Source organism: Terasakiella brassicae (genome assembly GCF_014641495.1).
Taxonomy (GTDB): Bacteria; Pseudomonadota; Alphaproteobacteria; order Rhodospirillales; family Terasakiellaceae; genus Terasakiella; species Terasakiella brassicae.
In genome coordinates this window covers 1-115343 of sequence record NZ_BMHV01000004.1, presented here as the reverse complement: position 1 = coordinate 115343, position 115343 = coordinate 1, and the positions used below count along the sequence as shown (strand labels likewise).

The following is a 115343-nucleotide window of genomic DNA, read 5'->3' as shown; positions in this document are numbered from 1 at the left end:
ACAGCTAGATGATTACTTTAAGAAACCATCTCAGATCCTTTATGAGAACCCAAACCATTGCAACTTATCTCCAATCTCTATTGGCTTGATAACCAAAGTCGCCAAACATTGTGTTGATCATACAATCTCGGTAAACTCCCAGGTGCCCTTACGTAATGTCGGATTTTTCTTTGTTTTTGGACTTGGCCTTGCTCACCATATTAAAGATCTCGTAGAAAGAGACGCTGCCTTTAATATCGTAATTGTCGAACCTGTTCCTGATTTTTTCATCCATTCTCTCTCCAGTGTTGACTGGAGAGAGATATTTGACCTGGCTGATGAAAAAGAGATACAGATTCATTTTATCGTCGGCCAAAGTGTTCTTAAATCCATTGACGCCCTTAGCGATATTCTCAGCTCATTATCTGTCGTTTTCGTTGAAGGTTCTCACTTCCTCATTCATTATTATTCTCGTGATATAAACGAAATTTACAATAAATTTCAAGAATATGCCAAGTCTCAGTTCATTTCGAGCGGCTTCTTCGAAGATGAAGTGAAGATGATGGAAAACACTTACCATAATGTACTTAATATTGACTTTCGGCTGATCAATCGTGGCTCATTCCTATCACAAAACCTGCCTGTCTTCATCGTCGCTGCAGGACCGTCATTAGAGCGCGATATCGCCTCTGTCAAGAAATGGGCAGACCGTGCCATTATTGTATCATGTGGAACAACGCTTAATCTTCTACTCTCTAACGATATTATGCCCGACTTTCATATAGAAATTGAAAATGTTGAAATGGTATATGAAATCATCAGTAAGACAGCGGAAAAATATGATCTTAAGGACATAACCCTTGTCTCCTCTTCAACCTTAACCGCAGGCGTATCAGAATTTTTCAAACAAACATGGTTATATGCCCGACCGGGATTAAGTTCATCTGCTTTTTTCTTTGATGAAACAAAGTCGCTCCTCTATTCTTTCCCCCTAGTCGCCAATGCAGGTGTTTCTTTTATCCTAAATATGGGGTTTAAAAACATTTACTTATTTGGCGTTGATTGTGGTCGCTATGCAGGCGGTGGGCATCATCATAAAGATCATATTTATTATGATATCGGTTTAGATGAAGAATTTGAGAAACGGTTTGATCGTTCTGTTCCGGGAAACTTCGGCGGAACTGTTGAGACAGGCCATTTTTTTGACGTTTCACGCCAGTCACTTGCTTCTATCCAAAATGTTTACAAAGTGCAATTAAAGAATTGTTCTCATGGTGCACGCATTAACAAGTCATTGCCTATAGTCTCTTCTACAATTGACTTATCGAGTATTACACCAAGTCAAAAAAAGCTCACTTTGAAAAACATGGAAGAACAACTACCTCTCATTCAAAAAGGGCAATTAATTCAAGAAATAAATTGGGAGGATGTTTGCACTGAGGTGGAAATATTCAAGAAGGCATTTGCAGAACTTATTGAAACCGCACGCGCTGAACAACAAAGTTTTAGAGAAATATATGCGGCTTATCGGACTTTGCAAAAACAAAACCACAACAAAGCGAACCGTGTACTACGCATTATCAATGGATCTATGGCTGGCATGATTCGTGCCGCAGCATTTTATGGAAACCGCACAAGTGACGAACAAACAAATCTCTTTATTGAAGGTTTTCTAGATGCATGGGAAGAATTAACATTATGGATGTTAGACTGGATAGATATCATGTTTAATGCTTATCAATCAGGTCAGAAAGCTCCTACTTTCAAACCATATGACTACAAGAGCCTTGCGCAAAAAAATAAAATTGATTTACAGGTAAACGAGTAAATGTCATGTCTAAACTGTTAACATCTTTTAAAACAAGTACCTCTTTCTTGGATGGAGCATCTATTCTCATTACAGGTGGAACCGGTTCCTTTGGCAATGCATTAGTGCAGACTCTCTTGGATGAAGCAAACTTAAGACGAATTATTATCTATTCTCGAGATGAACTAAAACAGTATGAGATGCATAATCGATTAGCTAATCACCCCAAATTTCATACTATTCGCTTTTTTATCGGAGATGTTCGCGATAAATCAAGATTACAAATGGCATTACGTGACATTGATTATGTTGTCCATGCCGCAGCTTTAAAACAAGTTCCAGCCGCTGAATACAATCCATTTGAATGTATCCGCACAAATATCATCGGCGCAGAAAATGTTGTTGAAGCTTGTATGAGCCGGAATGTAAAAAAAGTTGTTGCCTTATCAACCGACAAAGCAGCAAATCCATTAAACCTTTACGGTGCAACAAAACTGGCCTCTGACAAAATTTTTGTTGCGACTAATAACTTATCGGGCAAAGATGGTACTCGCTTTTCCGTTGTACGTTATGGAAATGTTATCGGTTCTCGAGGCAGTGTCATTCCTTTCTTCAAGCAATTATTAAATCAGGGTACCGATCATCTTCCTATTACCCATGATCAGATGACCCGATTTTGGATTACATTGCAACAAGGAGTTGATTTCGTTCTAACTTCCTTATCCAGAATGGATGGTGGTGAAATCTATATTCCCAAAATTCCAAGTACGACTATCACTGATATCGCCAAGGCTATGGCACCGAACATCCCCATTAAGATAATTGGCATTCGCCCCGGTGAAAAACTCCATGAAATTATGGTGCCTATGGATGAAGCACGACAAACGGTCGAAATGGATAATTGTTACATAATCCAACCATCTTATGCTTTTTGGCGACTTGGTGAAAATAAACTAGCTGATGCAAAAGAAGTCTCACCAGACTTTGAATATACAAGTAATAACAACCCACACTTCCTTGATATTGAAGAGATCAAGCAGCTACTGAGACACCTTTACCCAAATGAAACATTTTAAATATACCCGTCACAATATAACTGTTTTATCAACGTCGATGTCTTCGTTAAGGTAATATTTTCAGCACTTAAACCTGATTCCCTTAAAACCGTAATGTCACTATATTCCTCTTTTACTTTCTGAAAATATTGAGAAATTTCAGAGAAAGACAAATTTGTCTCAATCTTGAAAACTACATCAATCAAACGTTGTTCGGTATTGATAATTAAATAACACGGATCGCTTACTCGAACCTGTTTTCGATCCAAACCAACTTCTTCAAGTAATTCCGTGAGAACTTGCTTTTCAAGTCCACTTTTATAACTCTTGTCTTCTTCGAAAACATTGTCGTCACATGCCCCCGAAGGGACCAACTCCCAATAACCAGCCTCATCTGCAACCTGATTAGAACGCTTCCCCGCCACAAGGCCGTCACGACAAAGCAGCAAACCTGATACAGCTAATGAGAACCAATCTAATTTAGTCTGTAACATCATATTCCGGCGTAAAGCCAAAAATACTTTATAAGTACTAAGTTCAAGCGTCAGGTTACGATATCCGTAGTTAACCAAACGGCAAACAGGACCATTAAAAAAAATATTTCCCTCTTCCTGCTGAGCTACTTTCCATAGCCTGTCAATTTCATGTTTCAGTGCAGCATCAACGCTCCCGTCTCCCCTAAGATGAATATTTAATTCTCTCGCTAACTTAAAAATCATCAAACCTTGAAAAGAAAAAAGAAAATAGGTTGCTTCGAACCAATCCTTCACAGGCCACGCCTGTTCTTCTTCATAATTATTCCCATCTTGTCCTATCATTAAAGTGCGAATTCCTGCACTCGTCGCAGAACATACACCAGCTTTCGAATCTTCAATGGCAATTATATTATAAAGCTTGCAACCAATTTTTTCAGCGGCTTTCAAATAAGGTTCTTTTGAAGGTTTCCCTTCTTCAACATCTTCACCACACACCAACGCATTCACAAGAGGCCATAATTTGCGAACCTTCAACCAAGATCTTGTACGTTCTTCACTGTTAGAAGTAACAATGATAATCCCCCACCCTTCTTGATGAGCGCGAATTAGAAATTGATCAGCACCGGGCATAATTGCCGCTTTATCATAAAAGCAATCTATAATTTCTTCATACTTCTTATGTAATTCAACAACAGACCCCGGCAAATCGTATCTTTGTTGTAATATGCGTACGACATTCAGTAAAGGAGGACCATTCAGTTGATTAAACTCCTCTATGTCGCCTTCTTCCCCATAAAGCTGCAAAAAACTATAATAAGCTTCTTCCATACAGGAAAGGCTATCCGCCAACGTTCCGTCTAAATCAATGCAAATCGCTTTTTCAATATTTAAGTCCACAAGGTATTTAGAAATACAGCATTCTTCTCCTGTGTCATGGACCGTTTTATTAGCATCACCTAGATATCTAAATCCTGCACGTCGGAAAGTTCGTTTTGAGGGATCATTATTTTTTCTTACTTCAGCATAAACAGACTGGACACCTTGTTGCTTCAAATAATCTTGTACCTCATACAATACCCTGTGGCCCAACCCCTGCTTGCGAAAACTTGGAGCAATATTGATAGAAATCTCCACACAACTCAAATTCCGGTCCAAAGGGTCTTTAAATGGGGCAAACTTCAAGAAACCACAGGGGGTGCCATCAACTTCAGCAAAAACGGGCTGAGGTACCTTCGAAACGGGCATCAAATATTCGTCACAATATTCCCTCCAAAAATTTTCCCACACCTTAGGCGTATGATGATAAGAAACAGCCAAGGTGACCGGGTCATTACGCCACATCATTATTTTTCGTGCATCTTCCTGACTTTTTTTACATGTTTTAAAAGAAATACGAGTCATTATTACCCTACAAATTTTGTCGAACTCTGAATGGTATGTTTTATAGCAGACTCACGAAATTGTATCTCACACAATACAACAGACTGCACATTTTGCCCATAACGGTATTTTTTTCCTTGTCATCAACAAACAGTTCATAAAGCTCAACCTTCCAATAATAATTTTATTATTATTTTTCAATCAACTAGAACAAAATAAACCTTCTGGCACATCCCTTGCATTTAATCCGTCGAAGAACCGGAACTTGCGAGGACGCGATCATGGATAATTTAGCGGTTAACGCGAAAAATAACGGAACTGTTGCCCCGGTGACAGGTCCTGTGGCCCAAACAACAAAAACAAAAGGCACCAACAATAGTGCAGGTTTTGCCGATTTGCTCGCTTTTTCCAGCAGCAATATGAGCACGAACCTAAGCATGTCGACCTCCAAATCATCCAACGAGCCCGCCTATGATGCGCGTTCTGACAAAGGCTATGATGACTCGTACGACGATAAAGCATCCAAAACAGTCGATGCACGCAACGACGACGATGTCGCAAGTGATCGTAGCGATAAATCTGACGACACACGCACAGAAGATCGCCCGGATGATCGCGCAGACGATACACGTCGGGATGCCAGTGATGACAACCGGGATCGTTCCGAACGCGAGGATGCACCGCAAAAAGATGCGGACGCAGGGGACAAGCCCAAAGCAGATAAGAACGAACAAAAAGAAACAACTGAGGCCAACGGTAATGCCTCAAACGATACAGCCGACACAAATGAGGCTGGCGCAAACAGCGAAAACCAAGGCAACGACCTTGCCGATGCAGCCGCCAATGCAAATCTGGGACAAGCCGCTGCTGCCAACGCACAAGGTGCAACAGATCCGAGCGTAGTTGCCGCCGTTGCCTCAACACAGCAGAGCAACACCCAAGGCAATAGCACAAAAACAGGGAGCCAGACGACTGATCCCTTAGCTGTGGATCCGAACGCCAAAAACACAACAACACAGACAACGACCACACAAAACACCGCCCAACAAGGACAAGCTGGTCAGCACGGCAATGCGCAAAACCAGTCTCAGCAGCAAGCGCAGGTCAATAAGGGCGAGCAAAAAGAGATTAATCCGCAACAGACCACACAACAACAAAGCAACACACAACAACAAGCTGCGGAGTTGTCCAAAAAAATCGGTCAGAACCAACAGGCAAATGTTCAGGTCAAAGTCGCAGAAGCGGCTGCGACAACCACGTCTCAGACCTCAACTTCATTGTCCAATGCATCCAGCGTTGCAGCAAACACCAATCAGGCGGGTATTTCCACCCAAAATGGGCAGCAGCAGAATAATGCGCAGTCCAATCTGGGACAAAATGCACAGGCAGGTCTCGCCAATGCACAGGTGCAAAACAATCAAAACAATTCTGCACAGAACACCCAAAATCAGAATTTCGCCAATATGGTGAATGAAGCAAAGGGCGCACAAGCCGCTGCAAAAGGGACCGGCGCACAAGTTGCACAAACAACGGTTGGTGCAGAAACGACGCAAACCGCAACGACAACACAGACGCAAGCCAGCAACCCGACCCAGCAGGCTGAACAGGCCAAGCCGACACATGAGGCCAAACAGCACGTTCACACAACGGCAAAACCTGAACATATCAACGTTGAAATCGCCAAGGCTGCAAAAGCCGGTGCCGATCGCATCAATATCCAGCTTAAACCATTGGAATTGGGTCGGATCGAAGTTCAATTGGACATGACAGGTTCCAAGGTCACCGCAACCGTCACAGCAGACCGACCCGAAACGCTGGAGATGCTGAAACAAGATGCCAAAGCATTGGAAAAATCCATGCGTGAGGCAGGTTTGGACATGGGCGATATGAATTTTAACTTGCGCCAGCAAAACAACGAAGGCCAACAGAGAGCACAAGGCAATGGGTCCGGCAATCTTGGCAACGATACATTAAATGACGCACCTGTGCGCGGCGAAGATATCACGACAGCCGAACAGGAAGCACTGGAACGTCGCGCCCAATTACGCGCTGCCTATGGCGGCGTGGACCTGAGTGCGTAAGGACGAAAGAAGAAAGGTTGAACGATGGCTGACTCAATTTCCGGATTAGGCGCTGCTGCGGTTGCCGGCCAATCACGGGCCGAAACGGACCGTCAAAAACTCGCCGATGACCTCGACGATTTCATGACGCTTCTGACCACACAGTTGCAACACCAGGACCCGTTGGACCCGATGGATGCCAACGAGTTCACGACCCAGTTGGTACAGTTTGCCAGCGTGGAACAGCAAATTTCGCAAAACGCCAACCTTGAAGCCCTCATTAAAGCGCAAGAAACTTCGCAGTTGTCCTCTGTCGCCAGTTATGTTGGACGTATGGCCGAAGTCAAAACCAATCAGGTTCAGGTTTACAACGGCGAAGCTGAATTCAACTACGTTCTGCACGAAGATTCTGTCGGTACTCTCATCAATATTCAGGATGATAACGGACGAACTGTCTTCTCCGGTGAAGGGAACCTGGCGGCCGGTAAGCACGGCGTCCTGTGGGATGGCACGGACCTGAGCGGCAACAAACTGCCGGATGGTCTTTATAAACTGACCGTGACCGCACTGGATGCAGATGGTGCACCGGTTGATGTCACAACCACGGCTGTCGGCAAGATCACAGGGGTCTCTTATGCCGGTGACGAACCTGAACTGATTATGACCAATCAGGCCGTCAAGCTGGCTGATGTCATCTCGTTGAAAGAAGAAGCTGTTGAACTGTCGGAAGTTGACTCAATCGCTGCGGCTCAACTGAAAGCCAAAGCATCCGCACAAGATGCTGCCGCCAGTGCTGAGTCTGCACAGGCTTCTTACGAATCTACACAAGAATATGCTGAAGATTATCCGATCACCGAGATTGAGGCTGAAGTAGAAAAAGCGAAAGTCGCCTCCGAGGCTGCTGCCGCCGCGAAAGCAGAAGCCGCAGAGGCATATGAAACAGCACAAAATGCAACAAGTTCCGCACTTGCAGCCGAGGCGGCACAAACCGCCATTACTGCCGCTGCAAAAGCATCTAAGGCCGCATCTGATGCAGCCCAGGCCAATGCTACAGCTAAAGCTCTCGCAGAGATTGCCGCTGCCGCATAATTTATAACAAGAAGCACAAGCTTCAACGAATAGAGAACCAGTGACCTAGAACGGGTGACTTAAACGATAAGCAAGAATGCTAAAAAAACATTCTTAATGGAGATAAAAGATGAGCTTATACGGCGCACTTTTTTCCGGTGTATCCGGCCTTCAGGCACAATCCAGTGCGATGGGTGCCATTGCCGATAACGTGACAAACGTAAACACCATCGGCTACAAATCGACACAGGTCAATTTTCAGACACTGGTGACCAAGCAAGCCTCCCTGACCAAATATTCCGCAGGCGGCGTTCAATCGAAACCTCGCCAAGGCGTTGATGTGCAGGGTCTTTTACAATCCACGACATCTGCAACCGATATTTCAATTTCAGGCGGCGGTTTTTTCATCGTAAACGAAGCGGGCAGCCCGTCAACGGGTGACATCTATGCCTATTCCCGCGCGGGGTCTTTCCGTGTGGATAAAGAAGGTTACCTGCAAAATACGTCCGGCTACTACCTGCAAGGCTGGCCGCTGCAAACGTGGGATGGTTCAACTCAGGCCGTTCAAAAAGACATTGGCGGCAGCACCTATATGAAATCTTATAGAAACACCGAAGGCGATACGGTTTATATCAACGACAACATCGTGGATAACACCAACCTGCGTCCGCTCAACCTGAAAACAATTGGTGGGACAGCCGTTTCAACAACCACCATTTCTATGGGGGCCAACCTGCCTTCCTCCGCTGCTGTTGGTAAGTCACACAAAACAGACGTACTCATTTACGACTCTTTGGGTGCTGCACACAATATCAACCATACATGGACGAAACGGGCTTCTAATGCATGGGATTTAAGTGTTGTCCCGCCACGCGGCTCAGCCTCAATCGTTGTGGAAGATCAGAATTCTGCTCGCAACAACTATATGTCAATCGGTCGAATGGACTTTGATTCTATTCCTGATGCGGGCAAGTCCATGACGATTAACGTTGATAATACGGACTATACAATTAACTTCAGCGGTTCATCTGATGATCTGGCTCTGCAAACCCGTGACCTGGCTTTTTCAGGCACAAACCCAGCTGATGGAGAAACCTTCACAATGGACGTAGGCGGCACTCCCTATGTCTTCGAATTTGACAACGATAGTTCAGTTACCAGTGGTAATATTTCAGTTTCTATTGGATCCACCTTAAATTCCACAATCAGTAACTTGAACACAGTCCTAAACACTCAAGCAGATACAGTTTTTGGTCAAGGCGAATGGTTCTCCGTATCTGGTGGTACAATCACCTTTAACAACCCCGTGAATGCTGCCGCACCCAACAATGCAGTAACCTTCTCTGAAGCATCCGCAGCTACATTAACTGATGGCGGTCTCACTCCTGCAACATTGGCCCTTGCAGCTGATCGTACCCTTAACATTAACACTAGCGGACGCTCTCTTTCTCAAGTCATGGATAAGGTTGCCGCAGCGGTAAACAACATTTTGCAGACCGAATATGCAGGTACACCTAAATCTCCGCCAAATAATTGGGCCGAACGCATTGCGGGTGAAAATTCAGTCGCCTTTCATAATGGTTCCACCTCTTATGATATATCCGTTGATATGTCAGGCCTAACAACGGCTGGTGTAACTTCGGTTATTCAAGATAGTGCCTTCACAGTTGAAAAACTGGACTCTGCAGCAGCATGGACCGATCCCAATAACTATACACTCGAATTCAATGGCGATGGTACACCGAATAAATTCTTCGGTACAGACGAAGCGACTGCATCTGACCCCCGCATCCAATATAAAATTGACTGGGCCAACGGGGCGGAAGATATGAACGGCTCCGACAGTCCGGCCCTATCGGTCTCCCTTGGGAACTATAACGTGGCCGATGGGATGACACAATTTGGTGATACATACCAGATCAACTATATTGCCCAGAACGGGGCCTCCTTCGGTAACTTTGCCGGTGTCACCATCGGGGAAGACGGTGTTGTGACCGCCCTGTTCGATAACGGCGTGACCCGCCCGATCTTTATGATCCCGGTTGCCACAATGGTGAACCCGAACGGCATGAACAGTCTGTCCGGCAACGTCTGGATTGAAACGGATTTCTCCGGTCAGCCGACCGTGCGTGAAGCCGGTTCTGCCGGGTCCGGTTCCGTACAACAATCTTCATTGGAAGCTTCCACCGTTGATTTGGGGGAAGAATTCACCTCTATGATCACAACCCAGCGCGCCTATAGTGCTGCGGCCAAGATCATTTCCACATCAGACGAGATGCTGGAAGAACTGTTGAGAGTGAAACGTTAAGCCCGTCTCACTCTTGACAATCTCCGATTTTTATCGGTTCTCTTTAAGACTTGGCCCCGGTGTTTTTGCGCCGGGGCATTTTTCTTTTACCGAGGCAAAAAAACACTAGAATCATTGAGCTTTTAAGGCCATTTTAGAGAAGCTGAGTCGGTTAAAGAATCCAATGGGCAAAAATTGCCGGGTTATTAACCTCTTGTTTAGGGTAATCGCGTTAGATTCTAATATGTAGCATCATACGCGGGTCGTACCTGCGGACTATGTAACAGACTTAAACAGGTACATCGGAAGGAACGCATCAAGTGAGCGGTTTTGTAGACACATTAAAAAATCTCGGACCACAGCGACTGGCTGTCGTCGGTGGTGTCATATTGGCTCTGGTTGCCTTTTTCATTTATTTGATGACCCGTTTGAGTACACCGCAAATGGAATTGCTTTATTCCAACCTGAATACAGATGACTCACAACAAATCGTCGCGATCCTGGCGCGTGAACAAGTTGCTTACGACATCGCAAAAGAAGGGGCGGAGATTTTTGTATCCTCCGACAAAGTCGGCCCCATGCGTCTTAAAATCGCTGAAAACGGCCTCCCCACCGGTGGGTCTGTCGGATATGAAGTTTTTGACGGCACCGATAGTGTCGGTTCCACCAACTTTCAACAGAATGTCAATCTGGTCCGCGCATTGGAAGGCGAGCTTGCCCGAACCATCCGTTCCATCAACAACGTAAAAGCCGCCCGGGTCCATCTGGTTTTGCCGCGTCGTGAATTATTTTCGCGGGAACGCCAGCAGCCCAGTGCCTCCGTCATTCTAAAAATGAACAATGCGGAACGCTTAAGCAAAGAACAGATCACGGCCGTTCAACATTTGGTCGCCTCAGCCGTACCGGACCTAAAGCCTGAACGCATTTCCATTGTCGATGACAAAGGCACATTGCTTGCCCGTGGTTTCGAACAACCCGGTAATGCCGACAAGGCACAGGAAATCGAAAACCAGCGTCTGCAAAAACAGGAAGCCATTGCGCGCCGCATCGAGGGATTGCTGGAACGCACCGTCGGTTTTGGTAAAGTGCGCGCCGAAGTTTATGCCGATATGGATTTCTCCCGCGAGACCTCAGTCGAAGAAGAATATGACCCCGAAGGTCAGGTGGTTCGTTCCAGTTCCACAATGGAAGAAAACGAGCAAAGCAACGAAAGCGAAAATGATATGTCCGTGACGGTTGGCAACAACCTGCCGGATGCACAAGATGGTGGCAGCGGTGCAACCGCCGGGTCCAGTGCCAGCCGGACACAGGAAACCGTCAACTACGAAATCTCTAAAAAAATCATTAACCGGGTTCGTGAAACCGCTGTTGTCAATCGTTTGTCCGTTGCCGTTCTGGTTGATGGTATTTACACCCCCGGACAAGATGGAACGGTGACTTATGAGCCGCGCAGCCAGGAAGAAATGGATCAAATTTCAACTTTGGTAAAAAGCGCGATTGGTTTTACGCAGGACCGCGATCAGGTTGATGTCATCAACATGCGCTTTGCCTCCGTTGAGGCCATTGACGATGCACCTGAAATTGTCTTCTGGATTTTCACCAAAGAAGAACTCATGCACTACGCCGAGATGGTTGTCCTTGGTCTTGTTGCCTTGCTGGTCATCCTTTTGGTGGTTCGCCCGCTTATCAAACGTGTGTTCGAACAACAAGCCGCCGCCGAGGCCGCTGCCTTGGCAGAAGCCGAACAGGAAGCTTTGGCTGGTCCGGGTGGTGTTCCGGTTCCATCCGATACCGTGGCTGATGAAGATGACAGTTTCGAGGAGCTTATCGATATTGACCGGGTAGAAGGCCGCGTGAAAGCGTCCTCCGTCAAGAAAGTCGGCGAAATCGTCGAAAAACACCCGGAGGAAGCACTCGCCATTATTCGCAACTGGATGTATCAGGAAGGCTAAGGGTAGGATACGATGGCACGCGTAAAAGACGATTACCGCAGTTTAACAGGACAGGAGAAAGCTGCCATTTTCATGCTGTCGCTGGGGGATGAACATTCCGGTCGGCTGTTTGAAATGATGGATGATGAAGAAATCCGCGAGCTTTCCCAAATCATGGCCTCGCTGGGTTCCGTCAGTTCCACGGTTATTGAACGTCTGTTCGTTGAATTTGCCGATCAACTGTCTTCCGCCGGATCCCTTGTCGGGACGTTTGACAGTACGGAACGCTTGCTGAAAAACGCCCTGCCCAAAGACCGCGTTTCCGCCATTATGGAAGAAATTCGCGGCCCGGCCGGGCGCACCATGTGGGACAAACTCGGCAACGTTCACGAAGCCGTCCTTGCCAACTATTTCAAAAACGAATATCCGCAAACGGTTGCGGTTGTTCTCTCGAAAATCAAACCGGATCATGCGGCACGTGTTCTGTCTTTATTGCCCGAAAACTATGCGATGGAAGTCATCATGCGCCTGCTGCGTATGGAAGCTGTCCAGAAAGAAGTTCTGGACGGGGTGGAAAAAACCCTGCGTTCCGAATTTATGTCCAACCTGGCACGGACCCAACGCCGCGACAGTCACGAATTGATGGCCGATATCTTCAACAATTTGGATCGCAACACCGAAAACCGCTTTATTACCGCCTTGGAAGAACGCAACCGCGAGTCTGCCGAACGCATCAAAGCCCTTATGTTCACTTTCGACGATCTGGTGCGTGTGGATCAATCCGGGATTCAAATCCTGCTGCGTCAGGCCGAAAAAGACAAACTGGCAATGGCATTGAAGGGCGGTTCCGAAGAGGTCAAGGAACTGTTCTTCAAAAATATGTCCGAACGGGCCGCCAAGATGATGCGCGAAGACATGGAAGCAATGGGGCCGGTTCGTCTGCGCGATGTGGACGAAGCACAAGCCGAAATCGTTGTCGTCGCCAAACAATTGGCCGATGCAGGTGAAATCAATATTTCTCAACCGGGCGAAGAAGACGAACTCGTCTTCTAATTGGAGTATATGTAACTTATGAGTACCGTCAAAAGATACATGTTCGAAAACCGAAACTTCGACCCGGATTACGACCCGGAGGCCGATCACAGCTACGCCTTTGACGACGACGACGAAGCCCCCCATCATCACCGGGAGCGCGAGCAGGACGAAGGCGACGACGACGAAGAGGTCGAGGCCCCGCCCCCGCCCACCTTCAGCGAAGAAGAAGTCCTCGCCGCCCAACAAACCGCATTTGATGAAGGCAAAGCCGCCGGACTGGAAGAGGCCAACGCCCAGTTCGAACGCATGATCGCAACCGCACTGACGCAAATGGCACAGACCATCCCGGCTGTGTTTGCAGCCCATAGCAAAAGTCAGGAAGATCACGAAGCCCACGCCTTATCCGTTGCCAATGCGGTTACGAAAAAAATCATTCCCGCCTATGCGGAAAAACATGGGCTGGACGAAATTCTCAACGTGGTTTCCAAATGTCTGGAACCTTTGCGTGCTGAACCGCGTATCATTGTTAAGGTACACGAATCATTGCGTGAAGACTTGCACGACAAACTGGTTAAAATTGCCGATGAACTGGGGTTTGACGGACGGATTGTCACGATGGCACATGATGATATCCTGCCCGGTGACTGCCGTATTGAATGGGCAGAAGGCGGCGCAGAACGCAACATCGAAAATATGTGGCAACTAATTGACGAAATTGTAGAACGAAACTTGACGCAAGGCACCAATCAGGGCGAAACTCATAATCAGGCAGATGCACCCTTGTCAAACGCACAAGATGTATCGGCCGAAAACCGGTCAGAAAATCAGACCGGAATAGAGGAGACATCATTCGATGGCTGACGAAGACAACAACTTGGAACTCAACAATCTGGACAATATGGAAGGCCCGATGGCCCCGGAAAGCCAGATGGGACACTCCGGCCCCAGCATGGGCACACCTGTTCAGGATTTACCGACCAGTGCGCGCGAACTGGAAGCCGTTTACGATATCCCGGTGCGTGTATCTGCCGTTCTGGGCAAGGCAACGATGCCCGTGAGCGACCTTTTAAAACTGGGACGTGGCGCAGTTGTCGAACTTGACCGCAAGGTGGGGGAAGCGATTGACATCTATGTCAACAACCGACTTGTCGCACGCGGCGAAGTCGTCGTGGTTGAAGAACGCCTCGGCGTCACCATGACAGAGATTATCAAATCAGACCGGAGCTGAGTGCAGGAAACATGAGCGAAGGCGAAGGTATCGGCGGCGGCAAAGCCTCTTTAGATAGCGCAACCATCATTGGCCTGATTGTGGCCTTTGCCTTGGTTGGCGCGGCTATTGTCTTGGGTGGATCACCGGAATCCTTTTTCAATCCCCCTTCGGTTTTGATTGTGATCGGGGGAACCATCGGTGTCACCACGGTTTGTTTTTCACTGGGCGAAATGTTGCGGGCCGGTCAATTGATCTTCAAAACCGTTCTCTATAAAAATCAAAATGCCAGCACGGTCGCCGTTCAAACCATACGCATTGCCGAGATTGCCCGCAAACAAGGTGTTTTACAATTGCAGGGCGTTCTTGACGATATCCGGCGCGAAGAATTTTTTTACAAGGGATTGTCGCTGGTTGTCGACGGCACCCCGGCAGACGAAGTCGAAAATATGATGATCGGCGAATTGGAAGCCATGGCCGGACGCCACTACAAAGGGGCGAACATTTTACGCAAGGCTGCCGAATTCGCCCCCGCAATGGGATTGATCGGAACTTTGATTGGTCTGGTTCAAATGCTCGGCAATCTCGATGATCCCAGTACCATTGGTCCGTCGATGGCTGTTGCTTTATTGACAACCTTCTATGGTGCGGTCCTGTCAAACATGGTACTTATGCCGCTGGCGGCAAAACTGGAGCGAAATTCCGACGATGAATTGCTGATTAACCAGCTCTATATTCTCGCCACAGCATCCATCGGACGTCAGGAAAACCCACGCCGTCTGGAGATGATGCTCAACAGTATTCTGCCACCGAACCGTCGCGTTCAATATTTCGATTAACGCAGATATTAAAGAGGCCTAAACCAGATGAAGATTTTGATTGTCGGTACATTGAATGGACAAGTCGGCGCTGCCAGCCAAATCGCAGTGAAGCGCGGCGCAAAAGTCATTCACACCGATAACATCAACGAAGGTTTGGACACCTTGCGCCAAGGCAAGGGGATCGACCTTGTGCTGGTGGATATCCAGCTTGATATTGAAACATTCATCAGCAACCTGAATGGCGAACGCATCAACACGCCCGTGGTGGCCTGTGGTGTTGCCACCGATGCAAAAGCCGCCGTACGCGCCATTCGCGCAGGCGCACAGGAATACCTGCCCCTGCCCCCGGATGCGGAATTGATTGGCGCTGTCTTAAGCGCGGTGGCAGAAGAAAGCCATGCCATGATCTATCACGATCCGATCATGGACGATGTGGTGCGCCTTGCCAAACAAATCGCGCCTTCAGATGCCAGCGTTCTGATCACGGGGCAATCCGGTACGGGTAAGGAGATTATGGCCCGTTTCATCCATCGCAATTCCCGGCGCAAGGATGGTCCCTTTATTGCTGTCAATTGCGCGGCTATCCCGGAAAACCTTCTGGAATCAGAATTATTCGGCCATGAAAAGGGTGCCTTCACAGGTGCCGTGGCGCGCCGGATCGGCAAATTTGAAGAAGCCAACAACGGCACCATCCTGCTGGACGAGATTTCAGAAATGGATCCCCGTCTTCAGGCCAAATTACTGCGAATTTTACAGGAACGTGAAATTGATCGTGTCGGGGGTAAAAAACCTGTTCCCGTCAATGTCCGTGTTTTGGCAACATCCAACCGCAATATGGAACAGTCCGTTGCCAAAGGTGAATTCCGCGAAGATTTATATTTCCGTCTGAATGTGGTTAATCTGCAATTACCGTCTTTGAAAGAACGTCCCAAAGACGTGGAAATTCTTGCCGATCACTTTATCAAAAAATATGCAAAAGCCAATGACATGGCAGAACGGCCTCTATCGCCGACTGCACTGAATAAATTACTGCGCCACAGTTGGCCCGGGAACGTGCGCGAATTGGAAAACACCATGCACCGCGCCGTTCTGATTGCCGGTCCCACTGAAATCGGCGAAGAAGCCATTATGTTAAGCGGCAGTCCCAGCGCACAACCCAGCGCCGACACAGGCCAAGCCACGGGTAATCCGGGGGATTTTGTCGGTCAAACCGTTGCAGATATGGAACGTAAACTGATTATTGCCACATTGGATCATTGCCTTGGCAACCGGACGCATGCCGCCAATGTTCTGGGTATTTCCATCCGCACATTGCGCAACAAGCTGAAGCTATACGGGGACGAAGGTTTCAACGTTCCCGCTGCCGGCGGCAATGGTTAAAACAAGGTAGCGTTTTATGGCAGAACCCAGCAACACCGGTCAACCAGAGGCAGGCGGAGACGCCTTCAATGCCTTTTTCGGGAAGGCAAAAAATGCTTTCTTGAATGGCGATTATGGTATGGCTGTCGGGATTGCAACCATCTTGGTTGTCCTGATTTTCCCGATGCCCAGTTGGCTGCTGGATATTTCGCTCGCCTTTAGTTTTACATTCTCCGTTATGATTATGATGACGGTTATTTTTCTGGAAAAACCGCTTGAATTCAGCGCCTTTCCAACCGTTTTGCTGATTGCAACCATGATCCGACTGGCCTTGAACCTTGCCTCCACCCGGTTGATTCTGACCGATGGGCATGAAGGAACGGCGGCAGCCGGTGCGGTGATCGAAGCCTTCGGCGGCTTTATCATGGGCGGGAATTTCGTCATCGGGATTATTGTTTTCTCGATTTTGGTCATCGTAAACTTCATTGTTATTACCAAAGGTTCCGGTCGAATTGCTGAAGTTACCGCGCGTTTCACACTGGATGCCATGCCCGGTAAGCAAATGGCGATTGACGCCGACTTGTCCACCGGCCTGATTGACGAAGACCAAGCCAAAGCCCGCCGCCAGGAACTGCAAGACGAAAGCACATTCTTCGGGGCGATGGATGGTGCCTCCAAATTCGTGCGCGGCGATGCGATTGCCGGTATTCTCATTACCTTCATCAACGTTATCGGCGGTATTATTATCGGGGTTGTACAAAAAGACCTTGAGATGGCACAAGCCGCCGACAGCTATACCCGACTGACCGTTGGCGATGGTCTGGTTTCCCAGATCCCGGCCCTGATTGTTTCAACTGCCGCCGGTCTGCTTGTAACCAAGGCCGGTGTTGCAGGCACCGCCGACAAAGCCCTGATTGCCCAATTTGGTGCCAATCCGAAAACATTGGGTGTCAGCACCGTTATCCTGTTTGCAATGGCGACTATGCCGGGGATTCCCGTGTTGCCATTTATGCTTTTGGGGATTTTGACCGGGGGTGGGGCTTATATTGTCAGCCAACGGCAAAAGGCCGAAGCCGCCGAATTATTCAAACAGCAACAAGCCGATACGAAAGCCCCTCCAGCCCCATCAGAAGAACCGATCTCGGAAACCATGAAGATCGACATGATGCGTCTGGAATTGGGGTATGGCTTGCTTTCTCTTGTCAATGCCGGGGCAGCGGGGCAGCGCCTGACCGATCAAATCAAAGCCTTGCGCCGCCAGTTGGCCCAAGAAATGGGCTTTGTCATGCCCTCGGTCCGTATTCAGGATAATATGCAGCTTCCGGCCAACAACTATGTCATCCGCATCAAGGAAATTGAAGCTGGCCGTGGTGATCTTCGCCCCGCCAGCCTGATGATTATGGACCCGCGCGGCGAAGACATCAGCCTGCCCGGCGAGGCGACACAAGAACCAACTTTCGGCTTGCCTGCCATGTGGGTAGATCCCACCAATCGGGAAGAAGCCCTGTTTCGCGGTTATACGGTTGTCGAGCCCGGCACTGTTATCACCACCCATTTGACCGAATTGGTCAAAGACAACATGTCCGAACTTTTGTCCTATGCCGAAACGCAAAAACTGTTGGACGATCTGGACAAAGAACACCAGAAACTAATTGCAGATATCATTCCAAATTCCATGAGTGTCGGCGGCATACAACGCGTCTTGCAGAACCTGCTGACCGAACGAATTTCCATTCGCGATTTGCCAACCATTTTGGAAGGTATTTCCGAAGCCACAGGATATACCCGCAATATCAATATGATTACCGAACATGTGCGTTCCCGCCTTGGTCGCCAAATCAGCGATATGCTGGCAAACCATCAGGGGATTTTGACGCTTATTACCCTGTCACCGGAATGGGAACAGATTTTCCTTGAATCCCTCGTCGGGTCCGGGGACGAACGTCAGCTTTCCATGGCGCCTAGCAAAATGCAGGAATTTATTAACGCCATTCGCCAAACCTTTGAACGCCAAGCTATGATGGGGGAAACGCCTGCCCTTCTCACCAGCCCGGCAATCCGCCCTTACGTACGTTCCATCATTGAACGGTTCCGCCCGGCAACGGCTGTGATCTCGCAAAGTGAAGTCCACCCGAAAGCCAAAATTAAAACCTTGGGCCAGATTTAACCCGGCTGTCGATACCATCGCGTAAATGACGAAAAGAATCCTATGATCGGGGCAAGATGCTTTTTTCAAGCCAATCGACTTTGTCGACATACAAAGATATGGCAACAGGTGTTTGGGGCTCTTTTATGAGGAAAATGAAAAACATTTCTCAAAAATAAATAAATAACTTTTAAAGAACAAAGCCCATCAGATAACCAAGGGTTTACGCGGCTTTGGTCTTTTTCTTTCTACCTGAAATTAACGAATTGAATACCTTTACCTAACCGTTCGGTAACCATTTGAGCGTACAAATTATGGCTATGTTTGCAGCTATGACAAAAACAACTCCAACGCCGAGGGCACGCAAGGGCGGCAATGTATTTGCCGTTGCATCCGGTAAAGGCGGTGTGGGGAAGACCTGGTTTGCCGTGACGTTGTCTCATGCGTTGGCGAATCTGGGTCAAAAAACATTACTCTTTGACGGGGATTTCGGTCTGGCCAATGTGGATATCCAGCTTGGCCTGATGCCCAAACACGACCTGTCCGGTGTGGTGGGTGGCAACCTGACACTCAATCAGGCCGCGCAACATTTTGACGAAGGCGGTTTCGATATTATCGCCGGACGATCAGGGTCCAGTGCCCTTAATCATATTCCTGCCAATCAGGTTCAACATCTGGGCAACGATCTCGGTGTTCTGGCCGCATCCTATGATCGGGTCATCATTGATTTAGGGGCCGGAATGGACCGCCCCACCCGTCAACTGACATCCAAGGCCGGAAGCTGTCTTGTCGTCACCGCCGACGAACCCACGGCCATGACCGATGCCTATGCCTTCATCAAAACCATGTCAAAGGATCGCCCCGGTCTGGACCTGCGCATCGTTGTGAATATGAGCGATTCGATCCGCGATGGGGAACGGACTTACAACACCTTGCGCCGGGCCTGTGAAGGATTTTTGGGCATTTCGCCGCCTTTGGCAGGTGTGATTCGCTGGGACAAGCGTGTTCGTGATACAATCAAACAGCAGCAGCCTTTGCTCAGCCACGCGCCTTCCTGTGTCGCGGCCAAAGATATTGCTGCCATTGCCAGTCGATTGTTAAACAATTTTTAGAACGTAACAGACCATGACAAGCGTTGCCCCACCACCGCCCCCACCACCGCCCAGTGCGGGTGGTTCGGCTGCGCAATTGACCGTTACATTACCCCCGGCAAATGTCGCCTCTCTCGAACTGTCAAAACTCGCCCTTGACAGTCTTATCAATGGATTGGTCAAACAGACCACGACACAAGGCAATCTTCAGGTTCAAACCAATTTGGGTCTGTTACAGTTTAAAGCCCCCTTTGCCCTGCCCGAAGACACACAAGCCACTTTCCGCCTCGTCCAAAAAGTTCCGAATATTCAGCTCCAATTGGTCGGGGTCAATAACAAGCCTGTGTCCCCTAATATACCGGCCGCGAAGGTTGCAACATTTGCCACACAGACATCATTAACACCTCAAACCCAAACGGCGCTGCCTCCCTCCGCCTTAAACGCAAATGCAACGGGAGCTGGTCCTGCAACCTTATTAAGCTTGAACAGTGCAACTGGCTTTCGGGCTTTTGTTCTCACGCCATCTCAGGCCCAAGGCTTCACATCCGGGGCTGCGTCTCCTTCCAACATGCAAGGACAAATTAATCCACCTTCCCCCAACATGTCCCCGATGGCGGCAACCTCTTCGAATACCCCCACAGGGGCCCCAAGCGCAAGCGGACAAAACAGCCATCCAATGGTGCAACCGGGTAATGATTTAAAAGTACGTCTTTTATCGGTTCAGCAGGAACAACAAGGGGGGAAATCCTTTGCACAATCCCCCCAAAATCAAAACCTGACATCCACAACAACAGCGGGCAGTCCGGCAAAAACCAATACAGTTATTATTCAAGGGACCATAATGGGCAACACCGCCCAGGGACAACCGGTTGTCAAGACCGCTCAGGGGTTAATTGCACTGGATATCAAGGCGAAGATGCCGGAAGGCACACAGGTCAAACTGGAGATCCTGTCAGCCACCCGTCCCGACCCGCAGGCCCACGCAAAACCAGTTCTAAATGAACTTAAGCTGGAACAAGGGGTTGGGAAAAATTGGCCCACCCTCGAAGAAATCGATAAAATTCTGACACAAAGCAATCCGGCTGCCGCAGACAACCTGCATCAGGCCATGATCCCGAAAGCAGACCATCGCCTCGCCGCCAATATGATCTTTTTTCTAAAGGCATTGGGGCGTGGGAATTTCAAGAATTGGGCTGATGACAAAGTAATGAAAGCTTTGTCCAAAGCCCGACCGGACTTGCTGAAAAAACTGGAAAATGATTTCACACAAATCAGTGACAAGATCAAAACGCCAAGTTCTACGGACTGGAAAATCGCCTATATCCCTTTGCAAGACAACGGGCAAATCAACCAAATCCGATTGGCAGAACGCGATCATAAGGATGAAAAGGAAGACGGAAAAGAAGACCCCGGCGTGCGTTTTGTCATCGACCTGCACCTCTCCCGTCTGGGGGCCATGCAATTGGACGGATTGACCAAGGAAAGCAACCGGATGTTTGACCTGATCATCCGTACACATAAACCATTGGCCGGGTTTATTCGTCGCGACATCCTCGAAATCTATGAAAATGCGATGGACACAATCGGTTTCGATGGTAAATTATCTTTTCAGGTCACCCCTAATTTTATTGAAGTCGATGGCGTTGATCTGACATCGACAGAATTAAATCTCGGCATGCTGGTATAAAAATGGACCTCGCACAACGACGCAGCCTAATCGCGACCAAAGACAACCCAAACCGGGCAAATGATTATATCATCACATTTCAGACCACTTGCACCCGCACGGCCCGATGCCTGCGCCTGCGTTACGTGCCCGACAAGGTCATCATCGATACCGCAGAAATAGATGCCTATTTCACCCATCTGTTTAATTTGCCGGACTATTCCCTCGAACAGACGGCGAACGCTCTTTTAGAAGATATGAATAACGAACTGGTCGCGCGCTGGATACAGGTCTTTGGCGAGGAAGAACCCCATCAAACAATAACGCATAATATTGTTATAGAAGATCGCCAACCTCAATGGGATAATCCCCATTTGCTTGTGCGCATCTCCACAATTTAATCCCCCAAAATAAAACAATAATATTTATAATTTTAATACAAATATCTATTTAATAAAATATATGATATTATAAATAATAATTAAAAATAAATATCAGTTATCTTAATCCCATATATATTTTTATTTCTCAGGCAGGGCTATACTTCTTAAGGAGTCTCCCATGACCACTCGTACACATACAGAAACCGTTACCTTTCATCACCCTTTTAAACTTGATGAAACGATCAATACGCAACCGGCAGGTTCTTATCAAATTGATACGGATGAAGAATTGATCGAAGGCTTGTCCTTTGTTGCCTACAAACGCACCCAGACGATCATACATCTGCATAGCAAAAGCAAAAACAGCAGCTTGACCCGTGCTCTCACCATAAAAGCATCCCTCCTTAAACAGGCATTGGAACGCGACAGGGCCGCAGATGGCAATATCTTAAAAGATTTGGAAATTGATTATTATTTTTTAGGTGAGAAATCGTAAAACGCACCTATCACCTATTCGAAAGAACAGAATGAACACCTTTTCTCAAACGAGAATATTTTCGCTCCTATTTATTTTCACTTTATTTGCCTTTATTGGCTTTCCCAACCTATCAAGCGCACAAAACATTCCAACCAATGCCCATGCAGAGAAATATGGTACAGGCTGGCTATGTAATGACGGTTTCCGCGAGAGCAATAATAAATGCGTGAAAATAAAAGTCCCCAAGAACGCCTTTGCCACAGGTCGATTATATGACCGGGGATGGGAATGTTTGCGCGGTTTTAAGCATATGGGTGAGAAATGCGTCCCTGTCCTTGTCCCCAAACATGCCTATTTGGATGACACAGGAAACACATGGAACTGTGAACGGGGATACAAAGAAACAAAAGACGCATGCCTTTTGATTACCCTGCCAAAAAATGCCTATTTATCCGAAAGTGCCTATGAAAACGGTTGGGAGTGCGAGCGTGGATATCGTACCGTTCAAAACACCTGCCAACTGATCACGGTTCCCAAGAATGCTTATCTCAATGACCGTTCTCATCAATTTGGATGGAAATGTCTACGGGGTTTTAAACAGGTTGATAACACCTGCATTCACATCGAATTACCCAAAAACGCTCATCTGGATTATTCAGGGAACGACTGGGAATGTGACCCTTCTTTTAAAAAATCACAGAAAGCCTGTTTGCCTCAATAATACCAGATCCGTCTTTTCTTAATCCTGCTTGCGACGGTGCAAGTTCATTGCGATCTCATCCATTTCGATGTTTTCTTTGCGGGTGCGTTCTTCCTCTACTCGCTTGATGCGATTTTTTTCCGCTTCTTCATACACTTTCAACTCGCGGAACGCCTCGTTGACATCGTCGCGTGCAATCTCGACTTCCTGCTCCTTGGCTGCAATCGCCTGTTGCAGTTGTTCGCGTATGCCCATTGCACGTTGATGAAACCGACCATAGGAAAATAACGCCTGATCTGGGGCGGATTTTGCAATCTTCTGTTCTTCAATCAGTTGATTTTCAAGATCTTGCAGCTTTTGTTCGAGATCATGCAACTCGCCATACAACTGACCGAGAACACGGCGTTTCTCGTCGACACGATATTTATGAAGACGGATCAGGTTGGCGAGTGTTTTACCCATACATCACCCTTTATTGTGGCCCTTGCAACTGTTCATGTGGTACACCCAATTGGGAAACATCCCCGTCAAAATCTTTGTACGGCATGCCCAAAAGCTGAGCCAGCGCCATATATCCGGTTTCCAAATTCATAGGCTCATTCTTGTTTTGGGATAAGAAGGCCTCCATTGCCGGATAATAATAAACGGCTTCATCCACTTTGGGGTCGGTCCCCTGACGATAAGCTCCCAAACGAATTAGTTCCGCCATATCTTCATAGGTTGACAACAATTCTCGCGCTTTAAACACCAATGCATTTTGCTGATCATCATTACAATCGGGCATGGTCCGCGAAACAGACCTTAACAAATTAATTGCCGGATAACGTCCCCGTTCGGCAATGGCGCGATCCAATACGATATGACCATCCAGAATCCCTCGCACCGCATCTGAAATCGGTTCGTTATGATCATCTCCTTCCACCAAGACGGTGAACAGTCCGGTAATGCTGCCTTGCTGGGCATTCCCCGGCCCCGCGCGTTCCAGAAGACGTGGCAATTCGGCAAAAACGGACGGGGTGTAACCTTTGGAGGCAGGTGGTTCCCCCACAGACAGACTGATTTCACGCTGTGCCATTGCAAAACGTGTCACACTATCCATCAAACACAACACATCGCGTTGCTGATTTCTAAAATATTCGGCAACTGCCATTGTGACATAGGCCGCCTGCCGGCGCATCAACGGAGGTTCATCCGATGTTGCAACAACAACAATACTACGGGCCAGTCCCTCTTCCCCCAGATCATCTTCGATAAACTCGCGGGCTTCTCGTCCACGTTCCCCAATCAGACCAATGATACTGACTTCGGCTTCGGTATTGCGCGCCATCATCGACAGGACGGTCGATTTCCCCACACCGGAACCGGCAAAAATCCCCATCCGTTGTCCGCGACAACAGGTGAGAAAGGTATTAATCGCACGCACACCCAAATCGATCTTGCCCCCGACACGGGTCCGTTCATGGGCCGAGGGCGGTGTTCCCTTGATAATATAAGGTATAGGCCCAACCGGCAGTGGGCCTTTGCCATCAACCGGTTTACCCATTGCATTAATGACACGTCCCAGCCATGCTTCACACGGGAATAAAACCGGCTCGCGCTGCCCAACTTCTACGCGATCCCCCAACGCAATGCCATCCACCGGGCCAAAAGGCATGACAAGCGCACGACCATCACGGAAACTGACAACTTCGCAAGTGACCCAATCGCGGCGGCGCACATGAATTCGGCAATGATCCCCGATAGATAGCGCCCCTTGCACACCGCCAACCTCGACCATAAGACCTTGTACAGCCGCCACCCGGCCAAACACATTAAAGCCAGGAAGCTTGTCAACTTCTGCGATTACGTTATTGACCAACAGGGCCACGATAGATACTCCAAACAAGGATGTTCATTGCCTTTTCTTTGCCCACTATACTCCTTTTGTAAAAAATGACAAACCCCTTGACAGGATTCAGTATTTTTTGCGACTCGTGAGAAAATATAGCGTTGCGACAAAAAAACTATTTTCAACAAATCGGAGTTATGGTAATGGTTAACGAAAGGTTAATGAAAAGTTAACGCCAACTTTCGGGGGGCACCATGCGCGCATTACTCGTTGAAGACAACCCAAGCGAAGCCAAAGCCATTGAATTGATGCTTAAATCTGCCGGAATGGTGGTAGATGTCACCAACTACGGCGAAGAAGGTATCGAGATTGGCAAACTATATGATTACGATATTATTATTCTCGACCTCATGCTGCCCGACATCGATGGATTTGAAGTTCTTCGTGCCCTGCGCAGTTCCAAGGTCGAAACGCCGATCCTGATTCTGTCCGGTCTGGACCAGCCGCCTTCCAAGGTGAAGGGCTTTGAAATCGGGGCCGATGATTATCTGACTAAACCTTACAACAAAGAAGAACTGGTTGCCCGTATCCATGCGATTGTACGCCGCTCCAAAGGCCATGCACAATCTGTTATCCGCACAGGCAAGCTTTGTGTCAATCTGGATAATCAAACGGTCGAAAGCGATGGGAAGCCTGTTCACCTGACATCCAAGGAATACGGCATTCTGGAGCTTCTTTCCCTGCGCAAAGGATCGACCTTGACCAAGGAGATGTTCCTCAACCATCTTTACGGTGGTATGGATGAACCGGAATTGAAAATCATCGACGTTTTCGTCTGCAAACTCCGCAAAAAACTGACCAAAGCGACCGATGACAACTATATTCATACTGTTTGGGGGCGCGGTTATGTCTTGCGCGACCCCGATGCCAACGACGAAGCACAGGCAGCAAGTGCCTGACACAAGGGCTTCAACCCATAAGCAAAAGGCCGCCTGCAATGTGAGGCGGCCTTTTTCTATTAAGGTTTCTTAATGCCGGGTTTGGGCGGCAAGGGACGTGCCGGCGAACCCGATGATGGGCCTGCCGGGCGTGGTGGTAGCCCACCGGGACGTGCAGCAGGCGCCGCAGGACGTGCAGGTGCATCCGCCCCTTTAGGGGCACGGCCCTCCATCATGTGTTTGGGTTTGGCAAACCCTGTTGGCGCAGCAGCGGGTTTTGGCATCGCACCGGCGGCGGGTGCCCCGTCCCCTAAAGACCCGTTTCCACCTGCGCGACCATAAACACCGCGCAAGCCAGGAACAGGTTTAAAGGCTTCTGAAATACCTAAAACGGTTTCTGCACCGCCCAGATACAGAACGGCATCATCCGTCATCTGTTTCGACATTTTTTCCAGAACAGCCCCTTTTGTCTGCTGATCGAAATAAATCAAAACGTTTCGACAAAAGACAACATCAAAAGTACCCAGCGCATTCATATCGTTCAGCAGGTTAAATTCCTTGTACTGAACCATCGCCCGCAAAGATGCGTCAATCTGCCACAGATCGTCATGTTTTTTAAAGTATTTTACAAGATGCTGAACTGGCAAACCGCGCTGAACTTCAAATTGAGAATAAAGTCCGGCCTTGGCTTTTTCCAGCATTTCACGCGAAATATCCGTGCCAATGATTTCAATACGCCAACCGGCAAGCTGCGCAGCCGCCTCTTTTAACACCATTGCAATCGAATATGGTTCCTGCCCGCTGGAGGCGGCCGCACACCAAATTCGGAAGGATTTTTTTGCCGCCCGCGTTTTAATCAGGTTTGGTAAAACCGTATCGCGGAAAATATCAAAGGGTTTAATATCACGAAAGAAGAAAGACTCATTGGTCGTCATTGCCTCGGTAATTTCATCAGCCAACGCATGATCCATTCGCGCCTTCAATGAGGCAACGAGGTCTTCCAAACCTTTCATGCCACGTTTTCGCGCCACCGGCATCAAGCGGCTTTCGAGCAGATACGCTTTATCTTGCGTTAAAACAAGACCGGACCGATCCTTAACTAATGTTGCGAGAAACTGAAAATCATCAGGTTTCATGACGCACCTCCCGCAGCGACTTTAACGACATATGAAGAAATTTCGTCCAAGGGCAGAACCGCGCTGCAAAGACCTGCCTGAGCAACAGAACCGGGCATCCCCCAGACCACGCTACTGGCTTCATCCTGTGCGATCAAGTCACCCCCGTTTTCAACGATGACACGACCGCCTTTAAGTCCATCGGTCCCCATACCCGTTAAAATAACGCTCAGAACTTTTCGACCATAGGCCGCCGAAATACTGCGAAACATCGGATCAACGGCAGGACGACAGAAATTTTCCGGTGGATCTTGATTTAATCTTAAAACCTTTTGCGTCCCTTGACTTTCCACCACCATATGAAAGTCCCCCGGTGCCAAATAAGCTTTGCCGGCCTCAATGATCATACCGTCCGTAGCCTCCGAACAGGTCCAGCCGGTCATACGGTTGATATGTTCGGCTAAAATCTTTGTAAAGGTCGCTGGCATATGCTGGGTAATGATAACAGGTTGCTTAACCTTCCCAAACATACCTTTTAAAACGCTGAACAAAGCCTGTGGACCGCCTGTCGAACTCCCGATCGCAATCACATCGGGGCGCTCTTTCAAGGCAGGTGCCCGCAGAACGACCTCTTTATGCTTATGCAAGCTCGACCCGGCATGGGCAAGTGTCGTCGGTGTCGGTTTTTCCAGCGTTGTGCGCGGTCGTGAAATTGAAACACTCGGGGAGCCTTTCAATCTACGTCGTGCATTGGCGTGAATTTTGACTTTATCGACCAATTCCTTGGAAAAGTCCCGCCCGCCCGACAATTCGCGCGAGGAAGACGGTTTCGGAATATAATCGACCGCACCGGCTTGCAGGGCCCGCAAACTGATATCCGCATTCCGTGCCGTCAGGGTCGAGGCCATAATGACACGAATGGATTTGTCAATTTCCAACAATTTGGGCAAGGCCGTCAGGCCATCCATAACCGGCATTTCGATATCAAGGACGACGACTTCGACCTCGTTTCGCGCCAGACTATCGACCGCCATTTTTCCATTACCAACAGAAGAAACGACTGAAATGTCGGCATCGGCTTCAAGCATACGCGTAACGAGTCCGCGCACCACAGCAGAGTCATCAACCACCATGACCCGGATTGGATTATTATTTTTTTGCGTTTGGTTTACCGACATTGTTTTTCCAATGAGACTCGACAAGAGAACCTCAATTCATAAAAGAATTACAAAAGACCAACTTGAGAGAACTTCGCTTGAATAATCTCGCTGTCAAATGGCTTCATAATATATTCATTGGCCCCGGCTTCAATGGCTTCCTGGATATGCTCGATATCATTTTCCGTCGTACAGAAAACAACAACCGGCTCATCGCCACCCGGCAGCTTGCGTAATTCGCGTAAATACTCAATGCCGCTCATCACTGGCATATTCCAGTCCAGAAGGACCGCTGTCGGCATTTCCTTTTTGCACTCATCAAGGGCTTGCTGGCCATCGGCTGCTTCGATTGTTTCAAAGCTTAATTCCTGAAGAATTTTACGGGCCACCATACGGATGACTTTAGAATCATCAACAATCAGACAAGATTTCATTATTTTACGGCTCCCTTCGGCATTATAACCTTGGTGCACCGGCTCCTCTGGTTAGAGACGGCCCCCATACATATGTAATAAGTTAATGTAGCGGGCCGTCAAACTCAACAACGTTCGAAATTTTTCTTACTTTTGCGCAAGCAATTCAGACAAGGTTTGCAACAAAGCATCACGATCAAATTTGGCACAATAATCATTGAAACCAACTTCACGTCCACGTTCGAAATCTGCTTCGGTTGCATGCGATGACATGGCCACCATCGGCGTGTGCTGCCAACGGGTATCACTACGCACGGCTTCGGCAAATTCAAAACCGCTCATCTCCGGCATTTCAATATCACTGACGATCGCATCGTAGAAGGCGCCGGCAGAGCGCAACTCCAAAGCTTTCTTCGCATTTTCAGCCGTGGAAACCTTGTACCCGGCAACCGATAGGATCGGCGTCAGCAGGTTACGGAAGAACGGGCTGTCATCAACCAGCAGAACGCGCGGTCCACCTTGGTAATCATCACCATACGAGATCGTGGTTTCCGCACGACCAAACCAATCCGGGAAGGCTTTGGTCAGATAGTAACCCGCATCAATCAGATCGGTTGCCTTACCGCTAATCACCGCAGAACCGACAAAGCCGTCACGCTCAGACGCCAGCTCGATATTGAGGTGATCTTCCACGATATCGACAATTTCATCAACAACCAGACCCATAGAGTGATCGCGATCCGTAAAGACGAGGACCGGTTGACGGCCTTCCTCTTTCCAGACATGCTTCGGATCGATCGGGATCAACGGCATTAATTGACCGCGATACTGGACAACCGGGTTGGTGCCAGAATATTCGATCTTGGTAACATCGACTTCTTCCAGACGTGCGACCAGAGCCAACGGAACCGCTTTGAGTTCCGTGCTGCCAGCACGGAAGATAAGGATGGACGTTGTTTCCCCATCTGTGCGTGTTGTCATCGCCGTACTGTGTGCATCATTACTACCACCCATCGCAACCTCACCGGTTGTCGCAGCAATACCGTTCGGATCCAAGATCATAATCACACTACCATCACCCAGAATCGTATTCCCGGAGAAGAGCGAGATATGGCGCAAGATCGGCGCAACCGGTTTCACAACGATTTCTTCCGTATCGAAGACACGATCAACAATAATACCGAACTGATAGGTCCCGACCTGCGTCACAACAATGAACAGTTCATCATTGGCAAGGTCTTTTTTGGTTTCATCCAGTTTCAAATGATCATGCAGGGAAACCAGCGGCAACAAACGATTACGCAGACGCAAGACAGGGGCATCGTTAATCATTTCAATCGCGTTATCAGAACCCGATGACGTACGTACCAATTCCAGAACACTGATTTGCGGAATAGCAAAACGTTCACCGGAACATTCCACAACCAGCGCAGACACAATTGCCAAGGTCAGCGGAATCTTGATGGTGAAGGTTGAGCCTTTGCCTTCAATGGATTTCAACTCGATCGTACCACCAATTTTTTCGATATTGGTCCGTACAACGTCCATCCCGACACCACGACCGGAAACGCTTGTCACTTTTTGTGCGGTTGAGAAACCGGCACGGAAAATAAACTGGTGAATTTGCTGATCGGACATTGCCTCCAGATCAGCTTCACTCGCCAGACCGTTTTCAACAATTTTGGCTTTGATACGATCTGTATTCAGCCCTTTACCATCATCGGTGATTTCAATGATAATGTGACCGCCCTCGTGGAACGCGTTCAGCGTAATGGTACCGACTTGCGGCTTACCGATTTCAACACGTTCATTGGGTTGTTCCAGACCATGATCGGCAGAGTTCCGCACCATGTGCGTTAGCGGGTCTTTGATCAATTCAAGAACCTGACGGTCCAGTTCGGTTTCGGCACCGATCATTTGCAGATCGATTTTCTTACCCGATTCAACAGCCAAGTCACGAACGATACGTGGCAATTTCGCCCACGCATTACCGATCGGTTGCATCCGGGTCTTCATCACCCCTTCCTGCAAATCCGATGTAATGTGGCTCAAACGTTGCAGCGGCACCTTAAAGACACTGTCATCAGACCCACGTACCATTTGCAACAGTTGGTTCCGTGTCAAGACAAGTTCGGAAACCAACGTCATCAAATTTTCAAGCAATTCGACATTCACGCGAATGGTCTGGCTGGCAACAGAGGTTTCTTTCGTTCCGGCCGCTTTCTTGGGTTCTTCTTTTTTTGCAGCCGGTTTCGGGGCCTCTTTCGGCGCAGCGGGAACTTGTGGTGCAGGTGCAGGCGGTTCCGGTGTCGCAGGCGCGCTTGCTGCTTTCTCCGCTTCCATTTCCGCTTTCATCTGGGCATCAATTTCTGCCTGACTGGGGGCATTTACCCCGGCCGCCACAGCTTGTTCAACCTCGGCCAGAAGTTCGGCGGCAACCGGGAAACCCTGATCATTTGTAATCGGGCCACTGGACGGCGCGGGCGCTGGTTCTGCAACGGGTTCCGGTGCCGCAGCAACAGGTGCCGCCGTTTCAACGGTACGGCCCTCAGCCATTGCGTTAAGCTGATCAATGAGTTCCTGATCGTTACCTTCCGGTTCGGCTTCTGTTTCTTCCAGCGTTTGCAGCAATTCTTTAATCGTATCGATCGCGTGCAAAATCAAGGTCACGGCCTGAGGTGTAACTTCCAATGTGCCTTCACGGAATTTACCCAGTACGTTTTCACCGGCATGTGCGACTTTTTCCAGACGCGGCAGCCCCAAAAACCCACAAGTCCCTTTAATCGTGTGCATCAAACGGAAGATATTGGACAGGATTTCCGTATCATTCGGGTCCTGCTCAAATTTAACCAGTTCAGAGTCCAACACCATCAGGCTTTCGGACGTTTCCGTTATGAATTCACTGAGTAGATCATCCATGACTGTACCTTTCTACTGTCACGCCGGCGTATCCGGCCGCATTTAAGACGCATAAGAAGCGCGTTTACCATTTCTCTTGCCACAAGCAATAACTTAAAAACTGCTGAGTACAAAAGAAAAAATGCATTTCATTCCGCATTCGAAATTTTTATTTTATTTTAGTTTAGCAATGAAACTATTTTATTGCTGCAGTGCATATATCTGCAAAACCCTACAGGTCCAATGGAATAATTGCAGCAATCTGCACACAATCAGGCTGCGGACTAAAGACTTCAAAATCCAACCCAAGGTCATCTGCCAGCCGTGCTAAAAAGAAGGCCTGAACCGTTCGCGCACTTAAAGAATCGCAATTTGCATTCGCCTCTATTGCACTTTGAATATCATCGCGAACATGGGCTTTTTGGCCTTCCGCCACCAAGGCAATTCCCAATCCTTCGGGTAAAACCGCTTGGCTCAAGGTCAAAACACCGCCACGCGGTAAACAATCCACGCCCAACATGATCAGATTCAAAATAACCTTCACCACATCTTTGGGGACGGTCACTTCGCTATCCTGCCACGGTAATTCCGGGTTTCTCGCCCAATCAAGACGAATATGCTTTTCCAGAAACCCCGTCGCAAGCTTTCGCCCTTGTTCCATCGAGGTCAAACCGCTTCCCCCGCCCGACAGCCCAAACGCAAAGCGGAAAAATTCAAGCCGATTGGAGGCCTGCCTTGCACTTTGCCCGATCATTTCAACCGCCTCGTTTAAAACCGGGCTGTTTTCCTCTTCGATCAGTTCGATTCCATGATTGACAGCGCCGACCGGACCCACAAGGTCATGGCACAAACGTGAACATAACAACTCGGCCACTCTCATTTCGACTTGTACACCCATAGAAATTTGATCCTTCTTTTGTTAGATTGGACACTCGGTTCACCCCTAGAAGAAAAGCGAACAGGCTTTCATGTCAACACAAACCGCAAAACCGATTCGCCTTGGCGGTGTACTTTATGCCGCCGACACCCCAAAGCGCAATGCCTTGCTTGATTTTGCCACCGATTTACAAAAACGCGGCTGGCATGTCTGTGGTTTAACTCAGGAATTAGCCTACGATACCCACGGCGAAAAAATCGGTCTGGATGCCATCGACATCAAAACCGGCGAACGATTTGCCCTTGCCCGCCCCAGCAAAGAAGACCGCACGGCCGGAAGCTGTGGATTTGATGTTTCCCGCCTGTGCGATGCTTCCAGAGCTTTAAACAATGCCATAGAAGAACAAGCCGATCTTTTAATCGTTGAAAAATTCGGGGAACGCGAACAGGACGGTAATGGATTAGCCGAAGAAATCGTTGCTGCCGCCCTCGTTGGCATCCCCACACTGGTCGCCGTACCCGCCAGTGCCCTTGAAACATGGAATAACTTCACCGGGCGTTTGGGAACCTTACTTCCCCATGACATAGATAAGCTTTGGGACTGGTGGCCCAAATCAAATCTTTATAAAGACCTATGCCTTGACGTCCCGGACATCCCGGTTCGCAGCCTGAGCATTGGCCCCAAAACCATTTTGGTGGAAACGGCGTTTGGATGTGGTGCTGCGCCAAATCCAAACGCAATGGAAACAACGGATGTGCCTGCCACGGTTTCTTTACGCGAACTGGCCTTGAAAATTCATCAAGACGCAGACCCGCTGGATCACGCCTTGGGCTGTGCCGCTTTGCTGGCGCATACCAACAGGTATGAACAAAAAGGATCCGACAAAAGTGGGCTTGATCATTTTAAAGGCAGTTCCGACAGTGTTTTAGTCGTCGGAGATTTCCCACGACATCGCGATTACGCAGCGCACACCCATTTTATTTCAACAGAAAACGCCCTGCCCCATCTCGGCACACACGCTTATGATGGGCTGATCCTGCCGGCGCATACATTTATGGATCACAGCCTGCCTTTATTCCTGAGCGCCAAAGGAAATGCCCAGACCCTGCTGGTCGGCCCAATCACCCCTTTAAGCCCCCGCCTGTTCAATTATGGGATCGATATGTTATGCGCTCGCATCATCGAAGACCCGGCCGAAGCCAAGACGATGGTCGAGGCAGGTGCCAGCGTGAACGAGCTAAAAAAAGTCAGTCGTTACATCACATTGGAAAAGGAATAGATCGTCAAATTCAAGTGTTAATTTTTGCCAAAATTGCTTGTGAGATTTGACGCGCCGTTGCCTTATCTGCGTTTTTATCAAATCCCAACTGGATGGCTTTATTCAACGGATCAAGCAAGCGCACGTCCTTCGGGGTCGGCATACTGCCGCTGTTGCGAATACTGTTCACAACCCCCAACAACGTCTGACATAAATCCGAGACATGGTCGTATTCCGTTCCACCCAAACGGCGGTTGGCGTCTTCAGAGGCATAGCGCAAACGGTCCAGACACAAACGCGATGTTGCATCAATTTGCCCCCCCGTCAAACGCGGTACAAGAATGGTCACCAATTCGTTGACATCTTCGGCGTGCGCTTCCAAGGCCTTGTTGTTGACTTGCGAGATGGCGGCATCGACCATCGCCTGCACCTCATCCACGCTGCCTTCATTCAAGGCACGGGCTTTTAATGTATTGGGCGCATCAAAACGTTCGGCATTGGCTTCTTTTTGTGATTTTGCCTGCCGTGTCGGCCCGACATAATCCCCTGTTACAACAAAAGGTTTACGTTCATGGATCAACCGTCCAACGCGGCGCAATAATGTATCGACGGAAAAAGGCTTGGACAACAAATCATCCGCCCCGGCCTGAATAACCTTCTTCACAATTTCCGGCGTTGGATTGGATGTCAGAGCCGATACGACAAGGAAAGGGTTATTGCCGATTTTATGATGGCGCAGGTCACTGACGAATTCGCTGAAATCACCATCGGGCAATTCCGTTTCTGCAATCAGCAGCTCTGGCATTTCAATATCAAAACTTTGTTTGACAAAGGCCAATGAATGCCCGGTCAGAATTTTGCGAAACCCTGCTTGGATCAATGTTTTTTTTGCAATTGTACGCGCGCGCGGATCAGGGTCCGCCACAACGACTGTCACTTCATTAAATCGTTCCTGCCCCATATTGCCTCTATCTCCGACAGCTTCTCTGTTTTTATTATGGGGAGATTTATGCCATCTTTTGCCTGAAAAGAACATAAAAAAGCGCACATTGCAGCGAAGACACACCAACTACAAGTTTGCCAATCAGTTTATTATATTTTATAGATATTTTCTATGAATGCGATTTACACACTGAAGCACCTCAAATATTTTATCGCCTTGGCTGAATTGAAACATTTCGGTCATGCCGCACAGGCTTGCTTTGTCACCCAGCCCACTTTAAGTGCCGCTATCAAGGAACTTGAAGACATTCTCGGCCTGCAATTGTTTGAACGCACCAGACGCAGTGTCCTGTTGACACCGCAGGCTCACGACATTCTGGAACGCGCAAAAGAGATCGTCCTGCAAGCCGATGCCCTGATGGAATTGGCCCATACCAAAGGCAAACCCTTGCAAGGAGAATTGCGGGTTGGGGTTATCCCCACCATTGCCCCTTACCTATTGCCCAATTTGATGACAAAGGTTCGCAGCGCCTATCCCGATTTGATCCTCTATTTAAAAGAAGATCAAACCGAACGGTTGCTCAATGCCCTGCATGACGGGCAACTGGACTTGCTGATTTTGGCACTGCCTTATGAACATGACGGCATTGACAGCCAGATATTTATGCAGGACCCTTTTTATTGCGCGCTTGCACCGGACCATCGTCTCGCCAAGAAAAAGACCATCCACAATCAAGACCTGTTCGAAGAAAACCTGCTCTTGTTGGAAGAGGGGCATTGTCTGCGCGATCATGCCCTTGCCGCGTGTTCCTGGCCCAAAAACAAAAATGCCAATGAATTTGCCGCCACCAGCCTGTCGACAATCGTTCAAATGGTCGCAAACGGTCTAGGTCTGACGTTATTGCCCGAAATGGCGGTACGCGCTGGCATTACACAAGGCACCGGGCTTAAAACCATTGCCTTAGATCAGGATGCCCCGCCACGCGATATCGGGCTGGTTTGGCGCAAAACATCGGGGCGCCGTGATGAATTTCGAATGCTCGCAGATTTTTTAAAAGAGGCTCTCTAACCTATGCTCCCGTTCTTTTTTCTCCTCTGCCTGCTGCAATTGGTGGGCGAGGTCATTGTCTATGTTACCGACCTGCCCATTCCCGGTCCTGTCGTTGGCATGGCCCTTCTTTTGGCAGGATTACTGATCAACAAGGGATTACCGCAAGGGCTGGATCACGCCGCAAGCGGCCTTTTGAAATATCTTGCCTTATTGTTTGTTCCAGCAGGGGTCGGTGTGACCTTGCATTTCAACCTGATTGCGCGTGAATGGTTGCCAATCACCGCATCCTTGATTATCGCCACCTTACTGACAATCGCCTTTTGTGGCCTGATGATGAATTTTATGGATCGACGCAATGGATAGGTTATACACACTCTGGGATCATTTGGCGCAAACCCCTTTGCTGGGCATTTGCCTGACGCTCGCCTGTTTCGTGCTAGGAGACTGGATCAATAAAAAATGCAAGCAATCCCCGCTTGCCAACCCTGTTTTGATTTCCATCGTCTTGGTCTCAGCCGTTCTGATGATCACCAAAACCGATTATCAAGCCTATTTCAACGGCGCTAAATACATCCATTTCCTGCTTGGCCCTGCAACAGTGGCGCTTGCCGTCCCGCTTTATAAAAACATCCATCATGTCAAAGCGGCACTTCTGCCCATTATTATAACGGTCATCGCTGGTTGCCTGTTTGCTATTTTCAGCGGTGTCGGTATCGCTGCTTTATTGGGGGGATCGCGCGAGACGCTTTTGTCACTCGCCCCAAAATCCGTAACAGCGCCCGTTGCAATGGGATTATCTGAAATCATCGGCGGCACCCCGTCCCTGACCGCTGTTCTGGTTATTCTGTGCGGTATTATCGGTGCTGTCTTTGGCGCAATGGTCCTGAATTTGGTCGGCGTTAAAAATAAAAAAGCACGCGGGCTGGCCATCGGTATAGCTTCGCACGGGATTGGAACAGCCCGTAAATTAAGCGTCCATGAAACTACCGGTGCTTTTGCCGGTCTTGGCATGGGGTTAAACGCCTTGGCAACAGCGGTTTTGTTACCCCTTCTATACCTGCTCTTTACATAACGTTATGAAAGGCGTGAATTTCCTCGCTTAACAATTGGGCAAGGCTCGACATGCCATCTTCAACCATTTCTCGTGTCGGCGGAGCCCCAAAACAGATGCGAACCGCATTCAACGGTGTGCCTTTACCGATATAAAAAACATGAGCCGGCATGATGGAAACATCACGTTCACGCGCACGCAGACAAAACATTTCTGCTGTCCACGGTTTTGGCAATTCAAGCCACGTGTGGTAAGTATTAGGCGCACGATGCAAGCTGCCGCGCCTAATATGTTCCAGCATAATGTCCTGACGGACAGCGGCTTCCTTGCGGTGCCAATCCATAAAATATTCTGCGGTGCCATCTTCGATCCAGCGCGACATCAATTCCACATTCAAGGGCGGCACCATCCAGTTGCTCAGGCGCACACAGGCCGCAACCGTTGGCACTTTTTTCTTGGGTGCCAGAACATAACCAACCCGCAAGCCCGGGCTGACGCTTTTGGAGGCCCCGTTCAAATAGAACGTCTGTTCCGGTAACAAACTGGCAAATGGCGGAAACTTTCCCGGTTCTTCATGCAAAAATCCGTAGATATCATCTTCCACAATCCATAACCCGTGGCGTTGCGCAATTGCGGCAATATCACGCCTGCGTTGCAGGTCCATCGTTGCACTGGTTGGGTTTTGATAATTGGGCATACAATAAAGGACGCGCGCGCCACTGTTTATCACAGCTTCTTCAAGGCGTTCCGGTATCAAACCATATTCATCCATCGGAAGACCTTGCATTTTCACCCCCAACTGGGTGGAAAGCGTCTTGATACCGGGATAGGAATATTCCTCACATAACAGGGTGTCTCCCGCTTTGACCAGCGACATTAAAGCCAAGGTCATGGCATGTTGCACCCCACAGGAAACGATAATGCGATCCGGGTCATAAGGTGCCCCGTGCATTTGTGCCCATTTTGCCATTGACACCCGGTGATGTTCCATCCCCTGTTCCGCCTGATAACGCATCAACGCGCCTAGTCCGGGGGCTTGCGCCAGGACCATCAAGGCGCGGCGCAGGATTTCAACCCCTTCGCCTTCGGTATGAATATTCATACTGAAATCAATCAGATTGGGATCCAGATTATCCGGGATATGAAACGGCATATCCGGTTCATCAATACTCGGTTTAACATAAGTCCCACGCCCGACTTCGCCAACCACATAATCGCGACGCACGGCTTCGGCATAGGCACGGCTGACCGTCCCCACCGTGACACCAAGCTCATATGCCAAATCCCGATGGGTCGGCAAACGTTCTTCCGTTTTCAGGGCTCCTTCGCGAATGGCCTCCCCGATTGCATCAGCAATCGCAAGGTAACGCGGACCTTTACGGTGATCAATTTGCGGTTTCCATTGGGTCATTTTAGAATTCCTAAAAAAATTGTCACGGTGACAATGTAATGTTTGACAGCTTATTGTATCGATTTTACGTTAAATGTCATCAAGTATTTTTAAAACACAAGCGGAGTTTAGACCGATGAGACAGGATTGTATCGATACATTCGAAACAAAAACTGCCCCGCTGCCAAGCTGGGGCGATTGGGCAAAGGCAGGTCTGCGCATGGTACGTGCGGACATTCTCCAGCTTGTGACAACCGTGATGAGTTGGCATGAACGCTGGCATCATCGCCAAAAATTAAAAAACATAACGGATACGACATTGATGGATGTCGGCTTAACCCGTGAACAAATTCAGGCCGAAGCCGACAAACCCTTTTGGAAAGCCTGACCATGAAACCATTACATATATTTCTCGCAATATGCGTCATGGCGGCATGGGGGATCAATTTTGTCATTATTAAAGTCGGCCTGGACAGTTTCCCGCCCATTTTGCTTTCCGCATTGCGCTTTGCATTGGCGGGGCTTCCCATCGTCTTTATCTGGAAAACACCGCCCGCGCCCCTCAAATGGATTGTCGCCATTGCGCTCAGCCTTGCCATTTTCAAGTTCAACTTGTTATTTATCGGCATGAATTTGGGGGCTGGTGCGGGGTTATCCTCGTTGGTGCTACAAACGCAAGCCTTCTTCACGGTTATTTTCGCCTTCTTCCTGCTGGACGAAAAACCGGGCATCCGTCAACTCCTCGGCATGGGGTTTGCGTTTGGCGGTCTTGGCCTCATTATCAGTGAACGCATGCAGGAATACGGTGCCATTGGCGGGTTGCTGTTTGTCATTACGGCGGCGGTCTGCTGGGCACTTGCCAACCTTGCCATGAAACAGGCGGCCAGTAAAAACCCGCTTCATTTAATGATCTGGGTGAGCGCGCTCAGTGCTCCCTTCCTTTTTGCGATTTCCTATTGGCTGGAAGGCGGCGATGTCATGGGGCAAGCCCTCAACAATATCAATGCGATGGGGGCGTTCAGCGTGTTTTATCTCGCTTTTGTCGCCACACTGGCGGGCTTCGGGGTCTGGGCCTTCTTGTTGCGGACCTATCCAGCCGCCTATGTGGCCCCTTTTTCCCTGCTCGTGCCGATTTTTGGTATGAGTTCCGCTGCCCTGTTGTTGGGCGAAGAGGTTTCCACCCTGACCATTCTTGCCGCAATGCTTATTTTAACCGGATTGGCCCTGAATACCTTAAAGCTGGATTTCCTAAAAAGAAGTAAAACACCATGTTGAATTTCGCCCTTTTTGCCCTCATTACATCCATCACACCGGGGCCAAACAATTCCATGTTGATGGCCTCGGGCTTGCGTTTCGGCATACGCCGGACCCTCCCCCACCTTCTTGGTATCAATCTGGGTTTTGGGTTTATGTTTCTGTGTGTCGGCAGCATCTTACCCCTGCTGCCGAAAGGAACCATCGAGGTTCTGGAATATGTCGCAATGGCGTTGCTTATTTATATCGCCATTAAAATCGCCACGGCCTCGACCAATTTCCATGATGAAAAAGCAGATGATCGCCCGTGGGGCTTTTTTCAAGCCGCAGCCTTTCAATGGATCAACCCCAAGGGATTGATGATGGCCTTTGCCGGGGCAACCTCGTTCGGACTAGACAATGTGACGGGTGCCGCCATTTTCACAATCGCCAATATGGTGTGTGGAACATGGATTTTCGCAGGCAGTTATATGCGCGGCTTTCTCATTGATAATCCGCTCAGAACCCGCATACTTTATGTATCACTGGCACTGATTATGGTGCTGTCGATCGTCTTATAACAAAGAGGGGAAGAAAATAATGACCAAAGAATTGTTCCGTGATGATTCATATCTCAAAGAATGCACCGCAACTGTCAGCGCCGTGCAGGACAATGCCATTATTCTGGATCAAACCGTCTTTTATCCCACAGGCGGCGGTCAACCCGGTGATAGCGGGACATTTACCCTCAGTGATGGGCGCACCATCACAGTTGCCAATACGGTTAAAGATCGTGACACTGGGGCGCACCTTCATCTGGTTGAAGAAGGCACGCCATTACCAAACGTTGGTGAAACGATTACCGCCCAAATTGACTGGGATCGTCGCTATACCTTGATGCGCATGCATACGGCCCTGCATATCATGTGTTCAAAAGTTGACGGGGCCGTCACCGGTGGCTCTATCGGACTGGAAAAAAGCAGACTGGATTTTGACTTGCCGGAAGTCCCGGATAAAGACGAACTTGCCGATGCCATCAATGCCGAAATCACCGCGAATAAACCCGTGGAAGTTTCCGCCATTTCAGATAGCGAACTGGAGGCAAACCCGGATCTGATCCGTACCATGTCGGTCAAACCGCCTATGGGGCAAGGACAGGTGCGCACCATTCGCATTGCTGAGGTGGATTATCAGCCCTGTGGTGGCACACATGTTAAATCCACAGGTGAAATTGGCCCCATTCGCATCGGAAAGATCGAAAAAAAGGGCAAATTAAACCGTCGTATCAATATTCATTTCGCCGAATAATTCTAACAGGAGACCTATCCCGTGACTCTCCCAATTTATCAAGTTGACGCGTTTAGCGATGAATTGTTCGGTGGAAATCCGGCAGCCATTGTTCCCTTGGAAAAATGGCTGCCGGACGACCTAATGCAAAAAATTGCGGCTGAAAATAATCTGGCAGAAACCGCCTTTTTCGTTCCCACGCAAAAAGGCTTTCACCTGCGTTGGTTCACCCCGTCTGTAGAAATCCCCCTGTGTGGGCATGCGACCTTGGCCAGTGCTTTTCTTCTTTACAATAAGCTGGGATACAATGGCGACAGCGTTACATTTGAAAGCATGAGCGGTGATTTAATCGTTCGGCGCAAAGATGACGGTTTCGTCATGGATTTCCCCGCACACAAAGTACATCCTGTTACCACCACGGCTGGGTTGGAAAAGATTATTGATGCCAAAGTGAACGCTGTCCTGACCTGTGAACAAAGCATTTTTTCGCTTGTCCTGACCGACAGAGAAGAAGACGTAATCAAAGCAAAACCGGATTTTAATACCCTTATGAAAATCGCACCCGGCAACTTTATCTTAACGGCCCCTTCTGAAAAATATGATTTTGTCTCGCGCGTTTTTGTGCCCGAACACGGCATCCCCGAAGACCCGGTGACAGGGTCCGCCCATTGTGTGTCTGCCCCTTATTGGGCGGAAAAACTGGGAAAAACAGAACTTTCCGCCCGTCAGGTTTCCGAACGCGGAGGGGATGTTCTATGCAGTTTACGTGGGGATCGCGTCGATTTATTCGGCAAAGCTGTTCTCTATCTGGAAGGCCGCATCAACATTTCATAGAAGGTCTAAAAAATGTCTCTGACTTTTATCCGCGCCCAAAGCGATAAGGAACTGGATCAGTTTTTTGATCTGGTAGAAAAATACCGCGTTGAACTGAATGAAAACGTTTGTTTTCCGGCCTACGAAAAAGAACGCACCACATATGGCGCGGATAAAACCTTTATCTTTTTGGCAAAGAAAGACGGACATATTTGCGGATGCATCGCTTATCGTCCCAAGACAAATGATGTCTATGAAATGAAGCGTCTTTACATCCTGCCATCTTATCGCCAGCAGAAAATTGCAGACCAACTTTTGATATATACGTTGAACATCCTGCGCAAAAACCATGTTGAAAAAGTCGAACTTGAAACGCTCAAACGTCTTGGGCCTGCGCTGTCCTTTTATCAAAAACACGGCTTTCAAATAGATAAAAACGCCCACCATACCGAGCATGAAGACATCGTCCCAATGGGATTAACTTTGGGAAAATAACGAAAAATACTTGTGTAGAGCCGCGCCATAGGCGATATCTGATATTCTCAAAGAATAAAAAAACTAAGGGGTACTATGCAGCAACTCGTCATGGACATCTTCGGGCCGAACTTCCAGATGTGGTTAACCTACATCATTATTCTCGCTGCCCTGATCGCCTATGCGGTTGAAGACATCCCCGTTGAACTGACCTCTCTGGTGACGTTAGGTGTCATCATGGTTATTTTCCACGTATTCCCTGTTCTGGATGACCAAGGCAACAACCTTTTATCGCCTCACACTCTTTTACTTGGGTTTGCCAATACCGGCCTAATTACCGTGCTGGCCCTTCTGGTTGTCGGACAAGGCATGGTCCGCACCGGGGTTTTGGAACGCGGTGCCCAGTTCCTGCTGCAACTCGGCGGGAAAAATACATGGCTCACCATCTTGTTGACCCTGACGGTTGGCATGTTGATCTCATCCATGCTGAACAATATCCCCGTTGTTGTCATCTTCATTCCCATTATGCAAGCCTTGGCCGCACGCATTAACAAATCCGCATCCAAGGTGATGATGCCACTGAGCGCCGCTGCCGTGTTAGGCGGGATGATCACTTTAATTGGCTCGGGCACAAACCTGCTGGTGAATTCCGCCCTGATCCAACTGGGTGAAGTGCCGTTTAAATTTTTCGATTTTACCATTCCCGGTCTTGTTTTGGCCGGAACGGGGCTGATTTACGTTGTCTTTGTCATGCCGCGCCTGCTGCCGGACCGCAGTGGTGAAGAAAACGAAAACCGACACAGCGGTAAACATTTCATTGCACAATTGACCGTTGCGCCGGGGGCCAAACTGGTCGGCAAACGATCAATGGGCGGTTTTTTCAAAGAACTGCCAGATATGACGGTGCGTATGATCCAGCATCAGGGCCTTACGATCCTGCCACCTTTTGAAGATCATAAAATCCAACCCGGCGACATTCTGGTCGTCGCAGCCACACGCAAAGTCATTACCGAGGTTCTCACACAAAATAACGGCCTTCTGGAACCGCATCACCCCGAATTGATCGAAAAATCCTTTGCCTCGATGGAAGGCGATGAAACGGTTGCGGACGGTGAAGACGATGTAATTCGCAACCGGGACCGCATGCTGGTCGAAGTTATGTTGCCGCCAACCTCGCAACTATCTGGACAAACCTTACAAAACACAACATTTGCGCAGCGGTCCGCCTGCAAGGTCATTGGTATTCAACGGCGTTCGCGTATGATCCGGGCCCGCATGGACGACATCCGTCTGCAATCGGGTGACGTTCTACTGGTTCAGGGCCATCCCCGTGACATTCACAATCTGCGCTCAAACCGTGACGTCATTTTGTTGGAATGGTCAAAAGAAGAACTCCCCGCCGTTCATCACGCAAGACGCGCCTTAAGTATTTTCCTCGGGGTTGTCGTGCTGGCGGGGAGCGGCATTCTACCCACCGTAACCTGTGCTCTTTTGGGGGCAACGGCAATGGTGGCAATCGGTGCGTTGAATGTTCGCCAAGCCGTACGTGCGGTCGATTCAAAAATTGTTACGATGGTGGGAGCCGCCCTTGCCTTGGGGGCTGCCATGCAGGCAACGGGTGCCGCCAGCTATTTGGCACATGGCGTTGTCGATATGCTGGACGGGGCAGGTCCGCGCACCGTCCTGTCAACCTTGTTCTTGCTCATCGCCATCTTGACCAACGTGCTGTCAACACAGACCTGTGCCGTCTTGTTCACGCCAATCGCCGTTTCAATGGCGAACGAACTGGGGGTCGATCCCCGCGCCTTTGCCGTTGCGGTGGTCTTTGCCGCCAACTGTGCCTTTGCCACCCCGATTGGCTATCAAACCAACTTGCTGGTCATGGCACCGGGGCGTTACAGTTTCAAAGACTTTATTGTCGCAGGAACGCCGCTGGTCTTTATTATCTGGATTGTCTTCAGCCTGTTTATCCCCGTTTTCTATGGTTTCTAGAAAAATCCCGTTAAACCCAGCCTCTCCCCATGCAGTTTAGGGTTTCTTTTTTGTGTCAGTTTTGCTATCTACCCCACAGAATTTGGAGCCATCTGGAAACGCAAGATCGGCACTGGCAACACTGACAGCGTCTGTTCGGCAGCTTTTTCCGTGATGGTTATTTCTGCATGTAAGTTACATGTGCTTTATATGACAAAGGGAAATTGAGCATGACGAATTCGAGTGCCTCGCACTTCGCGAAGTGGAAAGAACAGCAAAGCTCTGCTGAACAAATGATTCCGCTGGTTGGCCAACTCTATCGCGACAATGGCGTGACAATCAGAATCTTCGGTCGCCGTCTTCTGAACAACTCCGCCATCGACATCATCAAAGCTCACCGTTATGCATTGCAAATGGTTGGCGAAGAGCTTGATATTCCCAAAAGTCTGGAACTGGTTCAAGCCATGTCCAACATGGATTTGGCACCGGCTCGCGTTGATCTTGGCCGTCTGTGCTACGATTTCATGCAAAAAGGCGGCGATGCGGAAACCTTCCTGAAAGATCAACTGGGTTGCATCAACACGGGTAAAGGTACAATTCTGAATGAGCCGCAAGATATCGTTCTTTACGGTTTTGGTCGGATCGGTCGTCTACTTGCCCGCATGTTGATCGAACGTGTCGGTGACGGCAACAAAATGCGCCTGCGCGCCATCGTCGTTCGTGGCGGTAAAGAAGGTGATTTGAAAAAACGCGCCAGCCTGCTGCGTCGCGACTCCGTCCACGGTGCCTTTAACGGTTCCATCAAGGTCGACGAGGAAGAAAGCGCCATCATCGCAAACGGCGTTTATATCAAAGTTATTTATGCCAATTCTCCGGCAGACGTTGATTACACCAAGTACGGCATTAAAAATGCGTTGGTCGTTGATAACACCGGTATGTGGCGCGATGAAGAAGGCCTCGGCCAACACCTGAAATGCCCGGGTGCCTCCAAGGTCCTTTTGACAGCACCGGGTAAAGGCAACATCAAGAACATCGTTTACGGTGTGAACCACGGTGATATCGAAGCAACCGACACCATCTTAAGTGCGGCATCCTGTACAACAAATGCCATCACACCGGTTTTGAAAGCCATCAACGACGAATTTGGTATCGAAAACGGTCACGTGGAAACCATCCACTCTTACACCAACGATCAGAACCTGATCGACAACTATCACAAAGGTGATCGTCGTGGTCGTTCTGCACCGTTGAACATGGTTCTGACCAGTACAGGCGCTGCCAGTGCAGTTGGTAAATGTCTGCCGGAAATGAAAGGTAAACTGACGGGGAACGCCGTTCGCGTACCGACACCGAACGTTTCCATGGCGATTATGAACCTGAACCTTGGCAAAGAAACCACCAAGGAAGAAATGAACGACTACCTGCGTAATATTTCGCTAAACTCCGAAATGCAGGATCAGATCGACTACACCACTTCTTCTGAATTGGTCTCTACAGACATGGTTGGGTCGACACATGCCGGTGTGGTTGACTCGTTGGCAACCATCGTGGACGGCAACCGCCTTGTGCTGTACGTCTGGTACGATAACGAGTCCGGTTACAGCGCACAGGTTATCCGCATGATGCAGGACGTTGTCGGTCTGAAAATGCAAACGGTTCCGGCGGAATAATTTCACCCGGCCCGCTTACATAAGCTATGTAAAAAAACGCCCTCTTCCTGATTTCAGGAAGGGGGCGTTTTTTGTGCCCATACAATTTTTCACAATTGTTCGCTGCCCTTTGTGGTATGTCTTGCTTATCATAATCATTGCGACATCAAGCAAACACGAGGCTGCCATGAACGATATTCCCGTCCATATTCAGGAACAATTCGGTTATTGTTTTGAAGATATCGAAGTCGGCATGTCCGCTAGTTTCGGTAAAACCGTCACCGAAGCCGACATTAATATGTTTGCCGGCGTGTCCGGCGACACCTGCCCCATTCACCTGAATGAAGATTTTGCCAAATATACCCGTTTCAAGACCCGCATTGCACATGGATTTATATCCGCAAGTTTGATTTCCACCCTTGTCGGCTGTCGCCTGCCCGGCCCTGGTGCCCTTTATGTCAATCAAGAGATTAAGTTTAGAAAACCTGTGTTTATCGGAGATGCCGTCAATGCACGTGTGGTCGTTCGTAAATTAATCCCGGAAAAGAACTTTGTTGAGTTGGACACAACCTGCGAAGTCGATGGCGAGGTCGTTGTCGAAGGATTTGCAACAACATGGGTCCCCAGTCGTGGTCAAAAAGACTAATCCCTTTAAAGACACTGGGCAAAATGATCTTGTAAACGTGCGCAATCGGTTTCAATTTCAGGGTTGGCAATGACGTTGTGGCAGGAAAAAGTAGGTAACGCAGTCGCCCCCATAAACTGCTGCATTTTATGAAACATAAAAAAGGCATCATCCACATCACGTCCTTCAAACAACTTTTCAGGGTCACCAAATGCATCCAAAGGAGCATTCCAAGTGAGAGATAACATATATTTCTTATCCTGCATCAACCCACCGGACCCATAAGGGCCGCCTTGTGCGCGCCCGTCATTCAGCCAAAGGGTGCCTCGTCCTGCCATATAGACTTGATCAATATATTGTTTCAAACCACCGGGCATATGAAACCAATAGACCGGAAATTGAAAAATCATCACGTTACAGGCCGAAATTTTTTTGACCTCTGTCGCCACATCATATCCATCGCGTACACGGCTAACTGCTACGCAATGCCCACGATCTTGTAAAACCGTCTGCGCTGTCTCACATAAGGTGCGGTTATATTCCCCTTTTGCATGACCATGAATTTCTGCACCGTCAATAATCAAAACATTCATGTCAAAGTTCCTGCTTGTTTCGCCTAAAGCACCAGCTTAGGGAAAATATGATGATCCCTCAATCACGAAAAACGACTGGCCCAAAATCGATCCAAAACAAAATACCACAAGCCATTGATCAACGGTTCCACAACCGCATCGGTAATTGCAGCTGAAAAACTGGCCCCGGTAAAATACCACACACAGGTTGCCGCAATAAAAAAGTGGCCGATCGTATAGATCACCGCCCGTAATAACGATCCAGCATTATTATTGACCCATTGCTGAAATTGCCTGACGGAATAAGCCTGAACCGATTGCATCCTACACCTCGTTTTCAAATTACTTATATGCAATTAATAATCATTATTAATTTATAGAATTTCCAGTCTTGTTCAAGTCTTTTTTGCGACTCAAACAAAATCATTCACCTGCATAATATTTCATCTGCGAAATGCGGCTTGCCCTATCGACTGAAACTCAACAGCCTTTGATATTTGGATCCCTTAAACGCCCTTAGTTTTACGTTTGACTTTATTTTTCTTCAATGCCCCATCCAGCAAGCGTTGGAATGTCGGACATTCCAGATGGCTGGGGGCGGAACAATCTGCGGCATGTCGCAACCCCTCACGCACGGCCGTGAGCTGGCGAATTTTCAGATCCAGTTCATCGGCCTTGTTCATAAGACGGTCACGATCAATCTGCACACCGTCCTGAAATGTAAAAATTTCATCCATTTCATCCAATGAAAAGCCAGCATTTTTCCCCAGCGAGATTAAGGCCAGACGTAATAAAACACTGGCTTCAAACAAACGGCGCATCCCCCGGCGGCCACACGATTGAATCAAACCTTTTTCTTCATAAAAGCGCAAAGTGGAAACAGCCAAACCCGATTGTCTGGACACTTCCCCAATATCTAAAATCATAGGCAATGTCATTTTTATCTTGACCTCAAGTTAGCTTGAGCTTGTAGCTTACGGTAACTTGCAGAAATAAACAACGTCAGGAGCAAATATATGGAACATCATTTTTGGCAGGATAAATGGGACAACAACAAACTCGGCTTCCATGAAGGCCGCCCCAATGAACTGTTGACCAATTACTTTCACACGCTTCACCTTTCCCCAAACCAAAGTGTCTTTCTGCCTTTATGTGGCAAAACCCGCGATATTGCATGGTTGTTGGGTCATGGCTACCGTGTGGTCGGGGCTGAATTAATCGAAAGCGCCATCATCCAGTTATTCGAAGAATTGGAAATCACACCAACGCGCACAGACCAAGGTGACCTGATCCATTACAGCGCATCGAACATTGATATTTTTGTCGGTGATATCTTTCATCTGAAAGCCGAACAAATCGCCCCGATTGATGCGGTTTATGATCGTGCTGCACTGGTCGCCCTTCCCGAAAGCATGCGCCGTCAATACACCAAACACCTGATGACGTTAACCCATTGCGCCCCGCAATTATTGATTACCTACGAATATGATCAAGACCTTGTGCAAGGCCCGCCGTTTTCTATTCATCCCGAGGAAGTTCATCATCATTACGATGCTTTCTATACCTTTGAACTGCTGGACCGCATAGATGTTGACGGCGGCGTTCACGGCAAACACAAAGCACAGGAAAGCATCTGGCGATTAGAAAAGAAAACCGGATAAATAAGCGGATTATACCAAAAAAAAAGGGAGGCACCAACGCCTCCCTTTTTTATCGTAATCGCCTTTTTTACGAGGTCAGGCTTTCATCTTCCGGCTTTTTCTTTCGACCAAACAGGCCGATAATCAGCACGAAGAATAACGGAACGAAGAAAATCGCCAGCACAGTCGCGGCAATCATCCCGCCCATAACACCTGTCCCCACTGCAATACGGGCACCAGCACCGGCCCCACTGCTGATGGCCAGCGGGAGAACCCCCAAGGTAAAGGCCATAGAGGTCATAACGATCGGGCGTAGACGTTGACGCGCCGCTTCGACGGTCGCCGCGACCACATCCATTCCCTGTTCATAAAGGTCACGGGCAAATTCCACGATCAAAATCGCGTTTTTCGCCGAAAGACCAATCGTCGTCAAAATAGCAACCTGGAAGTAAACGTCCCCGGGCAAGCCGCGCAACATCACCGCCAGAACGGCCCCTAAAATCCCAAGCGGCACAACCATCATCACCGATACCGGAATGGTCCAGCTTTCATAAAGGGCGGCAAGGCTGAGGAAAATCACAATTGCCGACAACAGATACAAGGTTGGTCCCTGTTCACCGGCTTCTTGTTCCTCATAGGACAAACCTTGCCATTCCAGACCAATCCCGCCGGGCAGTTTGGCAACCATTTCTTCCATTGCCGCCATTGCGTCACCCGAGGCAACGCCCGGTGCCGCCTGACCTTGAATATTCAAAGACGACAAGCTGTTAAAACGTTCCAGACGCGGGGAGCCATAAGTCCATTGCGTACTGGAAAAGGCCGAGATCGGAACCATTTCGCCTTGGTTATTGCGTACATACCAATGGGCGATATCTTCCGGCATCATCCGATAAGGGGCATCGGCTTGAATGTAAACCTTCTTGATCCGCCCCTTTTCAATGAAATCATTGACATAACTGGACCCCCACGCGGTTGCCAATGTGCGATTGATATCGGCGATATTAACACCCAATGCACTGGCTTTTTCCTGATCGATATTGATATCGAATTGCGGTGTATCGTTCATCCCGTTCGGGCGCACCCCCACAACACGCGGGTCTTGTGCAGCCATACCCAATAACTGGTTACGTGCTGCCATCAGGGCTTCGTGACCGATACCACTACGATCAACCAACTGCATATTAAAGCCGTTTGCCGTCCCCAGTTCGATGATGGCAGGTGGGGCGAAGGCAAAGACCATTGCTTCCTTGATCTGGCCAAACATCCCATAAGCCCGTCCGATAACCGCCTTGACCGATTGATCGGGGCGCGTGCGTTCCGACCAGTCTTTCAAGTTGATAAAGGCAATCCCCGTGTTTTGACCACTCCCCGCAAACGAGAAACCCGCAACAGTAAACAGACCATTGACGTTTTCTGTCTCGTTCTCCAGAAAATGTTTTTCGATTTTCTTGAGAACTTCGACCGTGCGTTCCTGAGAAGCCCCGGCTGGCAATTGCAGCATGGAGAACATGATCCCCTGATCTTCATCCGGCAGAAAGGACCCCGGCAAACGGTTATAGGTGAAAATCAATCCACCAACCAATGCCGCATAAATCACCAGAAAACGGAATTTGCGAACCGTGATATAGCCGACACTGTTTTGATAAAACAGGTTCGTCTTATCAAAACCACGGTTAAACCAGCCAAAGAAGCCTTTTCTGTCATAAGGGTTATGCTTGGACGGTTTCAACATGGTGGCACAAAGGGCCGGGGTAAGGATAATCGCAACCAGAACCGAGAACCCCATCGCCGAAACAATTGTGATGGAGAATTGACGATAAATCGCACCGGTAGACCCGGCAAAGAAGGCCATCGGGACAAACACGGCAGATAGAACAAGCGCGATACCGATCAAGGCCCCTGTGATCTGATCCATTGATTTGCGGGTTGCTTCACGCGGGGATAAGCCATCTTCATGCATAATCCGTTCAACGTTTTCCACCACAACAATGGCGTCATCCACCAACAGGCCAATCGCCAGTACCATACCGAACATGGTCAAGGTATTGATGGAATATCCAAACGCGGACAAAACAGCAAACGTCCCCAGCAACACAACCGGAACCGCAATCGTCGGGATCAGGGTCGCCCGCCAGTTTTGCAGGAACAGCAACATGACGAGGAAAACCAGCACAATCGCTTCAAACAGCGTATTGACCACTTCCTTGATCGAAACCTTCACAAACGGGGTTGTATCATAGGGATAAACCACTTCTACGCCTTGCGGGAAGAAGGGTTTCAGTTCCTCCATCCGGGCCTTGACCGCCTCAGCCGTATCCAAAGCATTAGCCCCGGTCGCCAAGGTAACACCGATACCGGTTGCGGGTTGCCCGTTATAACGGGCCGTCACCGCATAGTTTTCCGAACCGATTTCAAGTCGGGAAACATCGCCAAGACGAATCTGTGAGCCGTCTGTATTCACTCGCAGCAAAATATTGGCAAATTCTTCAACCGTTTGAAGTTTGCTTTGTGCGGTAATTGTCGCGTTCAACTGTTGGCCGGAAACCGCAGGCATCCCCCCGATTTGACCGGCTGTGACTTCGGTGTTCTGTGCAGCAATGGCCGAAGTCACATCAGATACCGTCAGGTTATAACTGATCAACTTATTAGGATCGAGCCAGACCCGCATCGCATGCTTGGCCCCAAAAACCCGCACACTTCCAACACCATTTACCCGTGCAATCGGGTCACGTAATGATGTCACAACAAAATCAGATAAATCTGCGCGATCAAGACTGTTATCAGCCGATACAATCCCGACAACCATCAGGAAAGACCCGCCGGATTTCGACACCGTCACCCCTTGTTGCTGCACTTCTGCGGGCAACAGGGACATCGCCCCTTGCAGTTTATTTTGCACCTGAACCTGTGCAATATCCGGGTCAGCTTCTGCTTCAAACGTCAGGGTGATTTCAACCGAACCGTTGGCATCACTTGCAGAAGAAATATAACGCAGGTAATCCAGACCGTTCATTTGTTCTTCGATCACCTGTGTGACGGCATTTTCCACCGTACTGGCAGAGGCACCGGGATAAGATGTATTAATCTTAACCGAAGGCGGTGCAATGGTTGGATATTGTTCGATCGGTAACTGAAAGATCGACAGACCGCCTGCCAACATAATCACAAGGGCAACAACCCATGCGAATACGGGACGGTCAATAAAAAACTTTGCCATATTCGCTGTTCCTATTTACCGGGTTGGGCATCATTCGCCGCACTTACCGGCTGCGCAACGACCGGAGCACCCGGTGCGATACGCTGTAAACCTTCAACCACGATTTCAACACCATCCGTGAGACCAGCCGTCACCAACCAGTCATTGCCTTGGGATTGTTCAATTGTAATGGGCTTGACCACCGCTTTACCTTCTTCAACGGCATAAACAAAGGCAGACCCGTCCGGGCGACGCATCACCGCTTTTTGTGGAACGACAAACACACCGTCCAATTCCCCTTGATACACGGTTCCGCGCACAAACATACCCGGCAGCAAATCACGTTTTGGATTTGGGAAGACCGCGCGCAAACGCACCGTCCCTGTTGTTTCGTTCACACTCACGTCAGAAAATTTAAGCGTTCCTTTGTGAGAATATTCCACACCCGTTGCATCCACGGTTAAAGTCACGTCAATCTTGCCTGCATCAACGCCTTGCAAGCGACCGGACTGTACCGCATGTTTAATTTTCAGCAAACGACCGCCAGCCTGAATAACGTCGACATAAATCGGATCCAGCTGTGTAATGGTTGCCAAGGCACTGCCCTGACTTGCGATAACAAGGGACCCTTCGTTAAAGGCAGATGCGCCGATCTGGCCGGAAATCGGGGCTTTCACCGTTGTATCTTCCATATTGATCTGGGCTTGATCCACTTTGGCCTTGGCCGCAGCAACAGCGGCACGTGCCTGTGCTTCAACAGCAACCGCATCGTCATATTTCTGTTCACTCAATGCTTTGGTTTTAATCAGCTTTTCATAACGGACACGTGTTTTAACCGCTTGGCTCAGCATTGCTTTCTGGCGATCAAGTTCCGCCTTTGCCGCATCAAGGGCAGCGACATAAACAGCCTGATCAATTACATAGAGGGCCTGATCCTGTTCAACATACGCGCCTTCTTCAAATTTTCGGGCTTCAATAATCCCGTCCACCTGTGGGCGTACATCGGTTTTACGAAAGGCAACTGTACGACCGGGCATTTCTTCAGACAAACGGACTTTTGTAGCATTCAACACCACTGTATTGACCGCCACCCCCGGACGCTGCCCGCCCGCCCCGGCGCTTCCTTTTTGTTCTTCACCGCAGGAAGCAACAACCAGAGCCATAGCTGCAACACTTGCGATTTTTGTAAATGATCGAATAAACAAATCACGAATCCTTTTAGTGGCGAAATGCCCGTAAATTTTTAACATTGGAGAGAAACCGTACCTGAAACAGCAATGGTTTCCAAATCAAGATTTTTATAGATTGCGCGTAATCTGACACATTCACACTTAAACTTTTGTTATCCACCTCACAGTTATGACGTACATGCCGGATAAAGCTTCTAAAAGCCCCGGCCATTCGCCGACTTATATCATATTTTTATTGATGATTTTTTCTTAAAGTTGTATATTTTACAAGTATTTCGCACCGCAAAACAACAATCCCGCACAGGATATTGTAGATATTCAACCTTTCATACAATATTATGATCCTGCCCCCCTTCTTTATTTCCCCTGAAAACGCAAGAAGTCACGATCTTAAAAATATCTAACAACAAAGTTCGGAAAATGGCCCCACGATCTCGCGTTTATATCATTCAGCCCCCTGTCAACATCCCACAAGTCACTCCTTGCCTTGATGATCAGCCGTTCCCTTTGGGTCTTCTTGGCGTGGGCGCTTATCTCAATCAAAACGGTTTTGATGCCAAAGGCTTACATATTCCCAATTTACTGGCAAACAAAAGCCATAGCCTGAATGATCTTATAAACGAAATTGGTGAAGCCCAGCCCTTGTTGGTTGCCATCGCCTTGAATTGGGTACATTTCAGCAAAGGGGCCATAAAATTGGCCCGCTTGATCCGCCAAAACTCCCCGGACATCAAAATCGTTATCGGTGGGCAGCATGCAACCCTCTTTACCCGACAACTGGCAAAAGCCGCAGAAGGGTGTGTAGATGGCATTGTTAATGGCGAAGCGGAAAGAACGCTTTTGAACCTCTGTCGACATTTGGAAAATGAAGGGCAAATGCCTCTGCAAATGCCCGGACTGTTTTTATGTAGTCATAATCAGTCTCACGCCCGCGTCATCGCCCCCGATGTGGTCCAGAATATAGATAGCCTGCCCTTCTACGATTACAGCTTTTTGCAAGCCAAAAACGGAACCCTGCCTGTCGCAACGCTCAGCACAGGACGGGGAAGTTGCCCGCTCAAATGTGCCTTTTGTCTTGAACATGTCATGGGGAATTTGCAAGGACGAAACAAACTGCATTTTCATTCCCCCGAATGGATCGTCGCCCATATGAAACATATTATGGATCAGGGCATCAAACAGATTACCATTCAGGATAATCTTTTTATCGGCGGCGATAAAATGGTGGCCCAAATCGCGGATGAAATGGAACGGCAAAATATATATCTGGACCATATCAATATTTTCGCCCACCCGAACAGTTTTTCCGAAACCGGCTTTCAGGCCATAAACCGCATGGCAAAATTGGCCAGTATTGATTTTGGCGTGGAAACCGGCTCGCGCCGTGTGCTGGAACTCGTCAACCGCCCCAGCGATTTGGATGCCGTCCTTGAAAATATCCGCGATGCTGTCAAAGCGGGCATTGTGCCCTACACATGGTGGCTCTCAGGCTTGCCCGATGCCCCACAGGCAGAACAAGATACCTGCACTTTTATGAAAGAAACGATGGTACTGGGGGCTATTCCCCGCTCAGTCAATCCGCTTGTTCTTTTACCCCGAACCCCCATGCATGAGCGTTCACAAGATTACGGCATTCATCCCCGTTTTAAACGGTTTGAAGATTACAGCCTGTTTTCCCAAGTCAGCCTGCAAGACGCACAACATTTTGGCGATACCCTCACCCACAATACCAGTGAGCGCAGCCGCAACGATATTTTGGAAGAAACAAAACGTCTAAAGCAATTCATTCTAGAACATTTTGCAATCATTGAAAAATTCTGGCAATCGCGCCACCCCTTACTACTTGATGAGCTTCAACAGATCAAAGATCATATTCAAGGGTCTTTTCGGCTCAATGAAGAGTAACTTTTCAGACAACAAGAACGATTCGTAAAAAAAAGACGTGTCATCCTTTAAATGAGGTACCCGTAAAAGTACGAGGCAGTCCCCTGAAAGCATTCCCCTTTTTTCATCAAACCTTTGAAATAAAAAATAAAACGTGGCACACTTATTAAGCGATTTAGAAATGTTAAAATAAAACCTAGAAAATATACGTAAAAATACATATCTTTGATACTAGGTAATACCGAGTAAATACCATTGCGTTATGTATTTTTTATCAAAAGATGCGAAGGTCCAATAGGACCAAGTCTTGAGGGTATGCAATAAAGCATCGATAAAAAAAGACCGAACAAATGGTATAGACAATGTGAGGATTGTCTATGAGAACCGTTTTTGATGCAGGCGACAGTCACCCCTTTCAGGTGCTCGAACCTCAGGGAAATCCTTCGGTCATTTCTTTACCGGAAGACTTAGACATGTCCGATGCCACCGTCATTCGTGATGGTACAGACATGATGATCGAGTCCGCCCAAGGCGATCATTTCCTCATTCAGGATTATTACCTTCAGGAACACAGCCCACATTTACAACAGGCAAACGGCCAATGGTTCGACACACAGGCCTATGAGAACCTGCCCGACATTGACAGCCTCAATCAATATGCCCAAGCCGCCCCGGTTCTTGACATCCCCGGATTGCAAACGGCGCAAGCCACCCCGCAAGGTGATGTTGCGTTAGGTGAACCGATCGGCCTTGTCGAAGAAGTCAGTGGTAGTGTCAGCGTTGTGCGCGCCGATGGCAGCAGCGCCATTCTCAATACAGGTGACCCCGTCTTTCAGGGGGACCGTCTGGAAACATCCACCGATGGGGGTGTCGGTATTACCCTTGCAGACACAAGTACATTCTCCCTCGGTGAAAATTCCGAAATGGTGCTGGACGAACTGGTCTATGATCCCGGCAATCAAGAAGGCAGCTCGGTCCTTTCCCTCATTGAAGGCACCGCCAGCTATGTCAGTGGGCAAATCGCCAAAATCAATCCTGACGCGGTCGCCATCAACACGCCGGTTGCCACCATTGGTATTCGCGGAACCAAAGTCTTTCTGGAATATGCCGAAGGGAAATTCCGCGCGATTAACCTGATTGAAACCACACTGGACGGCGATACACCGGGCGAGATTGTCATTTTTGCCTTAAACGGTTCCCCATTAGGATCAACCAATCAGGCCAATGTGGGGTGGAGTTGGGACGGCGGGTCTACCAATAATTTTAGATCTTCCCAATTCAGCACAGATGAAATCAACCGTTTAACACGCGACACATTAAACCATCTGCCCCCCAGTCTTGCGGAAAAAGCACTGGAAGCAAAAGAACTTGAAGCCGCCTTAAAAGAAGCCGCAGAAATCGCCGCCCGTGAAGCACAAGATGCCGAAGCACAGGCCCAACAGGCCGAAGCCGATGCGCAAGCCTTGAAACAAGCTGCCGATGACGCCAAAGCAGATGCCGATGCCTTGGCGCAACAGGCTTTAACAGAAGAAGAAAAACTTCAGCTTTTACAAGAGCAATTGCAGGAATTGATTGCTTCGGGCGCAACGAATCAAGAAATCCTGCAACTGCAACAGGCGCTCAACAAACTGGAATTCAACCTGCAACAAATCTGGCAAAATGCAGAGACAGCAAAACAATCTGCGCAGCAAGCCGAAGATAAGGCAACCCAAGCTTATCAATTTATGCTGGAAGCGCGCGAGGAAGCCCAACAAGCCAATGCCGCCGCAGAAGTCGCACAAAATGCCGCGCAAGGAGCCTATGAAATCACGCAAAATGCAGTCCAACGCGCACGTGAATATGTCGGCTATGAAGCCAATACGAACGCCAATCCGGGGGAAAGCAACAACCAGTTTGCCGACAAGACAACAGACGGCCCGCAAAATGGCGAACAACAGGAAGAGGGAAACGAAGACGGTAATCACGTTTTTGTCCCCCATGAAAATGACAACAATGAAGGCGCATCCGGCCCCATTGTTGTCGCACAATTAGATAATGGTGAAAGTGGGAATTACACGGGCGAGACAGGCCAGAACAACGCGGACGAAAACACAGGCAAGACAGAAGAAGAAAACACCACCCCTGTAAATAATGATCCCGACCCGGTTTTACTGAGCGGGAAGGGCGTGGATGGCTATCTCAGCGGCGCTGACGTTTGGATTGATCTGGATAAAGACGGCATTATGGATGCCAATGAAACAGACCGCAGCATCACGGACAACAGCGGGAATTACACGCTCAGCACGAGCGCCAGTGATTATATTATATCCATGTCCGGTGGAACAGACATCGCAACGGGCAAAGCCTTCTATGGCGTTTTACAAGCCCCCGAAGGGTCAACCGTTGTTACCCCGCTAACAACCCTGCTTGCCAACGGCATTTCTGAAAGCGATCTAAAAGCCGCTTTCGGTCTCAGCGCCGATATTGACCTGACCACCACCGACCCGGTCGCCGGGGCCACCAACAGTGACATTGCAAAACTGGCGGCTGTCGGTGTGCAAATTCAAAACACCATTGTTCAGGCTGCTTCCGTTCTGGAAGGGTCCAGCAGTACGACACTGGATGCCGGAACAACGGGGACAATCTTGTTCAATGCCATTGCCGATGCGATAAAAACCCAAGGCAGCGGCTTTAATATCTCCGATGCGACAAAAATACAGTCCGTTATTTCACAAGCCGCAGGTGATTTACTGAGTGGGGATGACCTCACCAAAGCCAACGCCGCCGCTGCCAACAGTGCACAGATTATCAGCGCGTCAAACAGTGTCGTTAATGATTATATCGCACTGGGGGGAACGGGAAATGATTTCCTGTCCAGTCTGGCACAAGTTGCCGTGGTTGCCAGCAATGCCGCCAGCGACCTGCAAACAGCGGTGCGCGATAATAGCAACCTCAGCGATCTTCAAAGCCAATATAGTGCAAGCAACTTGAACAGCAAAATTGAAGGGGCCTCAATCGGGGATGTCAATGGCGATGGATCAACCAATACCAGCAATGCCGCCCCATCCATAAGCGCGCCGGCAGCTTTCACCACATTGGAAGATCAGGCCATCACCCTCAGTGAAGCACAATTGCTTGCCCATGCCAGCGATACAGACACACTGCATGTGCGCAATGTTACAATCAGCGGTGCTAGCTTACAAGATAACGGAGATCAGACATGGACCATTACCCCGAATGCCAATTCAACCGAAGCCATTACCTTGTCTTATGAAGTATCCGATGGTTTTAAATCGACACCCACAACGGCACAACTGTCAATAACACCTGTCAATGACACCCCGACACTGAGTGCCGCCATAACCCTTTCCGGCGACAGCGAAGGTAATTATCAGGAAGACAATACAATTACTCTAAGCAAATCGCAATTGCTGACCCATGCCAGTGATATAGACGGCGACAGTCTGGATATTTTGAATGTCGTTGCCACCTCTGGCGGAGAAATTGCCGACAATGGAAATGGCACATGGACGGTTACGCCCACACTCAATTCAACCGATGATGTCATCCTGACCTACACCGTCAGTGATGGCAAAGGCGGTAGCGTACAACAGACTGCCACGCTTGAAATTAAAAGCGTAAATGATGCGCCGACCCTTTCCAACACCGTCATCCTGAATGGGACAGAAGATACGGTCCTATCCATCAGTAAAGCGCAATTACTGGCCTATGCCAGCGATGTGGATGGTGACACACTCAGCATCGAAAACTTTGCAATAGATGGCCGTGGTCAACAAGGAAGCCTTGAACAAACAGCCGATGGCTGGCTTTATACCCCCGGCGAAAACAGTACATCCGATATCACCTTTACCTATACCATCAGCGATGGGAATGACGGGACGATTGACACCTCGGCAACAGCCAAATTTGGTGCTGTCAACGATGCCCCAACGGTTTCAAGCACACCTGTTGGTCTAAGCGGGACAGAAGACACCGTTCTGACGATTACCCAAGATCAACTGTTAAATGAATATGCCAGCGATGTGGACGGCGATACGCTCAACATTGAAAGTCTGGCAACAAACGATGGTGGCAGCGTCCAAAAAATTAACGCAACCACATGGACCTATACACCGGCCCTAAATGCAAATGGCGATGTTTCTTTCACCTTTAAAGTCTCCGATGGGACCACCACAACCGATGGTCATGCGGTTGTAAACATTGCCAGTGTGGACGATGCGCCCATTATCAGCGGGACCGCCACATTCAGCGTTTATATTGAAGACACAATTTTCCTCACCCCATCACAACTGCTGGCCTATGCAACCGATATTGATACCGACAGTGCAAACCTGTCCATCACCGATATTTCGTTTTCAAGCGGTTACACAAGTGAAACCGATGGCGGATGGTCTTTTACCCCGCAATGTTTTGATAATGTCACCGTGAGCTATAACGTCTATGACGGGACCAGCAAAACCGCGACAACCGCCACCATCAATGTACATAACAACTATCAGGGACAAGACGGTCAAAATTCAAATATTGCCCCCATCCTTGGCGATGCCATTTCCCTGAGTGGTGTGGAAGACGGCGGCGAAGCGGGCTATATTACGATTACGCCAGCGCAGCTTTTAGACGGCAGTTACGATCAGAACGAAGACAGCATCAGTGTTGTCAATCTATCCCTCAGCAGTGGCACAGGCAGTCTCGCCTTCGACAGTCAAAGCGGGAATTGGCACTTCACACCAACAGCAAACAGCACAGCCCCGGTAACCTTCACCTATAATATTTCCGATGGACAAGCCTTATCGGCACAACAAACAGCAACCTTGACCCTTAATCCTGTTAACGATGCCCCGACCATTTCCAACCTTGTGTCTTTTAACGCAACAGAAGACACCGCCTTTGATCTGACGGCGGCGCAACTGCTTGCCAACGCAACCGATGTAGACGGGGACGACTTGGCCGTACAAAACCTGACGGCTTCATCGGGTTCGCTGGTTATAACAGAAAACGGCTGGACCTTTACCCCGGTTGAAAACGCCACCGACGATGTCACCTTTAGCTACACCATTAGTGATAACAACGATGCAACATTGGAGACAACCGCCACAGCCCATTTTGCCGCCGTAAATGATGCCCCCATTGTCAGCGCCCCGATAAGCTTGAGCGGACAAGAAGATACCAGCCTGACCTTTACCAAGGCACAATTGCTGGCAAACACAACAGATGTGGATAACGATAGTCTGCAAATTCAGAACCTGCAAACCAATGCAGACGGTACCTTGATCTACAACGGTGATGACAGCTGGACCTATACCCCCGTTGCCAATTCCACCGACAATGTGACCTTCACATATGCCGTTTCCGATGGTTTGGTCAGTGTTTCGACCCAAGCCGTTGCCAGCTTTGCCGAAGATGGCATTATAGAAGGCACCAGCACGTCAGACACATTAAACGGTACGACAGGCAACGACACTATAACGGCTCTAGCCGGTAATGATCAACTGAGCGGCGGCACGGGCAACGATTATCTGGATGGCGGCGATGGGGACGACACGGCTGTCTTTAGCGGCAACCTCGATGATTATACCTTTGCCACCAACGACAATGGCGAATTAACCATCACAGATAACAACACCATCGATGGTGATGACGGTCAGGACATTCTGATCGATATCGAAAACTATCAATTTGCCGATCAGGTCATCACCGGAACACCGGGCGAAATTGTGGGTTCAAGCGGTTCCGACCAGCTTTCCGGCGGCAATGGTGCCGATGTTATTCGCGGTGGTGACGGGGCCGATTTCATCTGGTCGCATAATGGCAACGATGTCATCTATGGCGGGTCCGGCAACGACTTCATCTGGACGGATAATGGCGATGATACCGTCTATGGCGAAGGCGATAACGACAATATCTGGACGGGCAATGGTGACGATACCGTCTATGGCGGCAGCGGGAACGATTTTATCTGGACGGGCCGGGATGACGACACCGCCAGCGGTGGCGACGGGGCAGATATCATTTACACCAGTTATGGTGATGACACGATCATCTACAGTGACGGGGATGCAACCCTGAACGGGGGCAGCGGCACCGATACACTACGTCTGGACAATGGCGATAATCTGGACCTGACGACAAACAGCGTTAAAATCTATTCCATTGAACAGATCGACCTGCAAACAGACAATAATGCCAACAGCCTGATATTTGAGTCCAACGATATTACATCCATGAGCAGCAACGACAGTGTCATCATTGATGGGACCTCTGCTGACAGCGTTACTTTTGCAGATAGCGGATGGTCACAGGGGGCAACGTCCAACGGATACACCACCTACGACCATTCGTCATCCGGGGCACAGGCCAGCGTTGCTGAAAACATCAATGTCGCATTGAACAATGGTTTGGCCTAACCTGTAAGTTATTGACTTTCTGCCCTGATTGGTAACAATCCAGTCCTCCGTTTACGAGGAACATGGTGCACCGGGACAATGGCAGACATAAAAATAACAGACCCAAGCACATGGCTTGCACATAACCGCGATGCTTATCCAAATGCGGATGCTGTTATTTATAAATCTCAGCGCCTTACTCATCGTGATCTCTTTGTGCAAGTCACACATCTCAGTCAACAATTAAAACAACCGGGCCTTATTCAGGTTCATGAGGCCCGCGACCCATTACAGACGACCTTGATATTTCATGCCGCCCCAATGGCAGGCTCCCCTTTCCTGCCCCTTGACCCCAACATGTCGGCAAACACCCGCGAGGCTTTTTTAGAAAAGGTTGCCCCGGATATCCCGTTTGCCCCTACCCCGCCTGAACCTGATGCGGTCCGCCTGATCATCGCCACCAGTGGTACAACAGGTGTCCCAAAAGGCGTGATGTTAAGCGGGCGTAATCTTGCCGCTTCTGCCCTTGCATCGCGTCAACGCATCGGACTGAATGCGGGGGATAGATGGCTTGCCTGCCTGCCGCTGTTTCATATCGGGGGATTATCTATTTTATCGCGTTGTGCCGAAGCGGGCGCCTGCGTTGTCTTGCAAGATGGTTTTAATACGGACAAAACCTTGGCAGCAATGGATGATCATGGCATCACCCACCTTTCCCTTGTGCCCACCATGCTGCATCGTTTCCTTGAAAAACTGGGAAACCGCAAGCCACCGGGCCGTTTAAAACGAGTACTGGTCGGTGGGGCCGCGATTTCCACCGATCTGGCCCGCCGCGCTTTTGATCTGGGCTGGCCGATTTGCCCCACCTATGGCATGAGCGAAACATCCTCGCAATTTTCGACATTTGAACAATTGCCCGATGACTGGTGCGAAGGCCAAATTGGCACACCGCTGGACGGTTTTGACGTGGGCCTGCACGACATGCGCCTGAAAGTCCGTGGTCCGGCGGTTATGAAAGGCTATATCAACCCCGCCCGCACGATGGGGCAAGGATTGGAAAACAGCTGGTTCATTACCAATGATCTGGGTCACATTGGCGAAGATGGGCAACTTTCCATCATCGGGCGGGCCGATGATGCCTTTTTAATCGGCGGGGAAACCGTTCACCCTGCCACCGTCGAACGCATCTTATCCACCTGCCCCGATGTAGACGAAATTGCCGTCACCGCGCGCAATGACCGCGAATGGGGCAAGCGTCTTGTTATCCTTTATGCCGGCAACACGGATGAAGAAAGCGTTCAACAGTTTGCCAACAAACATTTAAAAGGGCCGTACCGCCCGACACACACAATAAAACTGGCAGTTCTCCCCCGAAATACAATGGGAAAGCTGGACCGTCAGGCCCTCATCACCGCCCTGACCGGATCAAACCCGGATTGATCCTCAAATAATACTGCTGTGCCCAGCCCATGTGCCCAACGCCCCAACGGGTCCAACGCAGCAGCCGTTATCAAGGCCGCACGGGTCGCAATCGGGCCGTCAATGGTTGTGGTGACAATGGTTTCAATGCCCTGTTGCTGCAACATCTTTCCCAACTGATAAGATGATAACGGTCCCCCGTGGGCCATCGGTTTCAACACCACGCGCCGCGCGGTTGATAACAGGCCATTTTGCAAACTTTCATCTTGAACCAAAACAAAAGGGACTTTGTTTTGCAGTTCAGCCCATGCCTGTTCATTCGGATGTGCCAAGGGTTCTTCCAGACTTTCAATCGCCAACCCAGAAATTTCATTCAAGAAACGTTCGGCCTGTTCAAAGTCCCATGCCCCATTGGCATCCAGTCGTAAATAGACCCCGTCTGGAAGTTCTTTATGAAGAGTTTCTAACGCCTTGATTTCGTCTTCAACCGACTGCACACCAACTTTCAATTTGATGACCTGATACCCTTGATCACGCAATAAACTTAAACGATCCGATGAAAAATCGCACAAAGTGCCTGCACTGACATTCAACCGCACCTGAGACGCCGCCTGCACATTCAATTGACACCCCAAAAGGTCTACGAGCGCTGTTTCAATCGCGCAGCGCACCGCAGGGCAACTTGGCAAAAGGGCCGGCAATGTCTTTAAGACCGTATCCCCTTCCTGTCCTGACAGGGCCGATTGCATATGTTTCAAACCAGCTTCACAATCAGAAAAGATTTCAGTGCCGATTTCGGGCAGGGGCGCTGCCTCCCCCCACCCGGTACGGCCTGTTTCATCACAAAGCGCAACCGTCCAGCCACGACGAACCGACCAGACCCCCTGCGCCGTTCGCCACGGCTGACGTAGCGCCCGTTCATAGGGTTGGTAGGTCAATGAAATGATCTTCATAGAAGCCAATCAGGGGATGCGCGGAAATTTGGTAAAATCTGGATCACGTTTTTCCAGATAGGCATTGCGCCCTTCCTGACCTTCCGCTGTTTGATAAAACAAACCAGTGGCGTTGCCTGCCAATTCCTGCAAGCCCGCTGCCCCATCGGTATCGGCATTAAACGATGCCTTCAACAAACGCAGGGCGGTCGGGGACAAGGCCAACATTTCGCGACACCATTGCACGGTTTCTTCTTCCAGTTTTTCCAACGGCACAACTGTATTGACCAACCCCATATCAAGGGCTTGTTGTGCATCATACTGGCGACACAAGAACCAGATTTCCTTGGCTTTACGCTGTCCTACCAAACGGGTCATCAGAGCAACACCCAAACCGCCGTCAAAACTGCCGACCCGTGGTCCGGTTTGTCCAAAACGGGCGTTTTCTGCGGCAATGGCAAGATCACAACACAGGTGCAACACATGACCGCCGCCAATGGACCAGCCTGCAATCATCGCCACGACAGGCTTGGGAATGGTACGGATCAGGCGTTGCAGTTCCAACACATCCAGACCTTCATTTCCATCTTCATCGGTATAGCCTGCCTCGCCACGGATACGTTGATCCCCACCGGAACAAAATGCCTTGCCCCCGGCCCCTGTTAAAATAATCACACCAACGGATTTATCACGATGGGCGGTTTTAAAGGCATGTAACATGGCGCGTACCGTTTCGGGACGAAAGGCGTTATGGACTTCGGGGCGGTTAATGGTGATTTTCGCAATTCCATCCGCCACATGATATTCAATATCTGTAAACTGGGGATCGGTGATTTCCTGCCATTGGATCGACACGGGCTGTTTACTCCTGTTTTCTTGGTTTTAACCTTGGGTGACGGCCTGCCAATAGGCCTGATGTGCCGCCGTACTTTGTTTTCTGTCTATCACGACTTCAATCAGGTCTATACCCGGATTGGTCAAACAAGCCTGAAAAACATCAGAAAAATCTTTTATACCTTCAATTTTATAATAGGCGCGGCCATATCCCCGGGCAACCTGTGCAAAATCAGGGGCCGATGGTGTGACCCAGTACCGTTCAAAACAATCAGGGTCGAGGTTTGCTTGGGCAAGATATTCAAAAATTCCGCCACCGCCATTATTCAAAACAACAAGGGTCAAATTGACACCTTCATCAATCCCCAAGGCGCTGATATCATGTGTCAGCGTTAAATCCCCAACCAACGCAACCACGCTTGTCTTGCGCGCAGCCCCGACCCCCAATGCCGTGGAAATATTACCCTCAATCCCGCTTAATCCCCGATTGCATAAAATGTCAAACGCCCCCTCCCCGCTGTTGAGGAAACTATCCAGCAAACGGATAGGTGTGGAATTTCCACAGAACAGAATGTTTTCCGCATCCATCTTTTGCACAATTGATTGAATAATTTCCGCCTCTTGGGGCAATGTCGCCTCTTTCTGAATATTCCGGCATCGTTGCTCCTGTGCAAAAAACGTCTGCCATATCTGTCCATCGTTACGAGAGGTAAGCCGTGCAGATAGACGCACACAAAGATCAAGCGGATCACACAGGATCATATCATCCACAAGCCCACAAGGATCAGACCATCCCCCCCCACCATCAACGATCAAATGGTGACTATCTGACAAACCAGATAAATAAAGGCCAAGGGACTTAGACACAGATTGCGCCCCGAAACGCAAAACCCAGCGGGGGTGTGCCGCCTGTATCACTTGCTCCTTTTTTAAAAAGGCATCATAACAAGATAACACCCGCCCGCCCCTTGAGCGCAAATTTGCCAAGGGGTCTGCCAGAACCGGAACGTCACATAGGTCTGCCAACTGACAGACGGCCTCGTCAAATCCTTGATCAAACGGCCCTTCCCCACACACGATCACCCCATCGCCCAGTTCCATAACCTGCGCAAGATGATTGATCTGTTCATCTTGCAGAACCATACGCGGATGCATCATCCGTATGGCATTTTTACGGGGCACAAGTTGGGGAATAGATGATGGTAATAAGGGTTCCCGAAAAGAAAGGTTCAAATGAACCGGCCCCGCTTTGGGGAAAAGCGATTGTTTGACCAGACGTGCACAGAGCGGGGCCAAGTGGGTGCAATCATCTTCTGCCGGGGGCAATTCAGAAAAGGCACGCACAGCAGACCCGAAAAGTTTAATCTGATCCGTTGTCTGGTTCGCCCCACATCCGCGCAATTCAGGCGGACGGTCCGCGCTGAGTAACACAAGCGGAATACAGGCCGCATCGGCTTCCAAAACCGCCGGATGCCAATGGGCAGGCGCCGTCCCCGATGTACAGACAAGGGCCACGGGCACACCTGTTGATTTGGCAAGACCCAGGGCGAAGAAGGCTGCGCTGCGTTCATCCAAAATCACATGGGTTGTCATGTCCGGATGATTATGTGCTGCCAAAACCAAGGGGGTGGAACGCGCCCCCGGTGAAACCACCACATGACAGCATGTTGCACCTGCCAATCCATCCATCACGCCAAAGGCCCAACGATAATTAAGCATCCCCTGATCGCTTTGTTCCATCAGGCGCCCTCCAACTCATCAAGCATGGTTTTTAATTTCAATTCTGTTTCGCATAGTTCTGCTTGCGGATCGGACCCGGACACAATCCCGGCCCCGGCTGAAAGTTCAGCCCGACCCCCGTTGATCAGCGCACAACGCAAAATCACATTTAAATCGCCATCCCCTTGCGGGGTCATCCAGCCAAAGGCCCCCGTGTACCATCCCAAACGATCTTCCTGATGGCGCTGCAACCATTTCAAAGCTGCAATTTGCGGGGTGCCGCCCACGGCCGGTGTCGGATGCAACGCAGCGGCAAGATCAAGCAGGTTCACCCCCGGTTTGGCTTGTGCCTGTATCGGTGTCCATAAATGATGCAACGCGCGTAATTTCAAAACAGACGGTCCTTCTGCTGCCACAATATCATCGCACAACGCTATGAGACGTGCGCGGATCATATCCACAACCAATTGATGTTCGTGTCGGTCCTTGCCTGTAATTTCCTGATACCCATTACCCATCGTCCCAGCCAGCGCATCACTTTTGACCACGCCGTTTACCAGTCGGATCAAGCCTTCGGGTGTTGCGGCAACGGCAATTCCGCGCGCACCGGATTGTGCAATAATAGTGCAGTTTGCATGATGGTCGGACAGCGACGAAATCAACCGGGAAAGTGAAAATGGTCTTTCGCCTTGTACCGCGATACGGCGTGTTAAGACGACCTTTTCCAATTCCCCATTTTCAATACTTGCCAAGGCTTGATCGACACGGGCAAGCCAGACATCATCTTCAGGATAACTGGATATGCGGGTCAATCGATTGCTGGCGGATATCTGGGACGTACGCGTCACACTCAGTCCTTCGATCACATCACGAACGGCTTTTTTCCAGTGAAGAAAGACCGAATGGGCGCAATCATCCGGTTTCATATCCCATGACAATGTCAAACTCGTCATTTCATCCCGGCGTTCCAACAACAGCAGAGGCAGCATGATCGAGGCATTGGGGAACACTTCATAGTTTTGATCATCAGAAAACGCAAATCCGGTAAACAACAATGGCCCCCGGCCTGTTTTGTCCGGGTCCAGACATTGCCAGTTTTCCCTTAATTGGCGATGATACGCCGACAGGTCTGAAAATCTATTTTCGCAAGCCGCCCGTTTTACAACCACCTGCCCCATCCCCAACATATAATGTCCTTCTTGGGGACGGGCCCAATAGCGCATGTTCTCCAAATTTGGGGGGACCTGATCAATCGTCAAATTTGGCACAGACAAGGTCAAGCTGACCAATCCAGTCATCCTGCCATCCAACAAAGACCGCGCCGCTTCCAATCGGTTTTCAATACGGGAAATCATCAATGCAGAAAGCAGGGACATGGAGCAAATCAGTTATTTCGAATTTTTTCATATACAACAGGTATAGCCTATCAACCATTTTAAATACCAAGCGTCAAGGCGTTGTTGATAATGGACAAGTCACACAGGTGAAGTCTTTATTTTCTTTAAACAAACCCTAACCATTTTATGATAATCTACACTTTGAGTATATTATTATTCATATTTAAAATTTAAAATGGCAACACAGAACACCACACAACAGCGCACTCCAGCAACCGATATTACGGGAGAGGGAATAGACAGTCCTTCCCCGGAAGTTGCAGCTTTTGTCGAAGCTATTTTTGAGAATGCCATTGAAAACGGCGCATCCCCGCAAGAAGCCAGCAAACTTGCCTTACAAACGGCTTTAAGTTTTGGCAGTTCACCGGAACAAGCCAAATCTTTGGTCCTCACGGTTGCCCAAAATTTCTTTACCACACAACCCGGGGACTTTCTTAAAAACGCAGGTGCCTTTTTCGCGCCCAACGCCCCTTCGCAAGACACCCCAGCAGATGACGAACCTGCGACCCCACATCTTTTCAGGCCTGAAAAACCGGTCTTTTTTACAGAAAATGAGGCAGGTGATCCCTACCCCGTGACCGAGCCGCCACACCTACATGATTTAAAGGATCAACATGGCTTTGAGGCTATGCCTCCTGACGAAACGAGACTGATATCTTCAGAAAATTTTGACCAGACGGATCTTATCGCGCACGAGATTGAACTGACAGAAGGTATTCTGCCACCTTTGCGTCCAACGCCCCCTTTGCCGGAGGCACCAAAGCCGACAAACCCGCTTAATGATCCACCGCCGTCTCAAAATACATCCTCGCCTGTCACCGACACAAATGACACCGAGAACACCGATAATGACAGCGGCACCAACATCAGTGCCGCAACCCGCACATTTTTAACCGGAAGCAACAATGCAGATACACTGACGGGCAGTGAGTCTGACGATCTATTGTTGGGTGGGGCAGGCAATGACGAATTGGCAGGGGGAGATGGCAATGACAGATATCTGTTTTCGGTCGGTTTTGGGCAGGATACTGTCGCCGATAGCGCAGGCACAGCCGATAAAATCGAAGGTTTTACCATTGAAAATCTATCCAATGCCCTGCGCCAAGGCGATGACCTGATCCTTGATTTTTATTCCGGGGACACAATCACCCTCAAAAACCATTTTCAAACTGGTAGCGAGGTTGAAATCCTTGTTTCCGGCAATGACACTTTCGGATTAAGCGGGCAAACAAACGGGGTAAAAGGGCAAATTATCGCCGGGGTCAGTGGCACAAACGATACCATAAACGGCGCCACTGGCGATGATCGCCTATTTGGTGGTGATGGTGATGATAAGCTTCAGGGTCTAAGCGGCAATGACTTTCTCGATGGGGGCAGCGGTACTGACAATGCTGTCTTTAACGGAAACTTCAACGAATACACCGTCGCCGTTTTTAAAGATGGCTATCTTGTCACCGATACGGTTGCCAATCGCGATGGCACAACCACGCTTCAAAATATTGAAAATCTGGAATTTGCCGATCAAACACTGGCCCTTAAAGATGCAATTACGCAACCCGATTATGTCACAGGTGTTCTGTATGATGATCCCTATTCCCGTTGGAACGCCGATACATCCGTGGGTACATCTGTCAATCTGACCTACAGTTTCATGGACAGTCTACCTTCCTATTATGCGCCGGGGGAAGTCGATAGTTTCAGTGTCATGTCCAGCGCACAGGAAAACGCCGTGCGCAAAGCATTGGCCCAATTCAGCGAAATTACCAACATCACATTTACCGAAGTTGCCGATACGGGTGATGGCGGCCTTTTGCGTTTTGGCAACAGTAGCCAAAGCACATCTGCCGGGCAGGCCTATGCCCCCAGCGTGACCTACACCCACAATGGGGTGACATATCTGGCCAATGATAAATCCGGCGATGTCTTTATTGCCAACAATCAAACCTCCAACCAAACCCTAAGCGATGGCAGCCACGGTTATTACACACTGCTGCATGAAATTGGTCACGCAACCGGTCTGACCCATACATTTGAAGGCGACAATCAATTAACTTCGGCAACCGACAGCACGCAATATTCGGTTATGTCCTATACCAATCACCCCAAATCGCAAGTCGTGGATATAACCGGGGATTCCAGCAGTTACAGTTACAAGGCCTATAATTGGAACCCCGAAAGCTTGATGCTCTATGATGTTGCGACCTTGCAGCATTTATATGGAAGCAACACGACCACACGCACCGGGGATGACACTTATAGTTTTGATCCCAACGGGCGATTTATTGAAACGATTTGGGATGCGGGTGGCTCCGACACCCTTGATGCCAGCAATTTCACCCGCAACAATATCATTGATTTAACCCCGGGGTCCTTTAGTTCCATCGGCATTTACAATCCTGTCTCCGATCAGTTGCCCGATTGGTACGCAGGCATTTATCAACCGACTTACAGCGGCGAAGACAATGTTGCCATTGCCTATGGCACCTTTATTGAAAATGCCAAAGGGGGACTGGGCAATGATCAATTGATCGGGAATTTCCTGGACAATACCCTGTCCGGCGGGGACGGAGACGACACCCTGACAGGTCATGAAGGAAATGACCTGTTGGACGGTGGTTCCGGGAACGACATTTTCGTTTTTGCCAAGGCATCCGGCAACGATATCGTCACAGACAGTGGCGGAAACAATGACAGGATTTCAGGTTTCAGCATTGCAGATTTGTCTCAGGCCAGCCAAAACGGCAATGATCTGATTCTGGATTTCAAAACAGGGGACCGCATCACCCTGAAAAATCATTTCCTGACAAACAGTGAGATCGAAGTTTTTGCCTCCGGTTCCGATAATTTCAGCCTGACAGGGCAAACCTCAGGCGTTGTTGGACAAATCATTGCTGACCCATCTGCCAACACCGACCTGTTAAAAGGGGCAACCGGGCTGGATTACATCTTTGGCGCAGATGGTGATGATACCCTGCAAGGCGGAAGCGGTGCCGATGTTTTAAGCGGGGGTGCCGGAAGCGATACGTTTTATTTTGAACTTGGCGATGGTGACGACTCCATTCGGGATTTTTCCCACGGGATCGATCATATTCAAATCAAGGGGGATGATTTTTCCATTTCCACGGTCACTTTTGAAACCATCAATACGGTTTATGACGGCACCAACGCCACCTCCACAAATGCCACGATTATTCGCGACAGTAACAACGATATTTATGTGGACAACAACGGGCAAACCGCCGGGGGATATTCCCATATCGCCAATATTGAAAACGGTGTCGACGTCGATGAAAATGATTTTACGATCATTTAAGACTATCTATTCCAACCGATACACCACATAAACTTGAAGGCAATTTTCGTTTGAATTAAAACAATCAAACGACCAGTGGCAAGAAGCTAACTAATAAAATGATAAAAATCATTCACTATGCCTTCTTTATTTGTTTCAGCTTTGCCTTTCCAAGTGCGAGTTCGGTTGTGTACGCCCAAAACGATGTTGTCAAGCTCGCAACTTTTTCCTATCCACCGCTTCTCCACAACAGTCAAAATGGCGAATTCTCGGGCACAGTGGGGGAGACAATCACCTATATGTGTGAATTGGCCGCAATGGATTGCCAAGTTGAAATCCTGCCGTTCAAGCGGGCGTATCAAAAGCTGGAAAATAAGCTCGTCGATGGGTTAATCACCATAAAAGTCGATCAATTTGAAAAATGTTGTGCCCATACCAATTGGGAAACACCGTGGATTGCCGGCTTTTTCTCTCATAATCCCATTGAGGAAATTCCCAAACGGCCCGAGGAAATTCTTGGTCAACGCCTGATCACCGTGGCGGGTATGCGTTCCCCTTACGAATTTATGCCTGAACTGGATGAATGGAGCGAGCAAAAGAAAGTCACCCTGTTTTCCGCCAATAATACCTATACGGCCACCCGTATGTTTTTAAATAAACGGGCCGATTACTTATGGGGATCAGAAGATTTCTATTGGTATTTCAACAAACAAACCACTGATATGGATTTTACATTTTTACCCTTGGTCGTGCGTCCGATTGTCATTTGGATACAAAAAGACCGACCGGATATTCTGGCCCGTTTCAACGCTGTTTACGAACAACTGCTGACAACGCAAACGCTGGATCATAAAAAATTATTGATCCCTGAACTTATGGATATCCGCTATCGGGATGCCACCTTTGATCATCCCTAAACGGGTACAACGGCCTCATAAATTAACCAACTTGAATATAATGCAATTATAAAATAAAATTAAAAAATGTTTTTCCACATATTTGGCAAAGATGCACAAACAACGCAACATATACCCTTTGGTTTTATTTTTATTGGGCATCATTTGCACAAGCCCCCCTTCATTTGCGCAAAATGAAGCTATAAAACTCGCAACTTTTGAATACCCCCCCTTATTTCACAGTACAAAAGACGGAAAATTTTCAGGGACGATTGGTGAAACGGTTGCTTACATGTGTGAGCAATCCCAGATCACATGCCATATCGAAGCCTTACCCTATAAACGGGCTTATCAAAAGCTTTTCAACAATCAAGTCGATGGCTTAATCACAATTGATGTGAAAACATTCCAAGATTGTTGTCTCGCAAGTGATTGGCACACCCCTTGGATTGCCGGTTTTTTCTCAGAAAAACCTCTGAACGAAATCCCAAGTTCACCCGATCAGGTTTTGGGAAAAACCCTCATCACGGTTGCAGGTATGAAATCACCCTACGAATTCATGCCCGATCTTACCCAATGGGCAAAAGACAAAAAAGTCGGTCTTTTTAGTGCAAATAATATTTTCACAGCAACACGCATGTTCATCAACAACCGGGCCGACTTATTGTGGGGTTCTGAAGAATTTACATGGTATTTTGAAAAACAACACGCACAAAATCGATTCAATTTCCGTCCCCTTCTGACCTACGCCACTATTATATGGGTCCGTAAAGATCGCCCGGATATTCTCAACAAACTGAATGCTGGCTATGCCCTTATGCAAAAAAACGGGGCGTTGAATGAAAAAAATATCCTCCTCAATGAGGAATTGATGAAGGCCCGCTACGTGGACGCCCCCTTCAATTACAAATGATCCGGTCATACAAAATTGTTATCGCTGACAATACCGTTCAAATAAACATCGCGGATTTCCAAAAGGACGGAGCGACACTGGGACCTATTTTCCGGCACGCCCAAACAAATCCGAACTCCATTTGGATGATGCGGCATCAGGGCAAAAACATCACTGGGCACAACACGAATAGCACGCGCACGCAACGCTGCAACAAAATCGCGCGCAGGCATATGTTCAGGCAACGACAGCCAGGCATGAAAACCGTCCCGGTCCGTTCTGATATCGCCTTCGGGAAACACCGCCTGTAAAATATCCTGACGGCCATGTGCCTCGTGACAAATCGCTTGTGTAATAAGCTCAGCACATCCGCTTTTTATCAATTGTAGTGCAATGGCTTTTGCCGGCGCAGACACCATCATGGCACTGGATCGCATCACCATCGACAGTGCCGAGAAATATTTTATATCCGGCACCGTCAAAAACGAGATCCGAACCCCGCTGGATACACATTTTGCCAACCCTGCAATATGAAAACTGCGTTCCGGGGCAAAAGACGACAAAACCGGGATATCCCGGCTTGAAATAAATCCATAGGCATCGTCTTCAACAATCAATACATCAAATTCACGCGCAATCGCAGCAATTTCTTTGCGTCTGTCATATGACCAAGTGACACAGGTCGGATTGTGCATTGTCGGTGTGCAATACAGCATCCGCACACGATTTTCACGACAAGCCGCTCTAAAATCATCCGGGCACAAACCATCCTCGTCCATTTCCAGACCAAGGCAGTCAATATTCATCCGCTGACACAAGGATTTAAAACCGGGGTAAACCAGTTGCTCACAACAGACCTTATCTTCTGGTTTCACCAAATACATCATCAGAGCCAATAAGGCACTTTGCGTCCCCGGACAGATCATAACCCGTTCCGCTGTTGCCCCCTCATAGCGCCGAGAAACCCATGTGGCAGCCTGTTCTCGTTCCGCAGACGATCCGACAAAATCGTGATATCCGAACAAAGCTTGTGTTGATAACCGGGCAACCGCCTTGGACATTTCGCGTTTCATGCGGGCAATCAAGGCCGTATCATCGGGCAAGGGGGGAATATTCATCCCCATATCAATTTCACGAAAACCGACACCACCTTGCATAGTCGGTCCCGGATGCACCCCCGCACGTACAAAGGTTCCTTTGCCAACTTGCGCATACACCAAAGAACGCGCAACCGCCTGCTTGTATGCCCTTGAAACGGTTGTGAAATCCACCCCGATTTTTTGTGCGAGAAGGCGTTGCGGCGGCAACTTTTCCCCGGCTTGCAACCGACCTGACAAAATATCGCTTTCCAACGCTTCTACGATTGCCAGATAAACAGGCAGGGTCGGGTCCAGTTGATGCGGACTCCAAAAAGACGGGGATATTTCGACCATATGCAACTCTCTTTCCAGACATCTCTTCCGATATATAAGTTTTTCCATATACAGACGGCAAAGACTGGTGTTTCCATTTTAAAATAACAATTTGTATGCATCCTAATTTACATACAAATACATATATTGCGATCAAAAAATTGAAATTGAATGGATTGTGTGCTTTTGCCTATCCCTCAAGTTTGAATGAATATCGTGGAATGAACAATGCAACCCATGTCACCTAACTCCCTTTCCGCCGATACAGAAGCCGCACGCGGAGACCTTTATGCCAGTCGACAAAAAATCCATCCAAAGGCCGTCAAAGGGTTCTACCGATCCTTAAAAAACGCAACCTTGTGGGGGTTTCTTGTCTTGTATCATTTCACGCCTCTTCTGCCGTGGGCACGTGAAGGGGACAAACCCGATCAGGCCATCTTGTTCGATATACCGGGTGAACGCATTTACTTGTTTAATCTTGAGATCTGGCCGCAGGATATTTACATCCTCAGCGCCTTGATGATTATTGCCGCCATCGGTCTTTTTGTCTCCGCCACCTTGATTGGACGCGCATGGTGCGGATTTGCCTGTTTTCAAACCGTTTGGACCGACCTTTTTATGAAGGTCGAAGCATGGATCGAGGGCGACCGTAACGCCCGCATCCGGATGGACAAGGCGCCAAACAGCATGAACAAAACCATCAAACGCATTGCAAAACACTCCGTCTGGCTTGCAATCTCATGCTTTTTCGCCTTGTCCTTTCTCTGGTACTTTCACGATCCATTGACAATCACTAAAGATCTGTTTCAGGCTAATCTTACGGGCTGGACACTGGCAACATTTGCAACAATGGCAGGCATGACCTACATGATGGCAGGGTTTGCCCGCGAGCAAGTTTGTTTTTACATGTGTCCATACGGGCGTTTTCAAGGCGTCATGTTTGATGATCACAGCAAGGTCATTACCTATCAGGACTGGCGGGGCGAAGGGCGCGCCAAACCGGGCAAAAGCCGGGATTTTTCAGATCGGGGCCATTGCGTTGATTGTTCCTTGTGCGTACAGGCCTGCCCGACCGGGATCGATATTCGCGACGGGCAACAAATGGAATGTATTGGTTGCGGTTTATGTATAGATGCCTGCGATACCGTCATGCAAAAATTCAACCTTCCCACCAGCCTGATTACCTACGACTCGGCCTATAACATCCAGCAGGCATCCAAAGGAGAGGCGACACAAAACCCGTTGCTACGCCCACGTGTAGTGGTCTATATCGCCATCTTACTGACCACCATTATCGCCGCAATCGTCAGTATAAACATGCGGGCTGAAACAACTGTTTCAATCCTGCGCGACCGCGCCCCTTTCTTTGTCAAGCTCAGTTCCGGGCAGATCCAAAACGCCTATACCATTCGATTGATTAACAAATCCACACAGGATAGAAACTACACCTTACATCTGATCGGTCTGGCAAATCCGACAGTACGTATCATCGGGCAAAAGGACGATAAACTTCACCTAAAAGCCGGTGAGGTCGGGACTTTCCGCATGATTGTCAAAAGTGATCTTCCGGATAATGCACAGGCTCGCCTGCCCATTCATGTCCAATTTGCGGACCCCGAAAAAAACGATATTCAGATTGCAGAAACCTTGTTCATCGGCCCTCAACATTAACCAAAATAAAAGGGGAAGAAACTCCGGTCTCCTCCCCTTTTGATAAAAACAATTGCTTCACATAAAATAAACTTGAAACAAGTGTTGCAAATCTAAAAACTTGTCGCTACTCTTATGAAGATCACACTCAAAGGTGTCCTTCAATGACGTATGACGAGCTTCTAAAACGCATTAACGAAAGCTACCAGAATATGAGCCCACAGGTTCAACTGGCGGCACGTTACGTCATTGATAATGCCGAGGATGTCGCCCTTGTATCCATGCGACAACTTGCCAAGGAAGCCAACGTCCATCCGACAACCATGGTACGCTTGGGACAATTTTTGGGGTTTGAAGGATTCAACGACATGCGTGATCTTTTTCAACATCGCTTGCGCCTGTCCCCGGAAGATTATGTCGGACGTGCACGCGGTTTGCAACGCCAAGCCGGGCATGCCTTTGAATTGATCGAGGAAATCGAAGAAACATCCAAGAAAAACATTCACCGTACCCTGCACGCGATCGGCGCAGATATTTTGGACGAAACGGCTGATTTTTTGCTCAGCGCCAAACGCATTTATGTCATGGGCATGCGCATTTCCTTTCCGGTTGCCTTTGCCTTTTACTATGCCTATTCCATGTTTCGCGCCAACGCGCACTTGATTGATGGCAAGGCGGGCATTGCCGCAGACACCTTGCGCGATATCGGCCCCGGTGATGTGCTGTTTGCCATTTCCAACACACCTTTCAGCCGTGAAACCGTTCAGGCGGCACAATATGCCCGCAAAAAAGGCGCAACGATTGTGGCGATTTCCGATACGGAAATTTCACCCATTGTCGGTCCCGGTGATCGTAATCTTATGATCCGCAATGTCTCACCCACATTTTTTCCTTCTGCCAGCGCCAGTATTGCGCTGGTGGAAAGCCTCATCGCCATTATGATTTCAAAAGGTGGCGAAGAACTGGTTGAAACTGTCGCCCAAAGTAAAGAACAGCTCGATCAATTTGATGCCTATTGGGAAGACCAACCCTGATAGCCCCCCTTCCACCCTACGATAAGGATGACAAGCGATGGCCACACATGTCTTTCATCGCAGTTTAAAAAGCAAACTCCCCCTCGCCGTTCGCGGTGACGGCCCTTATATTATCGACGAAAACGGCAAACGATATCTGGACGCGTCCGGTGGTGCCGCTGTTTCCTGCCTTGGTCACAGTAACGAGGCGGTTCGCGCCGCCATTCATGCCCAGGTCGATCAACTGGCCTACGCCCACACCGGCTTTTTTTCCTCCAAACCCGCAGAAGACCTTGCCGATTTTCTCATTGCCCGCGCACCGGGCAATATGGAAGCCGCCTATTTCGTTTCCGGCGGGTCCGAGGCCGTGGAAACCGCCCTTAAGATGGCGCGCCAGTATTTTCTGGAAATAGGACAACCCGAACGCAAACATTTTATCGCACGCGGGCAAAGCTATCACGGCAATACGCTTGGTGCATTATCTGTGGGCGGTAACCAATGGCGCAAAAAACAGTTTGCCCCCTTGCTGGTTGAACAGGGCCGTGTCTCCCCCTGTTATCCTTATCGGGACCAAAAGGCACAGGAAAGTGAAGAAGAGTATGCCACCCGTCTTGCCGATGAACTGGAAAACGAAATCAATCGTCTCGGGGCTGAAAATATCATCGGATTTGTTGCGGAAACCGTTTCCGGGGCCACATTGGGCGCACAAACCGGGGTAAAAACCTACTTCCAAAAAATCCGCGACATTTGTGATCATTACGACATCCTGCTGATCCTTGACGAAGTCATGTGCGGCATGGGACGGACCGGCAGTTTGTTTGCTTATGAACAGGAAGGCATCGTTCCCGATATTGTCACCATTGCCAAAGGATTGGGCGGCGGATATCAACCGATCGGGGCAGCCCTAGTTTCAGACAAAATCTATCGCGCTTTTCAACAAGGTTCCGGCGTTTTTATGAACGGGCATACTTACCTTGGGCATCCTATCGCTTGCGCAGCCGCCTTGGCCGTTCAGAAAGAAATCGAAAAACACAACCTGATCGACAATGTTCAAAAAATGGGGGACCTCTTGGATAAAAAACTCCATGAGGCCTTCGACAACCATCCGCACGTTGGCGACATTCGTGGACGTGGCCTGTTCCGCGCTGTCGAATTTGTGGAAGATAAAAAGACCAAGACCCCATTTGATCCGGCGTTTTCTTTAAATACAAAACTCAAAAAAACGGCAATGGATTTGGGGATGATTTGCTACCCCAATGGCGGCACCATTGACGGGCGACTTGGCGACCATGTCCTGCTTGCCCCGCCCTTCATTGCAGATGAAGCCTTGATTGACGAAATTGTGTCACGCCTGACGCGTGCCCTTAACCGTGTCACCGGGCGGGAATAGACTTATGAAAAACGATATGATGTTATGCGTCGCCCCCAATGGGGCACGCCTTGGTAAAGCCGATCACCCCGCCTTGCCCATCACCCCGGACGAACTGGCCGATTGCGCCGAAGAGTGCGCAAAAGCCGGGGCCGCAATGATCCACCTGCATGTGCGTGATTCTAATGAACGACATGTTTTAGATGCAGGACGTTATAAGGATGCCATACGTGCGATTCGCAATCGCATGGGCGATAATATTGTTATTCAGGTCACAACAGAGGCGGTCGGACAATATCAAGCCGAACAACAGCGCGATATGGTCCAGTCCCTCAAGCCCGAAGCCGTTTCCTTGAGCTTGCGCGAACTTCTGCCAGAAGGCGCAGATGAGCAAACATTTGCTAAGTTTTGGCAGTGGATGAGCAATGAAAGAATCTGGCCGCAGATTATCCTTTACGATGAAAATGACATTCAACGTTTTCTGACCTTGCGCAACACAGGTATTTTTGGACAAAGTCACCTTTCCATCCTCATCGTTCTAGGGCGTTACGGACAACAACTGGCCAAACCACAAGACCTCCTTGATCCTTATCACCTGATCAAAGATCAACCCGATCTGGATTGGAGTGTCTGCGCGTTTGGCCAGCATGAAAATGCCTGTATCTCTATGGCGGCAGCCCTTGGCGGTCATGGTAGAATCGGATTTGAAAACAACCGCTTACTGGCAGATGGGTCCACAGCCCCCAACAATGGGGAACTGGTCGCACAAGCCGCCCTCAGCGCCCGGTTGACAGGACGCGAACCGATGCGTGCCACCACTTTACGATCCTTGCGTATCAAAAGACCAAATGGAGAATAAAAAAATATTTTTCAAAGAGATGTTGAAATATTTGTTTTGATAGTCATTTGAAAGAAACAAGTGTTGCAGTTCCATTTCAACTATGCTTAGGTATTACCATTAATGATTAAAAAAGCAAAAATGCTTTTCGTCCGGTTAGGGCAATAAACAACCAAAGTCATACTGGAACGGCATAACCAAACGCCATTTCAGGGAAAGGCCTGTGAAAACAGGCATAAGTCAGGATTCATATCCGAAACGGGAGAGTTAAATATGATCTTTAAAAAAGCCTTTGTTGCAACAGCGGCAATTATCGGTTTCGCTGCTGCCTCTATGGGGGTTGCTCAGGCAGAACAAAAATTCATCACAATCGGTACAGGTGGCGTAACCGGTGTTTACTATCCGACCGGCGGTGCGATTTGCCGTCTGGTGAACAAGGATCGTAAAGCTCATGGTATCCGTTGTTCCGCAGAATCCACAGGCGGTTCTGTTTATAACATCAACACCATTCGTGCTGGTGAGCTGGACATGGGCGTTGCCCAGTCCGATTGGCAATACCATGCTTATCACGGCACAAGCAAATTCGAAGAGTCTGGTCCGTTTAAAGAATTACGTGCTGTTTTCTCTGTCCACCCGGAACCGTTCACGGTTATCGCGCGCGCAGATAGCGGTATTAAAAACTTTATGGACCTCAAAGGTAAACGCGTAAACATCGGCAACCCCGGTTCCGGTCAACGCGGCACTATGGAAGTTTTGATGAAAGCACTGGGCTGGACCAAAGACGATTTCGCCTTGGCATCCGAGTTGAAAGCGGCTGAACAGTCCAAAGCCTTGTGTGACAACAAAATTGATGCCATGATTTACACTGTTGGTCACCCTAATGGCTCCATCAAAGAAGCCACAACATCTTGTGACAGTGTTGTCGTAACGGTTGACGGCCCTGTTGTTGAAAAACTGGTTGCTGACAATGACTACTACCGTGTTGCCACTATTCCGGCCGGTATGTATCGCGGCAACCCGGAAGATACCAAAACATTTGGTGTCGGCGCGACATTCGTTTCTTCCACAAATACACCGGCAGACACTGTTTATCAGGTTGTTAAAGCTGTGTTCGAAAACTTCGATCAGTTCCAAAAATTCCACCCGGCATTTGCGAACCTGAAAAAAGAAGAAATGATCAAAGATGGCCTGTCCGCACCGTTGCATGACGGCGCAGCCAAATACTACAAAGAAGCTGGTCTTCTGAAGTAAGTATATGCTTTGAATGCGAACAAAAAGGGGGAGCTTGTGTGCAAGCTCCCCCTTTTTCCATCTACATACGCGCAGATCATTTTGACGCAAAGGAGTATTCGCGATGGGTCAAAATACGGAAAGTAAAAACACGGCTATGAGTGCCGAAGAACTGGTCGCCGAAGCCGATACCGGCGGGCGCCGTCCTTTCGGACTTGCCGGACAAATTCTATTATTCACCGCCCTCGGTTGGTCGATTTTTCAAGTGTGGTATGCTTCACCACTGCCCTTTATTTTCGGGGTTGGGGTTCTCAATGATACCGAAGCCCGCGCCATCCATTTGGCGATTGCCGTCTTTTTATCTTTTACCTCTTTTCCCGCAACCAAACATTCCCCCAAGTCTTATATTCCCATCCAAGACTGGGCCATGTCCTTGATCGGTGCCTTTTGCGCCGCTTATTTATTCCTTTTCTACAATCAACTGGCGGACCGTCCCGGCAATCCGACGCAATTCGATGTCATTGTCGGTGTTGTCGGTATGATCCTGTTGCTCGAAGCCACTCGACGCGCCTTGGGCCCACCCTTGATGGTCGTGGCGGGTGTCTTTTTGACATATACTTTTGCTGGACCCTACATGCCGGATGTTATTGCCCACCAAGGGGCCTCCCTCAACAAAGGGATGTCGCACTACTGGCTGACAACCGAAGGTGTGTTTGGCGTTGCTCTTGGGGTTTCGACCTCAATGGTCTTTCTGTTTGTCCTGTTCGGCGCCCTTTTGGAACAAGCCGGTGCCGGTAATTATTTTATCCGCGTGGCCTTTGCCCTGATGGGACATATGCGCGGTGGACCGGCCAAGGCCGCAGTGGTTTCCTCTGCCATGACCGGTATGATTTCGGGTTCCTCCATCGCCAACGTTGTGACCACCGGCACCTTCACCATCCCCTTAATGAAAAAAGTCGGATTTTCGGCTGAAAAGGCCGGTGCGGTCGAAGTCGCCTCCAGTACCAATGGTCAATTAACCCCACCGATCATGGGGGCTGCGGCCTTCCTGATTGTGGAATATACTGGCGTTCCTTTTATTGATGTCATTAAACATGCGTTCTTACCTGCGGTTATTTCCTATATCGCCTTGGTCTATATTGTGCATCTTGAGGCGATGAAAGCCAACATGCAAGGCTTGCCTCGCATCCATAAAATCGGCCTGAAAGGCAGCTTAATCGGTGCCCTCAGTATCTTTATCATTTTAGGTGGGTTGATCTGGATTATGCCGCCCTTGCTGGGATGGGTCAAAGTCATGGCCGGGGACGCAACAGGTTGGGTGGTTGCCCTTGGATTGGCAGTTATCTATATCGCTTTGGTCAAATTTGCCGCACGTTACCCGGAACTGGATACAACACCGGAAATTAACGAACTTCCCCCCGTTGGCCCGACCGTCAAAGTCGGCTTGTACTTCCTGTTACCTGTTGTGGTTCTGGTCTGGTGTTTAACGGTTGAACGTATGTCACCGGGATTATCGGCCTTTTGGGCAACCGTCTTTATGATGTTTGTCGTTATCACACAACGTCCGTTGATGGCATATTTCCGTAACAAGGGCGACGATGTCCAGACGGCCTATAAAACCGGTCTGTCCGATTTGTTCAATGGCATGGTTTCCGGTGCGCGCAATATGATCGGGATCGGTGTGGCAACAGCCGCTGCCGGGATCGTGGTGGGCACTGTCACCCTGACCGGGATCGGCCTTGTCATGACAGAATTTATCGAACTGATTTCGGGCGGTTCTGTTATGTTGATGTTGATCTTCACTGCCATTATCAGCTTGATCCTTGGCATGGGTTTACCGACAACCGCCAACTATATTGTTGTGTCTTCTTTAATGGCACCGGTGATTGTGGCATTGGGGGCGCAAAGCGGTCTTATTGTTCCATTAATTGCGGTTCATTTGTTCGTCTTTTATTTCGGCATCTTAGCCGATGATACGCCCCCTGTCGGGTTGGCGGCTTTTGCCGCAGCAGCCATTTCACAAGGTGATCCCATTCGAACGGGCTTGCAGGGCTTCATGTATGATATCCGAACGGCGATTTTGCCCTTTATGTTCATCTTCAACACAGAATTGTTGATGATCGGGATAACCGGGCCTATCCATCTCATATCGGTGATTGTCGTCGCCGTCATCGCGATGCTTAGCTTTGCGGCCGCAACACAAGGCTATTTCCTTGTGAGAAGCAAGATCTGGGAAACGGCAGCCCTGTTGCTCATTGCCTTCACATTGTTCCGTCCTGCCTTCTGGCTGGATATGATCATCCCGCCTTATGAAGAACGTCCGGGTACGGAATTAATGAGCTTGGCGGAAGGGGTCAAAGACGGTGGAAGCCTGACCATTCAAATCAATGGCATCGACCTGCAAGGAAACGATGTTTCCAAAGCTGTCATGATCCCGATGGGACCAAAAGCCAGCGGCACGGATCGTCTGAATTTTGCAGGCATTGAACTGCGCAATGAAGACGGCAAAGCCATTGTCGACAATGTCATGTTTGACAGTCCGGCGGCCAAGTTGGGCGTTGATTTCGATTTTGAAATCAGTGGCGTTCAGGTGGAAACAGACCGACCGACCAAGCAAATCATGTTTATCCCTGCATTTGTGCTGCTGGGGCTTGTGATTCTGGCGCAACGTGCGCGCCGTCGAAAAGAAGTCCCTTCATCCGCAGCCCGCGCACAAGGAGCGTAAAATGTATAAAGATATCCTTCTCCCCATCGATTTGGCAGAACCGAGTTCCTGGCACAAAACACTGCCAAGCGCCATTGAAATGTGCAAAACTTTCAACAGTAAACTTCATGTGATGAGCGTGGTGCCGGACTTCGGCAGCTCGCTCGTCGGATCTTTTTTCCCAAAAGGTTTTGAAGCCAAAGCACTGGAAGAAACAAAGAAAATCTTAAAGCAATTTGTGACGGACAACATTCCAGACGGGATCGAAGTCCAGCGCATCATTGCAAACGGAACTGTCTATGATGAAATTTTGCGGGTATGTCATGAGGTTGATATTGACCTGATTATCATGTCCGCCCATCGCCCCAAACTCGAAGACTACCTGCTTGGCCCCAACTCCGCACGGGTTGTACGCCATGCCAAATGTTCCGTCTTTGTCGTTCGCGATTAAGAAACAGGTAGCCATCAAAAAAGCCCATTGCATCCTGTGCAATGGGCTTTTTCTTTGTTCATACTTCAGATTTTAGGCAGCGCTTTGGGCAGATTTTGCAGCCGCCTTACGACCCGCTTCAAAAGCTTTATCGTTTAGTTCGGCCAGTTCGGGTTTTTTCTGGCGGAAACGTTCCACGATAATGTCTTTCAAAACCTGCGCATCAAACGGCAAATGTTCAGAAATCGCCCCCATTAAAATGGTATTGACCAAACGCATTTCCCCCAGTTCGCGGGCGATTTCACCGGCGTCAAAATCATAGACTTCCACCCCGTTTTTACGCATTTCTTCCACAGGGTTATCTGGATATTCAAACAGACCGACATTGACCACAGGCGGTTTGATACGCGATGTATTAACCATCGCAACACCACCCTTTTTCAAATGTTTGGCCCACCGCATCGCTTCTGCCGGTTCAAACCCGACGAGAATATCGGCTTCGCCTTTCGGGATTGCAGGCGAAAGTACTTTTTCACCAAAACGCACATGCGATGTGACAACACCACCGCGTTGCGCCATACCGGCAACCTCGGTCTTTTTCACGTCGAACCCTAATTGAATGGCAGCCATAGACAGGACTTCAGACGCCGTCATCACCCCTTGCCCACCAATGCCGCAAACGAGGATATTGGTCAGTTCCGCATTATTGGACATTTTTGGCTACCTCCAGAAAGCTAACGGGTTTAATGACATCGGGACCACAGGTACTGACACATAGATTACAGCCTGTACAAGCGGTTGTTTCAATCTCGACATAGGCTTTTTCGACCTCTTTCCCGGATTTGCGCGTTTCGGTTTCACGCCGCGTTACGATAATCGCCGGACAACCTGTGCTCAGACAATTGGCACAGCCCGTACAGCCATCAATCACTTTCAAAGGATTTTGACGTTTAAAGCGCGTGGTCAACACGCAGGGCTGATCGGTAATAATAACAGAGGGTTCGTTCTGATTAATTTCTTCCTTAATCGCCTTGAACATGGTCGGCATTTCATAAGGATTGACCCGGCGGACACGGTCTGGATTAACCCCAAGGGCCACAACGATTTTTTCAAAATCAGCACGCGGCGCTTCATTACCATGAATATCAAACCCGGTTCCGGCATGTTCCTGCCCGCCCGTCATACCTGTTGTGCGGTTATCCAGCAACATCACGGTGACGTTCCCGCGATTATAAATCACATCCAATAATGGTTGCATGCCCATATGCAGGAAGGTTGAATCCCCGATCACCGCCACAACAGGCTTGTCTTTATCTTCGTCAGACGCGCCGAGCGTCATGCCCAGTGCCATAGAAATAGACGCCCCCATACAGGTGGTCGTATCCAGTGCTTTCCAAGGGTGCCCAGCCCCTAACGTATAACAACCGATATCACCTGCAATGCGGATTTTCTTATGCAGTTTGGACAAGCAGTAATAAGGCGATAAATGCGGACAGGCCACACACATGGTCGGCGGACGTGGGAAAACAGGTAAATCAGGGTCGGCAAGATCATCCACGTTCTCGCCATATAATTCGCGAATGGGCTTGTCCAAAATCAGCGGGCTGAGCTCGCCCGTTTTTGGCAGGATATCCTTGCCATGTACAGCCACACCTGCGGCCTTCAATTCCGTTTCCACCAACGGTTCAGTTTCTTCAACCACAACCAGTTTGTCCACTGTTTCCCCGAACGCGCGGATTGCCTCAATCGGCACCGGGTAAGACATGCCCATTTTAAAAACAGGCGCATCAGGGAAGGCTTCCTTGACATGCAGATAAGCCGGACCCGAGGTCACAAACCCGATGCGTTTATCACTACCGTCTTCAACGCGGTTTAGATCGCATTCATTGACATAGGCTTTCAGGATCACATCGCGTGAACCTTGTTTCTTCAACAGTTCCTTGGCATGGGTCGGCACCATGACCCATTTGGTCGGATCATCCAAAAATCCTTTATGTTCATAGGCTTGACGTTCCCCGACAGTCACAAGCCCCTTCACATGACAGACACGTGTTGTCATACGGATGATGACGGGAATGCCGAACTTTTCAGAAAGCTCATAGGCGCGGATAGCCATTTCATAGGCTTCTTGGGAATCACAGGGTTCTAAAATCGGCAAATGGGCAAAACGGCCCCAAAAACGTGTGTCCTGTTCATTCTGCGATGACGATAACCCGACATCATCGGCAACAGCAATCACCAGCCCCCCATTTACCCCGGCCAATGTTTGTGACATCAGCGCATCAGAGGCCACATTAACGCCAACATGTTTCATCGCACAGAAAGATCGTGCCCCGACAACACAGGCCCCGATGGCAACTTCCAGAGAAACTTTTTCATTCACCGACCATTGGGCATGAATGTCTGGATAGAGGGCTAGATTTTCCAGTATTTCGGTAGACGGCGTCCCCGGATAGGCCGTTGCGACCTGAACACCGGCTTCCCAGACACCCCGTGCTAGGGCTTCGTTACCGGACAACAGATGTCTGCTGTCGGCGATGGCTTTAACAATTGCGTTCACGTTTTTGCACCTGACTCTTTTTAAATTCCTCACGAAAAGAAGCGCGTCTAGCGCACCCCCTCGCGAGGCAAGATACGATAAAAACGTCATTTTTCGCAATTTTTTTGTAATTTTATTTACATAAAACATTTGATAACGAACAAATAAAACAAAGCGTTACAAATTAAGCCATTATTCCCACGTTGATGTTACATATTTTGGAATGATTACATTTCGTCACATATGCAACTACTTTCATTGCGCATACAAAATGAGCAGATATAATCCCGAAATAGGTCATCTCTCCTTACCGATTCTGACGTTACTTCAACGCCCCTTCCCAGAAACCGACAGAATATAAATCTTAAGAAAATATTTGATAATAATTATCAGTTGCACTATTAAAGAAGGGAGAGTTCCCAATATAAGGATATGCCATGCCCTCTTCATATGACCGCCACACAATCTCGCTCAGTGATACAATGGCATTGCGCATTTTACGCGCTTGCCCACGTGCCGCTGCTTCGATGAATATGGCCCCGCAGGAATGTAAATTGTTATGTGAATTCCGCCTTGAACTGGCAAAAAACAGCCGCACCGCATTGGAACTCTCCCATATGAATACGCCCTGTATTTCCAGCCATGAGCGGTGCATCCTTAATGGATTGGCGGCCGTTCAAAATAACAGACCGGATCGATTTTTACATATTTTGGAATGGCTGGTGCCTGTTTGGGCGCGCGCGACAGTACAGAAAAAATTCCAAGTGATTGCACACCTATTAAGCATTCATAATATTCATTTGAGTCTACCCACCTTGCCGTCCCCCACCCCATGCGAAACGGTGGAGCTTCGTGCCATTAACGGATAGATTTGGCGAATTGAAAACTTTCTCCATAACGCCGATAGAGGCGTTCCCCCAGCAAGAAGAGCAAGATCCCTCCATAGATCAAGGGTTCCCGCACATCGGCTTTGACCAACAGATAGAAATGGACAACACCCATAATGGCAATGGGATAGACAAGTTTATGCAGTTTCTTCCAACGCGCCCCACCCAGTTTGCGCACCATGATTTTCGGGGACGTCACCGCCAAGGGGATCAATAATAAAAGGGCCGTCATCCCAATGGTGATATAAGGGCGTTTGACAATATCTTTCCAAATGGTCGCCCAGTCAAAGAAATGATCAATGCCGATATAAACCGCCAGATGTAAGAAAGCATAGAAAAAGGCAAAAAGACCGATCATTCGACGATAACGCATTACCCATGCCCAGCCCATCAGGCGGCGCACGGTGCTGATCGCCAAACCCAGCAATAAAAACCGCAAGGTCCAATCCCCGAGATCACGCAGGATGGTTTCAATCGGATTGGCCCCCAATGTGCCCGTAAAAATGCCATAGACCAACCAGAACGCTGGAAGCAGACACACTAGAAAGACAAACGGTTTGATCGGTATTTTTCTTTTTCCTGCCATTAGAAATTCTTCCTCAAATCCATGCCTTTATAAAGATCGGCGACTTCTTCCGCATACCCATTAAAGGCCAGTGTCGGACGGCGGAAAAATTCACCGATGCGGCGTTCCTTGGCTTGTGTCCAGCGCGGATGATCCACATCCGGGTTGACGTTGGCATAAAAGCCATACTCACTGGGTGCCTGTTGCATCCATGTGGATGTCGGCATTTTATCGACAAAGCGAATACGCACGATGGATTTAATGCTTTTGAACCCATACTTCCACGGCACAACCAGACGGATCGGCGCGCCATTTTGCGGGGGCAACTCTTCGCCAAAAATCCCGGTGGCCAGCAATGTCAGCGGATGCATAGCTTCATCCATACGCAAACCTTCAGTATAGGGCCACGCAATGATCGGATATTTCTGCCCCGGAAACTGTTTCGGATCAAAAAGCGTGGTAAATTCCACATATTTGGCTTCGGTTTTGGGATCAAACTTTTTCAACAGACTGGCCAATTCCACACCCACCCACGGGATAACCATAGACCATGCTTCGACGCAGCGCATGCGATAGATGCGTTCTTCCTGTTGATATTGCCCCATCAGGTCTTCAATACCAATTTCACCGGGGTTGTTGCATAAACCGTCTACCTTAATGGTCCAAGGCTTGGGCTGAAAATCACCGGAGTTATCCAAAGGATCGCCCTTGCCCGTGCCAAATTCATAAAAATTGTTGTAACTGGTGACGTCATCATATTTGTTTAGCTTTTCATCGGTACTGAACGGGCTTTTGATGATGCCTTCGATCTTTTGCGGCAAATAAGCCTGTGCCGATGTTGGCAAAATCGCCGCAGCACTCAGCGCCAGTGTCGCTTTTAAAAAATCGCGTCGCTTCAGGTAGGCGGCTTTGGATGTAATCTCAAAAGACTTTGGGTCACTTGCAATCGTGTGTTTAATCAACATATCAGCACTCACATAAATCGTTACCGGTTTCTTATAGTAATATGGTAATGATTTGCGCGCGCCCCACATTAAATAACAATTTCGTGAGCACCTGATGAGCATCGAAGACCGTTTAACCGAATTGGAAATACGCATCACCCATCAAGACAGTACAATTGATGAGTTGAACAAAACGGTTTTTGAACAATGGCAGACTATTGAAAAACTGACCAAGGAACTGCTATCCATGAAGGATCGGGTCAAGGCTGTTGCCCCCAGTGAAATTGACGATGCCCCTTATATTCCGCCACATTATTAAGGATTAAGGATATAAAAAATGATCAAATATAAGCTGCAATGTGATCAAGGCCATGTGTTTGAAGACTGGTTTGCCAGTTCATCCAAATTTGATGACATGAGCGAAAAAGGCGAACATAGCTGCCCGGAATGTGGGTCCAGCCACGTCAAAAAAACCATTATGGCCCCAAGTGTATCCACCGCGCCACAGGCTCCGTCCTGTGCCTCTGCGCCGATGTGTTCCAATATGGGTTGTCCGGCGATGCAAGGTTAAAGCCATGACAAAAACCAGCCGTTTATGGATCGTATTGGCCGGATTAATGGGGGCCGAAGCCGTTATTGCCGGGGCACTGTCTGCGCATGCGGGCTTATCCGAACAGGCTGTGTTATGGGTGGATAAGGCGGTTAGTTATGAATTTTGGCACGCCCTTGCCCTTTTGGCTGTGGCCCTTTTGTCTTTACGCGAAAATTCCCGTCTTCTCACCTTATCCGGTGTACTGTTCACCGCAGGTGTGGCCTTGTTCTGCGGTACGCTTTACATGAAGGGATTTTGGGAGATTACCCCCTTCCCCATGTCGGCCCCACTGGGTGGATTTTGCTTGATTGGCGGTTGGTGTGTGCTGGCTTTTTACGGGTTCAAAGCCAAAAACTGATCATCCCAGATCAAAACGATGTTCATAACGAATAGTCATGGACACACCGCCATAACCGTTTGGGCTTAAAGCCTTGACGGCCTCGCGCGGTAACGGAATGCCTACTTTTTTGGAATAAAGAACCATCGCAGCCACAGTCGTCGCATGATCAAACACTTTGCGCGATACATCATCATCAATCGCCGTTGAGACCTTGGCAACAATACTGAAGTCATCGCCCCCCATGACTTTGACGGCAGACACATTTGTTTGATTGCCACTGACACCTTCTTTTCGACCATGAAAAAAGGCCAGCGCATTGCGCAATTCGATATCGGTATATTCAATGCGTCTGATCTCGACCGGCATTTTTCTTTTTATTCCAAACAGATTTCGCCTGCGCGTTTATATAGCGCAGAGTTTCCAACAAAGAAACATACAATTTCAGGTTTCAATCAAACCGAACGGATCATCAGGGTTAGAATATTCCCTTCCAACTTCAGCGCTTTTTTCGCACTGCGTGGCACCGGCAACTTGTGATCCTGACAAAAAACCAGCAAGACCGTAATCATTTCACGCGCGGGCAGCCCGACATGGGCATCTTTATCTTCACCAAAATAAAGAACAATTCGCCCACCCCCTTCTTCTGCAATCGAATGAATGGGCCGCTTGGGCACCTTGCGTCCCGTCCGGTTGGCATAAGCAATCAATGCTGCTTTGACCTCTTCCAGACTGAAACCTATTTTTCGGATCTCAGTTGCCATGATCCGCCCCCGAAACCGTCATTCTAATGCGCTTCTTCCCAATTGTGTCCGGTGCCGATATCCACCACCAACGGCACATCCAGATCAACAGCACTTTCCATAACGCTACGTAAAACCTCCGCCGTTTTTTCTTGCTCTTGCGGCGTGACCTCCAGCACCAGTTCATCATGGACTTGCAACAAGATTTTGGCGGACAAACCGGCATCGTGCAACGCACCGGGTAAGCGGATCATCGCACGTTTAATAATATCGGCGGCCCCGCCCTGAATGGGGGCGTTAATGGCAGCGCGTTCCCCATAGGCACGGCGCGCCCCGTTTTTATCATTAATACCAGGGACAAAACATTTCCGCCCCAAGAACGTGGTCACATAGCCATATTCACGGGCTTCTTCCTTGGCATCATCCATAAATTTGCGAATGCCGGGATATTGTTCGAAATAGGCCTGAATATATTCTTTGGCCTCCTCATTACCAATACCCAACTGTTTTGCCAAACCATATTGGGATTGCCCATAGATAATGCCGAAATTAATAGCCTTTGCATTGCGCCGGACCATCGGGTCCATCCCTTCCACCGGTACACCAAAGACCTGTGACGCGGTCAAAGCATGGATATCCACACCGTTTTGAAAGGCGTCTTTCAAGGTGTCGATTTTGGCAACATGGGCAAGCAGGCGCAATTCGATTTGCGAGTAATCCGCTGCCATCAAAATCTTGCCTTCATCAGCAATAAAGGCATGGCGAATGCGACGGCCTTCTTCCGTACGGATCGGAATGTTTTGCAGGTTCGGATCAGATGAACTGAGGCGCCCGGTCGAAGTCACCGCCTGCTGGAACGAGGTATGCACCCGCCCGGTTTTGGCATTAACCTGTGCAATCAAGGCATCGGCATAAGTGCTTTTTAATTTCGATAACTGGCGCCATTGCAGCACTTTGGCGGGTAATTCATGTCCTGCGTCCACCAGTTTTTCCAAAACCCCGACCCCGGTTTGATAGGCACCTGTTTTGCCTTTTTTCCCACCGGGAAGCTCCAGATCATCAAACAGAACCTCACCGAGTTGCTTGGGCGACCCGATGTTAAATGCGCGCCCGGCCAGTTCGTGGATTTTAATTTCCAATTGCGCCATACGGCCTGCAAATTCTTCACTCACCCCGCGCAATTCCTGCACATCAACCCGGATACCGTTTTGTTCCATCATCGTCAAAACGGGGATCAACGGGCGTTCCATCGTTTCATATAACGTCACATTTTTTTGTGCCGCCAATTGCGGTTTGAAAATCTTGTGCAAACGTAATGTGATGTCGGCATCTTCTGCGGCGTAATCAAGGGCTTTATCCAGTTCGACCAAATCAAAGGTAATCTGGTTTTTCCCGGTGCCACAGACATCTTTAAACGCAATGGGTTTCAGACCGAGATGAAGCTCGGACAATTCATCCATCCCATGACCATGCATGGCCCCTTCATTGATGTATGACAGAACCATCGTGTCATCGATTGGGGTCACATTGATCCCGCCATTATCCGGGTTCGATAAAACCAGCATATCGTATTTGATATTCTGCCCGACTTTTAAAACGGCCTCATCTTCCAACAGGCTTTTCAGCAATTCAACCGCCCGATCAAACGGTACTTGTTGCGGGGTACTTGCATCGCCTTCATCATCGCCAAACAAAGACGTTTGCGCGGCTTGTCCTGATTTATGACGCAAGGGGATATAACAGGCCTTGCCAACCTCGTATGATAAAGACACCCCCACAAGATTAGCCGACATGGCATTTAAAGAATCGGTTTCCGTATCGACCGCAACCGTCCCACACAAACGCGCACCTTCGACCCAGCGCGACAAGGTGGCCTCATCCTGCACTAACTCATATGCGGTTTCTTTCGGACTTAGGCTTGCCATATTGGGTAAAGCCACTTCGCCACTTGCGCGTTCCTGCGTTTGCCCGTCTTCATCCATGCTCAGTTCCACACCGAACTTGGCCGCAATACGCGGGATCAAAGATTTAAACGATTGTTCTTCAAAAAAGGCGATGAGTTTATCTGCATCGATCTGGCGTGTTGCAAAATCTGCCAATTTTTGTTCAACCGGGACATCCTGACACAAAGTCACCAACTGCTTGGAAATACGTGCCATTTCCGCCTGTTCGATCAGGCGTTCGCGGCGTTTGGTCTGTTTGATTTCGCCAGCGCGTTCCAACAAAGTTTCCAGATCACCATATTCATTGATCAACTGCGCCGCTGTTTTCGGGCCAATCCCTGCAACACCGGGTACATTATCCGAACTATCGCCCGCCAAGGCCTGAACATCCACAACCCTGTCCGGGCCAACCCCGAATTTTTCCACCACTTCATCATGGGTGATGATGCGGTTTTTCATCGTGTCCATCATGGAAATATTATCATCGACAAGCTGCATCAAGTCTTTATCGATAGACACGATCGTCACTTGCGCGCCCATTGCGGATGCTTGCTTGGCATAAGTCGCAATCAGGTCATCGGCTTCGTAACCTTCCATTTCCACACTGGCGACATTAAAAGCTTTTACGGCTTCACGGACCAAGGCAAATTGCGGGATCAAGTCATCGGGTGGTGGTGGACGGTGCGCTTTATATTCCCCGTAGATATCGTTCCTGAATGTTTTACGCGCCGTATCAAACACCACGGCCACATGGTCTGCATCCGTATCGCCCAACAGCTTCATCAACATGGAACAAAAACCGTAAACAGCCCCAACCGGGGTCCCGTCAGCACGGCTCATCGGGTTGCGCATATTGGCGAAATATGCACGAAAAATAAAGCTGGACCCGTCAATGAGATAAACGTGTTCCGGCTTGGCCTGTGGTGTCACTTGATCAGTCATACTCCAGACTATAGCGTCCAATTTACAGAGAGCAAGAGAGCTTGTTGATCCGGATGGCGTTTTTCACCATAGATGAAAAATCATCATATATTTATGAATATGAAATTCTAGTTTGGTATTTTAATCATCCCCATAAAGAAGGGGGCAGTCCTCACGTTTTGCCGCTGCACAGTTGAAGAAATTAACAATATGGCGGGCATGTTTGCGTGAACGTCGATCAACACAGCGATTATAACTTGCAACCGCTTGCAAATATAACGCGGTCATATCCCGACAATTTTCAACATCCACCAGACGCGGTTTATAACGCAAATCAAACAGGCAATCCGGGATATCCGGATTTTCACACTTATAGGAAGTGACCATTTTCATACGCACATCGTCTTTGGCGTCTGCCTTTGCTGACGACTGTGCATTCATATCCGGCATAGATAGCAACGGTCCGTTCTCTTTTTCAGCAGGTTGATTGGCGCTCATATCCGGTTTTTCAATGTCCTTTATCAGTTTTTCCCAACTGGTTTGCGCCATTGCAGGTGAAACAGCCAGCATGAATAAGGCAAGTGATAAAATGAACCCGCGCATAACGCCCCCTTAAAAATATCAAATAAAACACAAAGACACTTTTAAGTTTATAGACGCAAATTGCAAGCAACAAAAAAGGATTCCCACTCTTGACGGGAATCCTTTTCAGCATAAATCAGTTATTCAAAAACGTGTCTTAGTGACCGTGCAGGGACACGCCTTCTTTTAACTTATAATGTTTGGAGCAATACGGACAAACGACTTCGTAGCCGTGTTCCTGTTTCAAGCTCAAGAATACACGCGGGTGGCCCGCAGCGCCGCCGTCACCATCACAAGCAACGGATGCAGTTTCAACCTCGATGATTTCTTCAGGCTTCATAATGCCCCCTAAAAACATTGTCATAAACTAAACTGAATGATACCGATTGCACAAAGGATTACAACCGGAGCAAATTTCGTGACAGCTTCTATAGCGCAAAATCAGAATAATGACACCTCTAATTCCACCCCGAATGGGGCGATTGAGGTAAAAAATCTATCCAAGACCTATAAGGGGCAGTACGGACAACCGGAAAAACATGCCCTGAACGATGTCTCCCTCACCATTCCGCAAGGATCCTTCTTTGCCTTATTGGGACCCAACGGGGCTGGAAAATCCACCTTCATCAATATCCTTGCCGGACTGGTTATCAAAACATCCGGGCAAGCCAAAATCTGGGGCTACGATATTGAAGACCAGATGCGCGCCGCGCGCCGCGCCATCGGTATTGTCCCGCAGGAACTTAACCTTGATCCCTTTTTCACCCCGCGTGAATTGATGGAAGTTCAAGCCGGTCTGTACGGTGTCCCACAAAACAAACGCCGCACCGATGAAATTTTGGAAGCTGTCGGCTTAGCGGATAAAGCCAATTCATATGCCCGCACCCTGTCCGGTGGGATGCGCCGCCGCCTTTTAGTCGCCAAGGCAATGGTCCATTCCCCCAAAATTTTAGTTCTGGATGAACCGACCGCCGGGGTGGATATCGAACTGCGTATTCAATTGTGGGATTATGTGCGGGAATTGAACCGTCAAGGCACCACGGTCCTGCTGACAACGCATTATCTGGAAGAAGCCGAAGAACTGTGTGATAAAGTCGCAATCATCAACCACGGCCGTTTGGTGGCCTGTGATGAAACCAAAACCTTGCTCAGTAAAATGGATGCCAAGGAATTGATCGTCACCGTTGCAGAAACGTTGAACGATGTCCCCGATATTCTACGCGGACATGGCTATAACGTCACCCTGACAGGTCCAAACCAGTTGTCCTTCCAATATAGTCCTAGCAAGGTGGAAATCGCCAAAATTTTGGATCTGGTTTCCCAAGCCCAACTGACCGTTGCCGACCTCGTCACAAAAGAAAGCGATTTGGAAGACCTCTTCCTGCGCCTGACTCGGGAAGATAATGCTAAAATCGCTTAAATTTTTCTGCCTTGGCCTTTGCCTGTTTCTGGTCGCCTGCACCCCCTATATGGAAGGGGCAGGCCCGGTAAAAAACATGCCCGATTTGGACGGCGATTTTTATGTTGCTGCCGATGGAGCCAGACTGCCCCTGCGCATCTGGAAACCTGACGGGACACCCAAGGCCGTTTTGCTAGGAGTTCATGGATTTAACGATTACGGCAATTTCTTAATGCCGGACATGCCTGCGTTCTTACAAGAAAACGGCATTTTATTGATTACATATGACCAACGCGGGTTCGGACAAGGCCCACATCCCGGAATTTGGGCGGGGACCGACACCATGATCAACGACCTCGCCAGCCTTATTCATCTGGTTCACAGCCGTTATGAAAACCTGCCTTTATACGTCATGGGTGAAAGCATGGGCGGTGCGATTGTTTTGAATACATTGGCGGAAATTAAACCCCTGCCTGTTGCCGGGGCAATCCTCTCCGCGCCTGCTGTTTGGGGCATGAGCACATGGCCGTGGTATCAAAAGGCCGCCCTATATATGTTCAGCTATAGCGTCCCGTGGATGAAGCTGAGCGGCGGGGGCATTGTGCAACCCACCGATGCCCTGAAAACTTGGAAAAATTGGAGCTTAGACCCCCTTGTCATTCGGGCAACGCGCGTTGATGCCCTTTTGGGTGTTTCACAAGCAATGGAACGTGCGTTAAATAATGCCGCCAAACTGGAAACACCCAGTCTTGTTTTATACGGGGAAAAGGACGAGGTGATCCCGCGCCTTCCCACCGCAGAAATGGTCAAAAAACTGCCCTCCAAACATCGCGTTGCCCTTTATGAAAACGGCTGGCACTGGTTGCCGCGCGATAAAAACGGCCCCCTTGTCTGGAAAGATATTCTCGCATGGATGAACGATCAAAAGGCCCCCCTTCCTTCACATATGGATCTCAACGCCCGAGCGCGTCTGGCGCCCTGATCGGCCTATAACAAAAACCGATCTTGCCTATTTTCCCGTCCGGCAACAAACAGGCTACATCCCTTTTACTAGATTTCAGCTTCGTCAATAATCCATTCTTCAACCTTGCCTGCATCGCGCCATTCCTTTAAGTGCGCCATATTCAAGATCGTTTCCATATAGTCTTTGACAACACCGTCAACCGCAACACCGTAAGTGTCAAAACGGCTGACGACAGGGGCGAACATCGCGTCCGCAATTGAAAAATCACCAAACAGGAACGGACCGTTTTGCCCGTAATTTTTCCGGCAATCGGTCCAAATGGCAAGGATACGGTCAATTTCGGCCTGACAGAGGGGGCTGGCGTGAAAGTTCCCACGTGCCCGGCGCATGTTCATCGGCATATCATTACGGATATTAAAAAAACCGGAATGCATTTCATAAGAAATTGAACGGGCATGGGCGCGGGCTGATTTATCAATCGGCCAAAGATTTGCATCGGGATATTCTTCGTTCAAATATTCACAAATCGCCAGAGAATCCCATATTTCCTGACCATCTACCTTTAAAACCGGCACCTTGCCTGATGGGGAATGCGTGAACAGTTCTTCTTTGAAGTTACCTTGCAGTAAAGGCACAATAATTTCGTCAAAATCCAGCCCCAAATGTTTCATCACCAACCAGGGACGCAAACTCCAGGAGGAATAATTTTTATTTCCCAAAATCAAACATAGTGCAGACATTATCCATTCCTTTTCGCTTATTTGAAAATAAACTTATAAGAGTTCTATTCACAGGACAATACAGATTCCATCGCCTTCACATTTGGGATTGTCGGATCAATGCAATCCGGTCATTATGGCGACAAATCATCTCATTTGAAAAAGGATGCCTCCATGCCTTCTCTGGATTATCTGCTGGATAAAAGCGACGACAAGACCATTACTCTGGTTCCCGTCCCGACCGAAGAATTCGAGAAATGGTTGAAAAAGCAAGATAAAGAGACAAAGAGTTGGATCGAAGCCAACGAGTTCAAGGCCGCAGGCGGGACAACGCTTGCCCTGCCGGGCAAAAAAGGCACCATTGAAGATATCTTGGTTGGTATTTCCGTCCATACCCCTATGTGGGATTATGCCGCCCTGCCAGCAAAACTTCCCAACGCAACCTACAGGATTAAAGGGCGCTTGGGCCGCGAAGAAGCCACAAGCGCATGCTTGGGCTGGGCTTTGGGCTGTTATAGTTTTGATTGGTATAAAGAATCGACAAAAGATTTTGCCCGCCTGATTAAGCCAAAATTTGCCGATGAACTCAGCGTCACCGCCTTGGCAGAAGGTATCGAATTAACACGAGATTTGATCAACATTCCCGCCGCCGATATGGGGCCGGTTGAACTGGCGCAGGCGGCACAGGATTTGGCAGACGAATTTCAAGCAGATTGCCAGATCATTATTGATCAAGACCTTATCGAACAAAATTTCCCAGCCGTTTATGCTGTGGGCAAGGGGGCCGAAAGCACACGCCGTCCCCGCCTGATCGACCTGAAATGGGGCACATTAGATGGTCCTCAAATCACATTGGTCGGCAAAGGGGTTTGTTTTGATACTGGCGGACTGGACATTAAACCCGCCCAGTTTATGAAATTGATGAAAAAAGACATGGGCGGTGCCGCGCATGTTTTGGGACTAGCCAAAGCCATTATGCGCGCAGAACTACCTGTAAACTTGCGTGTCATTATCCCGGCTGTGGAAAATGCGGTTTCCGACAAGGCCATGCGCCCGTTGGATGTGGTCGATTCGCGAAAAGGCCTTACCATTGAAATCGGACATACCGATGCAGAAGGTCGCGTTGTGCTCGCCGATGGGCTGGCTTTGGCTTGCGAAGACAAACCCGATATGGTTCTGGATTTCGCCACCCTGACAGGCGCCGCCCGTGTCGCCTTGGGAACAGAACTTCCGGCCCTGTTCTCCAACAATGACGAACTGGCCAATGATCTCTTAAATGCCGGGCAGGAAGAAGACGACAATATGTGGCGTCTCCCGCTCTGGGCACCTTATCGCAAAATGATTGACGGCAAGACAGCCGATCTCTCTAACGAATCCTCGGCCCCTTATGGCGGCGCAATCACCGCAGCCTTGTTTTTACAGGAATTTGTCGAAAAAGACATCGCATGGGCGCATCTGGATGTCATGGGCTGGAATACCGCAACCAAAGCCGGACGCCCCGAAGGCGGGGAGGCAATGGGCCTTCGCGCGGCCTTTGCCATGATAAAAAATCGAACTTAATCAATATTAAACGTTGCCCTGCCCTGCATAGCTTAGTAAATATGTTCGAACCCGTAACAAATGGCGAGTAAAATGGCTGTAGAACTAGAACCCGTTCAGGCACTGGACCTTTGGCGTAAAGCGATTATCGAAAGCGTACGTCGTGATGGTCCTGATCTGTCCGCCCGTCAAATGGCCTTGCTCCTGACCGTTTACCTGACGCCGCCGCCCCATACCGTGCGTGGTTTGGCAGAAAGCTTAAACGTTTCGAAACCCGCCATAACGCGCGCCCTTGACCGCCTTGGACAAATGGAGCTTCTGCGTCGCAAAGTTGATGATACTGACCGTCGCAGCGTTTTGGTTCAACGTACCGTCAAAGGGTCTGTTTATCTGCGTGAATTTGGCGAAATCATTGTACAAAGTGGTGCCAAATTGGGTGAAGACGCCTAGCCTTCTCGGTTGCTTACAATATTATACATTTCTTATATTTATTTTTTTGACGACACCTCCTATGATGCCCGCCATATAGGAACAAGGAGACCATAAGAAATGTCTGAGAAAGCCTTTCAGGATTATTATCCCGCCGATTTAAGCCATTGCTACGGTTGTGGCAACAACAACGCACACGGTCATCAGATCAAAAGCTTTTGGGATGGTGAAGAAACAGTTGCAGAATTTAACCCGTTGCCGGAACACACCGCCATTCCGGGTTTTGTCTATGGCGGCTTGATCGCTTCCCTCATCGACTGTCACGGAACAGGCAGCGCATCCGCCGCCGCCTATAAGGCTGCAGGTCGTGAACTGGGCAGCGAACCGGCGTTGCGATTTGTCACTGCCAATTTGAATGTTGATTTTCTAGCCCCGACCCCGATGGGCCAAACGCTGAAACTGCGCGGGACAATCACCGAATGCAAAGAAAAGAAGGTTGTTGTCGATATCACCGTCAGTGCAGGTGAAACCGTTTGCGCAAAAGGGCGTGTCATTGCGGTAAAAATGCCTGCCAGCATGGCCAGCTAAATCATCAAGCTCTCTTTATAAAAAAATGGCCTCAGAGTAATTCCGAGGCCATTAGTTTGACACCTGTCGCCCCCTATGAAAAGAGCAAAACAGGACGGGAGAAATGACTTAAACTGTCTGCCCTATTGCTTCTTGGGCGGATTTGTTTTGCGCATGGGCCGATTGGCGCAATTGATCAATCACCATTTTGACATTGTCATCCAATGCCACAATCTGTTGAGCAGCATTACCGGAGGCATCACGAACCTGTGCCGACAATGATTTGGTTTTTTCCGCATCCTGAAACACCGTATTAATCTCTGCATGGGCTTCTTCCGTTCGTTCTGCGGCGGTTCGCATATTTTGCGATATTTCCTCAGTGGCTTGGCTTTGCTCTTTCACTGTATCGGCAATAGTCAGTGCAATTTCACTGATTTTGGCTATGGTCTCAGAAATACTTGAAATACTGCCTGCCGCTTCTTGTGTTGCCGATTGAATATGTGAAATATGGCTCGAAATTTGGCCTGTCGCTTTGGTTGTTTGATCCGCCAGTGTCTTGACTTCCGCCGCAACAACAGCAAACCCCTTGCCATGTTCACCGGCACGTGCCGCCTCAATGGTCGCATTCAACGCCAATAAATTGGTTTGTTCCGCAATATCGGAAATAAGTTTTGTAACTTCCCCAATACTCAAGGCCGCTTGCATCAACCCTTCAACTTTAAGATTTGCGTCATCAGATTGCCCCTGTGCCGCAACCAATATTTCGGAAGAATAGGTTGCTTGACGTTGAATTTCCTCAATCGTTGCCGATAGCTCTTCCATCGCAGCAGCAACCGACCCCACCGCCCGAAAAGTTTCCGCAGAAGCATTTTCTGCCTCCTGACTTCGTGAACGGGTATCCCCGGCAACCACATCCAACGCATCCGCCGCCTGTTGCAACAAAGAAGACTGATCTTTCACGCCTTTAGCAAGGTCCTGCACTTCTTCTTCCAATGTATGTGCGATTTTCTGTAATTCACCTGCCAATTCAATTTTTTGACTATAGGCTTTATGGCGCTCACTTTCTTTCATTGCCTCAATCTGCTTGGCATTGGTTTTGAAAATTTCAACAGCATTCGCCATTTTTGAAATTTCATCATTTCCTGTGCTATTCACGACAACATCCAGATCCCCGCGAGACAAGGCCCGCATGGTTTGATGTAAATGACTTAAGCGTGCGCCAACATTTCTGATAACATACAGCCAGACAGTTAAAACCGAGACCAGCAGACTGGTTGCCGTTGCTACCGCTACCGCCAATAGCATCTGATCGCTGACTTTGCGCGCAGCCTGACCGGCATTTTGAATATTTTGATTAAAACGACTTTCCAGCGTACCTACTGTCTTACCCAAATGATTTAGATTTTCATACAATCGTGCAATCAAATCTTTCGCATTTTGCGATGTTTCCAAGACATCGCTTCGTAAATCAATCAAGGAACGCTTGTCATCCGTGCCTTCCGCAAAGACAGCCAGATTTGTAATAATTTCATCAAAAACATTTTTCATTTTCGGGGTAAAACCATCGGCAATTTCACGTGCACTGCTTAAAAGAACGGAAGTCTGAATGCCCGCCAACGCCAACTTTGAAGGATCATTTTCTTTTAATGTATTTTTCAATGCACTTTCGTATTCAAAGCTCAAACGTTCCAGTTCTGAATACTTCAAACGATCATCCGTTGCCGCCAAAACCTCTTTTAACAGCTGTTGCGCAATGATGGGGGAATTCAAATCAGCCGGTTTTTCCTGCAAAACAAATTTGCCATTTTCGATTTGCCCCCGCGTTGACGAATAAGCGGGCGCCAAATTGGCCGTAATTTTTTTACGTTCTTGTTCCAGCGCATCAAAACTCGTCATCAACTGCGCTTGATCCGTAATTCTTTTGATCTGCAAGACAGAAATTTCATCAAAACTCTGTTGGATCTTCTCCATAATTTCTTTTGTTTTTTTGACGTCATCATTGTGCGGAAAAGTCGCAATCAAAACATTCAATTCTTTCTGAACAATCGAAAACAGTGTTGCAATATGGGATTTGGCTTGCGTTAATTTTTCAGCCTCCGTTTCAGATGCATAAGCGCGAATATCAGATGCCAATCGCTCGCTTTGTTTTAATAAGCGACTCGCCGTCAACATCGGAGGGACTTGTTCATCTGTAATATTCTTCAACTCTGCTCCGGCCATATCAAAGGCCAAAAAAGCAACCATGCCGGAAACCACGGCAAGTGTTGAAACCACAGCGAACGCCCCGATCAACTTCTGACGAACGCCGAACGAGAACAGTATGATATTGCCAAAGGGCATTTTTTTAAAAAACTTTTTCATAGCGATTCCCGATCATAACATCGATATAACATTGATATTTTGTCAATGTTACTTTAAAATTTTTATGAAATAAATACCCTTTTAAAAAATTATCGTTTTTTTATACCGCTACGATCCCATTAAACTCCAAAAAAAGCCCTGACCGCTTAACGATCAGGGCTTTTCAGGAAAGGAAGAAATAAACCTTAAACGCGGCGTTCCACGTGGCGCGGTTGATTCTTCAATTCTTTGAAACGGAACAGATAAGTCGGCAAAATCGCATCCGCTAAAGTTGGCTCGACCCCCAAATCCTTAAGGGTCAACGCCCCTTCAGAAACCACATTGTCTGTTTCCAACATGGTCACCTGATCACCAGTCAGCAACGGTTTAGGAAAGAACCCGATGATCCCGCCGAGAATTTTTGCAAACGGATAGGATACCGGGGCGAGGTAACGCTTACGCCCGGTATGTTTCAAAATGCGTTTCATAATCCCCATGAAAGTCATCACTTCCGGTCCACCCAGTTCATAAGTCTTGCCCTTGGCATCCGCATTATCAATCGCGTTGATGGCAGCCTGCGCCACATCCCCGACATAAACCGGCTGAAGCTTGGCACCGCCATCCCCGTACAGGTTAATATCCAGTTCGCCATTTTTGAAAGAGACTTTCGGGAACATCGGCGCACCGATCACTGGCAAGGCCGGTGTGAAACGCATAATGCTGGCAAATTTATTGAAGAAACCATCACCGGGACCAAAGACAACGCTTGGACGTAGAATCGTCGCGTTCGGGTAAGCGGCCAAAACGGCCTTTTCACCAGCAGCTTTGGTGCGGGCATATTGGGCTTCCCCATTTTCATCCGCACCAATTGCAGACACATGGATCAAATTTGCAACACCTGCATCGCTACAGGCTTTGGCAATATTGCCTGCACCTTCGACATGAACCGCATCGAATGTCTGCTTGCCCCATTGTGACAACAGACCGACAAGGTTAATCACAACATCCGCACCTTGTACGGAATTAGCAACCATTTCCGGATTACGTACGTTGCAGGCTTGCAGAATAATCTGCCCCGGATTGCCGTTGGGCTTAAGATGCATGGCCGCTTCCACATCGCGAACTGCAATTCGAACTGTATAGCCCTGAGAGGCCAAACGTTTTACAATATGACGACCCAGAAAGCCGGATCCCCCAAAGACTGTCGCTATACGGCGCCCCATACCTGAATACTCCTACAACAAAACTACTAAAACCTCTGACACATCAGACCAAAGGCCACTGATTTCCTTGTGTGGTTATATACCTGATCGTACGGGGCGACAACCACCGACTTGAGCAAAAAAGACCGCTTTTCAAAAAAATAATAAAACTTACAGAATTTTTATTGACAACTTTGCGTCAGAGCCCTAAAACCCCGCTCGTCCCTCGGACAACGCCCCTTTGAAGAATGCCCAGGTGGCGGAATTGGTAGACGCGCAGGTTTCAGGTACCTGTGGCCGCAAGGCCGTGGAAGTTCGACTCTTCTCTTGGGCACCATTCTTCTGTAAAGTGGATAGCACATCCATTCTCATCTCGATTTAAAGTGAGTTTTAGCTGTGGCGATTGAAGTACATTACGGGGACCTTCCTTCCGATATCGATTTTGGTAAATCCGTTGCGATTGACAGCGAGACACTGGGGCTGAATCCTCATCGTGATCGCCTGTGCGTTGTGCAATTGTCATCCGGCGATGGAAATGCGCATCTGGTTCATTTCAATGAAGGAACCTATGACGCACCAAACTTGAAAAAACTCCTGTCCGATCAGAACGTGGAAAAGCTCTTCCACTTTGCCCGTTTCGATGTCGCGATTATCGAAAAATATCTCGGCGTCACTTGCACCCCGGTTTACTGCACGAAAATTGCATCAAAACTGGTGCGCACCTATACGGACCGACATGGCTTAAAGGCATTATGTCAGGAACTGCTTGATATTGACCTGTCCAAGCAGCAACAATCCTCCGACTGGGGTAAAAAAGAACTCTCCCCGGCGCAGGTTGAATATGCCGCCTCGGACGTTCTTTATCTGCATCAACTCCAGAAAATTCTGGATGATATGTTGATCCGTGAAGGACGCAAAGACATTGCACAAGCCTGTTTTGACTTTTTGCCAACGCGCGCCCGCCTTGACTTGGACGGCTGGCCTGAAATTGATATTTTCTCCCACTAAGTCGGGGGAATCGGTCGAAAACCATAACCAGAAGACCCATTCAAATGGCACCACATTCCCGCACTGCGAAAGCCCGCCCCGCCGAACAGGATATTGCATCGGCACAACGCGTTCTCACGCTTGAAGCTGAGGGCTTAAAAGCACTGGCAGACTCGTTAAACGGTGAATTTGCTGGTGCCGTCGATATTCTGGCCCATGTGAAGGGCCGCGTTATTGTGACAGGCATGGGCAAAAGTGGTCATATCGGGCGTAAAATCGCAGCCACACTTGCCTCCACCGGTTCCCCCGCCTTTTTCGTCCATCCGGGCGAAGCCAGTCATGGTGATCTGGGTATGGTGACGCAGGAAGATGCGATTCTTGCATTATCCAATTCAGGTGAAACAGCGGAACTTTCCGATATTATAGCCTACACACGGCGATTCTCAATCAAACTGATTTCCATCACCTCGCGTGCCACCAGCACATTGGCCGAAGCCGCAGATGTCAGCCTTGTTTTACCCAACGCCCAAGAAGCCTGCCCCCTTGGACTGGCCCCGACCACCTCTACAACCATGACGTTAGCCCTTGGCGATTGCCTGAGCGTTGCCTTGCTGGAACGACGTGGTTTTTCGGCCTCCGACTTCAAAGAATTTCACCCCGGCGGCAGTCTGGGCAATCAACTGATGAAGGTAAAAGACCTGATGCATACGGGTGATGCCCTGCCTTTGGTCCGCCTCAACACCGCAATGGGCGAGACATTGCTGGAAATGACCGCAAAACATTTTGGCTGCGTTGCTGTTGTCGATGACACCAGAAAACTTCTGGGAATTATCACTGACGGCGACTTACGACGTAATATGACGGATGACTTAATCTGTAAAAAAGCAGAAAACGTTATGACTGTGGGCGCAAAAACAATCGGCGCAAATGCATTAGCCGTTGAAGCACTCGCGATTATGAACGATAAATCAATCACCAGTTTGTTCGTTCTCAATGAGGACGGTACAGTTGATGGTGTTTTACATATTCACGATTGCCTGCGTGCAGGTATTGCTTAATTGATATTTTTAAACTGAGGATGGACAGCTTTCATGGCTTTGGCGAGCACATCACAACGCGAGACACCGCCCGCTCGCAAGGCCTACAGTGATCTGCACGCTATTTCCATAACCAAACGTTCAAAAGCAAGTCGGAGCTACACCCGTTTCGTGCAGTTGATGAAACTGTTTTTGCCCGCTGTTGCCGTCATCCTGATTATTATGATTGTGATCTGGCCACACCTACAGGCCGATTCCCGGCGATTCAGCATTGGCTTTTCAAATATCGAAATCAGCGAAGCCAAAGACCCATCCATGATCAACGCGCGCTATATCGGCACCGACGACGACAATCAACCCTTTGCCATCACCGCCGACATTGCCAAAAAAACCGATGATGAAACCCAAAGCATTTTGCTGGAACTGCCCAAAGCGGATATCACGCTGGAGGATGGCAGTTGGCTGGTCCTGACCTCGGAAACCGGGTTGTATGATCGCCCCAGTCAATATCTGGAACTCAGCGGTGCCGTTAACCTCTTTCACGACTCCGGTTATGAAATGCATACCGATGCCGCCGGGGTTGATTTATCAAACGGTTCGGCAGAAGGACATACACCCGTAAAAGGCCAAGGGCCATTTGGTCGGATCGAAGCCGAAGGTTTTCGCTTGATCGACAAAGGGAAAACCATCATCTTCACAGGCAAGTCGCAAGCCAAACTTTATTTAAACCGGATACGACAAAATTAATGTTTAAACCTGTCCCCTTCCTTGCTGCTGCCTTGGTCTTCCTGACGTCCATCGCACAGGCCCAAGACCTCAATCTTGCCAGCGGGTCACCCAATGCACCGTTGGAAATCTATGCTGATAACGGGATTGAATGGCAGCAAAATCAACAACTGATTATTGCGCAAGGAAACGCAACGGCAAAACGCGCCGATGTCACCATCACGGCAGATGAACTGCGTGCCTATTACAACGACAAAACAGCGGATGGTGCCCAAGGTCAGACAGACATTCATCGATTAGAGGCCATCGGCAGTGTTAAAATCACATCGCCAACAGAAACAGCCACGGGTGACAAGGCCGTTTACGACTTAAAACGTGCGATTATGGTCTTATCCGGCACACGACCACAACTGGTCACCCCGCAAGATATTATCAGCGCCGACGACACACTGGAATATTGGGAAGAACGCGCTCAGGCCGTTGCACGCGGCAACGCCACAGCCGTCCGGGAAGGCCGCCAGATCAAAGCCGATGTTCTGGTTTCTCTGTTTAGTAAAAACAAGCAAGGCAACAGCGAAATCAACCGTGTAAACGCGTTTGGCAACGTGATTATCACCACCGAAACCGAACATATAACCGCCGACAAAGGCGTCTATAATGTCAAAAGCGCCGTTGCAACCTTGACCGGTTCCGTTAAAATCAAGCGCAATGGCAACTTGCTCAACGGATGCTCAGCAACCGTCAATTTAAAAACGAATGTCAGCCGATTGAAATCTTGCGCCGGAACAAAAGATAGCCGCGTACGCGGGTTAGTCTTGCCAAGTGGAAAAACTATGCAATAATAGTGCCATCTCTTTGGGAATGAAAAAGCGGTTTCATGCCGCAACACATGTCGGAAAAAAGAATGAAACAAAAGAAGATGTCACCGCACGTTGTCGCTGATAATCAGGGCTTGGTCGCAGATGGTTTGGGGAAACGTTTTAAAAAACGCCCGGTCGTGCGTGGTGCCAGCCTGAAAATCCAGCGCGGTGAAGTCGTCGGCTTATTGGGGCCAAACGGGGCCGGAAAAACGACATGTTTCTATATGATTACCGGTCTTATTGCACCTGATTATGGCTCCATTACGCTGGACGGCCATGACATTACCGACTTACCAATGTATCGCCGGGCCAGACTTGGTATCGGCTATTTGCCGCAAGAAGCCTCTATTTTTCGCGGTATGACCGTTGAACAAAATATTCGTGCCGTTTTAGAAGTTGTGGAACCAAAGCGCAATCGCCGCGAAGCCCGTCTGGAAGCCTTGCTGGCAGAATTTTCCATTACACACCTGCGCCGCGCGCCTGCCTTGGCTTTGTCCGGCGGGGAACGTCGCCGGGTTGAAATCGCCCGCGCGTTAGCCTCCCAACCCCATTTCATTTTACTGGATGAGCCGTTCGCGGGGATTGACCCCATTGCCGTTGGTGATATTCGTGAACTGGTCAAACACTTGAAGGATCGCGGCCTCGGCGTGTTGATCACCGACCACAACGTACGGGAAACGCTGGATATTATTGATCGTGCTTATATCATTCACGATGGTTCCGTCCTGATGGAAGGGAACCCACACGACATTGTTGGCAATGAAGATGTCCGCCGCGTCTATCTGGGCGACCGTTTTAGTTTGTAGGTTGAGATAAACAATGGCACTCAGCGTCAGGTTAGATCTCAAACAGTCGCAATCGTTGGTGATGACACCGCAATTGCAGCAGGCAATTAAGCTCCTGCAAATGTCCAATCTGGAACTTAATGATTTTGTTGAACAGGAACTGGAACGCAACCCACTTCTCCAACGTGATGAAAGTGAAGATGCCCCTTTTCAGGAACCTGCCGATCCCACGCAAAACGAAGGCGAGAAGAGGGCCGAAGCCCCGGCACTTGAAGACCTGAACCTCAACAATCAAGAGGGCAGCCATAGCGAATCTATTGATGCAGATGTCGATAATCAATGGAGCAGCGATACGCCCGGCGATCAAACCTTAGCCGGGTCCGGCGGTTTGGACAATATGTCCTTATCCAAAGCTGGCAGCGGTAGCGACAGTGAAGGCTTTGACTGGGAACAAAATATTTCCACCACCTTGTCGTTGCGCGACCATCTGATTGAACAAATCAATCTTGATTTTTCAGATACAAGCGAACGCCTCATGGCGACCTTGATGCTCGAACATCTGGATGAAAGCGGCTATTTCACAGGTGAACTGTGCGAACTGGCTGAAAGTTTTGCATGTGAAGAAAGACTGCTGGAACAAGTCCTGCGCAAACTGCAACGCCTTGATCCCGTTGGTATCTTTGCGCGTAACTTATCAGAATGCCTTGCCCTTCAAATCAAGGAAAAAGATCGTTTTGATCCAGCGATGCAAAGCCTGATTGACAATCTTGATCTCTTGGGGAAACGCGATTTTGATGCCTTGCTGAAAATTTGTCGTATAGACGAAGAAGACTTGCAAGACATGATCACAGAAATCCAAGCCCTTGATCCCCGTCCCGCCCTTGCCTTCGACACCAGTGAAATTCAAGCCATCACACCGGACATCTTGATGAAACAAGGCCTGAAGGGCAAATGGCGCGTCGAACTAAACAGTGAAAACCTGCCCCGTGTTCTGGTCGATAACACGTATTATGCTGAAGTCAATCAACTCAGTCTGGATAAAGATTCGAAACATTACATCAGTGAATGTTTTCAGACAGCCAACTGGCTTGTCAAATCGCTTCATCAACGCGCAACCACCATATTGCGTGTCGCAACGGAAATTGTACGCCAACAGGATGCTTTTTTTCAAAAGGGTATCGAATATTTAAAGCCCATCGTGTTGCGCGACATTGCCGAGGCTGTCGAAATGCATGAAAGTACGGTTTCACGGGTAACCTCCAATAAATATATCGCCACCCCACGCGGTATTTTTGAACTGAAATACTTTTTTACCTCCGCCATCAATCGGGCTGACGGTGGTGATGCCCATAGTGCGGAATCGGTGAAATACAAAATAAAACGCCTTATTGATGGCGAAGATCCCGGAAAAATTCTCTCTGACGACAAAATTGTTCAGCTTTTAAAAAATGACCAGATTGATATTGCGCGCCGCACGGTCGCAAAATACCGCGAAGCCCTTGGTATCTCTTCATCTGTCCAAAGGAGGCGGGAGAAAAAAGCTTTGCTCGGAAAGTAAATTGACAAACACCTCTTCTTTTCCCACATGTTTATGATGAACATCAAAAAGAGGGGGGTATAAATGGCATATATTAATACTGTTGACATATAGGGACACTGCCACTAAGTTCCCGGCCTTCACACAAGCAGTCTGGCATTGCTGTGTAAACGTGTAACGTTTGTAAAGATTGATGACACGCTTGAAGGGCCGGTTGTTTTAAATGGCCAATAACCAAGCAGGAAATTCTGATATGAGAATTGCGGTACAAGGAAAACAAATGGACGTTGGCGATAGCCTGCGTACACATATTGAAGATGCGCTGAAATCAAATACTGAAAAGTATTTCGATAAAGCAGTTGAGGGTACAGTCACCGTCTCAAAAGACAAGCACCTGTTCAAAACTGACATTACCGTTCACGTTGGGAAAGAAATTCACGTGCAAGGGCGTGGCAAGGCAGAAGATGCCTATGCAGCCGTTGACGAAGGGATTGAACGGATCTCAAAACAATTGCGCCGTTACAAGCGCCGCCTGCGCGACCATCATCGCGACACAGAAAGACTACAGGTCGAAGAAGCGCAATATACCGTCTTCTCCGGCTTTGAAGAAGAAATTGCAGAAGAAGCACCCGGTCCGGCTATTGTGGCCGAGGTGGACAAAAAAATCCACAAACTGGCCGTTGCTGATGCTGTCATGCGAATGGACCTTGCCGATTTACCCGTACTTGTTTTTAGAAACAGTGCAAATGGTAGCGTAAATGTGGTATATCGTCGTGAAGACGGTAACATCGGCTGGATCGACCCGCAAAACAGCTAACGTCGATATCCGTCATCTATATTTAGGAACCGGAATTAATACACTATGGAAATCTCTGATATTCTGACACCGGAACGTGTTGTTGCAAGCTTGCGCGCAACGAGTAAAAAGCAGGCTCTGCAAGAGTTGGCCCGACACGCCAGCAGCGTCACCGGCTTGAACGAACGTGCGATCTTCGATGTATTGCTGGAACGCGAACGCCTCGGCACCACAGGTGTCGGCAACGGCATTGCAATCCCCCACGGCAAGCTCAATGAGCTGGACGGCCTTTATGGGTTGTTTGCGCGCATTGAAAAACCAGTCGATTTCGACTCTATTGATGACGACCCTGTCGATCTCATCTTTGTTCTTTTGGCACCCGAAGGGGCTGGGGCAGACCATCTCAAGGCCTTGGCCCGTGTTTCCCGCCTCTTGCGTGATGACAGTGCATGCGAGAAATTACGCGGCTCGGACACACCGGAAGCGCTGTATGCGATTTTGACAGAGCAAGGCGAAAGCCATCAGGCCGCCTGATAGTGCAGGTCTGTTTTTTTAAAGGAAAGCGTCCCTGAATTTGACGGGGCGCTTTTCTTATTGGGTTTTGCAACACGTCAATTATGCCTAAAGGATTGACGCTGCTACATGGCTCACTTATATCCTAAGGAACGAATTTACAAACCGAGAATGGGAGCTTAAATCATGGCTATGGAAGCACACGAAATTGAAGGCATGATCCGCGAAGCACTGCCGGATGCAGACGTGCGTATTGAAGACTTGCGTGGCGATGGTGATCATTATGCCGCTTATGTGGTTTCCCCTTCCTTCATCGGTAAAAGCCGTGTTCAACAACATCAAATGGTTTATGCTGCCCTGCAAGGCAAAATGGGGGGCGACCTGCATGCACTGGCTTTACAAACCAGCGCACCTGAATAAGATTTTTCGGATTTGACCGTCACATCGTCATCAGATAGCCGTCTTGCCGTCATATCGGCAATGACGGCTTATATGTTTTGGGGCATGTTCGGGCTTTATTTCAAAGCACTGGACGTGGTGTCTCCCATTGAAATTTTGGCACACCGCATTGTGTGGTCCTTTTTGCTTCTGGCCGTTCTCATTACCTATTCAGGAAATTGGGTGGCCGTCCTGCAAATAGTCCGATCCCCTCGGAAGCTGATTATTTTTGCCCTCAGTGCCTCGTTAATCGCCCTTAATTGGGGGTTCTACATCTATGCCGTTGTCAGTGGACAGGCCCTTGAAGGCAGCATGGGCTATTTCATTATGCCGCTGGTTGCTGTTATGTTGGGTGCGGTTTTCTTTGCAGAGCGTTTTAGCCGGACACAAGCTTTTGCCATTGCACTGGCCTTATGCGGTGTGGTCTATCAGCTATGGTTTGTCGGTCAGTTACCGTGGATTGCCCTGATCCTTGCCTGCTCCTTTGGCACTTATGGCATGTTACGTAAAAAAGCCCCGGCCGAATCCACGGTTGGTTTGTTTCTGGAAACAGCCCTGATCACCCCCTTTGCCTTGGCCTATATGGGCTATTTATCCCAACAGGATGCGCTTTATTTCATAACCGGCTCCTGGGATATGAGCCTCTTGCTGATGCTCGCCGGTCCCATTACAGCAATCCCTTTAATTTTATTTGGTTTTGGTGCCCGAAAACTGCGTTATTCAACGGTCGGTCTTTTGCAATATGTGAACCCGACCTGCCAGTTTTTATTGGCTGTTTTTATTTTTCAGGAGCCTTTCAGCCTGCACAACCTGATTACATTTGCCCTGATCTGGTGCGGCTTGGCACTATATAGTGTGAATACCCTACATCAAAGACGACAAATCAAATCGTCACAAACTTGACAAATGGATGAAAGCCAGCCATATCCCTAGTCGATCACAGCTATGAAGGAATTTTACGTCATGACAGACAATCCCGTTTTTGAACGCATCGAACAGGACATTGCCGATAACCCCGTATTGCTCTTTATGAAGGGCTCGCCCATGTTCCCGCAGTGTGGTTTCTCCGCTGCTGTCGTTCAGGTTCTGACTCATCTGGGCGTTAAGTTCAAAGGCGTCGATGTCCTGACTGACCCGGAAATCCGCGAAGGCATTAAACAATTTTCCAGCTGGCCGACCATTCCCCAGCTTTATGTCTCCGGCGAATTTGTCGGCGGGTGCGACATCGTGCGTGAAATGTTCGAAAACGGTGAACTGGCTCAGTTGTTGAAAGACAAAGGCATCGAAGTCGCTGCCTAATTGACCTTTTCTGAATAAAAAAACCTTCGTATCTCGGATGCGAAGGTTTTTTTTATGCTTCTGATTTAAAAACCGCCCATTTATTTTTTCCACTCGCTTTTGCCTGATACATTGCCGTGTCTGCCTTTTGGATCAAACCGTCCAAATTATCGCTATCCGCAGGAAAGTAAGAAATCCCGATACTCACACCAACTGTCCCCTGACAACCATCCAGATAAAAAGGATGCTTCATCTGATCAATCAGATCTTCTGCTACTTTTTGTGCTGTTACGTCGTCAAATTGTTGGGAAAGCAGAACAATAAATTCATCACCGCCTACCCGTGCAATCAAGTCAGTTTCACGCAATCGATTGTGTAAACGTTTTGCAATTTCACGCAACACATCATCCCCGATGGCATGACCGAATGTGTCGTTTACAGTCTTGAAATCATCGATATCAATGAAAAGAACAGCGCATTTCTCATAGCTGCGTTTCGCCGTTGCCAGAACAAACGCGCCTTTTTCCACTAATAGATTACGATTGGGTATTTGTGTCAGCATGTCGTGCTGGGCCATGTAACGCATCCGTTCTTCCAGCTTTTTCAACTCTGTCACATCAACTTGAACGCTGACAAAGCCACCATTACCCATTGGACGATCCGTTGTTTTAATCCAACGCCCGTCTTTTAGACGAACAACAAACGAACCTTCCAGTTTTGTGCGATATTCCGCTTTGCGTTTTAAATATTCCTGCCCGTCACCATATTCATCGCCAACGGCCACATTGCCACGTTCTAGATCAATCCGGCCCAACTCGGAAAAATGGACACCGGGCTTTAGCTCCTCAGGCGTATAACCGTACAGGTCCGCAAAATTTTGGTTCCAAGCCAGCAATCCACCATCTTTATCATAGATAACAACAGCTTCGGATATCTGCTCAACCGCTTCACCGAACATCATGCCCGCTTGTTGAGACAGGGATTTCAAACGCAATTGATCACATTCTGCCTGTAAGGCTTCAAGGCGTGTGATTAATTCTTCTTTAGACAAATGATACAAAGAGGGGGAAGTCATTCGTTTATCAATAAAGTTTAAATAATTAAACTATAATCGTATGCTGATATGATAAAGAAATCCAGATGAAACTCTTAAAATAACCAGTCTATTTCTGATGCCGGGGTCAAAGCCTCGATTTTTGGTCGTGCAAAAAAATATCCTTGCATGTAACGAATGCCTTGCTCTTTCAGATATTTATATTCCTGCACGGTTTCGACACCTTCACAAACCACCGAAATCCCCAACTCCTTTGCAATCAACAAAATACCGGCAAGGATCGCTTGTCTGGGTTTATCTTGATCAATATTGATAATAATTTGGCGGTCGATTTTAAGCTTATCCGTCTGAAAATCCGCAAGCAGGTTCAACCCGGAATAGCCTGCCCCAAAATCGTCAATTGCGGTCATATATCCATTTTTCTGATAGGTCAGAATGATATTCTTCAAATGCGCATGATCGCTTACAAGTTCATTTTCTGTGAATTCAAATGTAATCATCTCTGCAGGAAAATTGAATTCCCTTGCCGCATTAATGGTTTTTTGCAAACAGGCCCGTGGATGATAAACCGCATTCGGCATGAAATTAATATTCAAGCGACATGTCATCCCGAGTTTAGCAGCCAACTCAATCGCCTTCACACGGCAACACTGATCAAACGCATACATCTGATCTTCCGAGACCCCTGCCAACACCTCTCCGGCGCTTTCTCCCGCTAAACCACGTACAAGGGCTTCATAGGCATATATGTTTTGCGCTTCAACATCAACAACAGGTTGAAACGCCATCGTAATGGCAAATTGCGTCAAATTATCGCAATTGCCCGGACAAATAGACTGAATCTGCTCTTTTGACATCAATCCCACACATACATCATCATCACGTTTTCTTAGACTACAGGTTATTCCAGATGAGATAAAGAAATGAACGCAAAATAAGATGCCAATAAAAAAACGCCCTGTCCAAAAGACAGAGCGTTTTTCGTTCGATTTCGTCTCGTACAAATTAACGAGAGTAATATTCGACAACCAGGTTCGGTTCCATTTGAACCGGGTACGGCACGTCTTCCAGCTTCGGTACGCGGATGAACTTGCCGACCATTTTCTTGTGGTCTACTTCGATATATTCCGGAACGTCACGTTCGCCAGAAGCAACCGCTTCCAGAACCATCGGGATTTCGCGGGATTTCGCGCGAAGTTCAACCGTGTCACCTTCTTTTACCAAGTAAGAAGAAATGGTAACGCGTTTGCCGTTTACCAGAACATGACCGTGGCTGACGAATTGACGCGCCGCAAACATAGTCGGTACGAATTTCATACGGTAAACGATCGCATCAAGGCGCGTTTCCAACAGACCGATCAAGTTTTCGCCGGTATCGCCAGCACGACGAACAGCTTCTTTATAGTAACGACGGAACTGTTTCTCAGAGATGTTCGCATAGTAGCCTTTCAGCTTCTGCTTACCCATCAACTGCAGACCGAAGTCAGAAACTTTACGGCGACGTTGACCGTGTTGACCCGGACGGGAATCGCGGCGGTTGATCGGAGATTTTGCACGACCCCACAGGTTTACGCCCAGACGGCGGTCGATTTTATATTTTGCGCTAATACGCTTAGACATAGGTTAAATCCTTCTTTTATAACCATTTTTTTGTCCCGGTAGGCCCATAAGGCGTGGTTGCACGACAACCAACGTTCCCGGAAAGTGATAAGGCGCGCAATATATAGGTTTCCGCGTTTTTGTCAAAGGGATTCTTACGACAGACTTCCTCCCAAAAAACCGCCAAAACTGCTCCCGACCTGAGAGTATTGACCTTGTTTCTTCTTATCATCGCCCGCCATCGCACTCCCTGCAATCGACCCAATAGAAGACCCCAATTGTGAATACATTTTGCGTTTGTTTTGATCTGATTGTTCCAACAAATTGGCTTGAATACTGGATGCACTACTATCTATCGCCTCTTTACGATCTCCAAACTCTTCATGGCTTGCTTCTGCTGCGTCCGTACGTAGCCCTTGAATAATCGCTCCGGATGAGCCATCGGCAGCTGACAGGCCTGAGGCTCCCATCTTTGCTCGTTTTTGAGCCAGTGCTTTTTTTAAACGATCTTTGCGCTCCTTTTCATTACGCTCATATTCCGTCCAACTTTGCTTTGCCTGAGCATCCAGCTGTTGCTGTGCTTTTTTACGCGCAGCCTTTTGCTGGTCCGATGCTTGCTTCATCGACATCGCCATTTGTACAACAGCCATAATAATCTGTACCCACATGGATAAACGCTCCTCACATAAAAAAAGCCCCTTCGAATAGCGAAGAGGCTTGTGGTTAAATAAAAAACGAGATCAGAAACTTTAATCTTCCAGTTCCGTATCCCAATAAAGAAATTGCGGAGAAGTCATTCAAATACAGTGTCTTTTTACATTTCCTGCCAAAGGAAATCAGAATGTATCAAAGACTTACACCCCCAACTGTAAAACAGGGACAGGAGGGTTTTCCTCCTGTTTCCCTAAAAGTGTCACCCCAGTTTGAGACCACACAAACCGCCCCCACCCTTGGGCAAGCGGGGGCGATATGACTGAACAACGCGCTTTCAAAGACGTAAAATTTCAATGGCTCTCCCTGATCACTCAGGACAGCCGAAGCGTGGGAAAGATGGCTTAAGGAGCGTGATTTACCTACCCTTGACAATCTGCGTCCACAAGAAAGCCGCTATGGAATAACCGGTTTTTATCTGCCATCATCTTATCCCCCCTCACACAGTCAGGAAGGTTACGACATGGAAAAACACCTTCTGGCCCAAGCAGAACACTTTTCACGAAAAACGGGTTAGCCCAATGGATATTGAAAGCCTTGAAACCGCCCCCTTTACCATCCCCGATGAAATGCTATCGCGTGGTGTGCCAGTTCTTTATGTAGATGATCGTTGTTCATCTGATGACCAGATGATTTTACGACAACCGGACGGAATAGAATATCTGGTAAAGATCACGGATAACGGACCTCAAAAATTGAAGGAATTATCTTCATGAGCGCCCCTATTTTATGGCTTGTTGCTGGTCCAAATGGGGCCGGCAAATCAACCATTGTTGCCAGACATAACAAAGACAACCTTCCCGTGGTCAATCCCGATGTCATCGCAGCTTCATTGACAAACATAAGCGAAGCCCAAAAACATATCATTGCTGGACGCAAAGCTTTGGCTCAGCAGGACCAGTAGAGATGGTCCCCAAAAACAGGACAGGGTGTTAAGGTGGGATAGCCGTTTTTGAAAAGGACTATCCGATGGCAAAACGCCGTAACCATTCAGCCGACTTCAAAGCCAAAGTAGCTTT

The 115343-nt window shown here is 48.7% G+C and carries 102 protein-coding genes, 1 tRNA gene and 1 pseudogene (1 of these 104 running past the window's edge); 68 read left to right on the top strand and 36 right to left on the bottom strand.

All coding sequences use genetic code 11. From position 1 onward, the window contains the following. Nucleotides 1-1807, top strand: the 3' portion of a protein-coding gene (locus IEW74_RS03675; protein ID WP_188661707.1) for a motility associated factor glycosyltransferase family protein. 197 nt of this gene lie to the left of the window's left edge; the window shows 1807 of its 2004 coding nt (coding positions 198-2004); its start codon lies off the left edge, out of view; it ends in the stop codon at nt 1805-1807. A gap of 5 nt (nt 1808-1812) precedes the next feature. Next, nucleotides 1813-2862: a UDP-N-acetylglucosamine 4,6-dehydratase (inverting) gene (pseB, locus tag IEW74_RS03670; protein ID WP_188661705.1), complete on the top strand. Its 1050-nt coding sequence runs from the start codon at nt 1813-1815 to the stop codon at nt 2860-2862. On the opposite strand, the gene IEW74_RS03665 is transcribed toward pseB, so the two are convergent. Then, entirely contained in the window at nt 2859-4718 is a 1860-nt protein-coding gene (locus IEW74_RS03665; RefSeq protein ID WP_188661697.1) for a GNAT family N-acetyltransferase, read from the bottom strand. The genes pseB and IEW74_RS03665 overlap by 4 nt on opposite strands. A gap of 260 nt (nt 4719-4978) precedes the next feature. Between IEW74_RS03665 and fliK the strand changes: the two genes are divergently transcribed. From fliK to IEW74_RS03590, 15 genes are all read left to right on the top strand, one after another. Continuing rightward, a complete protein-coding gene (gene fliK, locus IEW74_RS03660) occupies nt 4979-6778 on the top strand; it encodes a flagellar hook-length control protein FliK (protein WP_188661695.1) in 1800 nt (599 codons plus the stop codon). A 24-nt stretch (nt 6779-6802) separates the two neighbouring features. Then, nucleotides 6803-7846 (top strand): flagellar hook assembly protein FlgD, encoded by a 1044-nt coding sequence (locus IEW74_RS03655; RefSeq protein ID WP_188661693.1) that lies wholly within the window; start codon nt 6803-6805, stop codon nt 7844-7846. 109 nt (nt 7847-7955) lie between these two features. After that, nucleotides 7956-10133: a flagellar hook-basal body complex protein gene (locus IEW74_RS03650; protein ID WP_188661691.1), complete on the top strand. Its 2178-nt coding sequence runs from the start codon at nt 7956-7958 to the stop codon at nt 10131-10133. A 299-nt stretch (nt 10134-10432) separates the two neighbouring features. After that, nucleotides 10433-12064 (top strand): flagellar basal-body MS-ring/collar protein FliF, encoded by a 1632-nt coding sequence (gene fliF / locus IEW74_RS03645; RefSeq protein ID WP_188661689.1) that lies wholly within the window; start codon nt 10433-10435, stop codon nt 12062-12064. Between the two features lie 12 nt (nt 12065-12076). Next, nucleotides 12077-13096, top strand: coding sequence for a flagellar motor switch protein FliG (fliG, locus tag IEW74_RS03640; protein ID WP_188661687.1), 1020 nt, complete (start codon nt 12077-12079; stop codon nt 13094-13096). An 18-nt stretch (nt 13097-13114) separates the two neighbouring features. Further along, nucleotides 13115-13939 (top strand): FliH/SctL family protein, encoded by an 825-nt coding sequence (locus IEW74_RS03635; protein WP_188661685.1) that lies wholly within the window; start codon nt 13115-13117, stop codon nt 13937-13939. A 67-nt stretch (nt 13940-14006) separates the two neighbouring features. Then, a complete protein-coding gene (gene fliN / locus IEW74_RS03630; protein ID WP_268233799.1) occupies nt 14007-14306 on the top strand; it encodes a flagellar motor switch protein FliN in 300 nt (99 codons plus the stop codon). A gap of 11 nt (nt 14307-14317) precedes the next feature. After that, the gene (locus IEW74_RS03625; RefSeq protein ID WP_188661681.1) at nt 14318-15124 is read left to right on the top strand and encodes a motility protein A; all 807 of its coding nucleotides are present in this window, start codon (nt 14318-14320) and stop codon (nt 15122-15124) included. A 27-nt stretch (nt 15125-15151) separates the two neighbouring features. After that, the gene (locus IEW74_RS03620) at nt 15152-16486 is read left to right on the top strand and encodes a sigma-54-dependent transcriptional regulator (protein ID WP_188661678.1); all 1335 of its coding nucleotides are present in this window, start codon (nt 15152-15154) and stop codon (nt 16484-16486) included. Nucleotides 16487-16502: 16 nt separating this feature from the next. After that, a complete protein-coding gene (gene flhA, locus IEW74_RS03615) occupies nt 16503-18632 on the top strand; it encodes a flagellar biosynthesis protein FlhA (RefSeq protein WP_188661676.1) in 2130 nt (709 codons plus the stop codon). A 311-nt stretch (nt 18633-18943) separates the two neighbouring features. Further along, complete coding sequence (locus tag IEW74_RS03610; protein ID WP_229734225.1) at nt 18944-19723, top strand: nucleotide-binding protein; 780 nt, start codon at nt 18944-18946, stop codon at nt 19721-19723. Between the two features lie 13 nt (nt 19724-19736). Continuing rightward, nucleotides 19737-21389 (top strand): hypothetical protein, encoded by a 1653-nt coding sequence (locus tag IEW74_RS03605; protein WP_188661671.1) that lies wholly within the window; start codon nt 19737-19739, stop codon nt 21387-21389. Nucleotides 21390-21391: 2 nt separating this feature from the next. After that, nucleotides 21392-21769 carry a tunnelling fold family protein gene (locus tag IEW74_RS03600; protein ID WP_188661669.1) on the top strand — a complete coding sequence of 126 codons (378 nt, stop codon included), beginning with the start codon at nt 21392-21394 and terminating at the stop codon, nt 21767-21769. 160 nt (nt 21770-21929) lie between these two features. Then, a complete protein-coding gene (locus IEW74_RS03595) occupies nt 21930-22247 on the top strand; it encodes a hypothetical protein (protein WP_188661667.1) in 318 nt (105 codons plus the stop codon). A gap of 208 nt (nt 22248-22455) precedes the next feature. Beyond that, entirely contained in the window at nt 22456-22950 is a 495-nt protein-coding gene (locus IEW74_RS03590; protein ID WP_188661665.1) for a hypothetical protein, read from the top strand. A gap of 18 nt (nt 22951-22968) precedes the next feature. On the opposite strand, the gene IEW74_RS03585 is transcribed toward IEW74_RS03590, so the two are convergent. After that, the gene (locus IEW74_RS03585) at nt 22969-23391 is read right to left on the bottom strand and encodes a flagellar export protein FliJ (protein ID WP_188661663.1); all 423 of its coding nucleotides are present in this window, start codon (nt 23389-23391) and stop codon (nt 22969-22971) included. Nucleotides 23392-23401: 10 nt separating this feature from the next. Continuing rightward, a complete protein-coding gene (gene fliI / locus IEW74_RS03580; RefSeq protein WP_188661661.1) occupies nt 23402-24796 on the bottom strand; it encodes a flagellar protein export ATPase FliI in 1395 nt (464 codons plus the stop codon). A 215-nt stretch (nt 24797-25011) separates the two neighbouring features. Between fliI and ctrA the strand changes: the two genes are divergently transcribed. Further along, complete coding sequence (gene ctrA, locus IEW74_RS03575) at nt 25012-25716, top strand: response regulator transcription factor CtrA (RefSeq protein ID WP_188661659.1); 705 nt, start codon at nt 25012-25014, stop codon at nt 25714-25716. A 281-nt stretch (nt 25717-25997) separates the two neighbouring features. Here the strand turns inward: ctrA and IEW74_RS03570 are convergent. The 5 genes and pseudogenes from IEW74_RS03570 to IEW74_RS03550 form a co-directional block, all read right to left on the bottom strand. Further along, nucleotides 25998-26831: pseudogene (locus IEW74_RS03570) on the bottom strand (CheR family methyltransferase); the annotation flags it as partial. Next, nucleotides 26828-27988, bottom strand: coding sequence for a protein-glutamate methylesterase/protein-glutamine glutaminase (locus IEW74_RS03565; protein ID WP_188661655.1), 1161 nt, complete (start codon nt 27986-27988; stop codon nt 26828-26830). The pseudogene IEW74_RS03570 and the gene IEW74_RS03565, both read right to left, overlap by 4 nt. 47 nt (nt 27989-28035) lie before the next feature. Next, nucleotides 28036-28401, bottom strand: a complete 366-nt coding sequence (locus IEW74_RS03560; RefSeq protein ID WP_188661653.1) for a response regulator — start codon at nt 28399-28401, stop codon at nt 28036-28038. A 126-nt stretch (nt 28402-28527) separates the two neighbouring features. Next, on the bottom strand, nt 28528-31299 hold the full coding sequence (locus IEW74_RS03555; protein WP_188661651.1) for a hybrid sensor histidine kinase/response regulator: 2772 nt from the start codon (nt 31297-31299) through the stop codon (nt 28528-28530). A 211-nt stretch (nt 31300-31510) separates the two neighbouring features. Next, nucleotides 31511-32176: a histidine phosphotransferase family protein gene (locus tag IEW74_RS03550; RefSeq protein ID WP_188661649.1), complete on the bottom strand. Its 666-nt coding sequence runs from the start codon at nt 32174-32176 to the stop codon at nt 31511-31513. Nucleotides 32177-32246: 70 nt separating this feature from the next. Between IEW74_RS03550 and IEW74_RS03545 the strand changes: the two genes are divergently transcribed. Next, entirely contained in the window at nt 32247-33434 is a 1188-nt protein-coding gene (locus IEW74_RS03545) for a DUF2478 domain-containing protein (protein ID WP_188661647.1), read from the top strand. Nucleotides 33435-33444: 10 nt separating this feature from the next. On the opposite strand, the gene IEW74_RS03540 is transcribed toward IEW74_RS03545, so the two are convergent. Then, a complete protein-coding gene (locus IEW74_RS03540) occupies nt 33445-34374 on the bottom strand; it encodes a response regulator (protein WP_188661645.1) in 930 nt (309 codons plus the stop codon). Nucleotides 34375-34527: 153 nt separating this feature from the next. On the opposite strand from IEW74_RS03540, the gene IEW74_RS03535 reads away from it, so the two are divergent. Genes IEW74_RS03535 through IEW74_RS03525 form a run of 3 tightly spaced genes read left to right on the top strand, consistent with a single transcriptional unit; the run spans nt 34528 to nt 36478 of the window. Continuing rightward, nucleotides 34528-35424, top strand: a complete 897-nt coding sequence (locus IEW74_RS03535; protein WP_188661643.1) for a hydrogen peroxide-inducible genes activator — start codon at nt 34528-34530, stop codon at nt 35422-35424. 3 nt (nt 35425-35427) lie between these two features. Further along, complete coding sequence (locus tag IEW74_RS03530; protein WP_188661642.1) at nt 35428-35769, top strand: CidA/LrgA family protein; 342 nt, start codon at nt 35428-35430, stop codon at nt 35767-35769. Next, nucleotides 35762-36478, top strand: a complete 717-nt coding sequence (locus tag IEW74_RS03525) for an LrgB family protein (protein ID WP_188661640.1) — start codon at nt 35762-35764, stop codon at nt 36476-36478. The genes IEW74_RS03530 and IEW74_RS03525 overlap by 8 nt, the downstream gene beginning before the upstream one ends. On the opposite strand, the gene IEW74_RS03520 is transcribed toward IEW74_RS03525, so the two are convergent. Continuing rightward, nucleotides 36471-37868, bottom strand: a complete 1398-nt coding sequence (locus IEW74_RS03520) for an aminotransferase-like domain-containing protein (protein ID WP_188661638.1) — start codon at nt 37866-37868, stop codon at nt 36471-36473. The two genes, IEW74_RS03525 and IEW74_RS03520, sit on opposite strands and share 8 nt — an antisense overlap. Nucleotides 37869-37983: 115 nt before the next feature. Between IEW74_RS03520 and IEW74_RS03515 the strand changes: the two genes are divergently transcribed. The 9 genes from IEW74_RS03515 to IEW74_RS03475 all read left to right on the top strand — a co-directional run bounded on the left by IEW74_RS03515 (nt 37984) and on the right by IEW74_RS03475 (nt 45920). Further along, nucleotides 37984-38235 carry a DUF1127 domain-containing protein gene (locus tag IEW74_RS03515; protein WP_188661635.1) on the top strand — a complete coding sequence of 84 codons (252 nt, stop codon included), beginning with the start codon at nt 37984-37986 and terminating at the stop codon, nt 38233-38235. 2 nt (nt 38236-38237) lie between these two features. After that, the gene (locus IEW74_RS03510) at nt 38238-39122 is read left to right on the top strand and encodes an EamA family transporter (RefSeq protein ID WP_188661633.1); all 885 of its coding nucleotides are present in this window, start codon (nt 38238-38240) and stop codon (nt 39120-39122) included. Then, a complete protein-coding gene (locus tag IEW74_RS03505) occupies nt 39116-39661 on the top strand; it encodes a LysE family translocator (RefSeq protein WP_188661632.1) in 546 nt (181 codons plus the stop codon). The genes IEW74_RS03510 and IEW74_RS03505 overlap by 7 nt, the downstream gene beginning before the upstream one ends. 19 nt (nt 39662-39680) lie before the next feature. Beyond that, the gene (locus IEW74_RS03500; RefSeq protein WP_188661630.1) at nt 39681-40388 is read left to right on the top strand and encodes an alanyl-tRNA editing protein; all 708 of its coding nucleotides are present in this window, start codon (nt 39681-39683) and stop codon (nt 40386-40388) included. 21 nt (nt 40389-40409) lie between these two features. After that, on the top strand, nt 40410-41201 hold the full coding sequence (locus IEW74_RS03495) for a PhzF family phenazine biosynthesis protein (RefSeq protein WP_188661628.1): 792 nt from the start codon (nt 40410-40412) through the stop codon (nt 41199-41201). Nucleotides 41202-41213: 12 nt separating this feature from the next. Then, nucleotides 41214-41675, top strand: a complete 462-nt coding sequence (locus tag IEW74_RS03490; protein ID WP_188661626.1) for a GNAT family N-acetyltransferase — start codon at nt 41214-41216, stop codon at nt 41673-41675. Nucleotides 41676-41750: 75 nt separating this feature from the next. Continuing rightward, nucleotides 41751-43646, top strand: coding sequence for an SLC13 family permease (locus IEW74_RS03485; RefSeq protein WP_229734224.1), 1896 nt, complete (start codon nt 41751-41753; stop codon nt 43644-43646). A 209-nt stretch (nt 43647-43855) separates the two neighbouring features. Next, nucleotides 43856-45295 carry a glyceraldehyde-3-phosphate dehydrogenase gene (locus tag IEW74_RS03480; protein WP_188661624.1) on the top strand — a complete coding sequence of 480 codons (1440 nt, stop codon included), beginning with the start codon at nt 43856-43858 and terminating at the stop codon, nt 45293-45295. Between the two features lie 166 nt (nt 45296-45461). Continuing rightward, entirely contained in the window at nt 45462-45920 is a 459-nt protein-coding gene (locus tag IEW74_RS03475) for a MaoC family dehydratase (RefSeq protein ID WP_188661622.1), read from the top strand. A 5-nt stretch (nt 45921-45925) separates the two neighbouring features. Here IEW74_RS03475 and IEW74_RS03470 read toward each other — a convergent pair whose 3' ends face one another. The 3 genes from IEW74_RS03470 to IEW74_RS03460 form a co-directional block, all read right to left on the bottom strand. Beyond that, entirely contained in the window at nt 45926-46492 is a 567-nt protein-coding gene (locus IEW74_RS03470) for an NAD(P)H-dependent oxidoreductase (RefSeq protein ID WP_188661620.1), read from the bottom strand. Between the two features lie 62 nt (nt 46493-46554). Then, a complete protein-coding gene (locus IEW74_RS03465) occupies nt 46555-46794 on the bottom strand; it encodes a DUF2061 domain-containing protein (RefSeq protein ID WP_188661618.1) in 240 nt (79 codons plus the stop codon). A 183-nt stretch (nt 46795-46977) separates the two neighbouring features. Further along, nucleotides 46978-47397 (bottom strand): helix-turn-helix domain-containing protein, encoded by a 420-nt coding sequence (locus IEW74_RS03460; RefSeq protein WP_188661616.1) that lies wholly within the window; start codon nt 47395-47397, stop codon nt 46978-46980. 90 nt (nt 47398-47487) lie between these two features. On the opposite strand from IEW74_RS03460, the gene tmpT reads away from it, so the two are divergent. Continuing rightward, nucleotides 47488-48132, top strand: a complete 645-nt coding sequence (gene tmpT, locus IEW74_RS03455) for a thiopurine S-methyltransferase (protein ID WP_188661614.1) — start codon at nt 47488-47490, stop codon at nt 48130-48132. 67 nt (nt 48133-48199) lie between these two features. On the opposite strand, the gene IEW74_RS03450 is transcribed toward tmpT, so the two are convergent. After that, nucleotides 48200-51328 (bottom strand): efflux RND transporter permease subunit, encoded by a 3129-nt coding sequence (locus tag IEW74_RS03450; protein ID WP_188661612.1) that lies wholly within the window; start codon nt 51326-51328, stop codon nt 48200-48202. A gap of 11 nt (nt 51329-51339) precedes the next feature. After that, the gene (locus IEW74_RS03445) at nt 51340-52512 is read right to left on the bottom strand and encodes an efflux RND transporter periplasmic adaptor subunit (protein ID WP_229734223.1); all 1173 of its coding nucleotides are present in this window, start codon (nt 52510-52512) and stop codon (nt 51340-51342) included. Between the two features lie 405 nt (nt 52513-52917). Here IEW74_RS03445 and IEW74_RS03440 point away from each other — a divergent pair, with 405 nt between their 5' ends. The 3 genes from IEW74_RS03440 to IEW74_RS03430 all read left to right on the top strand — a co-directional run bounded on the left by IEW74_RS03440 (nt 52918) and on the right by IEW74_RS03430 (nt 62204). Next, nucleotides 52918-54402 (top strand): B12-binding domain-containing radical SAM protein, encoded by a 1485-nt coding sequence (locus IEW74_RS03440; protein WP_188661611.1) that lies wholly within the window; start codon nt 52918-52920, stop codon nt 54400-54402. A 356-nt stretch (nt 54403-54758) separates the two neighbouring features. Then, complete coding sequence (locus tag IEW74_RS03435; protein WP_188661609.1) at nt 54759-60785, top strand: cadherin-like domain-containing protein; 6027 nt, start codon at nt 54759-54761, stop codon at nt 60783-60785. Nucleotides 60786-60863: 78 nt separating this feature from the next. Then, nucleotides 60864-62204 (top strand): class I adenylate-forming enzyme family protein, encoded by a 1341-nt coding sequence (locus IEW74_RS03430; RefSeq protein WP_188661607.1) that lies wholly within the window; start codon nt 60864-60866, stop codon nt 62202-62204. Here IEW74_RS03430 and menC read toward each other — a convergent pair. The 4 genes from menC to IEW74_RS03410 are packed head-to-tail and all read right to left on the bottom strand — an operon-like array spanning nt 62162 to nt 67044. Continuing rightward, on the bottom strand, nt 62162-63136 hold the full coding sequence (menC, locus tag IEW74_RS03425; protein WP_188661605.1) for an o-succinylbenzoate synthase: 975 nt from the start codon (nt 63134-63136) through the stop codon (nt 62162-62164). The genes IEW74_RS03430 and menC overlap by 43 nt on opposite strands. Nucleotides 63137-63145: 9 nt before the next feature. Further along, the gene (menB, locus tag IEW74_RS03420) at nt 63146-63970 is read right to left on the bottom strand and encodes a 1,4-dihydroxy-2-naphthoyl-CoA synthase (protein ID WP_188661603.1); all 825 of its coding nucleotides are present in this window, start codon (nt 63968-63970) and stop codon (nt 63146-63148) included. A gap of 27 nt (nt 63971-63997) precedes the next feature. After that, the gene (gene menD / locus IEW74_RS03415; RefSeq protein ID WP_188661601.1) at nt 63998-65689 is read right to left on the bottom strand and encodes a 2-succinyl-5-enolpyruvyl-6-hydroxy-3-cyclohexene-1-carboxylic-acid synthase; all 1692 of its coding nucleotides are present in this window, start codon (nt 65687-65689) and stop codon (nt 63998-64000) included. Beyond that, entirely contained in the window at nt 65689-67044 is a 1356-nt protein-coding gene (locus IEW74_RS03410; protein ID WP_188661599.1) for an isochorismate synthase, read from the bottom strand. Before IEW74_RS03410 ends, menD begins: the two co-directional genes overlap by 1 nt. 196 nt (nt 67045-67240) lie before the next feature. On the opposite strand from IEW74_RS03410, the gene IEW74_RS03405 reads away from it, so the two are divergent. The 3 genes from IEW74_RS03405 (at nt 67241) to IEW74_RS03395 (ending at nt 72166) form a co-directional block, all read left to right on the top strand. Beyond that, nucleotides 67241-70378 carry a M10 family metallopeptidase C-terminal domain-containing protein gene (locus IEW74_RS03405; protein WP_188661597.1) on the top strand — a complete coding sequence of 1046 codons (3138 nt, stop codon included), beginning with the start codon at nt 67241-67243 and terminating at the stop codon, nt 70376-70378. Nucleotides 70379-70476: 98 nt separating this feature from the next. Further along, entirely contained in the window at nt 70477-71274 is a 798-nt protein-coding gene (locus tag IEW74_RS03400) for a substrate-binding periplasmic protein (protein ID WP_188661595.1), read from the top strand. Between the two features lie 271 nt (nt 71275-71545). Next, a complete protein-coding gene (locus IEW74_RS03395; protein WP_229734222.1) occupies nt 71546-72166 on the top strand; it encodes a transporter substrate-binding domain-containing protein in 621 nt (206 codons plus the stop codon). Between the two features lie 5 nt (nt 72167-72171). Here the strand turns inward: IEW74_RS03395 and IEW74_RS03390 are convergent, their stop codons facing one another. Then, entirely contained in the window at nt 72172-73578 is a 1407-nt protein-coding gene (locus IEW74_RS03390) for an aminotransferase-like domain-containing protein (RefSeq protein ID WP_188661591.1), read from the bottom strand. Between the two features lie 207 nt (nt 73579-73785). Here IEW74_RS03390 and ccoG point away from each other — a divergent pair, with 207 nt between their 5' ends. The 7 genes from ccoG to IEW74_RS03355 all read left to right on the top strand — a co-directional run bounded on the left by ccoG (nt 73786) and on the right by IEW74_RS03355 (nt 82812). Next, on the top strand, nt 73786-75228 hold the full coding sequence (gene ccoG / locus IEW74_RS03385; RefSeq protein ID WP_188661589.1) for a cytochrome c oxidase accessory protein CcoG: 1443 nt from the start codon (nt 73786-73788) through the stop codon (nt 75226-75228). A 143-nt stretch (nt 75229-75371) separates the two neighbouring features. Further along, entirely contained in the window at nt 75372-76241 is an 870-nt protein-coding gene (locus IEW74_RS03380) for a MurR/RpiR family transcriptional regulator (protein ID WP_188661587.1), read from the top strand. Nucleotides 76242-76278: 37 nt separating this feature from the next. Further along, on the top strand, nt 76279-77610 hold the full coding sequence (locus tag IEW74_RS03375; protein WP_188661586.1) for an aspartate aminotransferase family protein: 1332 nt from the start codon (nt 76279-76281) through the stop codon (nt 77608-77610). A gap of 4 nt (nt 77611-77614) precedes the next feature. After that, nucleotides 77615-78448: a beta-keto acid cleavage family enzyme gene (locus tag IEW74_RS03370; protein WP_188661584.1), complete on the top strand. Its 834-nt coding sequence runs from the start codon at nt 77615-77617 to the stop codon at nt 78446-78448. Nucleotides 78449-78700: 252 nt separating this feature from the next. Next, the gene (locus IEW74_RS03365) at nt 78701-79678 is read left to right on the top strand and encodes a TAXI family TRAP transporter solute-binding subunit (RefSeq protein WP_188661582.1); all 978 of its coding nucleotides are present in this window, start codon (nt 78701-78703) and stop codon (nt 79676-79678) included. A 103-nt stretch (nt 79679-79781) separates the two neighbouring features. After that, nucleotides 79782-82382 (top strand): TRAP transporter permease, encoded by a 2601-nt coding sequence (locus tag IEW74_RS03360; protein WP_188661580.1) that lies wholly within the window; start codon nt 79782-79784, stop codon nt 82380-82382. A 1-nt stretch (nt 82383) separates the two neighbouring features. Beyond that, a complete protein-coding gene (locus IEW74_RS03355) occupies nt 82384-82812 on the top strand; it encodes a universal stress protein (RefSeq protein ID WP_188661578.1) in 429 nt (142 codons plus the stop codon). 72 nt (nt 82813-82884) lie between these two features. Here the strand turns inward: IEW74_RS03355 and IEW74_RS03350 are convergent, their stop codons facing one another. Together IEW74_RS03350 and IEW74_RS03345 are read right to left on the bottom strand one after the other, a co-directional pair. Continuing rightward, nucleotides 82885-83505 carry an indolepyruvate oxidoreductase subunit beta gene (locus IEW74_RS03350; protein WP_188661576.1) on the bottom strand — a complete coding sequence of 207 codons (621 nt, stop codon included), beginning with the start codon at nt 83503-83505 and terminating at the stop codon, nt 82885-82887. After that, nucleotides 83495-85351: a thiamine pyrophosphate-dependent enzyme gene (locus tag IEW74_RS03345; RefSeq protein ID WP_229734221.1), complete on the bottom strand. Its 1857-nt coding sequence runs from the start codon at nt 85349-85351 to the stop codon at nt 83495-83497. Before IEW74_RS03345 ends, IEW74_RS03350 begins: the two co-directional genes overlap by 11 nt. 416 nt (nt 85352-85767) lie before the next feature. Here IEW74_RS03345 and IEW74_RS03340 point away from each other — a divergent pair, with 416 nt between their 5' ends. Continuing rightward, nucleotides 85768-86199 (top strand): hypothetical protein, encoded by a 432-nt coding sequence (locus IEW74_RS03340; RefSeq protein WP_188661572.1) that lies wholly within the window; start codon nt 85768-85770, stop codon nt 86197-86199. On the opposite strand, the gene msrQ is transcribed toward IEW74_RS03340, so the two are convergent. After that, nucleotides 86189-86803, bottom strand: a complete 615-nt coding sequence (gene msrQ / locus IEW74_RS03335) for a protein-methionine-sulfoxide reductase heme-binding subunit MsrQ (RefSeq protein WP_188661570.1) — start codon at nt 86801-86803, stop codon at nt 86189-86191. The two genes, IEW74_RS03340 and msrQ, sit on opposite strands and share 11 nt — an antisense overlap. Continuing rightward, nucleotides 86803-87747 carry a protein-methionine-sulfoxide reductase catalytic subunit MsrP gene (gene msrP / locus IEW74_RS03330; RefSeq protein ID WP_188661567.1) on the bottom strand — a complete coding sequence of 315 codons (945 nt, stop codon included), beginning with the start codon at nt 87745-87747 and terminating at the stop codon, nt 86803-86805. The genes msrQ and msrP overlap by 1 nt, the downstream gene beginning before the upstream one ends. Nucleotides 87748-87841: 94 nt before the next feature. Here msrP and IEW74_RS03325 point away from each other — a divergent pair, with 94 nt between their 5' ends. From IEW74_RS03325 to IEW74_RS03315, 3 genes are read left to right on the top strand one after another with little or no spacing between them, the layout of a single operon-like run. After that, nucleotides 87842-88045 (top strand): SlyX family protein, encoded by a 204-nt coding sequence (locus IEW74_RS03325; RefSeq protein ID WP_188661565.1) that lies wholly within the window; start codon nt 87842-87844, stop codon nt 88043-88045. An 18-nt stretch (nt 88046-88063) separates the two neighbouring features. Then, on the top strand, nt 88064-88297 hold the full coding sequence (locus tag IEW74_RS03320; RefSeq protein ID WP_188661563.1) for a DUF1178 family protein: 234 nt from the start codon (nt 88064-88066) through the stop codon (nt 88295-88297). Nucleotides 88298-88301: 4 nt separating this feature from the next. Continuing rightward, entirely contained in the window at nt 88302-88676 is a 375-nt protein-coding gene (locus IEW74_RS03315) for a DUF423 domain-containing protein (RefSeq protein ID WP_188661561.1), read from the top strand. Here IEW74_RS03315 and IEW74_RS03310 read toward each other — a convergent pair whose 3' ends face one another. The 5 genes from IEW74_RS03310 to IEW74_RS03290 all read right to left on the bottom strand — a co-directional run bounded on the left by IEW74_RS03310 (nt 88677) and on the right by IEW74_RS03290 (nt 93184). After that, nucleotides 88677-89024: a hypothetical protein gene (locus IEW74_RS03310; RefSeq protein ID WP_188661559.1), complete on the bottom strand. Its 348-nt coding sequence runs from the start codon at nt 89022-89024 to the stop codon at nt 88677-88679. It abuts the gene before it with no gap. A gap of 86 nt (nt 89025-89110) precedes the next feature. Then, complete coding sequence (locus IEW74_RS03305; protein ID WP_188661558.1) at nt 89111-89419, bottom strand: hypothetical protein; 309 nt, start codon at nt 89417-89419, stop codon at nt 89111-89113. 23 nt (nt 89420-89442) lie between these two features. Next, nucleotides 89443-92283 carry a DNA polymerase I gene (polA, locus tag IEW74_RS03300; RefSeq protein ID WP_188661555.1) on the bottom strand — a complete coding sequence of 947 codons (2841 nt, stop codon included), beginning with the start codon at nt 92281-92283 and terminating at the stop codon, nt 89443-89445. Between the two features lie 120 nt (nt 92284-92403). Beyond that, entirely contained in the window at nt 92404-92865 is a 462-nt protein-coding gene (locus IEW74_RS03295; protein WP_188661553.1) for a hypothetical protein, read from the bottom strand. Between the two features lie 136 nt (nt 92866-93001). Continuing rightward, nucleotides 93002-93184 (bottom strand): zinc-finger domain-containing protein, encoded by a 183-nt coding sequence (locus tag IEW74_RS03290; protein WP_188661552.1) that lies wholly within the window; start codon nt 93182-93184, stop codon nt 93002-93004. 78 nt (nt 93185-93262) lie between these two features. On the opposite strand from IEW74_RS03290, the gene IEW74_RS03285 reads away from it, so the two are divergent. After that, the gene (locus IEW74_RS03285) at nt 93263-94264 is read left to right on the top strand and encodes an ABC transporter ATP-binding protein (RefSeq protein WP_229734220.1); all 1002 of its coding nucleotides are present in this window, start codon (nt 93263-93265) and stop codon (nt 94262-94264) included. Continuing rightward, on the top strand, nt 94248-95225 hold the full coding sequence (locus IEW74_RS03280; protein ID WP_188661548.1) for an alpha/beta hydrolase: 978 nt from the start codon (nt 94248-94250) through the stop codon (nt 95223-95225). Before IEW74_RS03285 ends, IEW74_RS03280 begins: the two co-directional genes overlap by 17 nt. A 68-nt stretch (nt 95226-95293) precedes the next feature. Here IEW74_RS03280 and IEW74_RS03275 read toward each other — a convergent pair whose 3' ends face one another. Further along, on the bottom strand, nt 95294-95947 hold the full coding sequence (locus tag IEW74_RS03275; protein ID WP_188661547.1) for a glutathione S-transferase family protein: 654 nt from the start codon (nt 95945-95947) through the stop codon (nt 95294-95296). A 153-nt stretch (nt 95948-96100) separates the two neighbouring features. On the opposite strand from IEW74_RS03275, the gene IEW74_RS03270 reads away from it, so the two are divergent. The 3 genes from IEW74_RS03270 (at nt 96101) to IEW74_RS03260 (ending at nt 98482) form a co-directional block, all read left to right on the top strand. Continuing rightward, nucleotides 96101-97486, top strand: coding sequence for a leucyl aminopeptidase family protein (locus tag IEW74_RS03270; RefSeq protein ID WP_188661544.1), 1386 nt, complete (start codon nt 96101-96103; stop codon nt 97484-97486). A 72-nt stretch (nt 97487-97558) separates the two neighbouring features. After that, nucleotides 97559-97915: a MarR family transcriptional regulator gene (locus IEW74_RS03265; protein WP_188661542.1), complete on the top strand. Its 357-nt coding sequence runs from the start codon at nt 97559-97561 to the stop codon at nt 97913-97915. Between the two features lie 99 nt (nt 97916-98014). Continuing rightward, nucleotides 98015-98482, top strand: coding sequence for a PaaI family thioesterase (locus IEW74_RS03260; RefSeq protein WP_188661540.1), 468 nt, complete (start codon nt 98015-98017; stop codon nt 98480-98482). Between the two features lie 108 nt (nt 98483-98590). Here IEW74_RS03260 and IEW74_RS03255 read toward each other — a convergent pair whose 3' ends face one another. Together IEW74_RS03255 and IEW74_RS03250 are read right to left on the bottom strand one after the other, a co-directional pair. Then, a complete protein-coding gene (locus IEW74_RS03255) occupies nt 98591-100822 on the bottom strand; it encodes a methyl-accepting chemotaxis protein (RefSeq protein ID WP_188661538.1) in 2232 nt (743 codons plus the stop codon). 185 nt (nt 100823-101007) lie between these two features. Beyond that, nucleotides 101008-102024: a complex I NDUFA9 subunit family protein gene (locus IEW74_RS03250; protein WP_188661536.1), complete on the bottom strand. Its 1017-nt coding sequence runs from the start codon at nt 102022-102024 to the stop codon at nt 101008-101010. 229 nt (nt 102025-102253) lie between these two features. Here IEW74_RS03250 and IEW74_RS03245 point away from each other — a divergent pair. The 12 genes from IEW74_RS03245 to grxD all read left to right on the top strand — a co-directional run bounded on the left by IEW74_RS03245 (nt 102254) and on the right by grxD (nt 110981). Beyond that, nucleotides 102254-102340 (top strand) — tRNA-Leu (locus tag IEW74_RS03245). Between the two features lie 59 nt (nt 102341-102399). Further along, nucleotides 102400-103011: a ribonuclease D gene (locus tag IEW74_RS03240; RefSeq protein WP_188661534.1), complete on the top strand. Its 612-nt coding sequence runs from the start codon at nt 102400-102402 to the stop codon at nt 103009-103011. A gap of 44 nt (nt 103012-103055) precedes the next feature. Then, nucleotides 103056-104048, top strand: coding sequence for a KpsF/GutQ family sugar-phosphate isomerase (locus tag IEW74_RS03235; RefSeq protein WP_188661532.1), 993 nt, complete (start codon nt 103056-103058; stop codon nt 104046-104048). Between the two features lie 33 nt (nt 104049-104081). Then, nucleotides 104082-104774 carry an LPS export ABC transporter periplasmic protein LptC gene (gene lptC / locus IEW74_RS03230; protein WP_188661530.1) on the top strand — a complete coding sequence of 231 codons (693 nt, stop codon included), beginning with the start codon at nt 104082-104084 and terminating at the stop codon, nt 104772-104774. Beyond that, the gene (locus tag IEW74_RS03225; protein WP_188661528.1) at nt 104774-105595 is read left to right on the top strand and encodes an LptA/OstA family protein; all 822 of its coding nucleotides are present in this window, start codon (nt 104774-104776) and stop codon (nt 105593-105595) included. Before lptC ends, IEW74_RS03225 begins: the two co-directional genes overlap by 1 nt. Before the next feature lie 62 nt (nt 105596-105657). Beyond that, a complete protein-coding gene (lptB, locus tag IEW74_RS03220) occupies nt 105658-106419 on the top strand; it encodes an LPS export ABC transporter ATP-binding protein (RefSeq protein WP_229734219.1) in 762 nt (253 codons plus the stop codon). A 13-nt stretch (nt 106420-106432) separates the two neighbouring features. Next, the gene (rpoN, locus tag IEW74_RS03215) at nt 106433-107956 is read left to right on the top strand and encodes an RNA polymerase factor sigma-54 (protein ID WP_188661524.1); all 1524 of its coding nucleotides are present in this window, start codon (nt 106433-106435) and stop codon (nt 107954-107956) included. Between the two features lie 232 nt (nt 107957-108188). Beyond that, nucleotides 108189-108752, top strand: a complete 564-nt coding sequence (gene hpf / locus IEW74_RS03210; RefSeq protein ID WP_188661521.1) for a ribosome hibernation-promoting factor, HPF/YfiA family — start codon at nt 108189-108191, stop codon at nt 108750-108752. 45 nt (nt 108753-108797) lie between these two features. After that, nucleotides 108798-109265, top strand: coding sequence for a PTS IIA-like nitrogen regulatory protein PtsN (gene ptsN, locus IEW74_RS03205; RefSeq protein WP_188661519.1), 468 nt, complete (start codon nt 108798-108800; stop codon nt 109263-109265). A 165-nt stretch (nt 109266-109430) separates the two neighbouring features. After that, a complete protein-coding gene (locus IEW74_RS03200) occupies nt 109431-109664 on the top strand; it encodes a BolA family protein (RefSeq protein ID WP_188661517.1) in 234 nt (77 codons plus the stop codon). A 12-nt stretch (nt 109665-109676) separates the two neighbouring features. Then, the gene (gene rarD / locus IEW74_RS03195) at nt 109677-110585 is read left to right on the top strand and encodes an EamA family transporter RarD (RefSeq protein WP_229734218.1); all 909 of its coding nucleotides are present in this window, start codon (nt 109677-109679) and stop codon (nt 110583-110585) included. Between the two features lie 60 nt (nt 110586-110645). Then, entirely contained in the window at nt 110646-110981 is a 336-nt protein-coding gene (gene grxD / locus IEW74_RS03190; RefSeq protein WP_188661515.1) for a Grx4 family monothiol glutaredoxin, read from the top strand. Nucleotides 110982-111033: 52 nt separating this feature from the next. Here grxD and IEW74_RS03185 read toward each other — a convergent pair whose 3' ends face one another. From IEW74_RS03185 to IEW74_RS03170, 4 genes are all read right to left on the bottom strand, one after another. Further along, nucleotides 111034-112035 carry a diguanylate cyclase domain-containing protein gene (locus tag IEW74_RS03185; RefSeq protein WP_188661513.1) on the bottom strand — a complete coding sequence of 334 codons (1002 nt, stop codon included), beginning with the start codon at nt 112033-112035 and terminating at the stop codon, nt 111034-111036. A 74-nt stretch (nt 112036-112109) separates the two neighbouring features. Next, nucleotides 112110-112871, bottom strand: a complete 762-nt coding sequence (locus tag IEW74_RS03180; protein ID WP_188661504.1) for an EAL domain-containing protein — start codon at nt 112869-112871, stop codon at nt 112110-112112. Between the two features lie 148 nt (nt 112872-113019). Next, on the bottom strand, nt 113020-113634 hold the full coding sequence (rpsD, locus tag IEW74_RS03175; protein ID WP_188661501.1) for a 30S ribosomal protein S4: 615 nt from the start codon (nt 113632-113634) through the stop codon (nt 113020-113022). Between the two features lie 134 nt (nt 113635-113768). After that, a complete protein-coding gene (locus tag IEW74_RS03170) occupies nt 113769-114281 on the bottom strand; it encodes a hypothetical protein (protein ID WP_188661492.1) in 513 nt (170 codons plus the stop codon). A gap of 564 nt (nt 114282-114845) precedes the next feature. Between IEW74_RS03170 and IEW74_RS03165 the strand changes: the two genes are divergently transcribed. Together IEW74_RS03165 and IEW74_RS03160 are read left to right on the top strand one after the other, a co-directional pair. After that, nucleotides 114846-115040 carry a hypothetical protein gene (locus IEW74_RS03165; RefSeq protein ID WP_188661490.1) on the top strand — a complete coding sequence of 65 codons (195 nt, stop codon included), beginning with the start codon at nt 114846-114848 and terminating at the stop codon, nt 115038-115040. Continuing rightward, nucleotides 115037-115228: a hypothetical protein gene (locus IEW74_RS03160; protein WP_188661489.1), complete on the top strand. Its 192-nt coding sequence runs from the start codon at nt 115037-115039 to the stop codon at nt 115226-115228. Before IEW74_RS03165 ends, IEW74_RS03160 begins: the two co-directional genes overlap by 4 nt. Nucleotides 115229-115343 lie beyond the last annotated feature (115 nt).

Bases quoted from the DNA above. Each gene is read 5' to 3' on its own strand.
- IEW74_RS03540 (WP_188661645.1), bottom strand. From the start codon at position 34,374: ATGGGGCAGGAACGATTTAATGAAGTGACAGTCGTTGTGGCGGACCCT.
- IEW74_RS03265 (WP_188661542.1), top strand. From the start codon at position 97,559: ATGGCTGTAGAACTAGAACCCGTTCAGGCACTGGACCTTTGGCGTAAA.
- IEW74_RS03510 (WP_188661633.1), top strand. From the start codon at position 38,238: ATGAAACCATTACATATATTTCTCGCAATATGCGTCATGGCGGCATGG.
- IEW74_RS03405 (WP_188661597.1), top strand. From the start codon at position 67,241: ATGGCAACACAGAACACCACACAACAGCGCACTCCAGCAACCGATATT.
- IEW74_RS03440 (WP_188661611.1), top strand. From the start codon at position 52,918: ATGGCCCCACGATCTCGCGTTTATATCATTCAGCCCCCTGTCAACATC.
- IEW74_RS03450 (WP_188661612.1), bottom strand. From the start codon at position 51,328: ATGGCAAAGTTTTTTATTGACCGTCCCGTATTCGCATGGGTTGTTGCC.
- IEW74_RS03375 (WP_188661586.1), top strand. From the start codon at position 76,279: ATGGCCACACATGTCTTTCATCGCAGTTTAAAAAGCAAACTCCCCCTC.
- msrQ (WP_188661570.1), bottom strand. From the start codon at position 86,803: ATGGCAGGAAAAAGAAAAATACCGATCAAACCGTTTGTCTTTCTAGTG.
- IEW74_RS03530 (WP_188661642.1), top strand. From the start codon at position 35,428: ATGCTCCCGTTCTTTTTTCTCCTCTGCCTGCTGCAATTGGTGGGCGAG.
- menC (WP_188661605.1), bottom strand. From the start codon at position 63,136: ATGAAGATCATTTCATTGACCTACCAACCCTATGAACGGGCGCTACGT.
- flhA (WP_188661676.1), top strand. From the start codon at position 16,503: ATGGCAGAACCCAGCAACACCGGTCAACCAGAGGCAGGCGGAGACGCC.
- IEW74_RS03290 (WP_188661552.1), bottom strand. From the start codon at position 93,184: ATGAAGCCTGAAGAAATCATCGAGGTTGAAACTGCATCCGTTGCTTGT.
- IEW74_RS03400 (WP_188661595.1), top strand. From the start codon at position 70,477: ATGATAAAAATCATTCACTATGCCTTCTTTATTTGTTTCAGCTTTGCC.
- IEW74_RS03600 (WP_188661669.1), top strand. From the start codon at position 21,392: ATGGACCTCGCACAACGACGCAGCCTAATCGCGACCAAAGACAACCCA.
- IEW74_RS03460 (WP_188661616.1), bottom strand. From the start codon at position 47,397: ATGATTTTAGATATTGGGGAAGTGTCCAGACAATCGGGTTTGGCTGTT.
- IEW74_RS03275 (WP_188661547.1), bottom strand. From the start codon at position 95,947: ATGTCTGCACTATGTTTGATTTTGGGAAATAAAAATTATTCCTCCTGG.
- IEW74_RS03410 (WP_188661599.1), bottom strand. From the start codon at position 67,044: ATGTCCCTGCTTTCTGCATTGATGATTTCCCGTATTGAAAACCGATTG.
- IEW74_RS03370 (WP_188661584.1), top strand. From the start codon at position 77,615: ATGAAAAACGATATGATGTTATGCGTCGCCCCCAATGGGGCACGCCTT.
- IEW74_RS03305 (WP_188661558.1), bottom strand. From the start codon at position 89,419: ATGGCAACTGAGATCCGAAAAATAGGTTTCAGTCTGGAAGAGGTCAAA.
- pseB (WP_188661705.1), top strand. From the start codon at position 1,813: ATGTCTAAACTGTTAACATCTTTTAAAACAAGTACCTCTTTCTTGGAT.
- lptB (WP_229734219.1), top strand. From the start codon at position 105,658: ATGAAACAAAAGAAGATGTCACCGCACGTTGTCGCTGATAATCAGGGC.
- IEW74_RS03235 (WP_188661532.1), top strand. From the start codon at position 103,056: ATGGCACCACATTCCCGCACTGCGAAAGCCCGCCCCGCCGAACAGGAT.
- fliK (WP_188661695.1), top strand. From the start codon at position 4,979: ATGGATAATTTAGCGGTTAACGCGAAAAATAACGGAACTGTTGCCCCG.
- rpsD (WP_188661501.1), bottom strand. From the start codon at position 113,634: ATGTCTAAGCGTATTAGCGCAAAATATAAAATCGACCGCCGTCTGGGC.
- IEW74_RS03320 (WP_188661563.1), top strand. From the start codon at position 88,064: ATGATCAAATATAAGCTGCAATGTGATCAAGGCCATGTGTTTGAAGAC.
- IEW74_RS03160 (WP_188661489.1), top strand. From the start codon at position 115,037: ATGAGCGCCCCTATTTTATGGCTTGTTGCTGGTCCAAATGGGGCCGGC.
- IEW74_RS03470 (WP_188661620.1), bottom strand. From the start codon at position 46,492: ATGAATGTTTTGATTATTGACGGTGCAGAAATTCATGGTCATGCAAAA.
- IEW74_RS03280 (WP_188661548.1), top strand. From the start codon at position 94,248: ATGCTAAAATCGCTTAAATTTTTCTGCCTTGGCCTTTGCCTGTTTCTG.
- IEW74_RS03380 (WP_188661587.1), top strand. From the start codon at position 75,372: ATGACGTATGACGAGCTTCTAAAACGCATTAACGAAAGCTACCAGAAT.
- IEW74_RS03360 (WP_188661580.1), top strand. From the start codon at position 79,782: ATGGGTCAAAATACGGAAAGTAAAAACACGGCTATGAGTGCCGAAGAA.
- IEW74_RS03315 (WP_188661561.1), top strand. From the start codon at position 88,302: ATGACAAAAACCAGCCGTTTATGGATCGTATTGGCCGGATTAATGGGG.
- IEW74_RS03635 (WP_188661685.1), top strand. From the start codon at position 13,115: ATGAGTACCGTCAAAAGATACATGTTCGAAAACCGAAACTTCGACCCG.
- IEW74_RS03535 (WP_188661643.1), top strand. From the start codon at position 34,528: ATGAATGCGATTTACACACTGAAGCACCTCAAATATTTTATCGCCTTG.
- IEW74_RS03165 (WP_188661490.1), top strand. From the start codon at position 114,846: ATGGATATTGAAAGCCTTGAAACCGCCCCCTTTACCATCCCCGATGAA.
- IEW74_RS03430 (WP_188661607.1), top strand. From the start codon at position 60,864: ATGGCAGACATAAAAATAACAGACCCAAGCACATGGCTTGCACATAAC.
- IEW74_RS03260 (WP_188661540.1), top strand. From the start codon at position 98,015: ATGTCTGAGAAAGCCTTTCAGGATTATTATCCCGCCGATTTAAGCCAT.
- IEW74_RS03505 (WP_188661632.1), top strand. From the start codon at position 39,116: ATGTTGAATTTCGCCCTTTTTGCCCTCATTACATCCATCACACCGGGG.
- IEW74_RS03435 (WP_188661609.1), top strand. From the start codon at position 54,759: ATGAGAACCGTTTTTGATGCAGGCGACAGTCACCCCTTTCAGGTGCTC.
- IEW74_RS03665 (WP_188661697.1), bottom strand. From the start codon at position 4,718: ATGACTCGTATTTCTTTTAAAACATGTAAAAAAAGTCAGGAAGATGCA.
- IEW74_RS03650 (WP_188661691.1), top strand. From the start codon at position 7,956: ATGAGCTTATACGGCGCACTTTTTTCCGGTGTATCCGGCCTTCAGGCA.
- IEW74_RS03270 (WP_188661544.1), top strand. From the start codon at position 96,101: ATGCCTTCTCTGGATTATCTGCTGGATAAAAGCGACGACAAGACCATT.
- IEW74_RS03310 (WP_188661559.1), bottom strand. From the start codon at position 89,024: ATGCCGGTCGAGATCAGACGCATTGAATATACCGATATCGAATTGCGC.
- fliG (WP_188661687.1), top strand. From the start codon at position 12,077: ATGGCACGCGTAAAAGACGATTACCGCAGTTTAACAGGACAGGAGAAA.
- IEW74_RS03350 (WP_188661576.1), bottom strand. From the start codon at position 83,505: ATGTCCAATAATGCGGAACTGACCAATATCCTCGTTTGCGGCATTGGT.
- IEW74_RS03555 (WP_188661651.1), bottom strand. From the start codon at position 31,299: ATGGATGATCTACTCAGTGAATTCATAACGGAAACGTCCGAAAGCCTG.
- IEW74_RS03295 (WP_188661553.1), bottom strand. From the start codon at position 92,865: ATGCGCGGGTTCATTTTATCACTTGCCTTATTCATGCTGGCTGTTTCA.
- polA (WP_188661555.1), bottom strand. From the start codon at position 92,283: ATGACTGATCAAGTGACACCACAGGCCAAGCCGGAACACGTTTATCTC.
- hpf (WP_188661521.1), top strand. From the start codon at position 108,189: ATGAGAATTGCGGTACAAGGAAAACAAATGGACGTTGGCGATAGCCTG.
- IEW74_RS03365 (WP_188661582.1), top strand. From the start codon at position 78,701: ATGATCTTTAAAAAAGCCTTTGTTGCAACAGCGGCAATTATCGGTTTC.
- IEW74_RS03515 (WP_188661635.1), top strand. From the start codon at position 37,984: ATGAGACAGGATTGTATCGATACATTCGAAACAAAAACTGCCCCGCTG.
- IEW74_RS03565 (WP_188661655.1), bottom strand. From the start codon at position 27,988: ATGTCGGTAAACCAAACGCAAAAAAATAATAATCCAATCCGGGTCATG.
- IEW74_RS03340 (WP_188661572.1), top strand. From the start codon at position 85,768: ATGCCCTCTTCATATGACCGCCACACAATCTCGCTCAGTGATACAATG.
- menD (WP_188661601.1), bottom strand. From the start codon at position 65,689: ATGGAACAAAGCGATCAGGGGATGCTTAATTATCGTTGGGCCTTTGGC.
- IEW74_RS03170 (WP_188661492.1), bottom strand. From the start codon at position 114,281: ATGTGGGTACAGATTATTATGGCTGTTGTACAAATGGCGATGTCGATG.
- IEW74_RS03525 (WP_188661640.1), top strand. From the start codon at position 35,762: ATGGATAGGTTATACACACTCTGGGATCATTTGGCGCAAACCCCTTTG.
- IEW74_RS03520 (WP_188661638.1), bottom strand. From the start codon at position 37,868: ATGACCCAATGGAAACCGCAAATTGATCACCGTAAAGGTCCGCGTTAC.
- IEW74_RS03485 (WP_229734224.1), top strand. From the start codon at position 41,751: ATGCAGCAACTCGTCATGGACATCTTCGGGCCGAACTTCCAGATGTGG.
- IEW74_RS03545 (WP_188661647.1), top strand. From the start codon at position 32,247: ATGTCAACACAAACCGCAAAACCGATTCGCCTTGGCGGTGTACTTTAT.
- tmpT (WP_188661614.1), top strand. From the start codon at position 47,488: ATGGAACATCATTTTTGGCAGGATAAATGGGACAACAACAAACTCGGC.
- ptsN (WP_188661519.1), top strand. From the start codon at position 108,798: ATGGAAATCTCTGATATTCTGACACCGGAACGTGTTGTTGCAAGCTTG.
- IEW74_RS03200 (WP_188661517.1), top strand. From the start codon at position 109,431: ATGGCTATGGAAGCACACGAAATTGAAGGCATGATCCGCGAAGCACTG.
- IEW74_RS03585 (WP_188661663.1), bottom strand. From the start codon at position 23,391: ATGGGTAAAACACTCGCCAACCTGATCCGTCTTCATAAATATCGTGTC.
- IEW74_RS03185 (WP_188661513.1), bottom strand. From the start codon at position 112,035: ATGACTTCCCCCTCTTTGTATCATTTGTCTAAAGAAGAATTAATCACA.
- IEW74_RS03620 (WP_188661678.1), top strand. From the start codon at position 15,152: ATGAAGATTTTGATTGTCGGTACATTGAATGGACAAGTCGGCGCTGCC.
- IEW74_RS03550 (WP_188661649.1), bottom strand. From the start codon at position 32,176: ATGGGTGTACAAGTCGAAATGAGAGTGGCCGAGTTGTTATGTTCACGT.
- IEW74_RS03560 (WP_188661653.1), bottom strand. From the start codon at position 28,401: ATGAAATCTTGTCTGATTGTTGATGATTCTAAAGTCATCCGTATGGTG.
- IEW74_RS03355 (WP_188661578.1), top strand. From the start codon at position 82,384: ATGTATAAAGATATCCTTCTCCCCATCGATTTGGCAGAACCGAGTTCC.
- IEW74_RS03225 (WP_188661528.1), top strand. From the start codon at position 104,774: ATGTTTAAACCTGTCCCCTTCCTTGCTGCTGCCTTGGTCTTCCTGACG.
- IEW74_RS03390 (WP_188661591.1), bottom strand. From the start codon at position 73,578: ATGGTCGAAATATCCCCGTCTTTTTGGAGTCCGCATCAACTGGACCCG.
- fliN (WP_268233799.1), top strand. From the start codon at position 14,007: ATGGGACACTCCGGCCCCAGCATGGGCACACCTGTTCAGGATTTACCG.
- ccoG (WP_188661589.1), top strand. From the start codon at position 73,786: ATGCAACCCATGTCACCTAACTCCCTTTCCGCCGATACAGAAGCCGCA.
- IEW74_RS03500 (WP_188661630.1), top strand. From the start codon at position 39,681: ATGACCAAAGAATTGTTCCGTGATGATTCATATCTCAAAGAATGCACC.
- IEW74_RS03395 (WP_229734222.1), top strand. From the start codon at position 71,546: ATGTGTGAGCAATCCCAGATCACATGCCATATCGAAGCCTTACCCTAT.
- IEW74_RS03655 (WP_188661693.1), top strand. From the start codon at position 6,803: ATGGCTGACTCAATTTCCGGATTAGGCGCTGCTGCGGTTGCCGGCCAA.
- IEW74_RS03605 (WP_188661671.1), top strand. From the start codon at position 19,737: ATGACAAGCGTTGCCCCACCACCGCCCCCACCACCGCCCAGTGCGGGT.
- IEW74_RS03490 (WP_188661626.1), top strand. From the start codon at position 41,214: ATGTCTCTGACTTTTATCCGCGCCCAAAGCGATAAGGAACTGGATCAG.
- msrP (WP_188661567.1), bottom strand. From the start codon at position 87,747: ATGTTGATTAAACACACGATTGCAAGTGACCCAAAGTCTTTTGAGATT.
- IEW74_RS03595 (WP_188661667.1), top strand. From the start codon at position 21,930: ATGACCACTCGTACACATACAGAAACCGTTACCTTTCATCACCCTTTT.
- rpoN (WP_188661524.1), top strand. From the start codon at position 106,433: ATGGCACTCAGCGTCAGGTTAGATCTCAAACAGTCGCAATCGTTGGTG.
- IEW74_RS03180 (WP_188661504.1), bottom strand. From the start codon at position 112,871: ATGTCAAAAGAGCAGATTCAGTCTATTTGTCCGGGCAATTGCGATAAT.
- IEW74_RS03610 (WP_229734225.1), top strand. From the start codon at position 18,944: ATGACAAAAACAACTCCAACGCCGAGGGCACGCAAGGGCGGCAATGTA.
- IEW74_RS03480 (WP_188661624.1), top strand. From the start codon at position 43,856: ATGACGAATTCGAGTGCCTCGCACTTCGCGAAGTGGAAAGAACAGCAA.
- grxD (WP_188661515.1), top strand. From the start codon at position 110,646: ATGACAGACAATCCCGTTTTTGAACGCATCGAACAGGACATTGCCGAT.
- IEW74_RS03475 (WP_188661622.1), top strand. From the start codon at position 45,462: ATGAACGATATTCCCGTCCATATTCAGGAACAATTCGGTTATTGTTTT.
- IEW74_RS03625 (WP_188661681.1), top strand. From the start codon at position 14,318: ATGAGCGAAGGCGAAGGTATCGGCGGCGGCAAAGCCTCTTTAGATAGC.
- IEW74_RS03255 (WP_188661538.1), bottom strand. From the start codon at position 100,822: ATGAAAAAGTTTTTTAAAAAAATGCCCTTTGGCAATATCATACTGTTC.
- ctrA (WP_188661659.1), top strand. From the start codon at position 25,012: ATGCGCGCATTACTCGTTGAAGACAACCCAAGCGAAGCCAAAGCCATT.
- IEW74_RS03325 (WP_188661565.1), top strand. From the start codon at position 87,842: ATGAGCATCGAAGACCGTTTAACCGAATTGGAAATACGCATCACCCAT.
- IEW74_RS03465 (WP_188661618.1), bottom strand. From the start codon at position 46,794: ATGCAATCGGTTCAGGCTTATTCCGTCAGGCAATTTCAGCAATGGGTC.
- lptC (WP_188661530.1), top strand. From the start codon at position 104,082: ATGGCTTTGGCGAGCACATCACAACGCGAGACACCGCCCGCTCGCAAG.
- IEW74_RS03250 (WP_188661536.1), bottom strand. From the start codon at position 102,024: ATGGGGCGCCGTATAGCGACAGTCTTTGGGGGATCCGGCTTTCTGGGT.